The following is a 112990-nucleotide window of genomic DNA, read 5'->3' as shown; positions in this document are numbered from 1 at the left end:
GTGAAGAGGGCGACCGAGAACACGGCCACCGGGACGACGACCGTGAGCAGCGCGGCGGTGTCGTCGATGTGCGCCACGCCCTCGATGACGTAGGCGGCGACGTGGAGCCCGGCCCCGGTGGCCGCGATCGAGGCGAAGATCACGATGTGCCCGTATCCCCAGACGAAGCCACGTTCCCGGTGGCGTGCGAGCACGCTGCCCGACGGCATGATGAAGTACACCCACCACAGGCCGAAGGCGAGCATCGTGCCGCCCACGGTGACGAGCACTGCCTCCAGGTCCCATCCCTGCGCCTCCACCACGGCGCTGATGGTGAGGATGGTGCCGAGGACGACCTCGCCGAGCGTGATGATCACGAGCAGGCCGTACCGCTCGGCGATGTGGTGCGCGTGCCACGGGGTGCCGCTGCCGGCGTGCTCGGCGATGATCGGCCCGGCCATCTCGAACGCGACGAGCAGGACCCAGGCGACGACGGCGCCCTCGAGCGGCGGGTCGACGATGAGCAGTGCGATCCAGCCCGCCTGCGCAAACGCGATGAGCACCGCGTACCGGATCGCGGTGCGCCGATGCGCCGGGTCGTGGCGGGCCGCCCGGAGCCAGAGCGCGAGCACGGCCACGCGCATGATCACGTAGCCGATGACGACCACCGTGTTCTCGAGTTCGCCGCCCGCGTCGATCGAGTCGAAGGTGGCGGGAATGCCGAGCGCGAGCAGGATCACGCCGATCATCACGACCATCGTGGCGACGCGGAAGAAGACGTCGTCGTTGTCGTACGCCGAGGCGAGCCACGCGTAGTTGATCCATGCCCACGAGATCGCGAACACCGCGAACACGAACCCGAACACGGCGGGCACGACGTGGCCGAGCTCGAGGAGGTGGGCGGTCTCGGTTCCGGCCTGCGCGAACGCCACGACGAAGACGAGGTCGAAGAACAGCTCGAGCGGCGTGGCCGAGCGGTGCGGCTCGTCCGGGTCCCGCCCGGTCATCCGACGGATGCGGTGGTCGAGACGTGCCGGCACGGATGCCGCGTGCCCGGCGTCGTCGGTGGTGGTCTCGCTCATACGACCCCTCTCGGGGCGGGCGCGCGCCCGCGTCGTGCTGACATCATGCCTCAGCGACGACGCGGACGCGTCACCCGGTCGGAACGGACCTAGCGGGACAGCAGCAGCGCCTCGCCCTGGCCGCCGCCTCCGCAGAGCGCCACGGCGGCCCGGCCGTCGCCGCGGCGGGCCAGTTCGAGCGCCGCGTGGAGCGCGAGGCGGGCCCCGGACGCGCCGATGGGGTGGCCCAGGGCGATCGCGCCGCCGTGCACGTTGACCTTCTCGTGGTCGAGCGAGAGGTCCTTCATCGACTGCAGCGACACCGCGGCGAACGCCTCGTTGATCTCGACGAGGTCGAGGTCGGCGGCCGACCATCCGGCACGGTCGAGCGCGGCGGCGATCGCGTTCGACGGCTGCGAGTGCAGGGAGTTGTCGGGACCGGCGACCTGCCCGGAGGCCCCCACGACGGCGAGCCAGGGCAGGCCGCGCTCCTCGGCCCACACGCGGCTCGCGACGACCACGGCCGCGGCGCCGTCGGAGATGGGCGAGGAGTTGCCGGCGGTGATGGCGCCGCCCTCGGCGAACGCCGGGCGGAGTCTCGCGAGCGTCTCGGGCGTGGAGTCGGGGCGGACGCCCTCGTCGGTCGTGACGATCACCGGGTCGCCCTTGCGCTGCGGGATCTCGACGGGCACGATCTCGTCGTCGAAGAGGCCGTCGGCCTGGGCCCGGCCCGCGCGCACGTGCGAGGCCGCGGCGATCTCGTCCTGCTCGGCGCGGCCGAGGCCGTAGCGTTCGTTGTAGCGCTCGGTCGAGGAGCCCATCGACTCGTGGTCGAAGGCATCGGTCAGCCCGTCGTGCGCGGTGGTGTCGAGCAGTTCGATCGACCCGTAGAGGTGGCCCTTCCGGGAGCCGGGCAGCACGTGGGGCGCGTTGGTCATCGACTCCTGGCCGCCGGCGACGACGACGTCGGCTTCGCCGAGGCGGATCATGCGCGCGGCATCCGTCACCGCGACGAGACCGGAGAGGCAGACCTTGTTGATGGTCATCGCGGGCACGCGCCACGGGATGCCCGCGGCGACGGCCGACTGCTTCGCGGGGTTCTGCCCGGCTCCTGCCTGGAGCACCTGGCCCATGATGACGGCATCGACGTCGTCGGGGGAGACGCCGGCCTTCTCGAGGGCGCCGCGGATGGCGACGGTGCCGAGTTCGACGGCGGTGCGGGTGCCGAGGTTGCCGGCGATGCGGCCGAACGGGGTGCGGGCGCCGGCGACGATGACGACGTCGGGGAAGCTCATGTCGGGTGGACTCCTTCGTCTCGGGATGCCTCGAGTCTATGCCCGCGGAGGGTCGCCGCCGCCGCCGTGCGGCCGCCGACGCCCCCGATCGGCGATGCACAGGACTGCACATCCGCACTGCGAATCTCCGCCTTGACTCTGCGTGCACGCACATCGGTACGGTGGCGGAAGTCGCACTGGAGCGGCGGCTGCCGCGGCGGTTGCCCCGAGGAACGGAAGATGCATGACCTCACTGACCGGACGGCGCGCGATCGTGACGGGCGGGGCCAGCGGCATCGGGCTCGCATGCGCCGAGACCCTCGCCGACGCCGGCGCCCACGTCATCATCGCCGACCTCGACGGCGACGCCGCGGCGGCCGTCGCCGCGCGGCTCGGCGGCGAGGCCTGGACCGTCGACCTCGGCGACACCGCCGCGCTCGCGAACCTCTCCCTCGACGTCGACATCCTCGTGAACAACGCGGGGCTGCAGCACGTGCGTCCCATCGAGCAGTTCGAGCCGGAGCGGTTCTCGCTGCTCCTGCGGGTCATGCTCGAGGCGCCGTTCCTGCTCATCCGCGCCGCGCTGCCGGCCATGTACGAGCGGGGATTCGGGCGGATCGTCAACGTCTCGAGCGTCCACGGGCTCCGCGCGTCGCCGTACAAGTCCGCATACGTGTCGGCCAAGCACGGCCTCGAGGGCCTGTCGAAGGCGACCGCGCTCGAGGCGGGACGCCACGGCGTGACCTCCAACTGCGTGAACCCGGGGTACGTGCGCACCCCGCTCGTCGAGCGGCAGATCGCCGACCAGGCGGCGGTGCACGGCATCCCCGAGGAGGACGTCGTCGAGCGGGTCATGCTCACCGAATCGGCGATCAAGCAGCTCGTCGAGCCCGGCGAGGTGGCGAGCCTCGTGCGCTGGCTCGCGAGCGACGACGCCCGCATGGTCACGGGCGCCAGCTACACGATGGACGGCGGCTGGAGCGCCCGGTGAGCCGCGGCGGCTGCCCGACCGGCCCGCGGCCCTGTACCCTCGCGATCGGGTCGCGGCGTTCGCAGAACGGATGCCGGCGCCCCGCGGTCGCGAATCGCTGACAAGGAGGTCACACGATGACACTGGACAAGACCGTCGGATCGGCCGAGGAGGCCGTCGCCGACATCCCGCACGGCGCGTCGCTCGCCGTCGGCGGGTTCGGGCTCTGCGGCATCCCCATGGTGCTGATCCAGGCCCTCCTCGAGCGGAAGGTCGGCGACCTGTCGGTCGTCTCGAACAACTGCGGCGTCGACGACTGGGGTCTCGGCGTGCTCCTCGGCGCCGGACTCATCCGGAAGATGACCTCGTCGTACGTCGGCGAGAACAAGGAGTTCGAGCGGCAGTACCTCTCGGGCGAACTCGAGCTCGAACTCACCCCGCAGGGCACGCTCGCCGAGAAGCTCCGCGCGGGCGGCGCGGGCATCGCCGCGTTCTACACGCAGACCGGCGTCGGCACGCAGGTCGCCGAGGGCGGCCTCCCGCAGAAGTACGGGGCCGACGGTTCGATCGCGGTCGCGTCGAAGCCGAAGCCCGTGCAGACGTTCACGGTGCGCGGCGAGGAGCACGAGTTCGTGCTCGAGGAAGCCATCACCACCGACTTCGCGCTCGTGCACGCGCTGAAGGGCGACCGGCACGGCAACCTCATGTTCGACAAGTCGGCGCGGAACTTCTCGCCGCTGGCCGCGATGGCCGGCCGGATCTGCATCGCGCAGGTCGAGGAGCTCGTCGAGCCCGGCGAGATCGACCCCGACGCCGTGCACCTGCCGGGCATCTTCGTCGACCGCGTCGTCGAGGTCGGCGCCGACATCGAGAAGCGCATCGAACGCCGCACCGTGCGAGAGGGGAACTGACCATGGCGCTCACCCGCCTCGAGATGGCCGCGCGCGCGGCGAAGGAGCTCGGCGACGGCTCGTACGTCAACCTCGGCATCGGCCTGCCCACGCTCGTGCCGAACTATGTGCCCGACGGCGTCACCGTGGTGCTCCAGTCCGAGAACGGCATCCTCGGCGTCGGTCCGTACCCGACCGAGGACCAGGTCGACCCCGACCTGATCAACGCCGGCAAGGAGACCGTCACCGTGCTGCCCGGCGCGGCCTACTTCGACTCGGCCACGAGCTTCGGCATGATCCGCGGCGGCAAGGTCGACGCGGCGATCCTCGGCGCGATGCAGGTGTCGAAGGACGGCGACCTCGCCAACTGGATGATCCCGGGGAAGATGGTCAAGGGCCCGGGCGGCGCGATGGACCTCGTGCACGGTGCACGACGCCGCATCGTCCTCATGGAGCACGTCGCGAAGGACGGCTCGCCGAAGATCGTCGACTCCTGCTCGCTGCCGCTCACCGGCAGGGGCGTCGTCGACCGCATCATCACCGACCTCGCCGTGATCGACGTCACGCCCGACGGGCTCAAGCTCGTCGAGCTCGCGCCCGGCGTGACCGTCGACGAGGTCGTGGAGAAGACCCAGCCGCCGCTCGACACGTCCGCGGTGGCCGCGCTCGCGTGAAGCGGGGAAGCGATACCGATCCGTGACGCGGGGGTGCGCCGGCCGGCGCACCCCCGCTGCCATGCTGGCATCGACGGTTCCCCACCGCCCTTCCGAACCGGAGCTCCGTTGACCCGACCCGCGCGCCGCACCGCTGCGGCCACCCTCGTGCTGATCGCGGGCCTCGCGCTCGTCGGGTGCACGGCCGAGCCCGCAACCGCCCCCACCACCACGCCGACGCCGACGCCGGCCGAGACGCCGGTCACCGAGACGACGCCGACGCCCGACGCCGCCGGCGGCGAGGTCGCCGCCATCCTCGTCCGCGCGGACGCGGTCGAGTACCTCGACGCCTCCGGCGCACCGGTCCGTGACACGCGGGATGCCTACGCCGACCCGGTCGACGCCGCGCTCGCCCGGCTCACCGAGCTGCTGGGGGACCCCGTCGTCGAGACCTACGAGTCCCGGTACACCGAGGGCACGGGCACGCTGCACCGCTGGGACGGCCTGGCCATCGAGGAGTTCCCCGCCGGCATGGTGGCCGACGTCCCCGATGCGCCGACCTGGGGAGTCCGGCTCGAGTCCGCGTCGGCGGGCGGAATCGACCTCCTCGCGATCGACGGCATCCGGGTCGGCGATCCCGTCCCGGCCGGCCTCGAGAGGTCGGCCTGCAACTCGGCGATGGCCGAGACGGTGGGCACGCAGGGCGTCGAGGTCGACGGCGGCTCCGCGGTCGTCGTCGTCCGCGCGCCCGTCTACACCGACGTGTGCGAGTGAATCGGCGGGGCCGTCCGCGCGCAGGATAGATGCCCCGTGCCGTGTCCGCCAGTCCCTCGCGGGCGCCGAGGTGCGGTGCGCACGATGGCGGGATGACCGACGCACACGCCGTCCACGACGATCGCATCGCTCCCGACCCCGAGGACGCCCGGAAGCCCGACTCCCCGCCCGAGGTCTCGAAGCGGTCGTGGAAGTACGTGATCCGGAAGACGTTCCGGGAGTTCGTCGACGACCAGTGCCAGGACAGCGCCGCCGCGCTCACGTACTACGGCGTGCTCGCGCTGTTCCCGGGGCTGCTGGCGCTCACGTCGCTGCTCGCGCTCGTCGGCCAGGGCGGCAGCGCGATCGACGAGCTGCTGCGGGTGCTCGAGGGCGTCGCGCCCCCCGAGGTGCTCCAGGTGCTCAGCGAACCGCTGCGGAACTTCGCCGACTCGCCGGCGGCCGGACTCGGCTTCGTCACGGGTCTCGTGATCGCGCTGTGGTCCGCGTCCGGCTACGTGGGCGCGTTCGGCCGCGCGATGAACCGCATCTACGAGATCGAGGAGGGGCGGCCGTTCTGGAAGCTCCGCCCCATCCAGCTCGGCGTGACCGTCGCGGCGGTCGTGCTGGTGGCCGTGGTCGCCGTGATCCTCGTCGTCTCCGGACCGGTGACCGAGGCCATCGGGTCGGCGCTCGGGCTCGGCGAGTCCGTCCGGATCGTCTGGGAGATCGCGAAGTGGCCGCTGCTCGCGGTCATCGTGGTCGTCATCATCGCGCTGCTCTACCACGCGACCCCCAACGCGAGGCAGCCGAAGTTCCGCTGGATCAGCCTCGGCGCGCTGCTGGCGATCATCGTGCTGGTCATCGCGTCCGCGGGCTTCGCGCTCTACGTCGCCAACTTCTCGAACTACGACCGCACCTACGGGTCGCTCGCTGGCGCCATCGTGTTCCTGCTGTGGCTCTGGATCGCGAACAACGCCCTCCTGTTCGGCGCGGAGTTCGACGCCGAGCTCGAGCGCGGCCGCGAACTGCAGGCGGGGATCCCCGCCGAGGAGCGGATCCAGCTCCCGCCGCGGGACACCCGGAAGATGGACAAGGCGGAGGAGAAGCGCAAGGAGGACGCGCGGATCGGCCGCCGCATCAGGGAAGCAGCTGATGGGCAGCGGAGGCGCGAGCAGGACGCCGCCCCCGACTAGGCCTTCACCGGCGCGGCGTGCGCGAGGATGGCTGCACGGGGGGCGCTGTCGAGGAGGGCACCATGGACCGGACCGATCGGCTGGACCCGAAGGACCCGCGCAAGCCGAGCAACCTCGCCGAGATCACGCCACGATCGTGGAGGTACGTCGTGCGGCGGACGGCCAGGGAGTTCATCGACGACGAGTGCATCGACACGGCGGCGGCCCTGACGTACTGGGGCGTCCTTGCGCTCTTCCCCGGTCTCCTGGCGGTGACCTCCCTGCTGGCGCTGGTCGGACAGGACGGACGCGCCATCGGCGAACTGCTCGACCTCGCCGAGGAGCTCGCTCCCGGCCCGGCGCTCGAGGCCGTCTCCGAACCCCTGAGGGAGTTCGCGGGCTCACCGGCGGCCGGCCTCGGCTTCATCACCGGCCTGGTGATCGCTCTCTGGTCCGCGTCGGGATACGTCGCCGCCTTCAGTCGGGCCATGAATCGCATCTTCGAGGTGGAGGAGGGGCGGCCGTTCTGGAAGCTTCGTCCGTTCCAGCACGGTCGCTGCGGTCGTGCTCGTTGCGATCGTCGCAGTGATCCTCGTCGTGTCCGGGCCCGTGACCGATGCGCTCGGCTCGGCACTCGGTCTCGGCGAGGCCGTGAGGGATGCCTGGGATGTCGCGAAGTGGCCGCTCCTCGCGGTCGTGGTGATCCTCGCCGTCGGCCTGCTCTACTACGCCACCCCCAACGTGCGCCAGCCCCGCTTCCGCTGGATCAGCTTCGGCGCGCTGCTGGCCATCGTCCTGCTCGTCATCGTCTCCGCGGGCTTCGCGCTCTACGTGGCCAACTTCTCGAACTACGACCGCACCTACGGATCGCTCGCGGGAATCGTCGTCTTCCTGCTCTGGCTCTGGCTCTCCAACACCGCGCTGCTGCTCGGGGCGGAGTTCAACGCCGAGCTGGAGCGTGTCCGGCAGCTCCAGGCGGGCGTCCGGGCCGAGGAGCGACTCCACCTCCCGCGGCGCTCCACGAGCGCACTCGAGCGAGCCGAGGAACGCGACCGGGAGGGCCTCGAGCTCGGGCGTCGCATCCGGGAGGCACACGAACGGCAGCCCGGCGGGGAGGAATGACCGAGCGGTGCAGGGGCGCGGGGCATCCGTTCGATTGAGGTGCCGCCCAGCGGGGCCGCCCTAAACTGGCACCGTGCCTGCTGTGAATATCGGAATGCCGAAGGTCCCCGAAGTCCTGGCCCCCCGACGCAAGTCGCGCCAGATCAAGGTGGGCAAGGTGCTCGTCGGCGGTGACGCACCCGTGAGCGTGCAGTCGATGACCACCACGCCGACGCCGAACATCAACGCGACCCTCCAGCAGATCGCCGAGCTCACCGCCTCCGGCTGCGACATCGTCCGCGTCGCCGTGCCGAGCCGCGACGACGCGGAGGCGCTGCCGATCATCGCGAAGAAGAGCCAGATCCCGGTCATCGCCGACATCCACTTCCAGCCGAACTACGTGTACGCCGCGATCGACGCCGGCTGCGCCGCGGTGCGCGTGAACCCGGGCAACATCCGCAAGTTCGACGACCAGGTCGGCGAGATCGCGCGGCGCGCCAAGGAGGCGGGCGTCTCGATCCGCATCGGCGTGAACGCCGGCTCGCTCGACCCGCGCCTGCTGCAGAAGTACGGCAAGGCGACCGCCGAGGCGCTCGTCGAGTCGGCCGTGTGGGAGGCGAGCCTGTTCGAGGAGCACGACTTCCACGACTTCAAGATCTCGGTCAAGCACAACGACCCGATCGTCATGGTGAAGGCGTACCGGATGCTGGCGGAGCGGGGCGACTGGCCGCTGCACCTCGGCGTGACCGAGGCCGGCCCGGCGTTCCAGGGCACCATCAAGTCGGCGACCGCGTTCGGGATCCTGCTCGGCGAGGGAATCGGCGACACCATCCGCGTGTCCCTGTCGGCCCCGCCCGTCGAGGAGGTCAAGGTCGGCCTGCAGATCCTGCAGTCCCTGAACCTCCGCGAGCGCAAGCTCGAGATCGTGTCGTGCCCGTCGTGCGGCCGCGCCCAGGTCGACGTCTACAAGCTCGCGAACGACGTGACCGACGGCCTCGAGGGCATGAGCGTGCCCCTCCGCGTCGCGGTCATGGGCTGCGTCGTCAACGGCCCGGGCGAGGCCCGCGAAGCCGACCTCGGCGTGGCGTCCGGCAACGGCAAGGGCCAGATCTTCGTCAAGGGCGAGGTCATCAAGACCGTCCCCGAATCCGAGATCGTCCAGACCCTCATCGCCGAGGCGAACCGCATCGCCGACGAGATGGGCGCAGACGCGCCCGTCGGCACTCCGCAGGTCGTCACGTCCTGATCGGTCCGGGCGCGGCATCCGCCGTCGGTAGAATTCCCGGGTGCCCACACGCCTGACCAACTTCTTCCTCCGCACGCTCCGCGAAGACCCCGCCGACGCCGAGGTCACGAGCCACAAGCTGCTCGTCCGCGCCGGCTACATCCGCCGGCAGGCGCCCGGCGTGTTCGCCTGGCTGCCGCTCGGCCTGCGGGTGAAGGCGAAGATCGAGCGCGTCATCCGCGACGAGATGGAGCGGGCGGGCGCGCACGAGGTGCACTTCCCGGCGCTGCTCCCGCGTGAGCCGTACGAGCAGACCGGCCGGTGGACCGAGTACGGCGACGCGCTGTTCCGGTTGAAGGACCGCAAGGACGCGGACTACCTCCTGGCGCCCACGCACGAGGAGGTCTTCACGCTGCTCGTGAAGGACCTCTACTCCTCGTACAAGGAACTGCCGCTCACCATCTACCAGATCCAGGACAAGTACCGCGACGAGGCGCGTCCGCGCGCGGGTCTCCTCCGGGGTCGTGAGTTCACGATGAAGGACGCGTACTCGTTCGACGTGAGCGATGCGGGCCTCGACGCGTCGTACCAGGCGCAGCGCGACGCCTACGAGCGCATCTTCCAGCGCCTCGGCCTCGACTACGTGATCGTGCAGGCCGACGCCGGCGCCATGGGCGGGTCCAAGAGCGAGGAGTTCCTCCACCCCACTCCCGTCGGCGAGGACACCTTCGTCCGCTCGACCGGCGGCTACGCCGCCAACGTCGAGGCGTTCACGACCATCGCACCCGAGCCGATCCCGTTCGACGACCTGCCGCCCGCGGCGGTCCTCGACTCGCCGAACACGCCGACGATCCAGACGCTCGTCGACCTCGCCAACGACCGCTACCCGCGCCCCGACGGGCGCCCGTGGACGGCGGCCGACACGCTGAAGAACGTGGTGCTCGCCCTGACCCACCCGGATGGCACACGCGAGCTCGTCGTCGTCGGCATCCCGGGCGACCGCGAGGTCGACGCCAAGCGCGTCGAGGTGGCCTTCGCGCCCGCCGAGGTCGAGGCGGCGACCGAGGAGGACTTCGCGCGCAATCCGGGGCTGGTCAAGGGCTACATCGGGCCGTGGTCGCCCGACGGCGCCGTGCTCGGGGCCGAGTCCGTCACCGGCATCCGCTACCTCGTCGACCCGCGCGTGGTCGACGGCACCGAGTGGATCACCGGCGCGAACCTCGACGAGAAGCACGTGTTCGGCCTCGTCGCGGGACGCGACTTCGTCGCCGACGGCACCGTCGAGGCGGCGAACGTGCGCGCCGGCGACCCGGCCCCCGACGGATCCGGTCCGGTGGAACTCGCCCGCGGCATGGAGATCGGCCACGTGTTCCAGCTGGGCCGCAAGTACGCCGACGCCCTCGGCCTCAAGGTGCTCGACGAGAACGGCAAGCTCGCGACCGTGACCATGGGGTCGTACGGCATCGGCGTGACCCGCATCCTGGCGATCATCGCCGAACTGCACAACGACGACAAGGGCCTCATCTGGCCCGCCGCCGTCGCGCCCTTCGACGTGCACGTGCTCGCCACCGGCAAGGACGCCGCGGCGTTCGAGGCCGCCGAGCGGATCGTCGCCGACCTCGAGGCGGCCCGGTTCGAGGTGCTCTTCGACGACCGTCCGAAGCTCTCGCCCGGCGTGAAGTTCGCCGACGCCGAGCTCATCGGCGTGCCGAAGATCGTCATCGCCGGCCGTGGGGTCGCCGACGGCGTCGTCGAGGTGTGGGACCGGGCGACGGGGGAACGCACGAGCGTGCCGATCGACGGCGTGGTCGCGGCCCTCGGATCCTGACCCGCACCGCGCTCCGCGAACGCGAACGCCCCCGAGCCCTTCACGGGCCCGGGGCGTTCGCGCGTCGTGCTCGAGTGGCTCACATCTTCGCGTAACGGGCGCGCGCGAAGCAGAAGATGCCGTAGAGCACGAGGCCCGCACCGACGAGCCAGAGGATGAACACGCCGAACGGGAGGCCGGCGAGGGACTTGAGGGCCGAGTCCAGGCCCCCCGCTGCCTCGGGGTCGGCGGTGACGGCGGCGACGACGAACAGCACGCCCACGATCGCCACCGCGATGCCCTTGGCGATGTAGCCCACCATGCCGAACGCGATGATGCCCTTCCGGGCGGTTCCGCTGCCCGGCAGCATCATCCGCTTCTCGAACTGGCGAGTCGCACCGCGGTACACGAATGCGACGCCGACCCCCGCGATCACCAGCCCGACGAGCACCAGGAGGAAGACGCCGCCCGGTGTCGCGAGGAGTTGCGCGCTCAGCGTCTGCGACGACTGGTCCGAGTTCGAGCGCCCGCCGAGCGCGTAGACGAGGGCGGTGACGCCGATGGAGAGGTACGCGATCGCCGTGCCGGCGTACTTGATGCGGTAGCCCCACTTCTTCTTGGTGTCGGCCTCGTGCACCAGGAAGGCCTCGGCGATCTGCCAGACCCCGAGTCCGAAGAGCCCCAGCGCGATCACCCACAGGAGGACCATGCCGAACGGCCAACTCGCCACCTGCTGCATGGCACCGCCCTGATCGGCTTCGCCTCCCGCACCCTGCGCGACGGAGATCGCGATCGCACCGATCACGATGTGGACGATCCCGAGAACCACATATCCGATTCGGGCCAGGATTTCGAGGATCCGTGAGTTCTGCGCCGCGCTCGCGGCCGATTTGCCGGTGGTCGATGTCATGCGCACAGCGTAGTGAGGTGAGGCCTCCGGACGGCAGGGTCCGACGGGTGCTTGCCCGCGCGGTTCGCGCAGTGCTAAGGCGAGCGGCCGCCGGTCCGTCGTTCCCGCGCCGGTCGGGCGGCGTTCACCCCGGCGTCGACGTGCGGACGCCGGACCGTCACCGCGCCCCGCGAGGCTCGGCGCGTCCCCGCGACCCGAACCGCGCCCGACGTGCGCGCCTGAACGAGGAGCTGCCATGGCCCTGCCCGACCTCCGACTGTCCGTCGTGGACCACGCACGCGGCAAGCGATCGCCCGTGACGTGCCGACTGAAGTGCGCCGACGCGTGCCTCGGCCCCGACTGCAACACCTCCGCGAACCCCGAGTTCCGCTCGCTCGCCTCGGCCGCGCTGTCGCGGCGCGCCCTGCTCGGCATGGGCGCGGCCGGGGCGGTCGCGATCGCCGTGGGCGACGCGTTCGGCGCGGCTCCCGCGCAGGCGGCCGCGGGCGGCGGTGCCGCCGCGGCATCCGGACTGCCCTTCGAGCCGATCGCCCCCGTCGCGTCGACCGTCGACGAGTTCACCGTGCCCGCCGGATACCGGTGGTCGGCGCTCGTGCGGTGGGGCGACCCGATCTTCCCGGACGCACCCGGCTTCGACCTCGCGAACCAGACCCCGGCAGCGCAGGCGCGCCAGTTCGGCTACAACGTCGACTACATCGACGTGATCGCCGACGAGGGCGGGCTCACGGGCGTGCTCGTCGCGAACCACGAGTACGTGAACCCGGCGATCATGTTCCCGCCGTCGAGCGACCCGGCCGAGCTCCGCATGCGCAGCGAGATCTACAAGGCGGCGCAGGGCATGGCCGTCGTCGAGGTCGAGCGCGATGCGATCGGCGCGCCCTGGCGCATCGTCGTCGGGGGTCGCCGGAACCGCCGGCTCACGGTCGACAGCGAGTTCGCGCTCACGGGTCCGGCCGCGGGCTCGGACCTCGTGCGCACGGCGGCCGACCCGTCGGGCCGGACGGTGCTCGGCACGCTCGGCAACTGCGCGGGCGGCACGACGCCGTGGGGCACGGTGCTCTCGGGCGAGGAGAACTTCAACGGCTACTTCTCCGCACCGGCCGACACGCCCTCGCGGGCGCGATACGGCTTCCGGCAGGCGCCGACCTCCACCGGGTGGGAGACGTGGGATCGTCGCTTCGACGGCACCGCGCCGGGGTACGAGAACGAGGCGAACCGGTTCGGCTACATCGTCGAGATCGACCCGCAGGACCCGACGTCCACGCCCGTGAAGCACACCGCGATGGGGCGCTTCAAGCACGAGGGCGCCAACGTCCGCATCGCGGAGGACGGCCGAGTGGTCGCCTACATGGGCGACGACGAGCGCGGCGACTACCTCTACAAGTTCGTCTCGAAGCACCGCTACAACCCGAATCGCGCGGATGCCGCGGCCCGGAAGCAGAACCTGCGACTGCTCGCCGAGGGCGACCTGTTCGTCGCCCGGTTCTCGGGCGACTCGCCGGCCTCCGAGATCACCGGAACGGGCGCGCTGCCCTCCGACGGGGCCTTCGACGGCACGGGGGAGTGGATCGCGCTGACGCGGAAGGGACGCAGCGCCGTCCCCGGCATGACCGTCGAGGAGGTGCTCGTGCACACGCGCCTCGCCGCCGACCGGGTCGGGGCGACGAAGATGGACCGCTGCGAGGACGTCGAGCCGCACCCGACGACCGGGCGGGTGTACGTGGCCTGCACGAACAACACGCGTCGCGGGCTCGACTACGCGGTCGACGAGGCGAACCCGCGCGCCGCGAACCGCGACGGCCACGTCATCGAGCTCACCGAGCTCGACGGGCAGGGCGGCACCCGGTTCTCGTGGAGCATCCTGCTGCTCTGCGGCGACCCCGCGGGCATCTCGCAGACCTACTTCGCCGGCTACCCGAAGGAGCTCGTCTCGCCCATCTCGTGCCCCGACAACGTCGCGTTCGACGGCGAGGGCAACCTCTGGATCTCCACCGACGGCGCGCCGTCGACGATCCGGAAGAACGACGGGCTGTTCAAGGTGCCGCTCGAGGGACCCGAGCGGGGGCGCGTGCAGCAGTTCCTCTCGGTGCCGCGCGACGCCGAGACGTGCGGGCCGATCATCCGCGACGACGAGGGCATGGTGTTCGTGGCCGTGCAGCACCCGGGCGAGGACGGCACGTTCGCGGAGCCGACCTCCCGGTTCCCCGACTACGGCTCGACGGCACCGGGCGCGGCCGCAGCGCCGCGCCCGTCGGTGGTGCAGGTCTGGCGCGGCTGACGCCGGGCCGGGGGCGACGGATGCCGCGGCGGCATCCGTCGCCCCTCGTGCTCAGTCCTCGTGGTGCACGTGGTCGCGGTGCTTCGTCGCCTGCCGGCGCGCGGTCGCCACGTCGATGGGGCCGGTGACCGAGCGCTCGTCGGTCCAGCACTCGATGCCCGTGACGTCGGGCATGAGGTCGCGCGTGAACACCGGGTCGCGGCCCTGCCGGCGCTGGTGGGTGTAGTCGCGCATCAACCGGAACGCCAGGCCCGACAGCAGTCCGATCGCGATGAGGTTCACGAGCGCCATCAGCCCCATGATGCCGTCGGCGGTGTTCCAGATGAGGTCGCTGCCCGCGATCGAGCCCACGAAGATGGCCACCACGACGAGCGAACGGTACGTCGTGAGGACCCACGGCCGCGTGGTGATGAACTCGATGTTGGACTCGCCGTAGTAGTAGTTGCCGAGGATCGACGAGAAGGCGAGGAGGAACACGACGACCGTGAGCAGGATGCTCGCCCAGCCGCCGAGGTTCGCCACCATCGCATCCTGCGTGAGCCCGATGCCGCGCTCGGCGTTCGCGAGGTCGGGATTCGAGACGAGGATGATGAACGCCGTGATGGAGCACACGAGGAAGGTGTCGAAGTAGACCCCGAGGGTCTGCACGAGGCCCTGCTTGACCGGGTGGGTGACCGCGGCGCTCGCGCCCGCGTTCGGCGCCGAACCGAGGCCCGCCTCGTTCGAGAACATGCCCCGCTTGACGCCGGTCATGATGATCGTGCCGAGGGCGGCGCCGAGGAGTTCGTTGTAGCCGAAGGCCTGCGTGAAGATCGACGCGAACACCTCGGGCAGGCGCGTGATGTTCATGGCGACGATCACGAGTCCGACGAGCAGGTAGATGAGGGCCATGAGCGGCACGACGGCCTGCGTCACGTGCGCGATGCGCCGCACGCCGCCGAAGACGACGAGGCCGGTCAGCGTCGCGAGGACCGCCCCGACGGCCCAGGCGACCCAGCCCGCAGCCCCGTCGGGCGCGACCGTCGAGGTGAAGCTCGCGCTGATGGTGTTCGCCTGCAGCGACGAGAACGCGAAGGGGAAGCAGAGGATGAGGATGACCGCGAAGAGGATGCCCGCCCAGCGCGCCTTGAGGCCGCGCTCGATGTAGTACGCCGGGCCGCCGCGGAAGCCGTCCTTGTCGCGCACCTTGAACAGCTGGCCCAGGGAGGACTCGACGAACGCCGACGCCCCGCCGATGAAGGCCATCAGCCACATCCAGAAGATCGCGCCCGCGCCGCCCACCGCGATGGCCGTGCCGACGCCCGCGATGTTGCCCACGCCCACGCGGGACGCCGCCGAGATCGTGAACGCCTGGAACGCCGAGACCGACTGCGGGCGGCCCGTCTCGTCGCGGGGCGTCTTGTCGGTGAGCGTGCGGAACATCTCCGGGATGAGCCGGAACTGCACGACGCCCGAGCGCACCGTGAAGTAGATCCCGAGGATCGCCACCACGGGCAGCACGATCCAGGTCCAGAGGGTGTCGCCCGCGGCGAGCACGAGGTCGTTCAGCGCATCCATGCGCCCAGCATGCCAGTCGGGCGGCCGATCGCTCGCGCATCACGGGCGGATGCGTGCCGAGCACGGGAGGTCAGCGCGGCGGTGCCGTGCGCCGGAGGGGCTCGTGCACCAAGCGCTCCACGGCGTCGGCGGCCGCGCCGGCGGCATCCGCCTCCCGCAGTCGCCGGCCGAGTCGGGCGGCCCCGGCCCGCGCCCCTTCGTCGGCGAGCATGGCCGTCACCACCCGGGCGATCCGCTCGGCGGGTGCCGATTTCGGGAGCACGCTCCCGGCCCCGGCGTGTTGGACGGAGCGACCGATCAGGGGCTGGTCGAGCAGGGGGTGCATCGGCATCGTGATGACGGGCAGGCCGTGCGCGAGGGCGCGGAAGGTCGTGGAGTGACCGCCGTGCCCGATGAGGAGCGACGCCCGCGGGAACAGTTCGCCGTGGTCGGCCCGTTCGAGCACGCGCACGTTCCGCGGCACCCGCAGCGGTCGGTCCGGCGGCAGGTCTCCGAGCGTGAGCACGCCGCGAACCGGCAGCGAGCCGAGCGCGTCCGCGATGCGCTGGTAGGCCTCCGTCTGGCCGGGGAACCACGTCGTCGAGAGGCTCACGACCACGAGCGGGGGAGCGGCGACCTGCGGTTCGACCTCCGCGCCGGCCTCGACCGGGCCGACCCACTCCGACGCCCGCGCGAGCGGCGTCCGCCGCGCCGACGCGGGGTCGAGCGCGACGTCCGAGATCACGATGCGCCCTGCCGCGCGCGACCACGCGGTCAGCGGGTCGGTGCCGCGCAGCCGGGCGGCGACGCCGACGGGGCCGCGTCGGTACGACCGCTGCCAGAACTCCAGGTAGGTGTGGAAGAGCACGGCCGTCGGGACCGAGGCGGCTCCCGCGCCGCGCACCGACGAGGACATGAGGCAGTCCACGATCGCGGCGTCCGAACCGGCGGTCGCCCGGCGGACCTCGTCCTCGAGGGCCCGGTCGGCGGCCAGCCGGGTGGTCTCGGCGATCGCGGCGGGCACGGAGCGGCGCACGGCGGAGTCCCAGAAGTCGAGCGCGGCGAGCGGGCGGAATCCGTGCCCCGCGCGTGCGACCGCGGCCGCCTGGCGCCGGTGGCCCAGGACCTCGACGCGATGGCCCCGGCCTGCGAGCTCGTCGGCGATGCGGAGCGTCGGCGGGACGTTGCCGCCGGCGTCGACGGTGACGATGGCGATGGCGGACATGGCGATCTCCCTCAGTGCGCGGTGTCCGGGTCGAGTTGGCGGGTGACGGATGCCACGAGGGCGAGCATGCGCTCGAGCGTCTCGTCGCGGGTGCGGCCGGCGTCGCGCCGCCACAGCTTCCACACCGAGAGGTCGGTGGCGGCCACGAGCAGGTCCACCGCCCGTTCACGACGGTCGACGGGCAGCCGGCCGAGGGTGTGGGCGAACGTGCGTGCGACCCACTCGCGGTGCAGCCGTCGCCCACCCGCCGTGATCTCGGCGGCCAGCGGTTCCCACCGCTCCTGGCCCACGAGCAGCAGGACGCCGTCGCCCCGGGCCTCGTAGTGGTCGACGAGGGCGGCGACGGTCGCGGGCACGTCGTCGGGATCGATCCTCCGCTCGGCGAGGACGTGCGCGGTGGCCCGCTCGCGGGCGGCGGCGAACAGGTCGTCGCGCGTGCCGTAGGCGCGGAGGACCGTCTGCACCGAGACCCCGGCGCGCTCGGCGATCGCCGGCAGCGTGCATCGGGCGAGCGGCCGGTCTCCGGCGAGTGAGACGACCGCGTCGAGGATGCGCTCACGGGTCTGCTGCACCTGGTCGGCCCGGACGCGCATGGTGTACGAGCGAGTGGATTTCATGTCAGTTCCAATTAACGCCGAACTCTCTTTCGGTGTCAATAGCCGTACACATGGAATCTCCCGTCCTGCGGACGAGGTCGTCCACGGCATCCGCTACGCTTGAGTGTTCCGCCCGGTGGGGGAGCGGACCCGAGAGTTGAATAGAGGAGGCCGGAATGGACATCGACCTCAGCGTGCTCCGCATGATGGAGCGCGAGAAGGAGATCCCGTTCGACGAACTGGTGCAGATCATCGAGCAGGCGATCCTGATGGCCTACCTCAAGCACACCAACCCCGCCCAGCACGGGCACGCCAACCCGCGCGGCGCCCGCGCGCACCTCGACCGCAAGACGGGTCACGTCTCGATCTACGTGCCCGAGCTCGACGACGAGGGCAACGTCATCGGCGAGGCCGAGGACTCGCCGAGCGACTTCGGCCGCATCGCCGCGTTCGCCGCGAAGCAGGTCATCAACCAGCGCCTGCGCGACCTCGCCGACGACGCCGTGCTCGGCGAGTTCCGCGGGCGCGAGGGCGACATCGTCGCGGGCGTCATCCAGCAGGGCCCCAATCCGCGGATGGTCCACATCGACCTCGGCACGGTCGAGGCGATCCTGCCCCCCGAGGAGCAGGTGCCCGGCGAGGAGTACCCGCACGGCCAGCGCATCCGCGTGTACGTCACGAGCGTCGCGAAGGGCGCCAAGGGACCGTCGATCACCGTCTCGCGCACGCACCCCGCGCTCGTGCGCAAGCTCTTCGCGCTCGAGGTCCCCGAGATCGCCTCGGGCGTCGTCGAGATCGTCTCGCTCGCGCGCGAGGCCGGACACCGCACCAAGATCGCCGTCCGGGCGAACCAGCCCGGCGTGAACGCCAAGGGCGCGTGCATCGGCGAGCTCGGCCAGCGCGTCCGCGCCGTGACCGCCGAGCTCGGCAACGAGAAGATCGACATCGTCGACTGGAACGAGGACCTGGCGACGTTCGTCGCGTCGGCGCTGTCGCCGGCCAAGGTCACGAGCGCCTTCGTGATCGACGAGGGGACGCGTGCCGTGCGCGCGCTCGTGCCCGACTACCAGCTGTCGCTCGCGATCGGCAAGGAGGGCCAGAACGCCCGCCTGGCCGCCAAGCTGACCGGCGCGAAGATCGACATCCAGCCGGACTCGGTCCTCGACCAGGCGTGACTCGGCCGCGCTCCGGGGCGTTGTCCGGAGACGCACAGGCCGGAGGTGTAGGATGGAACCCGTCAGAACGTGCATCGGATGCCGTTCGCGCGCTCCGCGGTCCTCACTTCTGAGGGTCGTCGCCCAGCAATCCCGAGTCCTCGCCGATACGTCGGCGGTGCTCCCCGGGCGAGGTGCGTGGCTCCATCCGACGCTCGAGTGCCTCCGACTCGCCCAGCGACGCCGCGCCTTCGGGCGCGCGCTCCGCGTGACCGGCGAGCTGGACACATCCGATCTGGAGAACAGGCTGAACGGCTAATGGACAACTCATGAGCGGCTCGAAATGAGACCCGTCCGTCATTGATGGTCCCCCTGTTTCGGGGTGGACCCGGAACAGGAGAGAAGTGGCTGCCAAACCACGCGTACACGAGATCGCCAGCGAGCTCGGCGTCGACAGCAAGGTCGCGCTCGAGAAGCTGAAGGAGATGGGCGAATACGTCAAGGGCCCGTCGTCCTCGATCGAACCCCCCGTCGCCCGTCGCCTGCGGGCCGCCCTCGAGGCGGTCGGCGGCGCGAGCAAGCCCGCCGAGGCGCCCAAGGCCTCGTCGGCGAAGCCGGGCCCCAAGCCCGGTCCGAAGCCCCCCGCGGCGCCCGAGCCCGCGGCCGCCCCGGCCGACGCGCCGATGTCGGTCGCCGAGCGCCAGGCGGCTGCCGAGAAGGCCGCTGCCGAGAAGGCCGCCGCTGAGAAGGCCGCGGCCACCGAGAAGCCGGCCGAGGCCCCCGCGGCATCCGCCGACAAGCCCGGCGGCCCGAAGCCCGGCGACGTCGTGCGTCCCGCGGGACCGAAGCCCGGCCAGAACATCCCGCGTCCGGCGCCGCGCCCCGGTGCGCCCCGTCCGGGCAACAACCCCTTCTCGAGCTCGCAGGGCATGGGCCAGCGACAGGGTCAGCCCCGTCCCGGCAACAACCCGTTCTCGAGCTCGCAGGGCATGGGCCAGCGGCCCACGCCGGGCAACATCCCGCGGCCCCAGCCGCCGCGTCCGGGCGCCCCGCGTCCCGGTGCGCCGCGCCCGGGCGGCGCCGGTCGTCCCGGCGGCGGCGGCTTCCAGCGCCCCGGCGGCGGCGGCGGTGCCCGTCCCGGTGGTGGCGGCGGCTTCCGTCCGGGCGGTGCGCCCGGCGGCGGCTTCGGCGGCCCGCGTCCCGCGGGTGGCGGCGGTCGCGGTCGCGGCCCCGGCGGCGGGACGGCCGGCGCGTTCGGTCGTGGCGGCGGCAAGAGCAAGGCCCGCAAGTCGAAGCGCACGAAGCGGCAGGAATTCGAGATGCGGGAGGCGCCGTCGCTCGGCGGCGTGAGCGTCCCCCGCGGCGACGGCAACACCGTCATCCGCCTGCGTCGCGGCGCGTCCATCTCGGACTTCGCCGACAAGATCGACGCGAACCCCGGTTCGCTCGTCACGGTGCTCTTCCACCTCGGTGAGATGGCCACGGCGACCGAGTCGCTCGACGAGGCCACCTTCGAGGTGCTCGGCGCCGAGCTCGGCTACAAGATCCAGGTCGTGTCCCCGGAGGACGAGGACCGCGAGCTGCTCGAGGGCTTCGACATCGACCTCGACCAGGAGCTCGAGGACGAGACCGACGAGGACCTCATGCCGCGTCCGCCCGTCGTCACCGTCATGGGCCACGTCGACCACGGAAAGACGCGCCTCCTCGACGCCATCCGCAGTGCGAACGTGGTCGCGGGCGAGGCCGGCGGCATCACGCAGCACATCGGTGCGTACCAGGTGCACACCGAGCACGAGGGCATCGACCGCGCGATCACCTTCATCGACACCCCGGGTCACGAGGCGTTCACCGCCATGCGCGCCCGTGGTGCGCAGGTGACCGACATCGCGATCCTCGTGGTCGCGGCCGACGACGGCATCATGCCGCAGACGGTCGAGGCGCTGAACCACGCCCAGTCGGCGAACGTGCCGATCGTGGTCGCGGTGAACAAGATCGACAAGCCCGACGCCAACCCGGCCAAGGTGCGCCAGCAGCTCACCGAGTTCGGCCTCGTGGCCGAGGAGTACGGCGGCGACGTCATGTTCGTCGACGTCTCGGCGCGCGAGAACATCGGCATCCAGGAACTGCTCGACGCGGTGCTCCTGACCGCCGATGCCGGACTCGACCTGCGCGCGAACCCCGACAAGGACGCCCGAGGCGTGGCCATCGAGGCCAAGCTCGACAAGGGCCGCGGCGCCGTGGCGACCGTGCTCATCCAGTCGGGCACGCTCAAGGTCGGCGACGCGATCGTCGCGGGCACGGCATACGGCCGCGTCCGCGCGATGAGCGACGAGAACGGCGACCCGGTGACCGCCGCGACGCCGTCGCGTCCGGTGCAGGTGCAGGGCCTCTCGAGCGTCCCGCGCGCCGGAGACACCTTCCTCGTCACCGAGGAGGACCGCACGGCACGCCAGATCGCCGAGAAGCGCGAGGCCGCCGAGCGCAACGCGCAGCTGGCCAAGGCCCGCAAGCGCATCTCGCTCGAGGACTTCACGCGTGCGCTGGAGGAGGGCAAGGTCGAGGCGCTCAACCTCATCATCAAGGGCGACGTGTCGGGTGCCGTCGAGGCGCTCGAGGAGTCGCTGATGAAGATCGAGGTCGACGACTCGGTGCAGCTGCGCATCCTCCACCGCGGTGTGGGTGCGGTGACCGAGAGCGACATCGACCTGGCCACGATCGACAACGCGATCGTGATCGGGTTCAACGTCCGCCCCGACGTGAAGGCGCGCGAGCGCGCCGCCCGCGAGGGCGTCGACGTGCGCTTCTACAACGTCATCTACAACGCGATCGACGACATCGAGAACTCGCTCAAGGGCATGCTCAAGCCCGAGTTCGAAGAGGTGCAGTCGGGTGTGGCCGAGATCCGCGAGGTGTTCCGCTCCTCGAAGTTCGGCAACATCGCCGGTGTCATCGTGCGGTCGGGAACGATCACGCGCAACGCCAAGGCCCGCGTCATCCGCGACGGCGTGGTGGTCGGCGACAACCTCGCGATCGAGTCGCTGCGCCGGTTCAAGGACGACGTCACCGAGGTCCGCACGGACTTCGAGGCGGGCATCGGCCTCGGCAAGTACAACGACATCCAGGTCGGCGACGAGATCGAGACCATCGAGATGCGCGAGAAGCCGCGGGCCTAGCCCACGGCACGGGGCTCCGCTCGTCACCGCGATGAGCGGGGCCCCGTCCCCTTCCCCACGACGAAAGGCAGGGAATCATGGCCGATCCGCAGCGCGCCAGGAAGCTGGCGGACCGCATCAAGGAGATCGTGGCCAAGCGGCTCGACAAGGGCCTGCGCGACCCGCGACTCGGATTCGTCACCATCACCGACGTGCGCGTGACGGGCGACCTGCAGCACGCGAGCATCTTCTACACCGTCTACGGCACCGACGAGGAGCGGCGCGACTCCGCGCTCGCGCTCAAGGCCGCGACGGGCATGCTCCGCAGCGAGGTCGGCCGCAACATCACCGCGCGGCTCACCCCGACGCTCGAGTTCATCGCCGACGCGATCCCGGAGAACGCCGAGCACATCGAGGAGCTCCTCCGCGAGGCGCGCCAGCGCGACGCGGAGACCTCGACGCTCGCCGCGTCGGCGCAGTACGCCGGCGACCCGGACCCGTACCTGACGCCTCGCGAGGCCGAGGAGCGGGACGAGGACGACCGCGACGCGCCGGCGGCGAGCTGACCGCGTCAGCTCTCCGCAGACGACGAGGCCGCCGACCGCCCGAGCAGGGCGTCGGCGGCCTCGGCCATGCGCGCGCGGAGGGCGGCGATGAACGCCACGGCCGTGGGCTGCCGGAGGGCCTCAGGTCGGCACACGAGCCAGTACGGCAGGCGCTCCTCGAGCCGATCGGGGAACAGGCGCACGAGGTCCTCGTGCGGATCGGCGAGGAAGGCCGGCAGCAGGCCGTATCCGGCGCCCGCCCGTGTCGCGTCCACGTGGACGTACACGTTGGTGCTCGAGACGGCGTCGACCATCCCGCGCGTGGACCGGCGTGCGGCATCCAGCGCGTCGACCTGCAGCATCGACTCGATGAAGTAGACGAGCGGTCCGCCGGCCAGGTCGTCGAACGTCTCCGGCGTCCCGTTCCGCTCCAGGAACGCGCGGCTCGCGTAGAGTCCGAGCACGTAGTCGCCGAGGTGGATCGCCTCGGCGCGCTGCACGTGCGGGCGGCCGACGACGACCTCGAGGTCGACGCCGACCCGCTGCTGGGCGGCGCGACGCGTCGCCGCGACGATCTCGAGGGAGACATCCGGATGCCGCGCCCGGAGGGCGGCCATCGCCGGCGCGGCGATGAACCCGCTGAACCCGTCGGTCGCGGAGAGCCGGACGACGCCGCCGAGGGCCGGCGCGTCGGGGGAGAGGCGCCGCAGGGCGGCCTCGACCTCCTCGGCCGCCGCAAGGGCGTGCTCGCCGAGCGGGGTCAGCACCCAGCCCGCGGTGCCGCGCACGAGCACCCGGCCGCCGAGCGCCTGCTCGAGCGACTCGATGCGGCGCGCGACGGTCGTGTGGTTGAGCCCCAGGCGGGTCGCGGCGCTCGTGTAGCGGCCTTCGCGGGCGACGGCGAGGAGCACGATGAGGTCGTCGGCGCTGGGTGCGCGGCGGGGAGTCGTCAGCGACATGGTGTGCAGTTTCGCACATCTGCGATGCGGATCTCGCCATTGGCTCTGCGTATCGATGCAGGCCAGACTCGGCCGTGACGCGAACCGCGTCCACATCCCCCGTGGTCCATGCAAAGGAGCATCGAATGACCCAGGCACCCGTTCGGGAGGCGAGCGCGAACCCGACCGCGTCGAGCCTCCGCCGCGTCGTGACCGCCTCGATGGCGGGCACGGTCGTCGAGTGGTACGAGTTCTTCCTCTACGCCTCGGCGGCGACGCTCGTCTTCGGCACCGTCTTCTTCGCGCAGACCGGCAGCGCGCTCGACGGCATCATCGCCGCCTTCCTCACGTACGCGGTCGGCTTCATCGCGCGTCCGCTCGGCGGCATCGTGTTCGGCCACTTCGGCGACAAGTACGGCCGGAAGCGGCTGCTGCAGTTCAGCATCATCCTCGTCGGCGTCGCCACCTTCCTCATGGGCTGCCTGCCGACGTACGCGCAGATCGGCATCCTCGCGCCCATCCTCCTCGTCGTCCTGCGGTTCCTGCAGGGCTTCGCGGTCGGTGGCGAGTGGGGCGGCGCGGTGCTGCTCGTCGCCGAGCACAGCCCCGCGAAGTCGCGCGGCTTCTGGGCGAGCTGGCCGCAGGCGGCCGTGCCCGTCGGCAACCTCCTCGCGACCCTGGTGCTGTTCGTGCTGTCGTCCACGCTCACGGAGGAGGCGTTCCTCGGCTGGGGCTGGCGCGTGGCGTTCTGGCTCTCGGCGGTGATCGTCTTCGTCGGCTGGTACATCCGCACCAAGATCACCGACGCGCCGATCTTCCTCGAGATGCAGGCCGAGCGCGAGGCCGCGAAGGCCACCTCGTACGGCGTCTTCGAGGTCGTCAAGCGCTACCCGCGCGGCGTGATCACCGCGATGGGCCTCCGCGTGGCGGAGAACATCCTGTACTACGTCGTCGTCACCTTCTCGATCGTGTACCTCACGCAGGTCGTGCAGGAGGGCACCTCGAACACGCTGCTCATGCTCGTCGGCGCGCACGTCGTGCACTTCGTGGTGATCCCGCTGTGGGGCCGGCTCTCCGACCGGGTGGGACGTCGCCCGATCTACGCGTTCGGTGCCGTGGCGGGGGCGACCTGGGCGTTCTTCGCCTTCCCGATGATGGACACGGGCGAGCCGGTCATGATCTGGCTCGCCATCGCCCTCGGCCTGACCTTCCACGCGGCGATGTACGCCAGCCAGCCGGCGATCATGGCCGAGATGTTCCCGACCCGCATGCGCTACTCGGGCGTCTCCCTCGGCTACCAGGTCACCTCGATCTTCGCCGGCTCGCTCGCCCCGATCATCGCCACCGGCCTGCTGTCGCAGTACGGCTCGAGCGTGCCCGTCGCCGTCTACGTCGCCGTGGCGTGCGCGATCACCCTCGTCGCGGTGTGGGCCGCCCGTGAGACGCGCGGACTCGACCTCCGCGACGTCGACGACGCCGACCGCCAGCGGGTGCAGGCCGCCGCGAACTGACGAGGCGGCGAGACGGCGAACGGATGCCGCGGGGCGGGGGCCCCGCGGCATCCGTTCGCCCCTGTCCGCCGCGGGGCCCCGGCGGTACACTGCCTCCGATCGCTGCCCGGAGCAGCGGAGGAGGCGCGCATGTCGGCTGCGACAGCACCACCCGTGATCCTCGTCGTCGCACGGGATGCGGACGCGCGCTCGGCCGTCGTCGCCGAGCTCGCCCGCCGCTACGGCGCCGACTACCGCATCGACGAGGTCGTCGACGAGCACGAGGCCGCCCGGCGGATCGAGCGGCTGGTCGACGGCGCGGGAACCCTCGCGCTCATCCTGGCCGACCGCGCGGGCGACGTCGGAGGGCGGAGCGTGTTCGCCGTCGCGCGGTCGTGGTTCCCCGACGTGCGGCGCGGGCGCCTCATCGAGTGGGGGCAGTGGGGCGACGCGGGCGTGCGCGAGGAGATCCTCGCGCTCATGGCCGCCGGCGAACTGGAGTACTACGTCATCCGGCCGTGGCACACGCCCGACGAGTACTTCCACCGCACCATCACCGAGTTCCTGCTCGAGTGGGAACGCTCGATCGGCCTGCGGCCCCGCGAGGTCACGGTGATCGGCCGGGCCGGCCTGGCGCGCACGCACGAGCTGCGCAGCCTGCTCGCGCGCGGCGGCGTGCCCCACGACTGGCTCGAACCCGCCGACGTCCGGGCGCGCGAGCGCCTGGAGCGAGCGGGGATTCACGAGGTGCCCGACGTGCCGGTGGTGGTCATGCTCGACGGGCGCGCGTTCGTCGACCCGGGCAACGCCGAGCTCGCCGCCGCCTACGGGCTCGACACCTCCGTCGACGTCGGCCGGGTCGTCGACGTCGTGGTCGTCGGGGCCGGGCCCGCGGGCCTGGCCGCGGCGGTGTACGCGGCATCCGAGGGCCTCGACGTGCTCGTGGTCGAGCGGGAGTCGATCGGCGGCCAGGCCGGATCCAGCTCGCTGATCCGGAACTACCTCGGCTTCTCGCGCGGCATCTCGGGTTCCGAGCTCGCCCAGCGCGCGTACCAGCAGGCGTGGGTGTTCGGTGCGCGGTTCGCGCACGCGCGCGAGGTCGCGGGGCTCGAACGCGACGCCGAGGGCTACGTCGTCCGCATCGCGCCCGACCTCGGGGTGCGCTGCCGCAGCGTCGTGCTCGCCACGGGCGTCTCCTACCGCCGGCTCGGGGTGCCCGAACTCGAGCGGCTCGAGGGGGCGGGCGTGTTCTACGGCGCGTCCGCGGTGGAGGCGCAGGGCATGGCGGGCCGGCCCGTCTTCGTGGTCGGCGGCGGCAACTCGGCGGGGCAGGCGGCGCTGCACCTGGCCCGGTACGCGGCATCCGTCACCCTGCTGGTGCGCGGCGAATCGCTCGCCGACAGCATGTCGCAGTACCTCATCGATCAGCTCGCCGCGCAGGGTGTCGCGGTGCGCACCCGCGCCGAGGTCGTGGCCGGGGGTGGCGACGGCGTGCTCGAGCGCATCGTCGTCCGCGACCGCGACACGGGCACCACGAGCGAGGAGCCCTGCGGCGGCCTCTTCGTGCTCATCGGGGCGGCGCCGCGGACCGGCTGGCTGCCGCCCGAGGTGCTCCGCGATCGGTGGGGGTACGTGCTCACGGGCCCGGACGTCGTCGCGGAGGGCGGTCGTCGCGCGTGGCCGCTCGATCGGGAGCCGGGCGCGCACGAGACCAGCCTGCCCGGGGTGTTCGCGGTCGGCGACGCCCGCCGCGGCTCGGTCAAGCGGGTCGCCTCGGCGGTCGGCGAGGGGTCGGTCGTGGTGTCCGCGGTGCACGCGCACCTCGCCGAGGCCCGGGCGCAGGGGGAGCAGAGCGGGGCGGCATGACCCGCATCGCGCCCGGGACCGGGCCGGTGGCGCCGCCGCCGACCGCGGGCCGCGTCGCGCTCGTCGCCGCCATCCTCGCCGTGCCCATCCTGGGGCTCTGGCTCCTCATCGCCCGGCCCGCGCTCGACCTGCAGTGGGAGCACCAGCCCGCGCACTTCTGGATCGTGCTGGCCGCCGGGGCGATCAACGCGGCCCTGGCCTGGGCCGTCGGCTCGGCCGCGCGACTGCGGCGCGACGCGCGCCTCGTGCTCGTGTCGCTGTCGTTCCTCGCCGCGGCGGGGTTCCTCGCGCTCCACGCGCTCGCGACGCCGGGCGTGCTGCTCGAGGCGTCGAACACGGGGTTCGCCCTCGCGACGCCCGTCGGACTCACCGTCGCCGCGGTGTTCGCGGCGTGGTCGAGCCTCGACCTCGACGGGGCGCGCGGCGAACGCGTGGTGCGGCTCGCGCCGTGGCTGGTCGGCGGCCTCGTCGTCGTCATGCTCGGCTGGGCGGCGGTGTCGTTGCTGCGGCTGGGTCCCCTGGATGCCGCGGCGCCGCCCGAACGCATGGCCGTGCCGTTCGCGGCGCTCGCCGTGGTCGGACTCGTGCTCTACGGCGTCGCGGTCGTCCGCTACCTGCGGATGCCCCGCCACGCCGCCTCGCCGCTGCCGCTCGCGTTCGCCGCGGCGTTCACGCTGCTCGCCGAGGCGGAGGTGGCCGTGGCCCTCGGCCGCAACTGGCACCTGTCGTGGTGGGAATGGCACGTGCTCATGCTCGCCGCGTTCGTCATCATCGCGGTCGCGGCGCAGCGGTCGTGGCGCGAGGAGCGGTGGGCGGGCCTCTACACCCACGACACGGCCGCCGGCGAGCGCGACGTGTCGGTGCTGTTCGCCGACCTCGCCGGCTTCACGCGCTTCTCGGAGTCGCACGACCCCGCGGAGGTGACGGCGATGCTCAACACCTACTTCACCGACGCGATCCCGCCGCTCGTGGAACGCTTCGGCGGGCGCGTCGACCGGCTGATCGGCGACGCGGTCATGGCGGTCTTCGAATCGGATGCCGCATCCGGGCCATCGCACGCGCACCGCGCGGCGGGCGCCGCCCTGGCGCTGCAGCAGGCCACGGGCGCCGTGGCGGCCGCGCACCCCGACTGGCCGCGATTCCGCGTGGGCGTCAACTCGGGGACCGCGAACGTCGGGATCCTCGGAACGGGCGGCGGGCGCACGTACACGGTGATCGGCGACACGGTGAACGTGGCCTCGCGCATCGAGCACCGCGCGCCGGTGGGCGGGGTCGCGATCGCCGCCGCCACCCGCGCGCGCCTCGGCGACGCGGCGGTGACCGAGCCGCTCGGCGACCTGCAGGTCGCTGGTCGGGGCGCGCCGGTCGAGGCCCACCTGCTCGTCGGGCTCGCCGGCTGAGCGGATGCCGCGGCGCGGGCCGCGCCCCGGATCAGGCGTGCGGGAGCACGTACCCGTCGAGCGAGGCGACCGCGAGGCCGTCCGCGACGAGACCCTCGAGCGCGCGACGGAACCGTTCGGGGTCGTCGGGAAGCACGCGGCGGAGCTCCTCGGCGGGGACGGGTCGGTGGGCCGCTCGCAGCTCCCGCATCACGAGGCCGCGCGCCTCGCGGTCGCTGCCCGCGAACCGCGCCTGCCGGGTACGGCGCGGTCCGTCGTAGGCGGGGTACCCGCGAGCCCGCCAGGCGCACAGGTCGGCGACGGGGCAGGCGTCGCATCGCGGCGCTCGCGCCGTGCACACCGTGGCCCCGAGTTCCATGGCTCCCGCGTTGAAGCGGTGCGCGGCGTCGCGGTCGGCGGGCAGCAGGCGCTCCATCGCGGCCAGGTCGCGAGCGGTCGCCGGGGGACCGGCCTCGGCACGCCCGTCGACGGCGCGGGCGATGACGCGTCGCGTGTTGGTGTCGACGACCGGGTGCCGGTCGCCGAATGCGAACGCCGCGACGGCGCGCGCCGTGTACGGGCCGATGCCCTGCAGCGCGAGCAGGTCGTCGAGGTCGCGCGGCACCTCGCCGCCGTGGCGCTCGACGATCTCGGTCGCGGCGCGGTGCAGCCACAGCGCCCGCCGCGGATATCCGAGCCGGTCCCACGCGCGCACCGCCTCGGCGGGCGGCTCGGCCGCGAGGGCCGCGGGAGTCGGCCAGCGCGCGATCCACGCCTCCCACCGCGGTTGGACGCGGCTCACCTGGGTCTGCTGCAGCATGAACTCGCTCACGAGCACCGCCCACGGCGACACGTCGGCCGCGCGCCACGGCAGCGGACGGGCCGCGTGCGCGAACCACTCGACGACCGCCGGCGCGAGGCGGTCCGGGTCGGAGGCGTTCCCGGTGGCGGCGGGCTGCGGCATCCGCTCAGCCTATTCGCCGCTGCCGACCCGAGCCCGTCGGCCGGAACCGGCTTCCGGCCTCCGAACCACGGAGTGGACCGGTTCGAGCGCGCGAACCCGGTTCGAACGGGAGACCCGGGCGTACGCTCGGAGCATGGAGCTGGTCACGACCCCGCGCGTCGCGTTCCTCCGGCGGGTGGCCGACGGATTCCTCGCCCACACGGGGCGCGGCCGGGTCATCGTCGCGATCGACGGCCCGGTGCGCAGCGGCAAGACGCAGCTCGGCGACGACCTCGCCGACGTGCTGCGCGAACGGGACCTCGCCGTGTTCCGCGCGAGCGTCGAGGACTTCCACCGCTCGCGGGAGGCGCAGGCCGAGTTCGGCCCCGACACCCCGGAGCGCTACTTCGGCTACGGCATCGACGAGTCCGCCCTGCGGCGCACGCTCGTCGACCCGTTCCGCATGGCGGGGTCGACGGCGTTCGTCACGAGCGCGTTCGACCTCGTCCGCGACGCGTGGGTGGAGCCGAAGTGGCGCACCGGCCCGGCCGACGCGTTCCTCGTGCTCGACGGACGGTTCCTGCTCCGACGCCGGCTGCGCGACCTGTGGGACGTGCGGATCGCGGTCGACGGCGATCCGGTCGATCCCGCGGATGTCATCGCCTACGCCGAGTCCGACCCGCGCGAGCACGCGCAGGTCGTCATCGACGTCGGCGACCCGGCGCGGCCCCGGCCGGGCGGTTCCGCCGGCTCCGGCGGGTAGCGGCGAGCACGGCGGTCACGCGATCGGCGGGCAGCGGGGCGTCCCCGCGCTCGACCTCGTGCACGAGCGCGACGAGTGCGCGGTTGACCGGGGCGTCCAGGCCCGCGGCCTCCGCCTCGCGCACGACCGCGCCGTTCAGGAAGTCGATCTCGGTCGGCTGCCCGCGACGGAGGCTCTGCTGGGTCGAGCCGAGGTTCGGCACGTCGCCCATGCGCACGCGCATCGACCACGGAAGCAGCTGCCCGAGCGCCAGGGGGAGCCGTGCGAAGAACCTGAGCCGCCGGTCGCCGAGCCCCTGCAGCGACCCGAAGCGGATGCCGCGGGCCATGCCCACCCGCACGGTCTCGCGCATCGACGCGGCGACCACGCGGCGGAGGGCCCGGTCGTCGACGACGTCCTGCACGCTGCGGCCGACGATCGCGGGCACCGCGTTCAGCATGTTGACGACGAGCTTCGTCCACTGCGCGCCCCGGAAGTTCGGGATCGCCACCACCGGCACGGCCTCCGAGAGCAGCGCGGCCATGCGCCGCACCTCCTCGTCGGGCTCGCCGTCGCCGCGACCGAGGTAGCTCGCGGCGGTGGTCGTGACCCGGACGGAGCCCGGCTCGGTGTAGTTCGCCGCGATGATCGAGAGCATCCCGAGGCAGGTCGAGCGGGGGAGCAGTCGCTCGGCGGTGGCGACGCCGTCGAGGCCGTTCTGCACGACGACGACCGTCGCGCCGTCGACGGTGTCCGCGTTCGCCGCGATCGCGGCCTCCGCGTCCTGCGCCTTGGTGCACACGAGCACGAGATCGGGCCGCGCGGTGAGGCGATCACCCGCGGCGGGGTGCACGTGCGCGTCGCCGTAGCCGCCCGAGAGGCGGATTCCGCCCCCGCGGATCGCCTCCAGCCCGGCCCCGCGTGCGGTCACCTCGACGTCGTGGCCCGCGCGGGCGAGCAGCGCCGCGAACGTGCCGCCGAGCGCGCCCGCGCCGATGATGCCGATCCTCACCGGTCCAGCGTAGGACGCCCGGGCGGCGGCATCCGCTCGCGCTGTTAGCCTGTACGGCGTGAACAGCGGCATCCTCCTCGTCGACAAGCCGCAGGGGATGACCAGCCACGACGTCGTCGCCCGGATCCGGCGCCTCGCGGGCACCCGCAAGGTCGGCCACGCCGGCACCCTCGACCCCATGGCGACCGGGCTGCTCGTGATCGGCGTCGACTCCGCGACGCGCCTGCTGCACCACCTGGTCGGGCTCGACAAGGAGTACCTCGCCACCGTGCGGCTCGGGTGGGGCACGACCACCGACGACGCCGAGGGCGAGGCCCTCGCCGCCGCACCCGCCGACGCGGTCGCGGCCGTCACCGGCGAGGCGATCACCGCGCGCATGGCCGAGCAGACCGGCGTCATCGAGCAGGTCCCGAGCGCGGTGAGCGCCGTCAAGGTCGACGGCAAGCGCGCCTACCAGCGCGTGCGCGACGGCGAGCAGGTCGAGCTGAAGGCCCGCACGGTGACGGTCACCGCGTTCGAACTGCTCGACACGCGAGCCGGCGACGGATGGCTCGACCTGGACGTGCGCGTCGCGTGCTCGTCGGGCACCTACGTCCGCGCGCTCGCGCGCGACCTCGGCGCCGCGCTCGGCGTCGGCGGCCACCTCACGGCCCTGCGCCGCACCCGGATCGGCCGGTTCGACGTCGCCGAGGCCGGCGGACTCGAGGGGTTCGACGTCGCCGCGCGACGAGTCGCCCCCGCCGAGGCGGCCCGCCGCGCCCTGCCCGTCGTCGTGATCGACGACGACGCGGCCCGCGACCTCCGCCACGGCAAGCGCATCGACGCGCCCGCCGACGCGGGCGACGGGCCCCTCGCCGCGATCGGCCCCGGCGACGTGCTCGTCGCGATCGTCGAGCGCCGCGGGCCGCAGCTGAAGGTCGTCACCGGATTCCCCGCCGAGGAGGGCGCATGATCGAGTGGTTCGCCTACGTCCAGGTCGCGGTCGCCGTCGTCGGCGGCCTGCTCTGCGTCGTGCTCGGGCTCGCGAAGCGCGTGCCCAACGACCTCGTGCTGGGCGTGCTCGCACTCGTCGAGCTGCTGCTCGTCGTGCAGGTCGTCGTCGCGATCATCGCACCGGGCGCCGGCAACCCGCCCACGGGCAGTCTGCTCGAGTTCTGGGTGTACCTCATCAGCGCGCTGCTGCTGCCGCCCGCGGCCGCCTTCTGGGCACTGCTCGAGCGCAGCCGCTGGGCGACGGTCGTCTGCGGCGTCGCCGCGCTCGCCGTCGCGGTGATGGTGTACCGCATGCTGCAGATCTGGACCGTGCAGCAGGCGTGAGGCACGGTCTGGGAGAATCGACGGACATGAGCGACGCACGCAGCACCACCGAGCCCGCCGCGCACCCGGGCCGCATGAGCGGCATCGGCCGCGTCCTCGTCGCCGTGTACGCGGTGCTCGCGCTCGCGGCCACCGGCCGCAGCTTCACCCAGATCGTGCAGCGCTTCGACGAGGCGCCGCTCGCGTACACGCTGTCGGCGCTCGCCGCGGTCGTCTACGTCATCGCGACGATCGCGCTCGTCCGCCCCGGCCGCACCTCGTACCGGGTGGCGTGGGCCACGATCGTCTTCGAGTTCATGGGCGTCATCGTCGTGGGCACGCTGAGCATCATCCGCCCCGACCTGTTCCCGGATGCGACCGTGTGGTCGTTCTTCGGCATGGGCTACCTGTTCATCCCGCTCGTCCTGCCGCCGCTCGGCATGTGGTGGCTCGCTACCCACCCGCCGCGAACGGATGCCGCGGCGCCGGCCCCTGGCGCGGCATCCGATGCCCGTCGCGCCGCTTCGGGAGGCCACTCGTGAGGACCTTCGACGGGCTCGACGCGATCCCGCACGGCTACGGGCCCTCGGCCGTCACGATCGGCAAGTTCGACGGCGTGCACCAGGGGCACCGCGCGGTCATCGCCAAGCTGCGCGAGATCGCCGAGGAGCGACGGCTCGAGGCCGTCGCCATCACCTTCGACCGGCACCCCGCCGCCTTCCACGCACCCGACCGGTGCCCGCCCCAGCTCATCAGCACCCGGCAGAAGCTGCAGCTGCTCGCCACGACGGGGCTCGACGCGACCGTGCTCCTGCACTACGACGCCGCCCTGGCCGCCAACTCGGCCGACGAGTTCGTGCGCCGCTACCTCGTCGAGGCGCTCGGCGCGCGCGTGCTGCTCGTCGGCCACGACTTCCGCTACGGCCGCGGCAACGAGGGCGACGTCGGGCTGCTGCGGCGTCAGGGCGAGGAGCTCGGCTTCGAGGTCGTCGTCGTCGACGACGTGGTGCCCGAGGGCGGGCGGCGCGTGTCGTCCACGTGGATCCGCGAGCTGCTCGAGGCCGGCGAGGTCGAGCACGCCGCCGAGCTGCTCGGTCACGTGCCGACCATGAGCGGGCTCGTGGTGCACGGGTTCAAGCGCGGGCGCGAGCTCGGCTACCCGACCGCGAACCTGGCGCCCGACGCCGAGGGCTTCATCCCCGGCGACGGCGTCTACGCCGGCTGGCTCGTCGACGGCGGGGTGCGGTATCCGGCCGCGATCTCGGTCGGCGACAACCCGACGTTCGAGGGCGTGCGCCAGAAGCAGGTCGAGGCGTACGTGCTCGACCGCGACCTCGACCTGTACGACCACGTCGTCGGCATCGAGTTCGCGCACCGGGTGCGCGGCATGGAGAAGTTCGACGGCGTCGACGCGCTCATCGCGCAGATGGGCCTCGACGTCGAGCGCGTGCGCGAGCTCGTCGCCTGACGTCGGTCCGCGGGCCGCGCCGCGCCTCAGTCGACGGCGCCGGCCTCGTCGGGCCGCGGCCGATGCGGCGCGACCGTGCCGATGCCGGTGAGGAACCGCAGCAGCCCCGCGGCGGTGTCGACGAGGGCCGGTCCGTGGCCGAACTCCCATCCGGCATCCGTCGCCCGCAGGCGGTGCCCGGCGATGACCGCGCGGATCTCGGTCGGTGCGGCCGCGGCGCGACGCAGGGCGACGGCGCCGGACGCGCGGGGCGAGATCGGCACGACGGCGCCGACGGCGTCGCCGATGAGGAGCGCGGCGACGACCGCGTCGTCGAGCTCGACGACGTTCGTGGGCTTCGCGCGATCGCGCACCTCGCCGGCGCGGAGGGCGATGCGGTCGGCGGCCTCGACCGGTCCCGGAAGCCGGGTGAGCTCGGCGAGCCGGCGGGCCTCGCCGCCGCGCGCGATCCGGCCTGCCGCGTCGAGCGCGCGCCGCGTGCGCGAGCGCCCGAAGTCCTCGACCAGTTCGGAGGCGACTTCGGCGACCTGCCAGCCGGGGCGCGCGGTGGCGGCGGTCCAGGCCTCGCCGTCGATCGAGCGGAGCACGGCGGCCAGCGCGATGAGCACCTCGGCGGTCTCGGCGCGGCGGTCGGCGGTCACGCCGGACTCGTCGGCGTCGGGGCGTCGGCTGAGCGGAAGGTAGCGCGAGAGGTCGGCCACGCGACCAGCCTAGACTCGGCGGGTGACGAACGCCCCCCTCCGCCCGCTCTGGGCGGGGCGCGCGCTCGCGCTCCTGGGCATCGTCGCGGTCGCGTTCAACCTCCGCACCGCGGTCGCCTCCCTGTCGCCGATCCTGGTGCAGCTCGAACGCGACATCCCGCTGACGGCGGTGGCGGTCGGCTTCCTCGGCATGCTGCCCCCGCTGTGCTACGCGCTGTTCGGCATCGTGACGCCCGTGCTCGCCCGGCGCGCGGGGCTCGAGGTGACGCTCATCGCCGCGCTCGCCGCGCTCGTGGTCGGGCTCGCGGGGCGCGGGCTGGCGCCGTCGGCCGGGCTGCTGCTCGCCGCGAGTGCGCTGACGTTCGCCGCGATCGGCGTCGGCAACGTGCTGCTCCCGCCGCTCGTCAAGCGCTACTTCCCCGAGCGCATCGGCCTCATGACGACCGTCTACGTCACGGCGATGTCGGTGAGCACGTTCCTGCCGCCGCTCGTCGCGGTGCCGGTGGCGGATGCCGCGGGCTGGCGGGTCTCGCTGGCGTCGTGGGCGGTGCTCGCCCTGCTCTCGATCGTGCCGTGGGTGGCCCTGCTGGTGCACCCGCGCCGCGAGGTCCCGGCCGAGTTCCCCGAGGAGGCGGAGCCCGGTCTGCTGCGGCGCGCGTTCCGGTCGCCGCTCGCGTGGGCGCTCGCGGTCGTGTTCGCCGTCTCGGGCTTCAACGCGTACGCGCTCTTCGCCTGGCTTCCGGTGATCCTCCAGGAGACGGCCGGGTCCTCGCCGCTCGAGGCGGGGGCGCTGCTGTCGCTGTTCGCCGCGACCGGCCTCCCGGCCGCCCTCGCCGTGCCGGTGCTCGCCGCGCGCCGTGGCGCCGTGCGGGTCCTCGTGGCGGTGGGGTCCGCGGGCATCGTCCTCGGATACCTCGGGCTCATCCTGGCGCCGGCGACGGCCACGTGGCTCTGGGTCGGCCTGGCGGGCATCGGACCGCTGTTCTTCCCGCTCGCCCTCGTGCTCATCAACCTCCGCACCCGTACGCACGCGGGCGCCGTGGCGCTGAGCGGCTTCGTGCAGTCGGTGGGGTACGTGGCGGTGGCGGTCGGGCCGCTCGCGGTCGGCCTGCTGCACGATGCGACCGGCGCCTGGACCGTGCCGCTCCTGCTGCTGCTCGCGTCCGCGGTCCCGGCGGCGATCGGCGGGGCGATCGTGGCGCGCCCGAGGTTCTTCGAGGACGAGGGCGCCCGAACCGACTGAACGGCGGCGCGACGGGCGGGGCGGGACCGGGCCCGCCCCGCCCGTCGCCGCTCAGGCGGCCGCGCCCGCGCCGACCGGGGTCCGCGTCGGAACGGCGTCGGCGTGCCCGGCAGGCACGGGGTCGGGCGCGACGTCGCCGCGCTGGGCTCGACCGGCCGGGAGGAGGAAGGCCAGCGCGAACGCCGCGGCGAGCACGGCGGCACCGGTCGCGATCGCCGGGATCGCGGCATCCACGTACTGGTCGGGCGTGAGCGCGCCGCCCGCGCCCGTGAAGACCGCCGTGAGCACCGCGATGCCGAGCGCACCGCCGATCTCGCGGAGGGTCGAGTTGGTCCCGGAGGCCTTCGCGTGGTGTCGCTCGGGCATGTGCGCGAGCACGGCGGTCGCCATCGGGGCGAAGACGAGCCCCATGCCGATCCCGGCCAGCACGAACGGCGGGACGAGCGTGGCGAACGCCACGTCGGCATCGAGGATGCCGGCCATCCAGAACAGGGCGATCGACTGGGCGCCGAGTCCGGCGACCATCAGCGCTCGGGTCCCGACTCGCGGTGCGATGAACCCGGCGAGCGGGGCCACGACCATGGGGGCGATGGTCCAGGGGGTCGTCATGAGCCCGGCCTCGAGCGCGGACCGGCCCTGCACGACCTGGAGGAACTGCACGAGCAGGAAGATCGAGCCGAACATGCCGAAGCTGAAGGTGAGGCCGACCGCGTTCGCCACGCTGAAGCTGCGGTCGCGGAAGAGCCCGAGCGGGAGCACGGGCGATGCGGTTCGCGTCTCCCACACGAGGAACGCGATGAGGAGCACGGCGCCGGCGGCGAGCGAGGCCACCACCTCGGTGCTCGCCCAACCGGCCTCGTTGCCCCGCACGATGCCGTAGACGAGCCCGAGCACGCCGACGCCGGCCAGCGCGACGCCGGCCAGGTCGATGGGCCGTCGCTCGCCGCGCGCGTCGGCCAGCACCGCGAGCGCGAGCGGGATGGCGACCGCACCGATCGGCACGTTGATCCAGAAGATGGTCTGCCAGTTCCAGCCCTCGATGATGAGCCCGCCGATGAGCGGGCCGAGCGCGACGCCGAGCCCCGAGACGCCGCCCCAGATGCCGATCGCGGCCGGCCGGAGGCGCGCGGGGACGGCGCCCGCGAGCAGCGTGAGGGAGAGCGGCATGATCGCCGCCGCGCCGATGCCCTGCACGGCGCGGGCGCCGATCACCATCCACGGCTCCGTGCTCAGCGCGGTGAGGATGCTCGCGGCACTGAACACGGCGATGCCGGCGACGAACACGGTGCGACGTCCGACGCGGTCGCCGAGCGCGGCGGCGGGGAGGATGAAGGTCGCGAAGGCGAGCGTGAAGGCGTTGAGGAACCACTGCAGCTGCTCGATGTCGGCGCCGAGGTCGGCGGCCATCACGGGCAGCGCGTTGGTGATCACGAGGTTGTCGAGGGTCGCCATGAACATCGGAAGCGAGGTGGCGACGAGGACGAGCCAGACGGGGGCCCTGCGGACGGATGACATGACGTGCGCTCCTGCGGTCGGATGAAGTAATCGAATGATTACAACATGGAGAGTAGTAATCGACTGATAACATGTCAAGCATGAGCACCCGTTCCGACCGCATCTCCGCCGACGAGCGGCGCGAGCAGATCCTCGACGCGGCCGTCGCCGTCTTCGGGGAGTTCGGCTACGCCGGCACCAGCACCGACCGCGTCGCGCGCGCCGCGGGCATCAGCCAGCCGTACGTCGTGCGGCTGTTCGGCACCAAGGAGCAGCTGTTCATCGAGACGCTCCGACATACGCTCGAGCGACTCCTCGCGACCTTCCGCGCCGCGCTTCCGGTCGACGCCGAGGAGGCGTCGGTCGAGCAGCGCCTGGGCGAGGCGTACCTCAGGCTCGTCGAGGACCGCGGGGTCCTGCTCACCCTGCTGCACGGATTCATGCTGGGATCCGACCCGGGGATCGGGCCGGTCGCGCGCGACGGCTTCCTCCAGGTGTTCCGGATGCTGCGTGACGAGGCCGGGCTGGCGCCCGAGCAGATCCACCGGTTCCTCGCCGACGGCATGCTCATCAACACGCTGCTCGCGACCGGCATCGGCGTCGATGCGGCCACCGATCGGGACGCCGCCGACCTGATGGAGTGCACGTTCGGCGAGCGCGTCGGCGAGGTGCTCGCGCGCGCCTCCGCCTGACCGACCGCCGCAGCGGCCGTCAGTCCGACCTGCGCGCGAGGTGCACGAGGGCCGCGGCGCCGATCAGCGGCCCCGCGTCCGACAGCCCGGACGGCACGATCCGGGTGCGGCGGACGAAGTCGAACGCGCTGCGTCGCGCCAACGCCGCCCGTGCCGCCTCGAGCAGTGCGGGGGAGACCCGCGAGAAGCCGCCGCCCACGGCGGCCACGTCCAGGTCGACGAGGCCCGCCGCCGACGCGATCGCGCGGCCGATCGCGGTGCCGGCGCGATCCACGGCCGCGAGGGCGATCGGGTCGCCGGCCGCGTGGGCGCGGGCCAGGTCGTGGCCGGTCGTGCCGGTGAAGCCGTGGGCGCGAGCCCAGCGCACCGTGCCGGGGCCCGAGGCGACGGCCTCGAGGCATCCGCTGCCGCCGCACGCGCAGGGATCGTCGGCGCCGCCGACCTCGACGTGGCCGATGTGGCCGGCGTTGCCGGTCGGGCCCGGCGCGGGGCGACCGTCGAGCACCAGCCCGCCGCCCACGCCCGTGGAGACGACCATGCCGAGGAGGTTCCGTGCGCCGCGCCCGGCTCCGACCCAGTGCTCGGCGAGCGCGATGCACAGCCCGTCCAGCGCGAGGGTCACGGGCACGTCGGGTACGAGGCCCGCGACGCGATCGACGAGCGGATGACGCCGCCAGGCGGGCACGTTCAGCGGCGAGACCGTGCCGGCGGCGAGATCGAGGGGCCCGGCGCTGCCGATGCCGACGCCCACCGGTGCGGTCTGCTCGGGCATCGCCCGCAGGGCGTGTCGGACGACCTCGGCGACCGCGCGGTCGAGGGCCGCGGAGGCGGCGTCGGCCCCCGTCCCGCGCCGGGCGCGGGAACCGGGGACGAGGCGTCCGCCGTCGTCGACGAGCGCGGCCTCGACCTTGGTGCCCCCGAAATCGACCGCGAGCGCGAGGGGTGCCGTCATGCGGCCAGCATACGGGCGCACCATCCGGCACCGACTGCTCATATGAGCAGAACCACCCGCGCATGTTGCCGGGCGCGCACCACGAGCCTACGCTGGAAGACGGCGGAAGGAGACGAATGGACGAGACCGACGAACTCCTCTCGATCCGGGCGGCGGAGCTCTACTACGAAGAGAACAAGACGCAGGACGAGATCGGCCAGGCGCTCCGCCTGACGCGCTGGAAGGTCGGGCGCCTGCTCGCGCAGGCCAAGCAGCGCGGATTCATCCGCATCGAGATCCTGCACCCGCGTGCCCGACGGCTGCCCATCGAACGCCGTCTCCGCGAGGAACGCGGCCTCGACGACGCGATCGTCGTCTCGTCCGCGGGCGTCAGCTCCGCCGACGAGCTGCAGGCGCGCACCGCCCAGGCCGCGGCCGACTACCTCACGGCGCTCCGGCCCGTGCCGCGCACCCTCGGCGTGAGCTGGGGGCGCACGCTCTTCGAGATCTCGCAGCACCTTCGCAGCGGCTGGGCCACGGGGGTCAACGTGGTGCAGATCAACGGCGGCGTCAGCCTGAACCGCCGCGCCGGCACCGCCGCGGCCACGGCCGTCGCGATGGCGCAGAAGGGCGGCGGCAACGCCACGCTGCTGCCGAGCCCCGCGATCCTCGAGCACCTCGCGACCAAGGAGGCCATCGAGTCCGACCGCGTCGTCGCCGGCGTCATCGAACTCGCCCGATCCGCCGACGCCTACCTGTTCAGCGCCGGCCCCGCCGACCACTCCTCGGTGCACATCGAGAGCGGCTACCTCACCGACGCCGACGTCGACCTCCTCGTGCAGAAGGGCGCCGTGGGCGACGTCGTCGGCCGCTACATCGACTCCGACGGCAACATCGTCGACCCCGCGCTCGACGCGCGCACCGTCGGCCTCACCCTCGAGGAACTCCGCGAGGGCCGGCTGCGCATCGCCGTCATCGCCGGGCAGTCCAAGCACCCCGTCGCCGACGCGGTCGTCCGCTCCGGCCTCTGCTCCGTCCTCGTCACCGACGAGGCCACCGCACTCCACCTCCTCGACGGCTGAGCCGCGCCGCGGCATCCGTCACGACCGAAAGCCAGGAACACATGTCAGGCACCTCACTGGTCACCGCCCGCGAGCGCGCGCTCGCCGTGCTGGGCGGCGAGCCCGACGACGCCACACTCCGCCGATACCTCCACGGCATCGCGGGCGTCGACGCGGTCGGCCTCGAGCAGCGCGCCGCCGCGCTCGGCACCCGATCCATCAAGACGACGTCCAAGAAGTGGGCGCTCGACCGCATCATCTCGCTCGTCGACCTCACGACCCTAGAGGGCGCCGACACCCCCGGCAAGGTCCGCTCGCTCGTGGCCAAGGCCATGGTGCCCGACCCGGCGGATGCCACGACGCCCCGCGTCGCGGCCGTCTGCGTGTACGGCGACATGGTCCCGTACGCGGTCGACGCGCTCGGTGCCCTGCACGGCGACCCCGACGACGGCCGCATCGCGGTCGCCGCGGTCGCGACCGCCTTCCCGTCCGGCCGGTCGTCGCTCGAGATCAAGCTCGCCGACACCGCCGAGGCCGTCGCCAACGGCGCCGACGAGATCGACATGGTCATCGACCGCGGGGCGTTCCTCGCCGGTCGCTACGGGCTCGTGTTCGACCAGATCGCCGCCGTCAAGGAGGCCTGCCGCCGCCCCGACGGCACGAGCGCCTCGCTCAAGGTCATCCTCGAGACCGGCGAGCTCGTGACCTACGACAACGTCCGCCGGGCCTCGTGGCTGTCGATCCTCGCCGGCGGAGACTTCATCAAGACCTCCACCGGCAAGGTGCAGCCCGCCGCGACGCTGCCCGTCACGCTGCTCATGCTCGAGGTCGTCCGCGACTGGCACCTCATGACCGGGCAGCGCATCGGCGTGAAGCCCGCGGGCGGCATCCGTGCGTCGAAGGACGCGATCAAGTACCTCGTGACCGTCGCCGAGACGGTCGGCGAGGAATGGCTGCAGCCGCACCTGTTCCGGTTCGGCGCGTCGAGCCTGCTGAACGACGTGCTCCTGCAGCGCCAGAAGATGACGACCGGCCACTACTCCGGCCCCGACTACGTCACGATCGACTGAATCGAGAACCGAGAACCATGAGCTTCCTCGAATACGCCCCCGCACCCGAGTCGCGGGCGATCCTCTCGCTCCGCGACAGCTACGGCCTCTTCATCGACGGCGAGTTCGTCGACGGCCGCGGCACGGCGTTCACCACCTCGTCGCCCGCGACGGAGGAGCGCATCGCCACGATCGCCGCCGCGAACACCGCCGACGTCGACGACGCGGTCGCCGCCGCCCGGCGCGCGTACGACCGCACCTGGTCGCGCATGTCGGGCCGCGACCGCGGCAAGTACCTCTTCCGCATCGCCCGGCTCATCCAGGAGCGCGCCCGCGAGCTCGCCGTCGCCGAATCGCTCGACAACGGCAAGCCCATCAAGGAGTCGCGCGACGTCGACGTGCCGCTCGTGGCCGCCTGGTTCTTCTACTACGCGGGCTGGGCCGACAAGCTCGACCACGCGGGCCTCGGCGCGAACCCCCGCGCGCTCGGCGTCGCCGCCCAGGTGATCCCGTGGAACTTCCCGCTGCTCATGCTCGCGTGGAAGATCGCGCCCGCCCTCGCCGCCGGCAACACCGTCGTGCTGAAGCCCGCCGAGACCACGCCGCTCACGGCGCTGCTGTTCGCCGAGATCGTGCAGCAGGCCGACCTGCCGCCCGGCGTCGTGAACATCATCACGGGCGCCGGCGACACCGGGGCCGCACTCGTCGCGCACGAGGGCGTCGACAAGGTGGCCTTCACCGGCTCGACCGCCGTGGGCCGCGCGATCGCCAAGCAGGTCGCCGGCACGAACAAGAAGGTGACGCTCGAGCTCGGCGGCAAGGCCGCGAACATCGTCTTCGACGACGCGCCCGTCGACCAGGCGATCGAGGGCATCGTCAACGGCATCTTCTTCAACCAGGGCCACGTGTGCTGCGCCGGCAGCCGCCTGCTCGTGCAGGAGTCCATCCACGACGAGGTCGTCGAGCGGCTGAAGCAGCGCCTGTCGACGCTCCGGCTCGGCGACCCGCTCGACAAGAACACCGACATCGGCGCCATCAACTCGGCCGAGCAGCTCGAGCGCATCAACGAGCTGGCCGAGGCGGGCGTCGACGAGGGTGCCGAGCGGTGGAGCGCGCCGTGCGAGATCCCCGAGAACGGGTTCTGGTACGCGCCGACGATCTTCACCAACGTGCAGACCTCGAACCGCATCGCGCGCGAGGAGATCTTCGGGCCGGTGCTCTCGGTCCTCACCTTCCGCACGCCGCAGGAGGCGATCGCGAAGGCGAACAACACCCCGTACGGCCTCTCGGCCGGCATCTGGAGTGACAAGGGCAGCCGCATCCTCGCGGTCGCCGACCAGCTCCGCGCGGGGGTCATCTGGGCCAACACCTTCAACCGGTTCGACCCGGCGAGCCCGTTCGGCGGCTACAAGGAGTCCGGCTACGGCCGCGAGGGCGGCCGCCACGGCCTCGGCGCGTACCTCGCGCCCGCCACGGCCGGTTCCGTCTCCCGGGGCGGCGCCCGCGCGGTCGAGGCCGCCGCGGCCTCCGCCGAGGAGCGGCCCGCCCGTCGCCGCCGAACGCCCAAGCCCGCGAAGAAGGGAGCCGCGAAGTGAGCCGCCTCGCCGTGCCCAAGACGTACAAGCTGTTCATCGGCGGCGCGTTCCCGCGCAGCGAGTCCGGCCGGACCTACGAGGTCGTGAAGGCCGACGGCGGGTTCCTCGCGAACGCTGCCAAGGCCTCACGCAAGGACGCCCGTGACGCGATCGTCGCCGCGCGCGGCGCGGTCGGCGGGTGGGCCGGCGCCACCGCGTACAACCGCGGGCAGGTGCTGTACCGCATCGCGGAGCTCCTCGAGGGCCGTCGCGCCCAGTTCATCGCCGAGATCGAGGATGCCGAGGGCGCCACGCGCGCCCAGGCCGCCGCGCAGGTCGACGAGGCGATCGACCGCTGGGTGTGGTACGCCGGCTGGGCCGACAAGTTCGCCCAGGTCGCGGGCAACGCCAACCCCGTCGCGGGCCCGTACTTCAACATCTCGGTGCCCGAGCCGACCGGCGTCGTCGCGATCATCGCCCCGCAGGACTCCTCGCTCGTCGGCCTCGTCTCGGCGGTCGCCCCGGCGCTCGTCGCGGGGAACGCGGTCGTCGTCGTGGCGAGCGAGCGGTTCCCGCTCTCGGCGATCTCGCTGGCCGAGGTGCTCGCCACGAGCGACGTGCCCAAGGGCGTCGTCAACGTGCTCACCGGCTCGCCCGCCGAGATCGCCCCGTGGCTCGCGAGCCACGCCGACGTCAACGCGATCGACCTCGTGGGAGCGGGCGACCTCGACTGGATCGACCTCGAGATCGCGGCGGCCGACACCCTGAAGCGCGTGCTCCGGCCCGAGCAGGGCCCGGATGCCGCGGCACCGACGCTCGACCGCATCGCGGCGTTCACCGAGACGAAGACGGTCTGGCACACGAAGAGCCTGCGCTAGCGGCTCGGGGGCGCTTCGGGCGCCCTCGGAGGATTCACAGCAGCGGCCCGGCCCGGCCCGCATCGCGCGGGCTAGGGTCGGGCCATGCGCATCCTGGTGACCGGGGCGACCGGGTACATCGGCGGGCGGCTCGTGCCGCGCCTGCTCGACGAAGGGCATGACGTCCGCGTCGTCGTCCGGCGTCCCGAGCGACTGCGCGACGTGCCGTGGGCCGCGGGGGTCGACCTCGTCGACGGCGACCTCACGGATGCCGCGGCGGTCGCGCGGGCGATGCGCGGCACCGACGTCGTCTACTACCTGGTCCACTCGATGGGCGGCCGGGGGGACTTCGAGCAGTCCGAGCTCCGCATCGCGCGGAACGTGGCCGCCGCCGCGCGCGAGGCGGGCGTCCGCCGCGTCGTCTACCTCGGCGGACTCCACCCGGAGGGCGGCACGCTCTCGCGCCACCTGCGCTCGCGGGTCCGGGTGGGGGAGATCCTGCTCGAGTCGGGCGTGCCGACGGTGGTGCTGCAGGCGGGCGTCATCATCGGGTCCGGCTCGACGTCGTTCGAGATGATACGTCACCTGACCGAGGTCCTGCCGTACATGCCGGCGCCGCGCTGGGTCCGCAACTTCATCCAGCCCATCGCCGTGCGCGACGTGCTGCACTACCTGATCCGGGCCGCCGAGCTCCCGCCGGAGGTGAACCGCGCGTTCGACATCGGCGGGCCCGACGTCCTCCGCTACGGGCAGCTCATGAACGGCTACGCGGTCGAGGCGGGCCTCCGGCAGCGGCCGATCGCGGCGCTGCCCGTGCTCACCCCGTGGCTGGCCGGCCAGTGGGTGAACCTCGTGACGCCGATCCCGAGGCGGCTCGCGGTCCCCATCATCGAGTCGCTCCAGTTCGACTGCGTCATGCGCGAGCACGACATCGACGCCGTCATCCCGCCGCCGCCCGAGGGGCTCGTGGGGTACCGCCGCTCGGTGCGCCTGGCCCTCGAGAAGGAGCGCTCGGGCGAGGTCGAGACCAGCTGGCGCAATGCCGAGGTCGAGGGGGCCCCGAGCGATCCGCTGCCGAGCGACCCGGACTGGGCCGGGTACACCGTCTACGTCGATCACCGCGAGCGCCGGTCGAATGCGCCGGTCGAGGCGCTGTGGTCGGTCATCGAGGGCGTGGGCGGCGAGAACGGGTGGTACTCGTTCCCGCTCGCCTGGGCGATCCGGGGCTGGATCGACAAGCTGTCCGGCGGCGTCGGGCTCCGCCGCGGCCGGCGGGACCCGGACACGCTGTACCCGGGCGACGCGGTGGACTTCTGGCGGGTCGAGGCGATCGAGCGGCCCCGCTTCCTCCGGCTCCGCGCCGAGATGCGGGTGCCGGGCCGGGCCTGGCTGGAGATGTCGGCCGAGGCGGACGGTCGCGGGTCGGTCTACCGGCAGCGCGCGGTCTTCTTCCCGAAGGGACTCGCCGGGCGCCTCTACTGGTGGTCGATCGTGCCGATCCACGGCATCGTGTTCGCGGGCATGGCGAACCGGATCGCCGTGGAGGCGGAGACCGTGGCCCGGGCGGGGTCGCGGACGGATGCGTCATCGGTCGGCACCTGACCGCGCAAGAAGGTAACGAAACGGTAACGACGTTGCTACAGTGGCCTGCACGGTGCGCGCAAGGAGGCGCGGCACCGAGGAAGGTCCCGACCCGTGCCCCACGCCCCCCGTCCGGTCCGCATCGCCCTCGCCGCCACCGGCGTCATCGCGACCGCCTCGCTCCTCTGGACCGCCGCGACCCCCACCGACGTCTACGCCATCGACGTGTTCGGCGCGCTGCGCCAACCCGGTGAGGCCGCCGCCATCATCGCCCACCGCGGCGACCGGTCGCTCGCACCCGAGAACACCATGCCCGCGCTCGAACTCGCGATGGACGAGCTCGCCTACGTCGAGACCGACGTGCGCCTCACCCGCGACGGCGTCCCCGTGCTCTTCCACGACACCGACCTCGAACGGGTCGCCGGGCGCGAGGGTCGGGTCGAGGACCGCACGTTCGCCGAGCTCGCGCGGCTGGACGTCGGCCGGTGGTACTCCGACGAGTTCGCCGGCGAGCGGATCCCCACGCTCGAGGCGTTCCTCGCCGAGCTCGCCGAGCGCGACGACGCGCGCGCGCTCGTCGAACTGAAGGCCGACTGGGCGCCCGCCCAGGTCCGCCTCGTCGTCGACCTCATCGAGCGGCACCGCCTCCGCGGCCGCGTCGTGCTGCAGAGCTTCAGCATCGAGACGCTGCAGTCGGTGCAGCGCGTCGCACCCGCCACGCCGCGGATCATGCTCATCCGCGAGCTGCCGGCCGACCCCGTCCCGCTCGCCGAGTGGCTCGGGGTCATCGGGTTCGGCACGACCGCCGCGTCGGTCACCGCCGCGCCCGGAGCCGTCGACGCGGCCCACGCGGCGGGCATCGCCGTGCTCTGCTACACGCTGAACACGCAGGACACGTGGGCGCAGGTGAGCGAGCTCGGCGTCGACGGGATCATCACCGACCAGCCGAGCGACCTCGACGCGTGGATCGCCGCGACCGCGCCCGGCACGTGAGCGACGCGCCGGCCCGGCCGGGCGGTCAGCGGTCCGCGACGGCGTCGACGCCCAGGCGCTCGGCGGCCGCGACGAACTCGGCGTGCATCGGCGGCGAGAACAGCACGAACCGCACGAGGCCGGGCGTCTCGCGGGCGTCGGCCGCGGTGCCGACCGCGACCGCGGCGGCGTCGTCGGCGGGCCATCCGTAGACGCCGGCCGACACGGCGGGCAGCGCGACGGATGCCGCACCGAGCCGTGCTGCGAGCCCCAGGGCGTTCCGGTACGCCGACTCGAGCAGGCGGCGGCGCCGCTCCGCCTCGGGTCCGTCGCCGGGCCAGACCGGGCCGACGGTGTGCACGACCCAGCGTGCGGCGAGTCGCCCGGCGGTCGTCGCGACCGCCTCGCCGGTCGGGAGCCCGTCGGGCAGCGTGCCGGCGCGCAGGGCCCGGCACTCGGCGAGGATCTCGGGCCCGCCCGCGCGGTGGATGGCCCCGTCGACGCCGCCGCCGCCGAGCAGCGACGAGTTCGCCGCGTTGACGATGGCGTCGACGCGCTCGAGCGTGAGGTCGCCGGTGACCAGCTCGATCCGCGGCATCCGTCAGGCCCGGTTGTTGGACAGTTCGAAGATGCGCACGAGTTCGGCCACGGCCTCCTCGCGCCGGTCGCCGCCCTCCTCGTACATGTGCGACACGTGGGTGCGCAGGTGGTTCTCGACGAGGAGCTTGTTCAGCGACCCGAGCGACTTCTGCACCGCCAGCGACAGGGTGATGATGTCGACGCAGTAGTCCTCGTTCTCGATCATCTTCTCGATGCCGCGCAGCTGGCCCTCGATGATCTTCGTGCGGTGGAGCGCGCGCTTCTTGATGTCCTCGATCACCCTGCAAGGATACGCCCGCGGGGGATACCCCCGTCCGTATTCCGTCGAGGCGGTGCCGCGGGCGCTCGAACGGATGACGCGGGGCGGCCGGTTCGCTACCGTGAGGGCATGGTCGCCATACGGTCCCGCGCCCGCCGGCCACGTCGCCCCGCCGCCCTCGCGGCGCTCGCCGGAGCGCTCCTCATCCCCGCGTTCGGCGCCGCCGCGTCCGCCGCCTCCGCCGCGGTCCCCGCGGACCGGCCGGCCGCACCGCCGCCGGTGCGTGCCGTGCCGGGCGACGTCGACGACTTCACGTTCGCCGGCTTCGACGCGGTCTACCGGTTGGGCCGCGACGCCGACCGGCGCTCGGAGCTGCTCACGACCGAGACGCTCGTCGCGGTGTTCCCCGAGTACGACCAGAACCGCGGCATCCGTCGCGCGATCCCGCGCACCTACGACGGCCACCCCACCGACATCCGCGTGCTCTCGGTGACGGATGCCGAGAGGGAGCCCCGCGGCTTCGAGACCGAGCGCAGCGAGGACGGCGAGTTCGAGCTGGTCACCATCGCCGCCGACGACTACGTCCACGGCGAGCAGACGTACGTGATCACGTACCACCAGCGGAACGTCACCTTCGAACCCGACGACCTCGAAATCCAGGAGTTCTACTGGGACGTCAACGGCACGGGCTGGGCGCAGCCCTTCGGCGTCGTCCGGGGCGAGCTGCGGCTCGAGGACGGTCTCGCCGACGCGTTCACGGGCGACGCTGCGTGCTACCGGGGGTACGAGGGCTCGAGCACCCCGTGCGAGACCCTGCGGGCGGATGACGCCGCGGAGGGCGTCGTCGTTGCCGAGGCCGCGGCGCTCGGCCCCTACGAGAACCTGACCCTGGCCGTCGGCTTCGACCCGGGGACCTTCGAGCCACGCGACGAGCGGTTCACCTCGTCGCCGGCCGCCATGGGTTCGGCCGCCGCGGCGCTCACGGCGCTCACCGTCGCGATCCTCGCCGGCGTCTTCCGTGCGACGCGGTGGCGCGACCACCCCGGACGCGGCATCGTCATCGCCCAGTACGAGCCGCCCGAGCGTCCGTCGCTCATGGAGGCCGCGGACCTGGTGCGCGCCCCCGGCAAGGGCATCACGGCGACGATCCTCGCCGAGGCCGTCGCCGGACGGGTGCGCGTCGTGGAGACGGGACGCAAGAAGTACGCCGTCGAGCTCACCGGCGACGCGGGCGGCGCCGATCGCGACGCGACGCGCGTGCTCTCCGCGCTGTTCGGCCCGGGCGCACGCCCCGGAGCGCGCCGGAACCTCAAGACGAGCGACACGACCCTCGGCACCAAGCTGATGAACCTGCGCCGCCAGGTGCACTCGCGCGTCGCCCGCGAGGGGCTCCGCCGTCGACCGGACGGGGGCCTGCGCATCCTGCTCGCGGCGCTCGCGATCGTCGCGTCGACGCTCGCCGTGATCCTCGGCATCGCCGCGCTCGACGCGCGGATGGGCGGCGCCTGGCCGTGGCTGCCGATCATCGGGGCGTCCGCGCTCGCCGTCGCCGCGGTGTGGATGGTCGCCGACGTGCGTCCGCTCACCGAACGCGGCCGCGAGTTCCGCGACCACCTCGAGGGGCTCCGCCTGTACATCCGGCTCGCCGAGGCCGACCGGCTGCGGATGCTGCAGAGCCCGACCGGCGCGGAGCGCGTGCCCATGGCACCGGCCGCGGGCGCGGCATCCGCGGGCCTCGACCCCGACGTGGTGCTGCGGATCACCGAACGGCTGCTCCCGTACGCGGTGCTGTTCGGGCAGGAGCGCGAATGGAGCGAGGAGCTCGCCGCGCTCTACGCGCAGCGGGGCGAGCAGCCCGGCTGGTACGCGGGCCGCAGCGGGTTCAACGCGGCCGTGTTCGCCTCGAGCGTGAGTTCGTTCACCACCGCGTCGAGCTCGAGCTGGTCCGGATCGTCGTCGAGCTCGTCCTCGAGCGGCTCGGGCGGCGGCGGTTCGAGCGGCGGCGGGGGCGGCGGCGGAGGCGGCGGCGGCGTCTGACCGCGCCGTCCGCCGCGCCGGTCACTCCTCGTCGGCGGAGGAACCCGGCCCGGGCTCGTCGGGCAGCGGCACGCGGCGCTCCTCGTCGATGCCGACGACCTCGTCGCCGGTGTCGTCGCCCACCGGACGCTCGTCGGCGTCCGCGGCTGCGGTGTCGAGATCGACCTCGGCGGGGATCTCGCCGTCCTGTGCGACCTCGAACTCGTGATCGTCGGCGAGGCCCTCGCCGAACTGCGTCGACTCGTCCATGCTGCGAGCCTAGCCCCCGGCGGCCGACGGCGACAGGGCGGGACGTCGTCCCGGGCGGCATGGTCGAGGGAGCGTAGGCTGCGGCCATGCCGGGGTGGGTTGGGCGGCACTGGCGGGGCTCGCCGTGGGCGTCTGAACGCGCCCATTGGCGCGGACCCCTCGACGACGCGTAGAATGTGCGAGGCGCCCGACGGATCCGTTCTTCGGTCCGACGGCTGGGGGAACTCGCCCCCGCCATGCTCGGCTTCCGGATTCGGCGCACCGCGACGACGGCCTCGACGATCGAGCCCGTCCGGGGGCGGTGCGGGCCACCACGCCCGGTGGTCGGGGAGCCCGTTCGCATCGGGCCCAGACAGGGGAGGACCATTGGCCCAGACGAGGCAGCGGCAGCGCACGCGTTCGCGTGACGACGACGCGCCCATCATCCCGATCCTCGCGCGGAAGGTCCGCGAGGTCGAGCAGAAGGCCCAGAAGAACAAGCTGGGGCCCACCAACCGCACGAAGTTCCAGGTCATCGCGCTGCTCATGCGCGAGGAGCGCGCCCGCGTGAAGGGCGACCCCGAGCTGGGCGACGCCGCCCGCGCCGAGCTGCTGAAGCGCCTCGACGGCATCGCGCAGATCCTCGCGAAGACCGCGGCACGCGACACGAGCCTGATCACGCTCCTCGAGCCGGATGCCTCGATCTCCACGGTCGCGCAGCGGTTCCGCCGCGACTGGCTGCTCGAGTCGGGCGCCGAGCTCAGCGAGGACGAGCTCATCATCGTCCGCGAGCCCGAGCCGCGGCCGGAGATCGCCGAGAACCAGGTGATCCCGCGCTCGGTCAAGGCCCGCCAGCTGGCCAGCCCGTTCCTCGCGCCCGACTTCTCGCGCACGACGCAGCCCACCGTCCCGGTCCGGCGCCTCGCGAACTGGGAGCTGCTCGGGCCCCTGTTCAAGTCGTTCGAGTCCGGCTCCGGCGGTCAGGCCGCGTCCATGGCGCTGCCCGAGCCGCCGCGGATCGACCGGCTCGCCCCGCGCGGCCTCGAGCTGATGCCGCACCAGGCGCGGTTCGTCGAGGCGGCACGCCAGGGGCACCGGCGGTTCCTCCTCGCCGACGAGCCGGGACTCGGGAAGACCGCGCAGTCGGTCCTCGCGGCATCCGTCGCCGGCGCCTACCCGCTGCTGGCCGTCGTGCCGAACGTCGTGAAGATGAACTGGGCCCGCGAGGTCGAGCGCTGGACCCCGCACCGCCGCGCGACCGTCATCCACGGCGACGGCGACGGCGTGGACGCCTTCGCCGACGTGATCGTCGTGAACTACGACGTGCTCGACCGCCACATGGCCTGGCTGTCCACGCTGGGCTTCCGCGGCATGGTCGTGGACGAGGCGCACTTCATCAAGAACCTGCAGTCGCAGCGCTCGCGCAACGTGCTCGCGCTCGCCGACCGCATCCGCCGGAACACGCCGGGCGGCGACCCGCTGCTGCTCGCCCTCACCGGCACCCCGCTCATCAACGACGTCGACGACTTCCGCGCGATCTGGCAGTTCCTCGGCTGGATCGACGGGGACCGTCCGTCGCCCGAGCTGATCGGCAGGCTCGAGGAGACCGGGCTGACGCCGGCCGACCAGGGCTTCTACGCCGAGGCGCGCCGCATCGTCATCGACCTCGGCATCGTGCGCCGCCGCAAGGTCGACGTCGCCGCCGACCTGCCCGAGAAGCGCATCGCCGACCTGCCCGTCGAACTCGACGACGAGGTCGGCCGATCGATCCGCGCCGCCGAGCGCGAGCTCGGCCACCGCCTCGCGAACCGCTTCCGCGCACTCGTCGAGTCGCGCAAGCTCCGCGTCGGCGACCTCGACGAGCTCGAGCGCGACCAGTTCATCCGCGCGGTCGCCCTCTCGGAGCTCGAGGAGTCGAAGTCGGCCAAGTCGGGCGAGAACGTCTTCACGATGGTGCGTCGCATCGGCCAGGCGAAGGCCGGCCTCGCGGCCGACTACGCCGCCCAGCTGGCCCGCTCGGCCGGCAAGGTCGTGTTCTTCGCCAAGCACATCGACGTCATGGACCAGGCCGAGGCGGCGTTCGCCGCCCGCGAGCTGCGCACGGTGTCGATCCGCGGCGACCAGACCGCGATCGCCCGCCAGCACGCGATCGACGCGTTCAACTCCGACCCCGAGGTCTCGATCGCGGTGGCCTCGCTCACCGCGGCGGGCGTCGGCGTGAACCTCCAGGCGGCGTCGAACGTCGTGCTCGCCGAGCTCAGCTGGACCGCGGCGGAGCAGACGCAGGCGATCGACCGCGTGCACCGCATCGGCCAGGACGAGCCCGTCACCGCGTGGCGCATCATCGCCGCCCACACGGTCGACGCGCGCATCGCCGAGCTCATCGACCAGAAGCAGGGCCTCGCCCTGCGGGCGCTCGACGGGCTCGACGTGGAGCCGGGCTCGGCCGACTCGGTGCAGCTCGACGCGCTGCAGCACCTGCTGCGCCAGGCGCTCGACGGCGCCCTGTAGCGGCGGTCGCGCGGCATCCGCTCCCCGTCATCGGCGCGGACGGATGCCGCGGGCCCCGCTAGACTCCTCGACGTTCGCGCCTCGATGAAGCGGCATCCCCGCGAACGTCCACCTCACGAGGAGTCAACCAGTGGTCATGAAGATCGGCATTCTCACGAGCGGCGGCGACTGCCCCGGCCTCAACGCGGTCATCCGCGGCGCCGTCCTGAAGGGCGTCATCACGCACGAGGCCGAGTTCGTCGGGTTCCGGTGGGGATGGCGCGGCGTCGTCGAGGGCGACATCATGCCCATCACGCGCCACGACGTGCGCGGCCTGTCGAAGCAGGGCGGCACCATCCTCGGCTCGAGCCGCACCAACCCGTTCGAGGGCGAGAACGGCGGACCCGGAAACATCCGTCGCATGCTCGAGGCCGAGGGCATCGACGCGATCATCGCGATCGGCGGCGAGGGCACCCTCACGGCCGCCCGGCGGCTGGTCGACGAGGGCGGGCTCCCGGTGATCGGCGTGCCCAAGACCATCGACAACGACCTCGCCGCGACCGACTACTCCTTCGGCTTCGACACGGCCGTCGAGATCGCGACCGAGGCGATCGACCGACTGCGCACCACGGCCGAGTCGCACAACCGGGCGATGGTCCTCGAGGTCATGGGCCGGCACGTCGGCTGGATCGCGCTGCACTCGGGAATGGCGGGCGGCGCGCACGCCATCCTCATCCCCGAGCAGCCCATGGGCATCGACGAGATCTGCCACTACGTCGAGTCGGTCCGCGACCGCGGCCGCGCGCCCCTCATCGTCGTCGCCGAGGGCTTCAAGCTCGACACGATGGACGAGGCGCACTCGCACCTCGGGCTCGACGCGTTCAACCGGCCGCGTCTCGGCGGCATCGCCGAGAAGCTCGCGCCGATGATCGAGGAGCGCACCGGCATCGAGTCGCGCCACACGGTGCTCGGCCACATCCAGCGCGGCGGCGCGCCCTCGGCGTACGACCGGGTCCTCGCGACCCGGCTCGGCATGGCCGCGGTCGACGCCGCCGTCGACCGGGCGTGGGGCAGCATGGTCACCCTGCGCGGCACCGACATCGCCCGGGTCACGATCGCCGAGGCGACCGGCGGGCTCAACCTGGTGCCGCAGTCGCGCTACGACGAGGCGAAGATCCTCTTCGGCTGAGCCGATGACCGAACCACGGATGCCGCTGCCGCAGGTCTGCGTCTGCTACCTGCTGCGCGAGTCCGAGGGCCGCACCCAGGTGCTCCTCGGCCGCAAGAAGCACGGCCTCGGACGCGGGTACTTCGTGGGGCTCGGCGGCAAGCTCGAGCCGGGGGAGACCGCGGTCGAGGCGGCGGTGCGCGAGGTCCACGAGGAGTCGGGCGTCACCGTCCGTGCCGCCGACCTCGAGGCGCGCGGGCGGTTGACGTACCTGTTCCCGCATCGCGAGGCGTGGAGCCAGGAGTCGAGCGTGTTCGTCACGCGCACGTTCACGGGCGTGCCCGCGGCATCCGACGAGCTCGACCCGGAGTGGTTCGACGTCGACCGGGTGCCGCTCGCGGAGATGTGGGACGACGCGAAGCACTGGCTGCCGGGCGTGCTCGCCGGCGGCCGCGTGCGACGCACCTTCACCTTCGGCGCGGACCTCGCGAGCGTGGTGGATCACCGGGTTCACGTCGCGTAGGATCATCGGGGCTCGGCGCTCGCCGACATCCGCAACCCCTCCTGCGTGAACAGCAGGTGAATCCCTCACCCGATCTCACGGAAAGACGCCGGTGGATCTCACTCTCATCGTCGTGCTGGTCATCGCGCTGGCGCTCTTCTTCGACTTCACGAACGGGTTCCACGACACGGCGAACGCGATGGCCACGCCCATCGCCACCGGGGCGCTCCGGCCGAAGGTCGCCGTCGGCCTGGCCGCGGTGCTCAACCTGATCGGCGCCTTCCTGTCCACCGAGGTCGCGAAGACCATCTCGGGCGGGCTCATCCGCGAGGGCGAGGGCGGCGTGTTCATCACGCCCGAGCTCATCTTCGCCGGCCTCATCGGGGCGATCACGTGGAACATGATCACGTGGCTGCTCGGCCTGCCCTCGTCGTCGAGCCACGCGCTGTTCGGCGGACTGATCGGCGCCGCGCTCGTCGGCTTCGGGCTGCAGGCCATCGACGGCGGCGTGGTGATGTCGAAGATCATCCTGCCCGCGCTGCTCGCCCCGCTCACGGCGGGACTCGTCGCGTTCACCGCCACCAAGCTCGCCTACGCGATCACGCGCCGCCACGACGGCAAGCCCGACGGACGAGACGGCTTCCGGTACGCGCAGATCTTCTCGAGCTCCCTCGTGGCGCTCGCGCACGGCACGAACGACGCGCAGAAGACGATGGGCGTCATCACGCTGACCCTGATCTCGGTGGGCATGCAGCCGGTCGGCTCGGGGCCGGAGTTCTGGGTCGTCGTGACGTGCGCCGTCGCGATCGCCCTCGGCACGTACATGGGCGGATGGCGCATCATCAAGACCCTCGGCACGGGCCTGACCGACGTGAAGCCCGCTCAGGGCTTCGCCGCCGAGACCTCCACCGCCGCGACGATCCTCGCGTCCAGCCACCTCGGCTTCGCGCTCTCGACCACGCAGGTCGCCTCGGGTTCGGTGATCGGATCGGGTCTCGGCCGGCGTGGTTCCACGGTCCGCTGGCGCACGGCGGGCCGCATCGGCGTCGGGTGGCTGCTCACCCTGCCGGCAGCCGGCGGCGTGGGCGCGCTCGCCGCGTTGATCGCCCAGACCGGCGTCACCGGGGTGCTCATCGCGGCCTTCGGCGCCGCGGCGATCATCGGCGGCATCTACCTGTGGTCGCGCCGCGACGAGGTGTCGCACCACAACGTGCTGAGCGAGGTCGCCGACTCCGGTCGCGCCGTGAAGATCAAGCGCGACCCGAAGCCGAAGAAGGTGGCGAAGTGATCGACTGGATGGCGTTCGTGATCGTGCTCGCCGCGTCGCTCCTCGGCGCGGGCGTGGTCGTCAGCCTCTACGCGCTCGGCCTGCGACTGCTGACCGTCGGCGGCCGCACGCCCGTGGTGGCGCCCGCGACGTTCACCGACGCGATCACGGTCGTGACGCCCGAGCAGGCCGCGAAGGCCGCCAGGCGTGCCGAGAAGGCCGCCCGGAAGAGCCCGCTCACCGATGCGCAGAAGCGCGCGGCCGTGGTCGCGGCGTGGATATGCTTCGGACTGAGCGGCTCGGCCGTGCTGTTCGGAATCTATCTGATCGTGCCGGCGTTGCATGGCACGGGCGGCTGAGCCGCCGTCACCTCGTCCGGGCCGCCGTCGTCCCGCTCCGACCCCCGCTCGCCCGAGCGGACCGCAGCCGAGGCGCCCCACGGGCGCCTCCCGACCCGGGGACCACATGACCGCGACCGAGACCGAACACCGACCCGAACCCGAATCGCCGTCGCGCGGCGGAGGCGCGCTCGACCGCTACTTCGAGATCACGAAGCGCGGCTCGAGCATCTCCGCCGAGGTGCGAGGCGGCATCGTCACGTTCGTGACGATGGCCTACATCGTCATCCTCAACCCGATCATCCTCTCGAGCGGCACGGACGTCGCAGGCGACAACCTCGACTTCGCCCAGGTCGCCGCCGTCACCGGGCTCACGGCCGGCGTCATGACGATCCTGTTCGGCGTCGTCGCGCGCCTGCCGTTCGCGTTCGCGGCCGGGCTCGGCATCAACTCGTTCCTCGCCGTGTCCGTCGTCGGCCAGGTCACCTGGCCGGAGGCGATGGGCCTCGTCCTCATCAACGGGCTCGTGATCGTCCTGCTCGCCGCGACGGGCCTCCGCCGCCTCATCTTCGAGGCCGTGCCCATGCAGCTGAAGCTCGCGATCACCGTCGGCATCGGCCTGTTCATCGCCTTCATCGGCTTCGTCGACGCGGGCTTCGTCACCGCGACCGGCGCCGCGTCGCCGCCCGTCGGCCTCGGGGTCGACGGATCGGTCTCGACCATCCCCACGCTCGTGTTCGTCGCGACGCTCCTCGCGACGGGCGTGCTCGTCGCGCTGCGGGTGAAGGGCGGCATCCTCATCGGCCTGCTCTCGGGCACGGTGCTCGCGCTCGTGCTCGAGTCGATCCTCGACCTCGGCCCGAAGGTGGGCGCCGACGGGACGGTGAACCCGCAGGGCTGGGGGCTGTCGGTGCCCGAGCTGCCCGCCCAGTGGGTGAGCCTGCCCGACCTGTCGCTCGTCGGCCAGGTGAGCCTCGGCAGCTTCGAGCGCATCGGCGTGCTCGCCGCGCTCATGCTCGTGTTCACGCTCGTGTTCACGAACTTCTTCGACGCCCTCGGCACCATGACGGGCCTGTCGAAGGAGGCCGGCCTCGCCGACGCGAAGGGCGACTTCCCGCGCCTGCGTTCGGCGCTCGTCGTCGAGGGCGTCGGCGCGGTCGCGGGCGGGTTCACGTCGAGCTCGTCGAACACGGTGTTCATCGAGTCCGGGTCCGGGATCGGCGAGGGCGCGCGCACCGGCCTGGCGAACCTCGTCACCGGCGTCCTCTTCCTCCTCGCGATGTTCCTGACCCCGCTCACGTCGATCGTGCCGTCCGAGGTCGCCGCCGCGGCCCTCGTCATCGTCGGCGCGCTGATGATGTCGCAGATCCGCGGCATCGACCTGTCGGACTTCAGCGTCCTGCTGCCCGTGTTCCTCACGGTCACGGTCATGCCGCTGACGTACTCCATCGCCAACGGCATCGGCGCGGGCTTCGTCAGCTGGGTCGTCGTGCGCGCGCTGTCGGGCAAGGCGCGCGAGATCAGCCCGCTCCTGTGGATCGTGGCCGTCGGCTTCGTGATCTACTTCACGCGCGGTCCGGTCGAGACGCTCATCGCCGGCTAGCCGCACGCAGTACCGGAAGCGGCGGATGCCGCGTGGACCTCGCCCCGCGGCATCCGCCGTTCGTCGTCTCGCCTCAGTGGCGCGCGTCGGGTGCGGGCGTCGCGCTCGCGCCCGTGACCGGCTGCTCCGCCGGTGCCGCGGTGCCGCGGAGCCGGGCGATGCCGTTCATGAGGTGGTAGATCGCGATCGCGGCAATCGTGCCGAGCGCGATGCCGTTGAACACGACCTCGCCGGCGTTGAACGTGAAGTCGGCGATCCCGATGACGAGCGCCGTCGCCGCGGTGAACTGGTTCACGGGGTTCGTGAAGTCGACGCGGTTGTCGACCCAGATCTTCACGCCGATGACGCCGATGAGCCCGTACAGCGCGGTCGTCACGCCGCCCAGCACGCCCGGCGGGATCGTGTTGATGATCGCGCCGACCTTCGGGGACAGGCCGAGCAGCACCGCGAACGACCCGGCCACCCAGTACGCCGCGGTCGAGTACACGCGCGTGGCGGCCATGACGCCGATGTTCTCGCCGTACGTCGTGGTGCCCGAGCCGCCGAAGAAGCCGGCGAGGGTGGTCGCGAGCCCGTCGGCGAACAGGGCGCGACCGGTGTACGCGTTCACGCGCTGGTCGGTCATCTGCGCGACGCCGCGGATGTGGCCGACGTTCTCCGCGACGAGCACGAGCACCACGGGCAGGAACGCCGGCAGGAGTCCCCAGACCGCGGCATCCGCCAGCGGGTTCGCGGGGAGGTGGAACTGCGGCAGCCCGACCCACGCGGCCTCGCCGACCGCGGCGAAGTCCACCTCGCCCTGCACGACCGCGACGACGTAGCCGACGAGGACGCCGAGGAGGATCGACATGCGCCCGAGGATGCCGCGGAACGCGACGCTCGCGACGAGCACCGCCACGAGGGTCACGAGGGCCGTCAGCGGCGCCTCCTGGAAGTTGGCCTTGGCCACGGGGGCGAGGTTCAGGCCGATGAGCGCCACGATGGCGCCGGCCACCACGGGGGGCATGAGGACGTCGATCCACCGCGAGCCCGCGAACTGCACCACGAGCCCGACCACCGCCAGCAGCACGCCCACCACGACGATGCCGAACAGCGCCGCCCCCATCGGGTCGGCGACGCCCTCGGCGGCCATCGCGGCCGTGATCGGCGCGATGAACGCGAACGACGAGCCGAGGTAGCTCGGCACCCGGTTGCCCGTGACGAGCAGGAACAGGATCGTGCCGATGCCCGAGAAGAACAGGGTGGTGGCGGGCGGGAAGCCCGTGATGATGGGCACGAGGAACGTCGCGCCGAACATGGCGACGACGTGCTGTGCGCCGAGGCCGATGGTGCGCGGCCAGGAGAGGCGTTCGCCGGGGGCGACGACGTCGCCGGGCGCGACGTGGGCGCCGTCGCCGTGCAGGGTCCAGGGCAGGGGCATAGGGCTCCGATCGGGTCGTGGTGGGGGCTGCACGGATGCTACCCCGTGCGGCCGCCCTCGCGTCAGCCGCCCCGCGGTTCCGGGGGTTCACCCCATACCGCGGCTCCGGAGGGCTCCGTAGCGTGGAGGCATCCGCTCGAACAGGAGAACCCCGCGATGACCACCGCAACCGATCCCATGACCACTCCGACCGCGACGTCGTCGCCCGGCGACGACGCGTCGCCCTACGCCGTCGGATCCGCGCCCGTCGTCGAGGAGCAGCGCGGCTTCGCCATCTCGAGCCTCGTGCTCGGCCTCGTCTCGTTCGTCGCCGGCTTCACCTTCGTCGTGCCGGCCGCGGGCCTCGTGCTCGGCATCCTCGCGCTGAAGCGTGAGCCCGCCGCGCGCACGATGGCGATCTGGGGCATCGTGCTGAACGCCGTGGTCCTGGCCGGCGTCGCGATCGCGGCCCTCGCCACGGTCGCGTTCGGGCTGTTCCTGCTGCCGTTCGTGCCGTTCGCCTTCATCTGACCCGCGATCCGCCCGACGCCCCGGTCCACGCGACCGGGGCGTCGGCGTGTCGGCCACCGGCGCATCGCGGCGGTGCGGGCGTAGTCTGGCGCTCGGAGGAGGACGATGCGCGAGCACGGGCGGCCGATCCGGGCGGCGCGACCCGACGAGCCCGGGTACGCGGCGACCGAGGACGGCTACGTCGCCTATCGCGTGTTCGGGCACGGCCCGCTCGACCTCCTCGTCATCGGCAACTGGGCGAGCAACATCGAGGTCATCACCGAGCACCCGTCGATGGCCCGCTACCTCGACCGGCTCTCCCGCTACGCGCGGGTCATCTGCTTCGACAAGCGCGGCGCCGGCCTCTCCGATCCGGTGCCCATGAACGCGCTGCCGACGCTCGAGCACTGGATGGACGACGCGCGCGCGGTGCTCGATGCCGTCGGCTCCGAGAGCGCCGCGCTCCTCGGCGACGCCGAGGGCGGCCCGATGGCGATGACGTTCGCGGCCACGTACCCGCAGCGCACGCGCGCCCTGGTGCTCGTCAACACGTTCGCTCGGATGCTCCGGGCCCCCGACTACCCGATCGGGATGCCCGAGGAGACCTCCGAGAAGCTGCTCGTCGAGTGGGAGCGGGGCTGGGGTCGTGGTGACGTCGTCCTGCCGCTCTCGGCCCCGGGCGTCGCCGACGACCCCCAGATGCAGCGCTGGGCCGGCCGCTACATGCGCCTGTCGGCGTCGCCGGCGACGGCGACGCGGATCTACCGCTGGGTCCTCCACCTCGACGTGCGGTCGGTGCTGCCGAGCATCAACGTCCCCACGCTCGTGCTGCACCGCGCGGACAACCGGCACTACCGGGTGGCGATGGGCAGGTACCTCGCCGAGCACATCCCGGGCGCGACGTACGCCGAGCTGCCGGGCGCCGACTGGTACCCGCCCTTCGTCGACGCGGATCCGGTGCTCGACCGCATCGGGGAGTTCCTCACCGGCGATCGCGCGGAGACCGTCGACGACCGGGTCCTCGCCACGGTGCTCTTCACCGATATCGTCGGCTCGACCGATGCGGCCGCCCGGCTCGGCGACCGCCGCTGGCTGGACCTGAAGGACGCGCACGACGCGCTCGTGCGCACGCAGCTCGAGCGGTATCGGGGAAGGGAGATCGGCACCACGGGCGACGGCTTCCTCGCGATCTTCGACGGGCCCGCGCGCGCCGTGCGCTGCGCATCGGAGATCGCGAGCGCGGTCCGGACGCTGGGCATCGACGTCCGCGCCGGGCTGCACAGCGGCGAGGTCGAACTGCACGACGGCGACGTCGCCGGCATCGCCGTCCACATCGCGGCGCGGGTCATGGCGCTGGCCGGGGCCGGTCGGGTGCTCGTCTCGGGGACGGTGAAGGACCTCGTGGTCGGATCGCCGATCCGGTTCGAGGACCGTGGCGAGCACGCCCTGAAGGGCGTGCCCGGCCGATGGCGCCTGTTCGAGGTCGCCGGCATCGACTCCGGTCAGCCGTAGAAGCCGCGGAGCAGCGCCTCGGTTCCCTCGAGGTGCTCGGCCATCGCGCGGGCCGCGTCGTCGCCCGAGCCGCGGAGGATCGCCTCGACGATGGCGCGATGCTGCTCGTCGGAGTGCGCGATGTTCGGCGAGAGCAGCGGGATGCCGTCGAGGAACGCGTTGACCCGCATGCGCACGTCCGCCATGAGCGGGATGACGCTCGTCGCCCCGAGCAGTTCGGCGATGAGGAGGTGGAATCGCGAGTCGGCCATCCGGTACTGCCCGGGCCCGGCGTCGTGGCAGTCCCGGTAGGCCTGCCACAGGCGTTCGCGGTCGGATGCCGCGAGCGGACGCTCGGCGGCCCGCCGCGCGGCCCCCACCTCGACGACCGCACGGAGGGCGAGGGTGTCCTCGAGCTCGGCGGCCAGCGCCTCCGGGTCGGTCGGCGGGGCGGGGGAGTGCGGCGTCGTGTGCGCGGGGAGCGGATCGGCGACGAACGTGCCCCCATAGCGCCCTCGCCGCGACACGACCCACCCCGCGTCGGCGAGCGATCCGATCGCGTCGCGCAGCGTGTCGCGGCTGACCTCGAGCGTGCCGGCGAGCTCGCGCTCGGGCGGGAGGCGCTCGCCGGGTGCGATGAGGCCGAGTCGGATCGACTGCAGCAGCCGCTGCACGGTCTCCTCGAACGCGTTCGCCGGCCGGGCGGGGGTGAGCAGCAGGTCGGCGCTCAGCAGCGAGGCGGGCTCGGGCGCGGGCGGACCGGCCGAGGCATCCGTCGCCGACGCCCCCTCGCCCGCACCCGTGGTCATGGTTCGAGCCTAGAGCGGCGTGACGTAGGCGGAGCTGATGCCGCCGTCGACCAGGAACGTCGAGCCGGTGATGAACGACGCGTCGTCGCTCGCGAGGAACGCCACGGCCGCCGCGAGCTCCTCGGGTTCGGCGAACCGGCCGACGGGCACGTGCACGAGCCGGCGCTGTGCGCGCTCGGGGTCCTTCGCGAAGAGCTCCTGCAGCAGGGGCGTGTTGACCGGCCCGGGGCAGAGCGCGTTCACGCGGATGCCCTGCCGGGCGAACTGCACGCCGAGTTCGCGGCTCATGGCGAGCACGCCGCCCTTCGAGGCGGTGTACGAGATCTGCGAGGTCGCCGAGCCGAGCACCGCGACGAAGGACGCGGTGTTGATGATCGACCCGCGACCCTGCGCGACCATGTGCCGGAGCGCGGCGCGCGAGCACAGGTAGACCGACTTCAGGTTGACGTCCTGCACCTTCTGCCAGGCCGGCAGTTCGGTGGTCTCGATCGAGTCGTCGTCGGGCGGTGAGATGCCGGCGTTGTTGAAGGCGACGTCGACCGAGCCGTAGACGCGGGCCGCCTCGTCGAACAGGTGGTCGACCTGCTCCTGGTCGGTCACGTCGACCTGCACGAACAGGCCGTCGACGACGGATGCCGCGGCCTCGCCGGCGGCGGCGTCCAGGTCGCCGATCACCACCTTCGCGCCCTCCGCGGCGAGGCGCTTCGCGGTCGCGAGTCCGATGCCGGAGGCGCCGCCGGTGATGACGGCCACGCGGCCCGCGAGCCGCTGGGTGAGGTCGATGCGGGTGAGGTCTGCCATGGTGCTCCTTGGGTTCAGGTTCCGGGCCGCGCGCCGTGCTACGCGACCACCGGCGGCTGGTCGACGGCGAAGAAGACGTTCTTGGTCTCGGTGAAGGCCAACGGGGCGTCGGGACCGAGCTCGCGTCCGAGGCCCGACTGCTTGAAGCCGCCGAACGGGGTCGCGTAGCGCACCGACGAGTGCGAGTTGACCGACAGGTTGCCCGACTCGATGGCCCGGGCGACGCGGATGCCGCGGCTGAGGTCGCGCGTCCACACCGACCCGGACAGGCCGTACTCGCTCGCGTTGGCGAACGAGATCGCGTCGGCCTCGTCATCGAACGGGAAGACCGAGACGACCGGTCCGAAGATCTCCTCGCGCGCGGCGCGCGAGTCGCGGGCGGGGGTCAGCACCGTCGGGGCGAACCAGAAGCCCGGGCCGTCGGGCGCGGTGCCGCGGAAGGCGACGTCCGCGTCATCCGGCACGAACGAGGCCACGCGGTCGAGGTGGGTGCGGGCGACGAGCGGGCCCATCTCGGTGGACTCGTCGGCGGGGTCGCCGACCTTCACGCCCTGCACGGCGGGCTCCAGCAGCTCCATGAAGCGGTCGTACACCGAGCGCTCGACGAGGATACGGCTGCGGGCGCAGCAGTCCTGTCCGGCGTTCTCGAACACGCCGTACGGCGCGGTCGCGGCGGCCTGCTCGAGGTCGGCGTCGGCGAAGACGAGGTTCGCGCTCTTGCCCCCGAGCTCGAGCGTGACGCGCTTCACCTGGTCGGCGCAGCCGGCCATGATGCGCTTGCCCACCTCGGTCGAGCCCGTGAACACCACCTTCCGCACGGTCTCGTTCGTGACGAACCGTTCGCCCACGACCGAGCCGCGCCCCGGGATGACGCGGAACAGCCCCTCGGGCAGGCCCGCCTCGAGGCCGAGCTCGGCGAGGCGGAGGCTCGTGAGCGGGGTCCACTCCGCGGGCTTCAGCACGACCGCGTTGCCCGCGGCGAGCGCCGGCGCGAATCCCCACGAGGCGATCGTCATGGGGAAGTTCCACGGCGTGATCACCCCGACGACGCCGAGCGGTTCGTGGAACGTCACGTCGAGCCCGCCGGCGACGGGGATCTGGCGGCCCGACATCCGCTCGGGTGCCGCGGCGTAGTACTCGAGCACGTCGCGCACGTGGCCGGCCTCCCACCTGGCCTGGCCGACGGGGTGGCCGGAGTTGCGGACCTCGAGCTCGGCGAGCTCGTCGATCGCGCCGTCGACGGCGTCGGCGAATCGGCGGAGCACCCGCGCCCGGTCGGCGGGCGCCGCGCGCGCCCACTCGCGCTGGGCGCGTGCGGCGTCGGCGATCGCGGCATCCGTCTCGTCGACCGTGGCCGCCTCGACGGTGGTCACGACGGTCTCGTCGGCGGGGTTGACGATGGTGTGGCTCACGCGGAGTCCCTCCTCGGGTCGGCTGCGGTCCGGGCGGCGCGGCGGGTTCGGGCGGCGTCGACGAGCCCGGCGAAGAGGCGGCGGTCGGCGGCGTTCTCCTCGGGGTGCCACTGCACGGCCACGCCGAACGCGGCGTCGTCGACCTCGACGGCCTCGATCACGCCCTCGGCCGTGCGTGCGGTGACGGTCAGGCCGTCGGCCACGCGGTCGATCGCCTGGTGGTGGTAGACGTGCACGTCGATCTCGCCGCGCGGCTCGTCGACCTCGCCGAGGATCGCGTCGAGCCGGCTGCCGCGCTCGACGGAGACCCGCTTGGCGCCGAACACGGCGGGCGCCGGCTGGTACTCCTCGTGGCCGACCACGTCGGGCAGATGTTGCACGAGCGTGCCGCCGAGGGCGACGTTCAGCATCTGCGCGCCGCGGCAGATCCCGAGGAAGGGCACGTCCTCGTCGATCGCCGCGGTGAGCAGCGCATCCTCCCAGGCGTCCCGATCGGTGCGGGGGGCGCCGGTGCGCTCGTGCGGAGCCTGTCCGTACCGTCGCGGGTCGACGTCGGCGCCGCCGGAGACGATGAGCCCGTCCACGCCCGCGAGCACCCGGCGCGCGATCTCCGGCGTGACCGGCTGGGGCGGCAGGAGCACGGCGATGCCGCCCGCGTCCGTCACCGCGTCGAGGTACACCTTCGGCAGGAACGACGCGGGCAGGTCCCAGACGCCCGTCTGCGACCGCTCGAGGTAGGTGGTCACCCCGATGACGGGTGCGCCGAGGTCGGACTCAGAAGCGCTCGAAGCCACGGACCCGCTCCCAGTCGGTCACGGCGGCGTCGTAGGCGGCGAGCTCGACGCGCGCGTTGTTGAGGTAGTGCTCGACGACCTCGTCGCCGAACGCGTCGCGTGCGATCGCCGACCCGGCGAACAGGTCGGCCGACTCGCGGAGGGTCGCGGGCACGCGCGCGACGTCGCTCTCGTACGCGTTGCCGACGAACACGTCGCCCGGGTCGAGCTCGTGGTCGATGCCGTGCAGGCCCGCGGCGATGAGGGCGGCGACGGCCAGGTACTGGTTGACGTCGCCGCCGGGGACCCGGTTCTCGACGCGCAGGCCGAGCCCGTGGCCGACGACGCGCAGCGCGCAGGTGCGGTTGTCGAGGCCCCAGGCGATCGCGGTCGGGGCGAAGCTGCCCGCGACGTAGCGCTTGTAGGAGTTGATGTTCGGCGCCGAGAAGAGGGTGAGTTCGCGCATCGCGGCGATCTGCCCGCCGAGGAAGTGCTTGAACATCGTCGACATGCCGCGCTCGTCGGCGGGGTCGGCGAACACGGCCTCGCCGGAGTCGCTCCGCAGCGAGATGTGGATGTGGCAGCTGTTGCCCTCGCGCTCGTTGAACTTGGCCATGAACGTGAGCGCCTTGCCGTGCCGGTCGGCGATCTCCTTCGCGCCGTTCTTGTAGATCGAGTGGTTGTCGCAGGTGCCGAGCGCGTCGGTGTAGCGGAAGGCGATCTCCTGCTGGCCGAGGTTGCACTCGCCCTTGACGCCCTCGCAGTACATGCCGGCGCCGTCCATGGAGTTCCGGATTTCGCGCAGCAGCGGCTCCATCCGGGTCGAGGCGAGCAGCGCGTAGTCGATGTTGTAGTCGCTCGCGGGCGTGAGGTCGCGGTAGCCCTTCCGCCAGGCGTCGCGGTACGAGTCGTCGAAGACGATGAACTCGAGTTCGGTGCCCACGTAGGCCGTGAGGCCGCGCTCGGCGAGCCGGTCGAGCTGGCGTTGCAGGATGCGGCGGGGCGACGCCTCCACGGGGCGGCCGTCGAGCCAGGTCAGGTCGGCCGTCACGAGCGCGCTCGCCTCGAGCCACGGGGCCATCCGGAGGGTCGAGAGGTCGGGGACGAGCGCCATGTCGCCGTAGCCGCGCTCCCAGCTGGACATCTCGTAGCCGTCGACGGTGTTCATCTCGACGTCGACGGCGAGCAGGTAGTTGCACGCCTCGGCGCCGTGCAGGGCGACCTCCTCGAGGAACAGCCGCGCGGAGACGCGCTTGCCCACGAGCCGGCCCTGCATGTCGGTGAACGCCACGATGACGGTGTCGACGTGGCCGTCGGCGACCGCGGAGCGGAGCCCGTCGAGGCTGAGGTATCCGGTGGGTGCCGCCATGTCGGGCGCCTCCTCGCGTCAAATGGTCGGGTTCGCCGCCCATTACATCACGCCGCGGCATCCGTGCCTAGGCGGCGGACGGGCCGCCTCGTCGGTCGGCGTCGACGGGCCACCCGAAAAAGGTCTGTACGAGCGACCATTGCCGCCCTATCATGTGGCGCACAGCATCGCACCCCGCGCCCGCCCCCGGAGGCCCGCGCGATGACGGACAGGAGAGCGCCACATGGCGAAAGACACCCTCAAGGTCTCGGGCGTGACCTACACGACCGCCGACCAGGGCTACTTCGAGAAACGCCGACTCACGCGAGCCGCGGGAGTCTGGGGCCTGTGGGGCCTCGCCGTCGCCGCGGTCATCTCCGGCGACTTCTCCGGATGGAACTTCGGCATCGACTTCGCGGGCTTCGGCGGCATGCTCATCGCGTTCGCGATCCTCGTGGTCATGTACTACGGCCTGATCTTCTCCATCGGCGAGATGGCGTCGGCGATGCCGCACACCGGCGGCGCCTACTCGTTCTCGCGCGCCGCGATGGGGCCGTGGGGCGGCTTCGTCACGGGCCTCGCGGAGACCATCGAGTACGTCGCGACCACCGCGGTGATCGTGTTCTTCTCGGCCTCCTACGCCGACGCGATCACGAGCGAGCTGCTCGGCTTCTCGATGCCGGGACCGGTCTGGTGGATCATCCTCTACGCCGTCTTCATCGGCATCAACGCGGCCGGGGCGAACATCTCGTTCAAGTTCGCCATCGTGGTCTCGATCATCTCCATCGGCATCCTGCTCGTCTTCTCGGTCATGGCGCTGTTCTCGGGCCAGTTCTCGTGGGACAACCTGTTCGACATCCAGCCCGACCCGGGCCAGAGCGCGTTCCTGCCGCACGGCGTGCTGCCGATCCTGTTCGCCCTGCCGTTCGCGATGTGGTTCTTCCTCGGCATCGAGGAGCTCCCGCTCGCCGCCGAGGAGTCGCACAACCCGGTCCGCGACATCCCGCGCGCCGGCATCATCGCGCGCGCCACCCTCATCGTCACCGGCCTCCTGGTGCTGTTCCTGAACACCGGGGTCGTCGGCGCCGAGGCGACCGGCAGCGCGGGCGAGCCGCTGCTCGACGGCTTCCGCGTCATCGTGGGCGACGGGCTCGCGGCGGTGCTCGCGCTGTTCGCGCTCATCGGCCTGCTCGCCTCGCTGCAGGGCATCATGTTCGCCTACGGGCGCAACATGTACTCGCTCTCCCGCGCGGGGTACTACCCGAAGTTCCTCTCGCTCACCGGCAAGCGGCAGACGCCGTGGGTCGCGCTCGTCGCAGGCGCCGTGATCGGCTTCGCGGCGCTCGTGGTCCTGGACCTGCTGGCGCGGGTCGACGAGGAGGGCGCGGGCGCGGTCGCCGGCGCGATCGTGCTGAACATCGCCGTGTGGGGCGCCGTGCTCGCCTACATCCTGCAGATGATCGCGTACGTGATCCTCCGCCGGAAGTACCCGAACGCCAAGCGCCCGTACCGCAGCCCGTGGGGCGTGCCGGGCGCGATCACCGCGGCGGCGATCTCGGGGCTCATCTTCCTCGGCTTCCTGCTGAACCCGACCTTCGTGCCCGCGATCATCGCCATCGCGATCGTGTACGCGGTCATGCTCATCGGCTTCGGCGTGTACGGACGCCACCGCCTCGTGCTCTCGCCCGAGGAGGAGTACGCCGTCTCCGGCGGCCTCCACGGCGACCCCCAGGCCGAGGGCTACGGCGGCCGGGTCGAGGAGGAGCTGCTCGCGATGGACGGCGTCGACGCGTCCGGCCGCGCGGCGGTCGACGAGCCGACGGGCGACCCGAAGGCCTGACGGACGGACCGGGCGGGCGGCGCACGAAAGCTGCGCCGCCCGCTCGGCCACGCACGGAAGCGCCGGGCCGCTGCGAACGACGCCGCAGGCCCCGCGAGTAGGCTCGAATCGACCCCGCGCGGCGATCCCGCGCACCCGAAGAGGCGATGGAGCCATACGTGTCGACGATCCGACCATCCCACCCGACCGCCGTGAGCGAATCCGCTGAGGATCCGGCGATCACCGCGAACCACCTGGGCCCGACCCGCACCGAGACCGACTCGCTCGGCTCGGTCGAGGTTCCGGCCGACGCGTACTGGGGCGTGCACACCATGCGCGCGCTCGAGAACTTCCCGATCTCCAAGCGACCCATCTCGGTCTACCCCGAGCTCGTGGTCGCCCTCGCGCAGGTCAAGCAGGCGGCCGCGCGCGCCAACAAGGAACTCGGCGCGCTCGAGCCGCAGAAGCAGGCCTGGATCGAGGAGGCCTGCCAGCGCATCATCGACGGCGAGTTCCACGACCAATTCGTGGTCGGCGTCATCCAGGGCGGCGCGGGCACGTCGACGAACATGAACGCGAACGAGGTCATCACCAACGTCGCGCTCGAGATCGCCGGCTACGGCAAGGCGCGCTACGACGTGCTCCACCCGATCGACGACGTCAACCGCAGCCAGTCGACGAACGACACGTACCCGACCGCGCTGAAGCTCGCGATGACCGCGTCGCTGACGACGATGCTCATCCAGCTCGACCAGCTGCGCATCTCGTTCGGCCGCAAGGGCCGGGAGTTCCACGAGGTGCTGAAGGTCGGCCGCACCCAGCTGCAGGACGCGGTCCCGATGACGCTCGGGCAGGAGTTCCACAGCTTCGCGACGACGCTCGGCGAGGACATCGCCCGCCTCCGCGAGACGATCAAGCTGCTCTCCGAGGTGAACCTCGGCGCCACGGCGATCGGCACCGGCATCACGGCCGACCCCGGCTACGCGGCATCCGTGGTGCGCCATCTCAGCGAGATCACCGGCCAGCACCTCGAGACCGCGCCCGACCTCGTCGAGGCGACGAGCGACACGGGCGTGTTCATGACCTTCTCGAGTGCGCTGAAGCGCAGCGCGATCAAGCTCTCGAAGATCTGCAACGACCTGCGCCTGCTCTCCTCCGGTCCGCAGGCGGGCCTGGCCGAGATCAACCTCCCGCCGAAGCAGGCGGGCTCCAGCATCATGCCCGGCAAGGTGAACCCGGTGATCCCCGAGGCCGTGAGCCAGGTCGCGTACGCGGTCGCGGGGGCGGATGTCACGGTCATGATGGCCGCCGAGAACGGCCAGCTGCAGCTGAACGCGTTCGAGCCGGTCATCGCGCACTCCCTGCTCCAGTCGATCACCTGGATGCGGCAGGCGTGCTGGACGCTGCGCGTGAACTGCGTCGACGGCATCACGGCGAACACGGAGCGGCTCGAGGCGCAGGTCGCCTCGAGCGTCGGCGTCATCACCGCCCTCATCCCGTTCATCGGCTACACCGAGGCGGCGAAGCTCGCCAAGCAGGCGCTCGCCACGGGGCGCCCGGTGGCCGACCTCGTCGTGGAGGCCGGCCTCATGACCCGCGAGGACGTCACGCGGCAGCTCTCGCCGTCGCGACTGTCCGGCGTGCACCCGATCACCGAGGCGATCCCGGCGATCGAGCGCAAGGGCGAGCCGAGCGACTGACTCCGCGGCGACGGCGAGGGGGCGGATGCCGCGGCATCCGCCCCCTCGTCGCTGCGGGCGGCGCGTCAGACCACGCGGCAGTGCGTGGTGAGCGAGCCGATGCCCTCGATGCTGACGGTGACGGTGGAGCCGTCCTTCAGGAACACCTGCGGGTTGCGGCTGTAGCCGGCGCCGCCGGGGCTGCCCGTCGAGATGAGGGTGCCGGGCGGCAGCGTCGCGGTCTTCGACAGGTACGAGATGATCTCGGCCACGCTGCGCACCATCTCGTTCGTCGACGCGTCCTGGAGGATGTGCCCGTCGAGGTTCGTGGTGAGCCAGAGGTCCTGCGGGTCGGCGATCTCGTCGGCGGTGACGACGACCGGGCCGGTGGGGGTGAAGCCGTCGAACGACTTGCAGCGCGACCACTGGGCCTCGCTGAACTGGATGTCGCGTGCGGTGATGTCGTTGACGACCGTGTAGCCCCAGACGTGGTCGAGGGCGTCGACGGGGGAGACGTCCTTCGCGGCGGTGCCGATGATGACGCCGAGCTCAGCCTCGTAATCGACCTGGGTCGCGACGTCGCCGGCCCACTCGGTGGTCTGGCCGTGCCCGGTCAGCGAGTTGGGCCACAGCGAGAAGATGGTCATCGCGGATTCGGAGCGCAGCTTCAGCTCCGAGGCGTGCGCGGCGTAGTTCGCGCCGATCGCGAGCACCTGGGCGGGGCGGAGCACCGCGGAGGAGTGCCGGAGCTCGGCGACGGGGGTGGTGGGCGCCCCGCGGTCGACGGCCGTGGCGACCGCGGCGCGCACCTCGTCGAGGGCGTCGGGGCCGCGCTCGATCAGGTCCTGCAGGTCGCGCGGGGCGTCGGTGAGGAGGTCGTCGAGGAAAAGCGCGTCGTCGCCGATCACCGTCGCGAGTCGGGGGGTGGGCTGGCCGTCGACTCGGAGGTGCGCGAACTTCACCATCCCAGACTATCCACCGGTCCAGCCGGGCGGCTGTGCGAGATGTACAACGACCGGGCTCCGATGCTCCGCGACGTCGACAAGGCGGGTCAGGCGGATGCCGCGCGCCACAGGTGCATCGATGCGTAGCTGCGCCACGGCGCCCACGCCGCCCCGCGTTCCGCGAGCCCGCGCTGGTCGGCGGGCAGGCCGAGGCGCGCAGCGCCGTTGCGGAGCGCCAGGTCGGACACGAGGAGCTCGTCGGGCTCGCGGGTGACTCGCATGGCGAGGTAGCCGGCGGTCCACGGGCCGATCCCCGGCACGGCGAGCAGGTCGGCACGGAGCTCGTGGCGCTCGCGCTCGGGGGCGACCACGAGGTCGCCGGAGGCCAGGCGCGCGCACACGTCCACGATCGTCCGGATGCGGGCAGCCGGTCCCCGCAGGACCGAGGCGCCCTCGGCGGCGATCGCGGCCGGCGTGGGGAAGAGCCGCCGGGGTCCGTCGGCGTCGATCGGCGCCGGACCCGGTCGGCCGGTGGTGCCCAGCGGTTCGCCGAGGGCCGCGGCGAGCCGCCCGAGGGCGGTGCGCGCGGAGGCCACCGAGACCTGCTGGCCCACGAGTGCGCGCACGACGAGCTCGTGCGCGTCGAGCGCGCCGGGCATGCGGATCCCCGGCACCGCTGCGACCGACGGGGCGAGCGCGGGGTCGGCCGAGAGCGCCTCGTCGATCGCGACGGCGTCGGCGTCGAGGTCGAACAGGCGCCGTACCCGGGCGACGAGCGGCGCGAGGTCGGCGAGCGCCGTGAGCCGCGCCTCGACCTCGACGCCCGCGCCGCGCGCCGCGGCGTGGAGGCGGACGGAGGCGGGACCGGAGGGCAGCGCCAGCGTGCGCTCGAAGCGGTCGGGGCCGGCGACCTCCACGCCGTCGACGGCTCGGGCCGCGAGCCAGGCGAAGACGCCCGCCGCGTCGAACGGCGGACGCGCGGGCAGGTGCAGGCGCACGACGCCGGCGTCGGCCGCGGCGACGGCCGTCGTTGCATCCGCTGCCCGCGCGCCCGCCGCGCGGAGCTCGAGCGGGCTGCGCTCGTACACCGCGCGGATCGTGTCGTTGAACTGGCGGATGCTGCCGAAGCCCGAGGCGAACGCGACGTCGGCGACGGGCATCGCGGTCGACACGAGCAGGGTGCGCGCCGTCTGCGCGCGGTGGGCGCGGGCGAGCGCGAGCGGCCCGGCTCCGAGTTCGGCGGACAGGACCCGGGTCAGGTGCCGTGGCGTGTACCCGAGCCGGGCGGCGAGGCCCGGGACGCCGTCGCGCTCGACGACGCCGTCGGCGATGAGGCGCATGGCCCGCGCGGCGAGGTCGTCGTCGAGATCCCACTCGGGCGAGCCCGGCACGGCATCGGGGAGGCAGCGCTTGCACGCGCGGAGTCCCGCCTCGTGGGCGGCGGCCGCCGTGCGGTAGAAGGTCACGTTCGCGGGTTTCGGCGGCACGGCCGGGCAGCTCGGCCGGCAGTAGATGCCCGTGGAGTGGACGCCCGTGATGAACTGCCCGTCGAACCTCGCGTCGCGCGCGAGCATGGCGCGGTAGCGCTCGGCGAACGCCGGGTCGCCGAGCGGGTCGGCGTCGCGGGGCCGAACGGGGGCGGCGGTCGGGGTCATCACCCCTCAAGGTTCGCACGCCGCGCCGACGCCGGATAGCGGAAATCGGACATGGCTGCGCTGGGTACGCTGACGGCATGCACGACGACGTCCTCACCCGCCTCACCGCCGCGCTCGGCGACGCCGTGGTCACCAGCGGCCCCGCCCTCGACGCCGTCCGGGAGGACCGCTCCGGCTGGGTGAGCGAGCACCCGGCGCTCGCCGTCGTGCACGCGGCATCCGTCGACGACGTGCAGCAGGTGCTGCGGCTGGCCAACGAGACGCGCACCCCCGTGGTGCCGCGCGGGGCGGGCACCGGCCTCGCCGGCGGGGCCCTCGCGAGCCGCGGCGCGATCGTCCTCGACCTCACGCGGATGAACCGGATCCTCGAGCTCGACGACGTCGACGAGCTCGCCGTCGTCGAGGCGGGCGTGCTGAACGGCGACCTCGACCGTGCCGCGCGGGAGCGCGGCCTCTGGTACGCGCCCGACCCCGCGAGCCGCGCCATCTCGTCGATCGGCGGCAACATCGCCACGAACGCGGGCGGGCTGCTCTGCGCGAAGTACGGCGTGACGCGCGAGAGCGTGCTCGGTCTCGCGGTGGTCCTCGCGGACGGCACGCTGCTGCGTACGGGCCACCGCACCGTCAAGGGCGTCACGGGCTACGACCTCACCGCCCTGCTCACCGGCTCCGAGGGCACCCTCGGCGTGATCGTCGAGGCCACCGTGCGCCTCCGCCCCGTCGTGGCGGGCGAGACCCACACCGTGGCCGCCGCGTTCCCCGACGTCGAGGCGGCCGGCGTCGCCGCCGCGGGCGTCGCCGCCGCACGGATCCGCCCCGCCCTGCTCGAGCTCATCGACGCCGTGGGCCTCGGGCGCGTCGCCGAGTTCCTCGGGCCCGACGAGCTCGCGGGCACGCCGATCGCCGACCTCGCACCGGGGGAGACGTTCCTGCTCGCCCAGACGGATGCGGGCGACGCCGCCGCCGAGGCCGACGTGATCGCCCGCGTGTTCGCCGAGGCCGGCGGTCGCGTGACCCGCTCGACGGATGCCGCGACCGGCGAACGGCTCCTCGGCATCCGGCGGGCCATGCACCCGGCGCTCGCCTCGCGCGGCAAGGTGCTCATCGAGGACGTCGCCGTGCCGCGCTCGCGCCTGCCGCAGATGTTCCGCGCGATCGCCGAGATCGGTGAGCGCTACGGCGTCGAGATCCCCACCCTGGCCCACGCGGGCGACGGCAACCTGCACCCGAACTTCGTCTTCGAGGGCGACGACGTGCCCGACCACGTGTGGGCCGCGGCCGACGAGATGTTCCGTGCGGCCGTGCGGCTCGGCGGCACCCTCACTGGCGAGCACGGCGTCGGCCTGCTGAAGCGGCGCTGGCTGGCCGAGGAGCTCGGCGACGCGTCGGTCGAGCTCCAGCGCCGGATCAAGCAGGTGTTCGACCCGGCCGGCCTCCTGAACCCGGGCGTGATGTTCGAGCCCGCACCGGGCACCGCTCGGTAGGCTGCACCGCGTGAGCTTCACGCCGACGCCAGCGCCCGGACCCCAACCGCACCTGCACGTCTGGCCGGCCGCGGCACCGCCCCGGCGGGGCGCGGGCGCCGGCATCGTGGTGCTGAGCGCCGTCGCGGTGCTCGCGGGCCTGCTCGTCTTCGCCTACCTCGCGATCTCGTTCGGCATCTCGGTGCTCGTGGTGGGCACGCTCGTCGCGCTCGTGCCGCTCGCGATCGTGCTCCTCGCGGTCCGGTGGATCGACCGCTGGGAGCCCGAACCGCGGTGGGCGCTGTGGTTCGCCTTCCTCTGGGGCGCGGCCGTCTCGGTCGCGATCGCGCTCATCGTCGACCTCGGCGTGCAGCTCTTCGTGGCGGTGACGAGCCCCGCCGGGGCCGATGCGACCATGCAGGCGGTCGTGCAGGCGCCGATCGTCGAGGAACTCGCGAAGGGCGTGGGCGTCCTGCTCATCTACGCGTTCTCGAAGTCCCACTTCGACGGGCCGGTCGACGGCCTGGTCTACGCCGCGACCGTCGCGGCGGGCTTCGCCTTCACCGAGAACATCCTCTACTTCGGCGCGGCGCTCATCGAGGGCGGCGCGGGCGAGCTCGGGGCGACCTTCGTCGTCCGCGGCATCTTCTCCCCGTTCGCGCACGTGCTCTTCACGGCCTGCACGGGCATCGCGATCGGCATCGCCGCCCGCCGCGGCGGCGCGGGGGTCATCGGATGGTTCCTGCTCGGCCTGGTCGCCGCGATCCTGCTCCACGCGTTCTGGAACGGCTCGCTCGCGTTCGCCGACGCCCTGGCGCTCTACTTCACCGTGCAGGTCCCGATCTTCATCGGCGCGATCGTCGTGACGATCCTGCTGCGCCGGGAGGAGCAGCGCGTCACCCGGACCCGCCTCGCCGAGTACGCGGCCGCCGGCTGGTTCAGCCCCGACGAGGTCTCCGGCCTCTCGACGCCGTCCGGCCGACGGGCCGCGCTCGCGTGGGCCCGCGCGCAGCATCCGCCGCGCACCGCGCAGGTGCAGCGGTTCATCGCGGATGCCACGCGGCTGGCGTTCACGCGTCAGGCCCTCGTCACCGGGCGCGGCGACGTGCGCCGGCTCGAGGATGAGCGCGTGCTGCTCGACGCCGTCACCCGCGGACGCGCCGCCATCTCGGCCTGACCGTCCCGTCGGCGACCGGCCGACGCCCGGGCGGGGAGGTCTATGCTGTCCGCATCCGGAATCGACGGCGATCGGAGTCGGCGTGCGCAGTCCAGGCCACGACCCGCGGGAGCGCGACGCGCGCGACCTGCGCGATCGGCTGCTGCGCGCGCAGGAGGACGCCATCGCGACCGGCGTCGTGCCGCTCAGCCTCCGGCCCGTCGTGCGCGACTCGTGGGAGCGCGCCATCCGCGGCGCCATCGACCCCGACCGGGCGCTGCCGACCATCGACCTCGACGACGATGCCTTCCGCGCGTACCGCGCCGGCCACGCCCTCGCGCCGGTCATGCCGGTGATCCGCAGGCTGCTCGTCGAGGGGGCGGATGATGCGGGGCTCGTCGTCGCCGTCGGCGACGCCCAAGGGCGGCTGCTCTGGGTGGAGGGCGACCCGCACCTGCGTCGCCGCGCCGAGGACATGCTGTTCGTCGCCGGCGCGGACTGGTCGGAGTCGAGCGTCGGCACGAGCGCCCCGGGCACCGCCCTGCAGCTGGATCGCCCGGTCCAGATCCGCGGTGCCGAGCACTACAACCGGATCGTGCACCCGTGGAGCTGCACCGCCGCGCCCGTGCACGACCCCGCGACGGGCGCGCTGCTCGGCGTGATCGACATCACGGGCACCGACCTCGCGGTCGCCCCGCACGCGCTCTCGCTCGTCTCGGCGACCGTCGCGGCGGTCGAGGCCGAACTGCGCATCGCGAACCTCGAGACGGCCGTGCACGCCACCATCCGCCGTTCGCGCCTGCGGGCCGTCCCCGCGCCCTCGCGCACCGCGCTCACGGTGCTCGGCGAGCGGCGCCCGCGGCTCGGCGACGTCGAGCTCAGCCCGCGGCACGCGGAGATCCTCACCCTGCTCGCGTGGCATCCGAGGGGGCTCGGCGCCGAGCGGCTCGCCGCGCTCGTGTACGAGGGCGACCCCTCGCCGGTCACGCTGCGCGCCGAGATCGCCCGCCTGCGCCGCGTGCTCGAGGCGGCGGGGGAGCCGCCGCTCGAGTCGCGCCCGTACCGCCTCGGCCGCGAGCTCGACCTCGACGCCGCCCGCGTGGGGAAGCTCGTCGGGCAGGGGGCGCTCCGCAAGGCGCTCGAGCACTACGCCGGTCCGGTGCTTCCCGCATCCGCCGCGCCCGGCATCGTGGAGCTGCGCGACGAGCTCGCGGGCCGCCTCCGCGAGTCGATGCTCGCGGACGCCGCACCCGACCTGCTGCTCGCCTTCGCGGAGCGCGACGAGCACCGCTACGACGCCGCGCTCTGGCGCGCGCTGCTCCAGGTCCTGCCGGCGCGCTCCCCGCGTCGCGCGTCGGTGGTCGCGCACCTCGAGCGCATCGAGTCCGCGCTGCGCTGACCGCGCTGCGCTGACTGCAACGGGGTTGCAACCCGAGGGCAACCGGTCCGCAACGCCCGCGCGCCTACCGTGGCGTCCGCCCCGCTCCGAGGGCATGACGACGACGTCACGAGGAGACACGATGACCGTGTACGCCGCGCCCGGCACCGCCGGCGCACTGATCGAGTTCAAGCCGCGATACGAGCACTTCATCGGCGGCGAGTGGGTGAAGCCCGTCGAGGGCGCCTACTTCGAGGACATCTCGCCCGTGAACGGCAAGCCGTTCGCCGAGGTCGCCCGCGGCACCGCGGCCGACATCGAGGCCGCGCTCGACGCCGCGCACCGCGCTGCGCCGGCATGGGGCCGGACGAGCGCCGCGCACCGCGCCGGCATCCTGAACGCCATCGCCGATCGCATCGACGCCAACCTCGAGCGGCTCGCGGTGGCTGAGACGTGGGACAACGGCAAGTCGATCCGCGAGCCCCTGAACGCCGACCTGCCGCTCGCGAGCGACCACTTCCGCTACTTCGCGAGCCTCATCCGCGCGCAGGAGGGCAGCTTCACCCAGCTCGACGAGGACACCGTCGCGTACCACTTCGACGAGCCGCTCGGCGTGGTCGGCCAGATCATCCCCTGGAACTTCCCGCTGCTCATGGCCGTGTGGAAGCTCGCGCCGGCGCTCGCCGCGGGCAACGCCGTCGTGCTCAAGCCCGCCGAGCAGACGCCGGTGTCGATCCTCGTGCTCATGGAACTCATCGCCGACCTGCTGCCGCCGGGTGTCGTCAACGTCGTCAACGGCTTCGGCGTCGAGGCGGGCAAGCCGCTCGCGTCATCGAACCGGATCCGGAAGATCGCGTTCACCGGCGAGACCACGACGGGCCGGCTGATCCTGCAGTACGCGTCGAACAACATCATCCCGTCGACCGTCGAACTCGGCGGCAAGAGCCCGAACATCGTGTTCGAGTCCGTCGCGGACCGTCGCGACTCGTTCTACGACAAGGCGCTCGAGGGCTTCAGCCTCTTCGCGTTCAACCAGGGCGAGGTGTGCACCTGCCCGAGCCGCTCGCTCATCCAGCGCTCGATCTACGACACGTTCCTCGACGACGCGATCGAGCGGACGAAGCAGGCCCGCCAGGGCAACCCGCTCGACACCGAGACGCAGGTGGGCGCGCAGGCCTCGCACGACCAGCTGCAGAAGATCCTCGGCTACATCGACATCGGCAAGCAGGAGGGCGCGAGGCTGCTGCTCGGCGGCGAGCGCGTCGACCTCGGGGGCGACCTCAGCGAGGGCTACTACGTCGCCCCGACGATCTTCGAGGGCGAGAACCGCATGCGGCTCTTCCAGGAGGAGATCTTCGGGCCGGTCGTCGCGGTCACGAGCTTCCGCAACTACGACGACGCGATCCGGATCGCCAACGACACCCTGTACGGGCTCGGCGCCGGCGTGTGGAGCCGCAACGGCAACGAGGCGTACCGGGCGGGTCGCGACATCCAGGCCGGTCGGGTGTGGGTGAACAACTACCACGCCTACCCGGCGGGGGCCGCGTTCGGCGGCTACAAGTCCTCCGGCATCGGCCGCGAGAACAACAAGCAGGCGCTCGCGCACTACCAGCAGACGAAGAACCTGCTCGTCAGCTACAGCGAGAACCCGCTCGGGTTCTTCTGATCCGGATGCCACGAGCCATGTCGATCGACGAACTCGCGGGCCGCGTGGTCGCGTCCGTGACGATCGAGGGCGACGTCTCGCCGCGGGTGGAGCTCACGCCCGCGGCGAGCGTCCTGCTCGCGACGCTCTGGGCCGCGCACGGCCCGCTCATGTTCCACCAGTCCGGCGGATGCTGCGACGGCAGCGCCCCGATGTGCTACCCGGCGGGCGAGTTCGCGACGAGCGCCGCCGATGTGCTGCTCGGGGAACTCGATCTCGGATCCGGCCGGGTCGTGCCGTTCTGGATGTCGGCCGAGCAGTTCACGTACTGGCGGCATACGCACCTGACGGTCGACGTCGTTCCCGGCCGGGGGAGCGGCTTCTCGCTCGAGGCGCCCGAGGGGGTGCGGTTCCTCATCCGCTCGCGCCTCATGGAGGAGTGATCCGGGAACGGAAGAACTCGTCGCCCTGTGGATGTGGCAATGCCGACATCTCGACGGGGCGACGAGTCCTTGAGGGCTTCAGACTGCAAGATGTTCGCCCGTGGCGCAAGACCCCCGCGGACGGGCGTCCCGGATTGCCCCGGCCCGCGGCATCCGTTTTGATGGGGGGATGACTGATACGAACAGCAAGCCCGAGGTCGACGCTCCCCAGGGCCCGGCCCCCGAGGACCTGGTCATCGAGGACATCGTCGTGGGCGACGGCCCCGAGGCGGCGCCCGGCTCGACGGTCGACGTGCACTACCTGGGCGTCGAGTACGACTCGGGCGAGGAGTTCGACTCCTCGTGGAGCCGCGGGCAGTCCATCAACTTCCCCCTCCAGGCGCTCATCGCCGGCTGGCAGGAGGGCATCCCCGGCATGAAGGTCGGCGGACGCCGCCAGCTCATCGTGCCGCCGCAGAAGGCCTACGGTCCCGCCGGCGGTGGGCACCAGCTCTCCGGCAAGACCCTCATCTTCGTGATCGACCTGCTCGGCGTCAGCTGAGCCGACGACCACGGCGTTCACGGCCGGCGGACCCTCGGGTCCGCCGGCCTTCGTCATGTTCGGCGAAGTTTTTCCATGCAGGTGCATCCGATCGGGCGGCACGGCCGGAAGTAGGTGGTGAAGGCAAGAAACGCCGCTCCGCCCCGCGGGGCTGACCTGAGAGGGAATCATGAAGAAGATCCTCATCGCCGGCATCGGTGCCGGAGCGCTCGTCGCGTTCGGTGCCGTCGCCCCGGCAACCGCATCCGAGCAGAACGCCATGCTCTCGGTGCTGCACGGCATCCCGGACACGCCCGTCGACGTCTACGTCAACGACGAGCTCACGCTCGACGACTTCCAGCCGGGTGACCTGGCCGGCCCGCTCGAGCTGCCCGCCGGCACGTACTCCGTGGTGCTCGCCGCCCCGGACTCGACCGACGCGTCCGAGCCGGTCCTCGGGCCGATCGACCTGCCGCTCGAGGCGGGCGGCAACTACACCGCCGTCGCCCACCTCGACGCCGACGGCGCGCCGACCGCGAATCTGTTCACGAACGACGTGTCCGACATCGCCGCGGGCGAGGGTCGCCTCACCGTCCGCCACGTGGCCGCCGCGCCGCCCGTGGACATCCTCGCGGGTGGCGAGGCCGTGATCTCGAACCTGGCGAACCCGGACGAGCAGACGCTGAACCTGCCCGCCGGCACCGTCGAGGCCTCGGTGGCCGCGACCGGCACGACCGACCCGGTCCTCGGCCCGGCACCGGTCGACGTCGCCGAGGGCACGCTGACCATCGTCTACGCCTGGGGCAGCCTCGAGGACGAGAACCTCGACCTCGCGGTCCAGACGATCTCGGGCATGCACTCGAGCCCCGACGGCGTCCCGGCCGGCTCCGCGGGCCTCGTCGCGACGAACGCGCCCGAGCAGCAGTTCGGCATCTGGGCGACCGCCGGCCTGGCGATCCTCGCCGCGATCGCGCTCGCCGCGGCCGCGGCTCGCAAGGCGATCACCGCGAAGGCGGAGCGCTGATCCGCATGAAGGGCACGGAGGCCGCGGCCAGGGTGATCGGGTCCCTGGTCGCGGTCTCCGCCGCGCTCGGCCTGCTGGCCGGGTGCGTCGCGGCGCCGTCGGGGGGCGGCGCCGCGACCGTTGCGCCGTCGGCGACCGCGTCGCCCGGGGCGGACCCGGCCTCCCGGCCCGCGGCGGCCGCACCGCCCGCGAGCGTGCCGGAGATCCCGCGCCAGTCCGCCTCGCTCGAGGAGCAGCGGCGCGCGCAACCCCCCGCCCCGACCCGCATCGAGGTGCCGGCCCTCGGCATCGACATGGTCGTCCGGCCCGTCGGGCTCGACGCGCAGGGGAACATGGCCCTGTTCGACGACCCGGCCGTCGCCGCCTGGTACCAGTGGGGCCCGGCACCGGCGAGCGGCAGCGGCTCCACCGTGATCGCGGCGCACGTCGACTCGCTGGAGTACGCCGTGCTCCCGTTCGCGAAGCTCCGCGACGCGCGACCCGGCACGCTCGTGGTCGTGACGGATGCCGCGGGCACCCGGCACTCCTTCGGCGTCGACTCGCTCGAGGTCATCGAGAAGGGCGTCGTCGACTGGGACGCCGCATTCGACCGCTCGGGCGCGTCGAGGCTCACGCTGATCACCTGCGGAGGCGAGTTCGACTACGTCAACCGCACGTACCTCAGCAACCTGGTGCTCACCGCCACACCGCGCTGATCCGCGAGGTCGCGTTCCGCCGAAGCGAAAGGGAGGATGGATATGCTGATGCCGACGCCGCACGCGACGATCGCGGCGCCGCCGCGGGTCGCCGCCGACGCGCGGCTCCTCCCGATCCGAAGAAGGGGTGAACGCCGAACCGTGAGCGCGACCGCCTTCGACACGCTGGACGATCGCGCCCTGGCCGACGAGTTCGCCGCCGGGGAGGAGCGCGCCCTGCGCGAGGCCTACGCGCGGTGGTCGCCGCTCGTGTTCCGGCTCGCGCTCCGGTCGCTCGGCGACCGAACCGACGCGGAGGACGTCACGCAGCAGGTCTACATCTCCGCGTGGCGGGGCCGGCACACCTTCGACGCGTCGCGCTCGAGCCTCAGCGCCTGGCTTGTCGGCATCGCCAAGCACCGCATCGCCGACGCCCACGAGGCCCGTGCGCGGGCCCGCCGCCTCGAGGATTCGCTGGTCGCCGAGGCGTCGACCGCACCGGAGGCGGTCGACGACGACCTCGCGGAGCGCGTCATGGTCGCGGAGGAGCTCGAACGGCTCGAGCCCGTGCCGCGCCGGGTGATGCAGCTCGCGTTCTACGACGAGCTCAGCCACTCGCAGATCGCCGAGACCCTCGGCCTGCCGATCGGAACCGTGAAGAGCCATGTCCGACGCAGCCTCGCCAGGCTGCGCACGCGATGGGAGGTGGATGATGGACCACATCGAGCCTGAAGAGCTCGCCGTGCTCGCCCTCGACGGGCGCGAGCCCGACGCAGCCGTCCGAGCCCACCTCGACGCCTGCCCGGACTGCCTCGCCGAGTACGACTCGCTCGTCCGGACCGTCGCGCTGGGGCGCGGCACCCCGGATGACGCGTTCGAAGCGCCGCCGTCCTCCGTGTGGGCGGCGATCCACGCCGAACTCGGCCTCGCGCCCGAGCTGGCCGCCGACCCCACCGTGGGACGCGCGCCGGCGGCGGTGGCGGTGGCTTCGGCACCGGAGGCCGCGCGAGCGGCATCGGCCGACGCCGAGGCCGCGCCGGGCCGCGAGCCCGGTCCCGCATCGGGGGAGCGGTCGGGTCACGTCGCGCCTCGGCGCCGGTCGCGTCGCCCGGCGCTCGCGTCCGACGGACCGGACGGCACCCGCCGGCGGAGCGCCTGGTTGCCCATCGCGGTGGTCGCCGCGGCGGGCGGGATCCTCGCCGGCATCGGGCTCGGCTGGCTCCTGGGCGCCAGCGGGAGCGGCGGCGGGACGACCGGACCCGACCCGGCGGTCGTGCTCGCGAGCGCCGAGCTCGACTCCTTCCCGGGATGGGACGACGCGGTGGGCTCGGCCACGGTCGAGGAACTCGACGGCACCAGGACGGTCGTCGTCGACCTCGACGCGACGGTCCCGGCCGACGAGGTCCGCGAGGTGTGGCTCATCCGCTCCGACGCCTCCGGGCTGGTGAGCCTGGGCCTGCTCGACGGGTCGAGCGGCCGGTTCGTGGTGCCCGAGGGCATCGATCTCGACGAGTACACGCTCGTCGACGTCTCCGCCGAGCCGGTGGACGGCGACCCGGCCCACTCGGGCGACTCGATCGTGCGCGGGGAACTCCGCAGCACCTGAGATCGGGCGGCCTGCGCTCGGCTCCCGGCCGACCAGCGCCGCCCGGATCAGGCGTCGCGCGCCGGCGGGCGACCCCGCTCGGGCTCGGCGCGCTCGCGCACGCGTTCGACGAGGTCGCGCCACGGACCGGTGACCTGGCGCTCGGCGAGCGTCGCCTCGTGCGGCTCGCACCGGATGCGGTACTGGTACCGATCCGGCTCGGGCGGCGCGGGCGGCGTCTCGCCCCACGGCAGGCGCTCGATGAGCAGCTCCCACTCCTCGGGGTCGGGCTGGTCCTCGACGTGAACCTTCCACGTCAGGCGGAGCCCGGCGATGCCGCCGCTGCGGATGACCTCGACCTCCATGAGGCCGATGGTACTCCGCGGGTCGGGCCCCGTCGCCGGCTACGCCGGGTCGAGGCCGACCGCGCGCCATCCGTTCGCCACAGCCCGCACCTCGGCCGAGGTCGCGCCGAACCGGGCGCGCGCCGACCCGAGCGTGGCGGCGGCGAACACCGCGAAGCCGTCGTCGGGCCCGAGGGTGCCGCCGGTCAGGGTGTCGTACCAGACCCGGCCGGCGTGCTCCCACGCGAAGCCGCCCAGCTCGACCGCGGCGAGCGCGAATGCGCGGTTGGGGATGCCGGAGTTCAGGTGCACGCCGCCGTTGTCGTCGGCGGTTCGGATGTAGTCGCGGAAGTGCGCGGGCTGCGGATCACGGCCGAGCACGTCGTCGTCGTACGCGGTGCCCGGCTCGATCATCGAGCGCAGGGCGCGGCCCTCGACGAGGTCGGTGAAGACCCCTTCGCCGATGAGCCACGTCGCCGCCCCGGCGTCCTGCCCCATCGCGTACTGCTCGACGAGTGCGCCGAACACGTCGGAGACGTGCTCGTTGAGCGCCCCCGACTGGTCGCGGTAGCGGAGCCGCGCGGTGGCCTCGGTGACGCCGTGCGCGAGTTCGTGCCCGATCACGCTGAGCGACTGGGTGAACCCGCGGAACACCTCGCCGTCGCCGTCGCCGAACACCATCCGCTCGCCGTCCCAGAAGGCGTTGTCGTAGCGGTCGCCGAAGTGCACCGTCGCCTCGAGGGGCGCGCCGGCGCCGTCGATCGCGTCGCGCCCGAAGACGCGCTGGAAGAGGCGGTAGGTCTCGCCGAGCCCGTCGTAGGCCTGGTCGACGGCCTCGTCGCCCGTGGCGGGCTCGCCCTCGCGGCGCACGAGGCGGCCGGGCAGGGTCTGCGCACCGCCGGCGTCGGAGATGCGGCGGTCGGGCTCCGGTTCGGCGCCCGGCCGGAGCGACGGCCGCTCGCGCGGCACGGGCGGAGCCCCGAACGACGGATGCCCGCCCTCGGCGCGGAGCTCGCGCAACGGCACGTCGTGGCGGAGCGAGCGCTGCGCGGCATCCGCCGCCACGTCGAACCGATCGGTCGCCTCGGCGACTCGCAGCAGCAGCCACGGCGGCACGATGCCCGCGCGCGGTCGGGCGTCGCGAGAGCGGGGGGAGGGCGGGATCCGGGTCATGCGACGATGCTCGCACGCGCCGCCGACAGCATCGGTGCTCCGGACCGCGAGTCGCCTGCGAGTCCCGGGCGCGCGGGTCGCGGCATGGCAGGCTGGTCGGGTGACCGCCACCGCTCCCGCCCCGACCGACGTGCGCACGCATCCGATCGGACTGGTGCCGGCCTTCCTCGTGTGCGTGGCCGCGGTGTCGCTCTTCGGCTTCCAGGAGAAGCTGCCCGGCTACGCGCTGCTCGCGACGGGGCTCGTGATCGCCTGGTTCGTCGACCGGTCGGGCCGCACCGAGCGCCTCGCGCCCGACCTGCTCCTCGTCGCGATCGGGCAGGTCATCATCTCCACGATGTCGCTCAAGGCCGAGTTGACGGATGCCGCCATGGTGCGCTTCGCGGTGGTGCTCGGGCTCGCCGTCATCGTGCCGTACGTGATCTCGCGCTTCGTCTACCGCGAGCGCGTCATCCGCTTCCCTTGGCGCACCGGCCGCCGTTGGACGCGCACCCAGTGGCTCTACCTCATCTTCGTCACGCTCGCCGGATGGCTCATCCTGCCGTTCTACTTCATCACCTCCGGCGTCTACACGAACTGGCCGGTCGTCGAGACGCCGAACGAGATCGCGCGCCTGTTCGTCGGCGTGAACGCGGTCGGCACGTGGGACGAGCTGTTCTTCATCTGCACGGTGTTCACCCTGCTGAAGCGGCACTTCCCGGCCTGGCAGGCGAACCTGCTGCAGTCGCTCGTGTTCGTGTCGTTCCTGTGGGAGCTCGGCTACCAGGCCTGGGGCCCGCTGCTCACCATCCCGTTCGCGCTCATCCAGGGCTACACCTTCAAGCTCACCAAGTCGCTCACGTACGTGCTCATCGTGCACCTCATCTTCGATGCGGTCGTGTTCGCCGTGATCGTGTACGCGCACAACGGGTGGCCGGCGATCTTCCCGTTCGTGCCCGGCGGGTAGGGCGCGCGGCGTCCTACGGTCGGCGCGCTCGCACCGCCGCCCGCAGCGACGCGACCGCGAGCAGGACCGATGTCGCGGCGAGCGCGGCGCACAGCGACCACTCGAGGAGCCCGGGGGCGGCCGGCGGCCGGGCGAAGACGCGGCCCGCGTCATCCCGGTGCACGGTCAACTCCGCGCCGACCGCGAGGTCCTCGCTCCGCAGGTCGGCGCGCGTGCCGTCGGGCAGCTCGACGACGACGATGCGGAACGGCGCGGGCCGGCTGCCGCGCCGGTCGCCGACCACGCGTTCCTCGACGCGCTCGTCCACGACGACGGCCTGGACGGGGGTGCTCGCCGTGGACGCCCGCGCGGCGGTCTCGGCCACCGCCGCGACCGTCCAGGCGGCGAGGAGCACGGCGAGCACGGCGAGCACGGCGGCGGTGACCGCGGGCGGCGGGGTGCCGTCCCGCTCGACGGCGCGTCCTCGTGCAGCACTCACGGCGCCATCACTCCTCCAGGCCCGCCCCGACGGTCGGCCGCTTCATCGCGAACCCCATGGGCCCAGTCTGCACCCGGCGACGTCCGCCCACGTCGGGCGGGAGCCATCCGCTCTGCTAGAGTATTGAGGTTGCCGTGAATCGGCCGCGCATGAAGAGAGCCCAGGCACGAGGCCCCGGGCAGCGCGCAACGAGAAGGAAGGGGATCCCATCTATGGCACTGGATGCAGATACCAAGAAGGCGATCATCGAAGAGTACGCGACGCACCCCGGTGACACTGGATCCCCCGAGGTCCAGATCGCGATCCTCACCAAGCGGATCAAGGACCTCACCGAGCACCTCAAGGAGCACAAGCACGACCACCACTCGCGTCGTGGCCTGCTGCTCCTCGTCGGTCAGCGTCGTCGTCTGCTCGGCTACCTCGCCGACGTCGACATCAACCGCTACCGCTCGCTGATCGAGCGTCTCGGGCTGCGCCGCTAAGCGCTGCAGACCGCGCGGCTCTCGACGACACCGCGAACTTCTTGCGAAGGCCCCCCGCCGGCTCATCCCGAGCCCGCCGGGGGCCTTCGTCATGTGCGGGGAGGCCCGCCGGGCCGAGGAGCACGACCGGATGGCGCCGCCTCGGCTGTCAACCCGGTTGAGCGTGCGCAGTGCCCCCCGTAGCGTCGGCCGGGTCCGACGACGAAGGGGGAACTTCGCATGGCAGAACGACTCGACGGGAAGAAGGTCGCCTTCCTGGTGACCGACGGATTCGAGCAGGTGGAGCTGACGGAGCCGTGGAACGCCATCAAGGGCGCCGGTGCCGAGGTGGACCTCGTGTCGCCCACCGAGGGCACGGTGCTCGGCCTGAATCACATCGACAAGGGCGACACGTTCGATGTCGACCGCCTCGTGACGGAGGCGTCGGCCGACGTGTACGACGCGCTCGTGCTTCCGGGCGGCGTCGTCAACGCCGATCATCTGCGCATGGACGAGGCGTCGGTCGCGTTCGCACGCGCCTTCTTCGAGCAGCACAAGCCCGTCGCGGTCATCTGCCACGGCGCGTGGACGCTCGTCGAGGCCGACGTGGTGCGCGGGCGGACGATCACGTCCTACCCGTCGCTGCAGACCGACCTGCGCAACGCGGGCGCCGAGTGGGTCGACGAGGAGGTCGTCGTCGACCAGGGCCTGGTCTCGAGCCGGAATCCCGACGACCTGCCGGCCTTCATCGACAAGGCGATCGAGGAGATCGCCGAGGGAGAGCACGCCGGGCAGACCGCCTGATCGGTCGGGCCGGCATCGAGCGGATGCCGCGGGCATGGGGTTGCCCGCGGCATCCTCATGTCCGCGCGCGGTGGGCGCGGGCGGCCATCCGGTTGCCGCACCGGGTGCTGCAGTAGCGCTTGGAGGCGTTCTTCGACAGGTCGACGAAGACGCCCGTGCAGTCGTCGGCGTCGCAGCGGGCGAGCCGTCGGGTCTCGTCCGCGCGGATCACGTCGACGAGCGCCATGGCGCCTTCGACGAGCATGCGCTCGGCGAGCGGCGACTCCTGCGAGACGGCGTGGATGTGCCAGTCGAGGCCGTCGTGCCGCATGAGGCGCGGGGTGGCGTTCGTCTCTTCGAGGATGCCGTTGACGGCGTCGACGAGGTCGTCGCGCTCGAGGGTCCAGAGCGCGCGCAGGCGGTCGCGGACGGCGCGCACCTCGTCGAGTTCGCGGCGGTCGCCGTCGCGCCGTCCGGAGAAGCCCCAGTCGTCGAGGAGGGTGCGCAGCTGCGCGGTCGTCGCGAGCTCGTCCTCGCCGGATTCCGACGCGCCGGGCACGGTGTCGGCCACCGCGGCCATGAATCCGAGGGCCGCGGACGTGTCAGCGGTGAAAATCATTTGACTCCTGACATCCGTGCGAGTACCGTCACGAGCATAACGGTGTTCGGTCCTGACGTGGCCGGATCCGGCGATCTGTGGAGGAGGGGGCTCGTGCGCGTATCACGGGGCATCGTCGGCATCGCGCTCGGACTCGGCGCGGGCCTCGCGTTCGGGGCCGGCGGCGTCTTCGTGAAGCCGCTCCTCGAGAGCGGCTGGTCGCCCGGCGCGGCGGTCCTCGCCCGCATCTCCATCGCCGCGGTGCTCCTCGCCGTGCCCGCGCTCATCGCCCTGCGCTTCGACCTGCGACCGCTGTGGCGCGCCCGGTGGACGGTGCTGCTCTACGGCCTCGTCGCGGTGGCCGCCGTGCAGGTCGCCTTCTACGCGTCGCTCGAGCGCATCCCGGTGTCGATGACCCTGCTCATCGAGTACCTCGCCCCGATCGCCCTGGTGCTCTTCGCCTGGGTGCGCACGCGACGGATGCCGCAGCTCATGGTGCTCGGCGGCTCGGTGCTCGCGATGGCCGGGCTCGTGCTCGTGATCGGCCCGGGCGGCGGCGATCTCGACGTGCTCGGCCTCCTCTTCGCGGGCATCGCGATGGTCGGCGTGTGCGTGTACTACGCCGTGGGCGAGCGCGCGACCGAGCAGCTGCCGCCGGTGGCGCTCCTCGCCGCGGGCTTCGTGGTCGGCGCCGTCGCGCTCGGCCTCTCCGGCCTCGTGGGGATCATGCCGATGGAGGCCGCCTTCACCGACGTGTCCTTCCTCGGCGGCACGGCACCGTGGTGGGTGCCGCTGCTCACCGTCGGCGCGGTCTCGACCGCGTTCGCGTACACGGCGGGCGTGGCCGCCATCCGCCTCCTCGGCTCGCGGCTGTCCTCGTTCCTCGGCCTCTCCGAGGTGATCTTCGCCGCGATCATCGGCTGGGTGCTGCTCGGCGAGTCGCTCGGGCCGCTGCAGGTGCTCGGCGGCGTCCTGATCCTCAGCGGCATCGTGCTGGTGCGCCTCGAGCGCCGCGAGCGGACCGTGGCGACCGTCGCGCTCGACATCGACCTCGTGCCCGTGCCCGACGGCACGCCCGTGGACCCGCCCGCCGACCCGCGTCCGGCCCGCATCGGCGAGCCCGCGTAGGCTGCGGCCATGCGCTTCGGACTCGTCATCCTGCCCCAGTACGACTGGCCCGACGCGGCCCGGCTCTGGCGCGACGCCGAGCGGCTCGGCTTCGACCACGCCTGGACCTACGACCACCTGTCGTGGCGCGGCCTCGCGGGGGAGCGGTGGCATGCGACCGTCCCGACCCTGGCCGCCGCCGCCATGGTCACCGAGCGCATCCGGCTCGGCACGTTCGTGGCGAGCCCGAACTACCGTCACCCGGTGCCGTTCGCGAAGGACGTCGCGACGCTCGACCAGATCGCGGGCGGGCGCCTCGTGCTCGGGCTGGGCTCGGGCGGCACGGGTTTCGACGCGCGCGTGCTGGGGCAGGGCGAGCTGACCCCGCGCGAGCGGTACGACCGGTTCCGCGAGTTCACCGAGGCGCTCGACCTGCTGCTGCGGTTCGAGCGGGGATCGGGCGAGGGCGTCTCGTACTGGGGCGACCACTTCTCGGCCGACGCGGCGCGCATGGTGGGCGAGCCGGCGCAGTGGCCGCGCATGCCGTTCCTGATGGCGGCGAACGGGCCGCGGTCGATGCGGCTCGCCGCGCGCTTCGGGTCCGGGTGGGTGACGACGGGTCCGCAGGCCGAGACGGATGCCGCGTGGTGGGCCGGCACGGCCGGCCTCGCCGCCCGGCTCGACGAGGCGTGCGCCGCCGAGGGACGCGACCCGGCGGACCTCGATCGCGTCCTGTCGCTCGACGACGACCGGCGCTACTCGATGGCGAGCGTCGACGCCTTCGAGGACGCCGTCGGCCGTGCCCGCGAGCTCGGCTTCACCGACGTCGTCTCGCACCGGCCGCGCGAGCACGGCCTCTACGCCGGGAGCGAGGCCGTGCTCGAGGAGATCGGGTCGCGGCTCGACGCGCTGCGGTGACGGATGCCGCGCACGCCGGGCCGCACGCGCGCCGGTAGCCTGTCGTGGTGTCCGCCCCCCGATACGTCCACCCCCTCCGCTGGGAGCCGCTGCCCTTCCTCGTCCTCGTCGTGCTGCTGGTGCTCACGGGGGTCGTCCGGCCGGAGTCCGGGCCGGCGTTCGTGGCGCTCGTGGCGGCGATCGTGCTCGCCGGGCTGTGGCTCACCGCCGTGCTGCTGCGCGAGCGCCGCACGCGCGACCCCGACACCATGGGCGACCTCACGACCCTCGACGGCCTCGACCTCCTCGACGCGCCGTCCGCGCGCGGCGACCTGCGCACGGTCGTGCCCGTGGTCGACGTGCAGCGGCACCAGGCCGCGATCGACCTCGCGAGGCTGCACGGCGGCGCCGAGCAGCACGCCGTGCTCGTGCCCCGCGCGCGTCGGTGGCTCTCGCCGCGGTTCCGCATCGGCGTGCAACTCGTCGGCGACGGGCGGCCGCGCCACGCCGGCTTCGTCGCCGAGCCCGCCGAGGCGACGTGGCGCGACCGGCTCGACGAGTTGGGCGCGGCGCGGCGCTTCGTCCGCGTGCCGGCACGCATCGACGGCGCGTCCCGGCCCTTCCGCGTCGACCTCGATCTCAGCGGGCTGCCCGCGGCGCTCGGGGAGCACGACGCCGACGCGCGGCGCTGAGTCACCACCCCTTCGGGTGTCGCTCATACGGGGTACACCGAGGGAAAGTCAAGTCTGTTTCTTCGGGAGTCGCTCCGCGTAGGGTTCCGGCTGGAGGCGCGTCGACGAGGACGCGCCGCAGAAGGAGAGACGATGTATCGATCTGCAAGGCTTTCCCGCCGCGCCACGGTGCTCGCGACCGCGACATCCGTGGTCGGAGCCCTCGCGCTCGCGCCGGCCGGCGCCGCACTCGCCGCACCCGCCAAGTCGTGCGACGCACGCAACAACAACACCGTCGCCAAGCTGCTGGAGTGCGTGAGCGCCGAAGGCGCGCTCGAACACCTCGAAGCGTTCCAGGCGATCGCCGACGAGAACGACGACAATCGCGCCGCCGGCACCTCGGGTTACGAGGCGAGCGTCGACTACGTCGTCGACGTGCTCGAGGCCGCCGGCTGGGAGGTGTCGATCGACGAGTTCCCGTACACCTACGTCGGACCGTCCACGCTGACGCAGCTCACGCCCATCCAGGCGGACTACCAAACCGGCCCGTACACGGGCAGCGGCGCTGGCGATGTCACCGGCACCGTCATCCCGGTCGACCTGCAGCTCGGCGTCGGCAACACGAGCACGAGCGGCTGCACGGCAGACGACTTCGCCGGCCTCGACTTCTCCGGCCCCGCCGACATCGCGCTCGTCCAGCGCGGCACCTGCCCGTTCGCGGACAAGGCCCTGAACGCCGAGGCGGCGGGCGCTGAGGCCGTCGTCCTCTTCAACCAGGGCAACACCACGGCGGACGACCGGAACAACCTGATCGTCGGCACGCTCGGCGGATCGGACGTCGTCGGCGTCCCCGTCGTCGGCGCGAGCTACGAGCAGGGCGTCGCGCTCTCGCAGGCCGGCTCGACTGCGAACGTCTTCGTTCCGCAGCCGGAGTCGCGGCCGCAGAAGAACGTCATCGCCGAGAAGAAGGGCCTCAACGACGACAACGTCGTCATGGCGGGCGCCCACCTCGACTCGGTGCAGGCGGGCCCCGGCATCAACGACAACGGCAGCGGCTCGGCCGCGCTGCTCGACCTCGCCGAGAAGATCTCCAAGCTCGAGCCGCAGAACACCATCCGCCTCGCGTGGTGGGGCGCCGAGGAGTCGGGCCTGATCGGCTCGGAGGAGTACGTCGCCGAACTCAGCCAGGAGGAGAAGGACCGCATCGCGCTGTACCTGAACTTCGACATGGTCGCCTCGCCCAACTACATCTTCATGGTGTACGACGGCAACGAGTCCAGCTGGCCGGCTCCGGTCGCCGTTCCCGAGGGCTCGGAGGCGATCGAGGAACTGTTCGAGCGCTACTACACGAGCGTGGGCGAGCCGTACGATGACGCCGAGTACAGCGGCCGCAGCGACTACCAGGCGTTCATCGAGAACGACATCCCCGCGGGTGGTCTGTTCACCGGTGCCGAGGTCGTCAAGTCCGAGGAGCAGGAAGCGATCTGGGGCGGCACGGCCGGTGCGTCGTTCGACCCGTGCTACCACCAGGCGTGCGACACGATCGACAACGTCAACCTGCACGCCATGGGCGTGAACGCCGACGCGGTCGCGCTCGCCGTGCTCGTGTACTCGTACTCGACCGAGTCGGTCAACGGCGTGGCCGGTGCGGAGATCCCCGGCGGCCTCAACCTGCCGGCACCGGCGGGCCCCGAGGGCACCTTCGTCGACGAGTCGGCCGGCGGTCTCGACCCCGACCTGATCCACGACCACGACCACCACCACGGGCCGCACGAGACGGAGTAGTACTCCGGATCGATCCGACCCAGCGGGGCCCGTCGCGACAGCGGCGGGCCCCGCGCTCGTGCAGCAGACTCGAATGCATGCAGACCATCGTGAAGCGGAGGGGCGACGCGCCGGATGGCTTCTTCGAGGTCGAGACTGCGGGCCTCGCCTGGCTCGCCGCGGCGCACGCTGCTCGCATCGCCGGGGTTCGCGGCGTGGGTGCGGACTGGATCGAGCTCGAGCGCATCGACGAGGTGCGACCGGATCGCGCGGCCGCGGCGGCCTTCGGTTCGGCACTCGCCCGCACGCATGCCGCCGGGGCCGAGGCGTTCGGCGCGCCGCCCGATGGATGGGACGGTTCCCTGTTCATCGGCCGGCGCGAGATGCCGGCCGCAGCGGCGCCGACGTGGGGCGCGTTCTACGCGCGCGATCGGGTGATGCCGTTCCTGCCGATCGCCGTCGACGCGGGCAACGTCACCGCAGCCGAGGCGGAGGTCGTGCGCCGTGCCGCTTCGCTCGTGGCATCCGGCGCCTTCGACGACGACGAACCGCCGGCCCGCATCCACGGCGACCTCTGGAACGGCAACGTGCTCTGGTCGGCCGACGGGGTCGTGCTCATCGACCCGGCCGCCCACGGCGGCCACCGGGAGACCGACCTGGCCATGCTGCAGCTGTTCGGCTGCCCGTTCCTCGCCGAGATCCTCGAGGCGTACGACCGCGCGGCGCCGCTGCGGGACGGATGGCGCGACCGCGTGCCGCTCCACCAGCTGCATCCGCTCGCCGTGCATGCGGCCGGGCACGGACGGGGCTACGGCGTCGCGCTCGCCGAGGCGGCCGATGCGGTGCTGGCCCTCGCGTGAGGTCGCGCTCGGGGCCGGGAATAGTGTGGGCGTGGCATCTGTTGGGACCAATTGCATGCGAATGTATGCAAAACCCGATCGGCCCAGGAGGGCGAGAGACATGCAGTTCGGAATCTTCACCGTCAGCGACATCACGGAGGACCCCACGACGGGTCGCACGCCCAGCGAGGCGGAGCGCATCCAGGCGACGCTGACGATCGCCAAGCACGCCGAGGAGGTCGGGCTCGACGTCTTCGCCCTCGGCGAGCACCACAATCCGCCGTTCTGGTCCTCCTCGCCGACCACCACGCTGGCCTACATCGCCGGCCAGACCTCCACGCTGCAGCTGTCGACCGCGACGACGCTGATCACCACCAACGACCCGGTGAAGCTCGCCGAGGACTACGCGATGCTGCAGCACGTGTCGGGCGGTCGCGCCGACCTCATGATCGGCCGCGGCAACACCGGCCCGGTCTACCCGTGGTTCGGCAAGGACATCCGCCAGGGCCTGCCGATCGCGATCGAGAGCTACGAGCTGCTGCACCGCCTGTGGCGCGAGGACGTCGTCGACTGGTCCGGCAAGTTCCGCACGCCGCTGCAGGGCTTCACGTCGACTCCGCGGCCGCTCGACGGCGTACCGCCGTTCGTCTGGCACGGCTCCATCCGCACGCCCGAGATCGCCGAGCAGGCGGCCTTCTACGGCGACGGCTTCTTCGCCAACCACATCTTCTGGCCCGCGTCGCACACCCAGCGCATGATCGCGCTGTACCGCCAGCGGTACGAGCACCACGGCCACGGCACCGCCGCGCAGGCGATCGTCGGCCTCGGCGGCCAGGTGTTCATGCGCAAGAACTCGCAGGACGCCGTGAACGAGTTCCGCCCGTACTTCGACAACGCGCCGGTCTACGGCCACGGTCCGAGCATGGAGGACTTCACGCAGCAGACCCCGCTCACGGTCGGCAGCCCCCAGGAGGTCATCGACAAGACGCTCGGGTTCCGCGACTACGTCGGCGACTACCAGCGCCAGCTCTGGCTCATGGACCACGCCGGCCTGCCGCTGAAGACCGTGCTCGAGCAGCTCGACCTGCTCGGCGAGGAGGTCGTCCCCGTGCTGCGACGCGAGTTCGCGAAGAACCGTCCGGCCGACGTGCCCGACGCGCCCACGCACGCGTCGCTCGTGAAGGCGAAGTACGGTGACGGCGCGCCCCGCCAGGCCACCCCGCGCGCCAACCGCGGCGACAACCTGACGGCCGGATCGCCTTACCAGGACGCCGAGGCCGGGACCGCTCCCGGTCGCGGCGCCGCGTTCGGACTCGCGTCCGCGGGAACGGCGGGTGCCCGATGAGCGCCAAGCGAATCGTCGTCGTCTCCTCGGGGCTCAGCACCCCGAGCTCGACGCGGCAGCTGGCCGACCGGCTCACCTCCGACGCCGTCGACGTCCTCCGCGAGCGCGGCGTCGAGGCCGAGGTGCGCACCGTCGAGCTCCGCGATCTCGCGCACGACATCACGAACCACCTGCTCACGGGCTTCGCCCCGCCGAAGCTGCAGGAGGTGCTCGACGAGCTCGCGACGGCCGACGGTCTCATCGCCGTGACGCCGATCTTCTCGACGAGCTACGCGGGCCTGTTCAAGTCGTTCATCGACGTGATCGACCCGCAGTCGCTCACCGACCTGCCCGTGCTCATCGGCGCGACCGGCGGCACGCCGAGGCACTCGCTCGCGATCGACTACGCCATCCGGCCGCTGTTCACCTACCTCCACGCGATTCCCGTCACCACGGGCGTCTTCGCCGCGACCGGCGACTGGGGCGGCGGCGGGGACGGCGTGCGTTCGCTGCCCGAGCGGATCTTCCGCGGTGCTCGGGAGTTCGCCGAGCTCGTCGAGCGCACCTACCGCAGCGAGCGCGTGAACGACCCGTTCTCGCTCGACCGGCCGATGGGCCACCTGCTGGGCGGACTCGCGGGGGAGTAGGCGCAGACGGTGGCGACGGATGCCGCGGCGAACCGGTCGCCGCGGCATCCGTGCACTGGGGGTGGGGTCGAGACGCTGCGGGGCCGCCGCGGGGAAGTATGCTCTCTCCTGCGTGCCGGGCCCGACCGCGCCGCAGATCGACGGAGACCCGCACGTGCGCCCTCGCCACCCCCGCTTCCTTGCTGTGCTCGCCGCAGCCATCGCGTTCGTCCTCGCGCCGTCGGCGCTCGCGCCCGCGCATGCCGAGGAACCGACGACCGGCACCATCACCGGCACGGTCACGGGTCCGGACGGCGAGTTGCTGTCCTCCGATGACTGGGCGGGCGTCACGCTCCAGAATGCGTACTCCAGCATCGCGTGGGTCGACGTCGACCCGGAGACGGGGACCTACGCGTTCGCGAACGTGAGCCCGGGGTCGTACCGACTGATGTTCCGCTACGTCGGAAACGCCGGCCTCATCGGGGAGTACTGGTCGGACGCGTACTACGAGGCGGACGCTCCGTTCGTCCAGGTGGTCGCCGGCGAGACCTTGACGCTGCACACCCGGCTCGAACGCGGCGCGGTCGTGCGGGGGACCCTCACCGGGAGCACCGCAGACTTCGGCCCCAACAAGTACGGCAAGCCGCGGGCGAGCATCAATGCGCTCCGGACCGGCCAGGTACCGCAGAACCGCATCGTCGATCTCGCGGAAGACGGGACGTTCACCAGCAAGCCGCTTCCGCCCGGAGAGTATCGCGCCGGCTTCAGCAACGGCCCGTACTGGACGACCGAAGACCACAACGGCGAACCGTGGGCCTCCGCCACGGGCGCACCGCTGGTGCTGACGCTCGGGGCGGTCATCGACCTGGACATCGTGCTCGACCCGGTCCCGGCGGTGGCCGGCACGGTCACCGTCATCGACTCCGATGGCACCTCCCAGCCCTACAGCGGCGAAGGCCTCCGACTCGTCAGCGAGAACGGCGACACCGACAGGGCCGGGTCCGTCTGGCCGACTGGCACGTTCGAGGTGCACGGGGTGACTCCCGGAAGCTACACGGTCCGCGTGGAGCCGCACCGGTCGACGCTGGCGCTCCCGGGCGAATGGCGAGGTGACGGGATCCGGCCGGGGCTCCTGGACGTGGACGAGGGCGAGTGGGTGTCGGGAATCGACATCGAGCTCCGCCGCGGCGGATCGTTCCGCGCCGACCTCACCTACGCCGGTCAGCCCATCTGGGACGGCGGCATGTTCTCGATCTGGCGATACGACGAGACGGAGGATGCGTACCTGCCCGTGGTTCTGGACCAGCCCGCCGGCTGGCGCGGCGCCGTCACGGCGCCGGTGCTCGAACCCGGTCGGTACGCCGTCCACTTCGCGTCATCACTGGACGAGAGCATCGGTGGAGAGTTCTGGCAGGACGCGAGGTACTTCGCGGCCCGGACCGATGTCGTGGTCGAGGAGGGCATCGACCTGGATCTCGGAGAGGTGGCGCTCGAGCCGCGGTACTTCGACGTGGGGCGTCTGGGCGGCACCGACCGATTCGCCACCGCCGTCGAGATCTCGAAGGCCGCGATCGAGGACGGTCGGCGAGCGCCGGTGGTGTATGTCGCCAACGCGTTCAACTTCCCCGATGCCCTCGCGGCGGGCCCGGCGGCGATGCACGCGGGCGGCGTCGTGCTGACCGTCCCCGCCGACCGGATCCCGCCCGTGGTCGCCGCCGAACTCGCACGCATCCGACCCGAGCGGATCGTCGTCGCCGGCGGGACGGGATCGGTGTCCGCTGCCGTGTTCCGCCAGCTCGCGGCGTACGTCGACGACCCCGCCGACCTCGACCGGCTGGGCGGCGCGACGCGCTACGACACGGCCCGGCTGATCGTCGACGACGCCTTCGGCGAGGACGGTGCGCCCACCGCCTTCGTCGCCACTGCGGCGAACTTCCCCGACGCCCTCGCCGCCGGACCTGCGGCCGGTGCCCTCCGCGGCCCGGTCATCCTCGTCGACGGCGCGGCGAGGTCGGTCGACGCGGCGACCGCCGCCCTCATCTCCGACCTCGGCGTGACCGATGTCCTCATCGCGGGGGGCCCGGGTTCCGTCAGCGGCGGCGTCGAGGCATCGCTGGCCTCGCTCGTCGGTGGCTCCGATCACGTCGTGCGACTCGCGGGACCCGACCGCTACGCCACGGCCGCGGCGGTGAACGGCGCCGTGTTCGACGAGACGGAGTACGCCCTGATCGCCTCGGGCACGGGCTTCCCGGACGCGCTCGCCGGCGGACCGCTCGCCGGCATGCTCGGCGCGCCGATCCACCTCTCGCCGGGTTCGTGCATTCCTGCGTCGGCAGCGGCCGGCATCGTCGACAGCGGGGTCCTCGGGGTCCTGCTGCTCGGCGGACCCGGCGCACTCGGTGCATCGGTCGAGTCGCTCACCCTCTGCGGCTGACCAGCTCGCGTCCGCGCCAGACGGTCGGAGAGGGCGACGCCTCCCCGACCCGTCGCGCCGACGACGGTCAGTCGTCGAGCACGAAGGTGACCTCGAGGGTCACCGACCACTCGACGATGCGTTCGCCCTCGACCTTGACCTTCTGCTCCTTGACCCATGCGCCCTTGACGTTGCGGAGCGTCTGGGCCGAGCGGGCGATGCCGACCGCGACGGCATCCTCGAAGCTCGTCTCGGAGAAGGCGGTGATGGTGGTGACGCGTGCGACGGATGACATGGCGTTCCTCCTCGAACGTTCCGGGCGCACCGGACGATGCCCCCAGCCCATCTTGCGCGTCTCGGGCGCCGACCGCGAGGGGGTGCGCGAACGGATGTCGCGACCCGCCTGCCCTCGGCCCGCGGCGTGACCCGGGCGCGACCGACCCGGGAACGGCGTCCGTCGACTCGGTGAACCCTGGTCGACCTCCGGCGTCGCGGCGCGCGGCGAGGCGGGACGAGCGGACACGCTGTCACCGTGAGAGTCGCCCTCCTCGCCGAATCGTTCCTCCCGCACATGAACGGGGTCACCCACTCGTTGCTGCAGGTGCTTCGACACCTCGAGCGTCGAGGCCATGAGGCGCTCGTGATCGCCCCGCGCTCCGGGCCCGTCGACCACGGGCTGCACGGCGCCAACGCGGAGTTCCTGCGGTCGGCGCCGCTGCCCGGGTATCCCGAGGTGCGGGTGGCCCTCACCGGGGTGCGCCGGCTGACCGGGGTGCTCGGGGACTTCCGGCCGGATGTGGTGCACCTCGCGTCGCCGTTCGTGCTCGGTTGGCAGGGCGTGCTCGCGGCGGAGCGCCTGGCCGTGCCATCCGTCGCCGTCTACCAGACGGACGTGCCGGCCTACGCGGAGCGGTACGGGGTGGCCGGCGCCGAGCCCGTGCTCGCCCGGCACGTCGCCCGGATCCACCGTCGCGCGACCCTGACGCTCGCGCCGTCCTCGGCGGCGGCGGCGCGGCTCGAGGGCTACGGCGTCGAGCGGATGCGGCGCTGGGCGCGCGGGGTCGACACCGAGCGGTTCCACCCGGCGCGCCGCGATCCGGCGTGGCGTCGTCGCTTCGCGGCGGACGACGAGGTGCTCGTGGGCTACGTCGGCCGCCTCGCGCCGGAGAAGCAGGTCGAGGACCTGCGGGCGCTCACGGGCATCGAGGGCGTGCGCCTCGTCGTCGTCGGAGACGGGCCGTCGCGTGCTGCGCTGGAAGCCGCGCTGCCCGGCGCCCGCTTCACCGGGTTCCTGGGCGGCGAGCAGCTCGCGACCGCGGTGGCGAGCCTCGACCTGTTCGTGCACCCGGGCGAGAGCGAGACGTTCTGCCAGACCGTCCAGGAGGCGCTGGCCAGCGGCGTCCCGGTGGTCGCCACCGGCCGCGGCGGGCCGCTCGACCTGGTGCACTCGAGCCGGGACGGCTGGCTCTACCGGCCGGGGGACCTCGGCGAGCTCGCCGCCCGCGTGCGCGATCTCGCGGGCGACGACGCGAAGCGGCGGGCGTTCGGCCGCGCGGCGCACGAGGGGGTCGCGGAGCGCAGTTGGGAGCGCCTCGGCGACGAGCTGCTCGCGCATTACGAACTGGCCGCGCGCATCCGGTCGGGCGTCGTCACGAGCCCTGCCGTCACCGGCCACGCCATCACGGCGCGGCGGGACGCCGAGGCGGCACCCGCGGCGACGGCGCGGCCGACGCCGACCGCACCGGCCGCCGCGCGACGCTGGGAGCGGTTCGTCGCCGTCGGCGACTCGGTCACCGAGGGGCTGTGCGACTCGTCCCGCATGGCCGCTGGGGAGTACCGCGGCTGGGCCGACCGGCTGGCGATGCTGCTCGCGGCGACCGGCGGCGGAGTCGGCTACGCCAACCTCGCCGTCCGCAGCCGCCGCGTGCGCGACGTCGTCGACGTGCAGCTCCCGCACGCCGTGCGCCTGCGCGCCGACCTCGTGACGGTCCTCGCGGGCGGCAACGACCTCGTCCGCATCGACGCCAGGCCGGAAGCACTCGCCGGTCGCCTCGCCGACGCCGTGCTCGCCGTACGCGCCACCGGGTGCGACGTGCTCGTCGTCACGCCTTTCGTCCCGGCGCACGAGCGCCTGGGCCCCGTGCGAACCCGATTCGCGCGGTTCGGCGAGCGGATGCGGCATCGCCTGGAGGGCGCGGACGTGCTCGTGCTCGACGCGGCCGCGCACGACGGGCTGACCGTCCGCGGGGTCTGGGCCGAGGACCGCGTCCACCTCAACTCCTCCGGCCACCGGGCGCTGGCCTACGCCGCCGCGTCCGTCCTCGGGGTGCCGGATGCCGCCGCGCTCGCCGCACTCGACGCGGCGCTGCACGGCGACGCCGATGAGCCCGACGCCCCGCCGCTGCCCACGGGCGAGTGGCTGCGCCGCCACGCCGTGCCGTGGGCCGGCCGTCGCCTGCTCGGCCGGACCGCGGGGGACGGGCGCTCCCCGAAGCACGCGGACCTGGTGCACATCCCCCCGCCCGACCGTGTCGCGCGGGGCTCCCGGACCACCACGTGAACCGCCGCGGCGGCGCCCGCTAGGCCACGACACGCCGGGCTGGTAGGCTCGCCGAGGGTGCCCGTGCGGCACCCGCTCAACTCAACATGAGCTCGCGCCCATCCGCGGGCGCGCAACGGAGCAGGCCGGCAGGAAGCTGGTCCCCTGTGGTGGCTTACCAAGCACGAGCTTGGTGGACTTCTACTGGTGGCCAGCGCTGGCGGGTCGGATGACCCGCTGAGATCTGCCTGTTCCCTGCTCCTTGTCCACCTCGCGCGCCACACGGGCGTGCGAGTCGAAACAAAGGAGAGAGACCTCTTGGAAGGTCCTGAGATCACGTTCGCCGAGACCGTCATCGACAACGGTCGCTTCGGCACCCGTACCATCCGCTTCGAGACCGGCCGGCTCGCGCAGCAGGCGCAGGGTTCGGCGGTCGCCTACCTCGACGACGAGACGATGCTGCTCTCGGCCACGTCGGTGTCGAAGCAGCCGAAGGAGCACTTCGACTTCTTCCCGCTCACGATCGACGTCGAGGAGCGCATGTACGCCGCGGGCCGCATCCCCGGCTCGTTCTTCCGCCGCGAGGGCCGCCCCTCGACGGAGGCGATCCTCACCTGCCGCCTCATCGACCGGCCGCTGCGTCCCTCGTTCGTCGATGGCCTCCGCAACGAGGTCCAGGTCGTCGTGACCGTGCTCGCGATCGAGCCCGACGAGCTCTACGACGTGCTCGCCATCAACAGCGCGTCGCTCTCGACGCAGCTGTCGGGCCTGCCGTTCTCCGGCCCGATCGGCGGCGTGCGCGTCGCCCTCATCGACGGCCAGTGGGTCGGCTTCCCGAAGCACTCGCAGCTCGAGGACGCCGTGTTCAGCATGGTCGTCGCGGGTCGCGTCGTGACCGAGGCCGACGGCTCGCAGGATGTCGCGATCATGATGATCGAGGCCGAGGCCACCGACAACGCCTTCAACCTGATCCAGGCCGGCGCCGTCAAGCCCGACGAGACCGTCATCGCGCAGGGCATCGAGGCGTCGAAGCCGTTCATCAAGCAGCTCGTCGAGGCGCAGCAGGAGGTGGCGAAGACCGCCGCCAAGCCGACCGCCGACTACCCGACGTTCCCGCCCTACCAGGACGCGACGAAGGCCGCCGTCGAGGAGCTCGCGCTCGACGAGCTCAAGGGCATCTACCAGATCGCCGGCAAGGTCGAGCGTCAGGACGCCGACGACGCGCTCAAGGCGCGCGTCAAGGAGGCCATCGCCGCCAAGGTCGAGGCCGGGGAGCTCCCCGAGTCCGCCAACGGCGAGGTGTCGGCCGCGTACAAGTCGGTCACCAAGCACGTCGTGCGCTCGCGCGTCCTCTCCGAGGGCGTCCGCATCGACGGCCGCGGCCTGGCCGACATCCGTCCGCTCGACGCCGAGGTGCAGGTCATCCCGCGCGTGCACGGCTCCGCCATCTTCCAGCGCGGCGAGACCCAGATCCTGGGCGTCACCACGCTGAACATGCTCAAGATGGAGCAGCAGATCGACTCGCTGAGCCCGGTCACCAAGAAGCGCTACATGCACAACTACAACTTCCCGCCCTACTCGACGGGTGAGACGGGGCGCGTCGGTTCGCCGAAGCGCCGCGAGATCGGCCACGGCGCGCTCGCCGAGCGTGCGCTCGTGCCGGTGCTGCCGTCGCGCGAGGAGTTCCCGTACGCCATCCGCCAGGTCTCCGAGGCGCTCGGCTCGAACGGCTCGACCTCGATGGGCTCGGTCTGCGCGTCCACGCTGTCGCTGCTGAACGCGGGCGTGCCGCTGAAGGCGCCGGTCGCGGGCATCGCGATGGGCCTCATCTCCGACACGGTCGACGGTGAGACCCGCTACGCGGCGCTGACCGACATCCTGGGCGCGGAGGACGCGCTCGGCGACATGGACTTCAAGGTCGCCGGCACGTCCGAGTTCGTCACGGCGATCCAGCTCGACACCAAGCTCGACGGCATCCCCGCCTCGGTGCTCGCCGGCGCGCTCACCCAGGCCAAGGAGGCGCGCACCACGATCCTGCAGGTGCTGAACGCCGCCATCGACGGCCCCGACGAGATGGCGCCCACGGCGCCGCGCGTCATCAGCGTGCAGATCCCGGTCGACAAGATCGGCGAGCTCATCGGCCCGAAGGGCAAGACGATCAACGGCATCCAGGACGACACCGGTGCCGAGATCTCCATCGAGGACGACGGCACCGTCTACATCGGCGCGACCGACGGCCCGACGGCCGAGGCGGCGCGGGCCGCGGTCAACGCGATCGCGAACCCGACCAACCCCGAGGTCGGCGAGCAGTTCCTCGGCACGGTCGTGAAGATCGCCGCGTTCGGTGCGTTCATCTCGCTGCTGCCCGGCAAGGACGGCCTGCTGCACATCTCCGAGGTGCGCAAGCTCGCCGGCGGCAAGCGCGTCGAGAACGTCGAGGACGTCCTCGGCGTCGGCCAGAAGATCCTCGTCGAGATCACGAAGATCGACGACCGCGGCAAGCTCTCGCTCGCGCCCGTCATCGCGGAGGAGGCCGACTCGGCCCCCGCCGAGACCGAGCGCGTCCACCCCGTGGAGCCCGCCGAGGGTGCCGACGTCTAGTCGTCGCCCCGTCGAACCGATGCCCCGCCCGATCCGTTCGGGCGGGGCATCGTCGTCTACAGCGGCAGGAACGTCGCCGAGCGGATGGCGCGGTCGCGCTCGGCGACGGCGGTCTCGGCCGCCTCGTGGGCGGCCATCCTGGCGAGCAGGCGGTCGCGGTCGGTGCGCCGCGCCGAGCGGCGCCGGCCCCAGCGCGCCAGGGCGAGCCCGGCGCGGACGGCCCAGTCGCCGAGCCGGCCCGAGCCGGCGGAGAGGGTGAGGGAGCTCATCGGTCCTCCTTCGCGGGGTCGGCGGTCGGTTCGCCGCGGACGAGCGGGAATGCGTTGACGTGGATCTGGACGGGACGCGAGCCGGGCGACGGCGTGCGCTTGTAGGCGCTGATGTAGCGCTGCAGGACGGCGTCGATGTCGGTCACCAGGCCGTGGAGCTGCTCGGGCGTGAGGCGGAGGTTGATCGTGTCCGAGGTGGCGATGTCGAGCCAGTCGGAGTCGAACACCAGTTCGCCCTCGGCGAGGAACTCGTGGAAGTTCTGCTCGCGGGCGCGGAACCACTCGTCCTCCACGAGCTTCACCGCGAGGCGCTCCGCGCTGCCGGGCGGCAGCTTGCGGGCGTCGGGGATCGCGATGGATCCGGGGCTGCGTTCCCACCAGCGCTCGCGGCCCTTGCCGCGCGAGGGGTCCTCCCGCACCAGGCCGGCGCGAGCGAGCTGGCGCAGGTGATAGCTGGTGGCCCCGCTGGATTCGCCGAGGCGCTCGGCGAGCATGCTGGCCGTGAACGGGCCGTAGGACGAGAGCTCGTCGTAGATCCGCACCCGGAGGGGGTGCGCGAGGCTCTTCAGGCTCTCCGAGGGCAGGACGTGGTCGATCCCGGGGTGCCGGGAGCTGCTGGGCCAGGCGGTCAGGTCGGTGTCGTCCATGGTGCAAAGATAGCGTTGCAAAGAAAGCTTTGCAAGATGTTCTTTGCAACTCTCGCATGCTCGCGCGGATGACCGCAGCGGCGGTGCCCGGGCCCGACGGGTGGGCCGGCGCAGTTCGGCGGTGAGTGCGGCGCACCGGGTGGGCGCGGCTCAGCGGGCGAGCAGCGGCGACAGGCGGTAGGGGATGAGCTCGCCCATCGCGAGGGAGGTCTCCGTGCGTTCGACGCCCTCGATCGCGAGGATCTCCTCGTCGATGCGGAACAGGTCGTGCGCGTCACGGCAGACCACCCGGACGAGCAGGTCCACCTGGCCCGACAGCCCGTGGGCCTGGATCACCTCGGGGATCCGCGAGAGTTCCCGCACGACCTCGGACAAAAGCTTCTGGCGCGCGTGGACCGACACGAACGCCTCGAGCGGATAGCCGAGCGGCGCCGGGTCGATGCTGCGCTCGAACGACAGGAAGGCTCCGGATGCCTCGAGTCGCGCCATCCGCGCCTGGACGGTGTTGCGGCTCAGCTTGAGCCGGTCGGCGAGCGCGACGGCCGTGGCCCGCGGGTCGTCGGCCAGTGCCCGGAGCAGGGCTCGGTCGACCGCGTCGTAGCCGTTCATAGCGCCACACGTTAGCACCGTGAAGTCCGTCACCACCATGCAATCTGCGCAACTCGTCCGGGATTGCTTGAGCCGATTGCCAGATCGTCGTACGCTGCGGGTATCCGGCATCGGCGCCGGGCGCGACGCTGCCCACAAGGCGGCGGAGCCGACACGGAGGTTCGACGATGACCCCTTCCGACCGAGAGGCGACCGGGCTGCTGACCCGTCCCGGCGACCTCGTCCAGCTCCTCGACCAGGCGGGCACGCGACACGCGAACCCCGACTTCGACCCGTGGGTCGCCGACGTCGACACCGACGCGCTGGCCGCCCTCCACCGCGACATGGTCGTCGTGCGCCGCCTCGACGCCGAGGCCACTGCCCTCCAGCGCCAGGGCGAACTCGGCCTGTGGCCGCCGCTCGCCGGCCAGGAGGCCGCGCAGATCGGCTCCGCCCGCGCCCTCGACGACGAGGACTTCGTCTTCTCCAGCTACCGCGAGCACGCCGTGGCGTGGCTCCGAGGCGTGCAGCCCGTCGAGCTCCTCAGCGTCTGGCGCGGCACCGCGGCATCCGGCTGGAACCCCTACGAGAAGCGGATGGCCGTGCCGCAGATCATCATCGGCGCGCAGTCGCTGCACGCCGTCGGCTGGGCCATGGGCGCCAAGTGGCAGGGCGACGAGCACGTCGCCATCAGCTACTTCGGCGACGGCGCCACGAGCGAGGGCGACGTCAACGAGGCGTTCGTCTTCGCCGCGAGCTTCGACGCGCCCGTCGTGTTCTTCTGCCAGAACAACGGCTGGGCCATCTCCGAGCCGGTCGGCCTCCAGTCCAAGCAGCCGCTCGCGCGTCGCGCCGACGGCTTCGGCATGCCCGGCATCCGCGTCGACGGCAACGACGTGCTCGCCGTGCTCGCCGTGACGCGCTGGGCCCTCGACCGCGCCCGCCGCGGCGAGGGGCCCGCGTTCATCGAAGCCGTCACGTACCGCATGGGCCCGCACACCACCGCCGACGATCCCAAGCGCTACCGCACCGACGACGACCTCGCGGCGTGGCGGGAGCGCGACCCGATCGCGCGCCTGCACGCCCTGCTCGCGGCATCCGGAGCCGACATGGCGGCCGTCGACGCCGACGCGAAGGCCGCCGCCGACCGCGCCGCCGCCGACCTGCGCGCGGCCATCACGAACATCCCCGACCCGGAGCCCATGAGCGTGTTCGACCACGTGTACGCCGAGCCCAACAGCCACCTCGAGCGGCAGAAGTCGCGTTACGCCCGCTACCTCGCGATGTTCGACGAGGAGGGCGACCGATGACCACGCTGACCCTCGGCAAGGCGCTCAACGAGGGGCTCCGCCGCGCGCTCGCCGACGACGACACCGTCGTGCTCATGGGCGAGGACATCGGCACGCTCGGCGGCGTCTTCCGCATCACCGACGGCCTCAAGGCGGAGTTCGGCGGCGATCGCGTCGTCGACACGCCGCTGTCGGAGGCCGGCATCCTGGGCACCGCCGTCGGCCTCGCGTACCGCGGCTTCCGGCCGGTGGTCGAGATCCAGTTCGACGGATTCGTCTACCCGGGCTTCGACCAGATCGTCGCCCAGGTCGCGAAGCTGCACTACCGCTCTCGCGGCACGGTCAAGATGCCCATGGTCATCCGGATCCCGTTCGGCGGCGGCATCGGCGCGGCCGAGCACCACTCCGAGTCGCCCGAGGCGTACTTCACCCACACCGCCGGGCTGCGCGTCATCGCGTGCTCGAACCCCGCCGACGCGTACGTCATGATTCGCCAGGCCATCGCGAGCGACGACCCGGTGGTCTTCCTCGAGCCCAAGCGCCGCTACCACGTGAAGGGCGAGGTCGACCTCGACGCCAACCTCGCCGACGCCCGGCCCATGGGCGTCGCCACGGTCGTGGCATCCGGTCGCGACGTCACGCTCGTGACCTACGGCGCGCTCGTGCAGACCGCCAAGGATGCCGCGACCGCCGCCGCCGAGGAGGGCGTCTCCGTCGAGGTCATCGACCTGCGCTCGCTCGCGCCCGTCGACTACTCGACCATCGAGGCCTCCGTCCGCCGGACCGGACGTCTCGTCGTGGCGCACGAGGCGGGCGAGCAGGGCGGCGTCGGCGCCGAGATCGCCGCGTCGATCACCGAGCGCTGCTTCGAGTTCCTGGAGGCCGCGCCCGTGCGGGTCACCGGCCACGACATCCCGTATCCGCCGGCCAAGCTCGAGCAGCACCACCTGCCCGACCTCGACCGCATCCTCGACGGCGTCGACCGCGCGATGGGCCGGCCGAACTCGCTGTCCGACGTCTCGGAGGTGGACGCGTGAGCACGATCCGCGACTTCGCGCTGCCCGACCTCGGCGAGGGACTCACGGAATCCGAGATCGTCGCCTGGCGCGTCAAGGTCGGAGACCATGTCGAGCTGAACCAGATCATCGCCGACGTCGAGACGGCCAAGGCCGTCGTCGAGCTGCCTTCGCCGTTCGAGGGCACCGTGACCGCGCTGCACGCCGCCGAGGGCGAGACCGTCAACGTCGGCGAGAAGCTGTTCTCGTGCGACACGAGCGGTGCCGCGGTGACGGATGCCGCGGCGCCGGCCCCTGCCGCCGCGCCCGCCGCTGCGCAGGCCGCTCCCGCCGAGACCGCGTCCGAGGCCGCGGCCGAGCCCGTCGAGGTGCGCGAGCCGACCCTCGTCGGCTACGGCGCCGAGGCCGAGCGCGGACCCAAGCGACGGGCCCGCCGACTCGGCGCGCCCGCGGCGCTCCGCGAGGACCTCGTGCCCGCGCCGCCCGAGCACGACCGCATCGAGCCCGACACGGTCACCCACGGCGGCGCGAACGGACTGCACGACGCCGACGAGCGCCCCGAGCGTCCCCGGTCGACCCCGCCGGTCCGCAAGCTCGCGCGCGACCTCGGGGTGGACCTCGAGCAGGTCGTCGGCACGGGGGAGCGCGGCCTGATCACGCGCGCCGACGTCGAGGCCGCGGCATCCGGAACCGGGGCCCCCGAAGCCGCGCCGGCGACGACGGCGACGGTCACGGAGACGACGACCGCACGGACGGCACCGGGGGAGACCCGCATCCCCATCAAGGGCGTGCGCAAGCACACCGCCGCCGCCATGGTGCGCAGCGCCTTCACGGCGCCGCACGTGACGGAGTTCCTCACGGTCGACGTCACCGCAACGATGGAGCTCCTCGCCGCCATCCGCTCGGATCGCGCCTACGCCGGACACAAGGTCACGCCGCTCACCGTGGTGGCGAAGGCGCTCTGCATCGCCGCGGCCCGCACGCCCGAGGTCAACTCGCGCTGGGACGAGGAGGCGCAGGAGATCGTGCGGTTCGGCGGGGTGAACCTCGGCATCGCCGCGGCCACCGAGCGCGGCCTCGTCGTGCCGAACGTCAAGGGTGCCGAGCGGATGACGCTCATCGAGCTCGCCGACGCGATCGCGGCGCTCGCCGAGACCGCGCGTGCGGGGAGGACGGCGCCGGCCGACCTCGCCGGGGGCACGATCTCGATCACGAACATCGGGGTCTTCGGGATCGATGCGGGAACGCCGATCCTGAACCCGGGTGAGGCGGCGATCCTCGCGATGGGCGCCGTGCGGCGCCAGCCGTGGGAGCACCGCGGCGAGATCGCGCTGCGCGAGGTCATGACGCTCTCGCTCTCGTTCGACCACCGACTGGTGGACGGCGAACAGGGCTCGCGCTTCCTCGCCGACATCGGGCGGATCCTCCGGGAACCGGGCCTCGCGCTCACCATGTCCTGACCGTCGCCGCCTGGCACGGACGCGAATGGCCGGAACTCGACGCGAGTTCCGGCGATTCGCGTCCCAGAAGGGTGCGGGCGCAGCGTAGCGGGTGCAGGATGAGCCCATGGACGAGCGCACGCCCCGCTCGCGCGAGGACGTCGCGGCGGAGATCTCGGGAACCGGATTCCGCCACGACGGCGAACGGTTGACCGCCGAATTCCGGACGGCGGATTTCTCGAGCGCCGTTCGCCTGCTCGATGCGGTGGCCATTGAGGCGGATGCCGCCAACCACCATCCCGACGTGCGCCTCGGATGGGGCCGCATCGAATTCGATCTCGTATCGCACGACGTCGGGAGCGTGACGAGCCGCGATGTGGAATTGGCGAAGCGGATCGCCGTGATCGCGCACGAGCACGGCGCGACGATCGCCTGAATTCCGCGATCGCGTCGACTGGGAATTCTCCACAACCATCGAATAATTCACGTGCCCGAATTCACAGCGGGAATATGCTCGTCTGCAGACACGCGTTCCCGCTGTCGTATTCGACTGCGATTCCCCGCAGAAAGGGCGTGCACACATGGCGAAGCGAATTGTCGAGACCCTGGTCGACGATCTCGACGGATCCGAGGCGGATCGGACCATTGCATTCAGCATCAACGGCGACGGCTACGCGATCGACCTGTCGTCGGCGAACGCCGAGAAGTTCGAGGCGGCGCTCGCGCCGTTCGTCGACGCCGCGCGCCGCACGTCGTCGGGTCGCGCCGGTGGCAGCGCGCGCCGGCGGTCGGGTGGCGGTGGCGCCGGCGACACGAAGGACGCGCGCGAGTGGCTCCGTGCGAACGGCCACCAGGTGTCCGACCGCGGCCGCATCCCCGCGCCGCTGCTCGAGCTGTACCGCAACCGCTGACGCGGGGCGACGCCGCGCCCGCGGCAGCCGTTCACCGGAGGACGAACTCGATCTCCTCGATCTCCTCGCCGCGGGCGTTGGCGTAGTCCCGATCGCGCCGGACCTCGACGAAGTCGAGCTTGCGCAGCACGGCGACGGAGGCCGCGTTGTCGGCGGCCGCCCGCGCACGGATCGGGCGCGGCTGCGTGTCGAGGAAGAGGCGCAGGGCGCGCGTCGCGATCCCGCGGCCCCAGTGCTCGCGGTCGATCCAGTAGGTGATCTCGGCCATTCCCGAGTCGGCGTCGATCCAGCGTGCGACGCTGCCCACGATGCGGCCGTCGCAGCGGATGGTGCGCGCGTCGTAGTCGTCGCGCGTCGAGAACCGGGCGACGTGCGCGTCGTAGGCCGCACGGTCGGCCGGATCGGTCGCCGTGAAGGCGGCCATGCGGTTCGCCTCGGGATCGAGTTGGATGCGGAACAGCTCGTCGCGGTCGCCGGCGCGGGTCGCGCGCAGGGTCACGACGTGAGGCTCGACCATGCCATGTCCTCCAGGATGCCGCGGACCACCCTGTCCGCGGGTCGTCGCCCATGGATGCGGGCGCTGTGCGGGGTGGAGTTGACGAGCCCGAAGGCCGCGTGAGCCCGGATCCGCAACTCCGATTCGGCCCGGTCGGGCCTCAGGCGGGCGAGCACGCCCACCCACAGTTCGACGTACTCGCGCTGCAGGCGCCGGACCTCATGGGCGTCGGCCTCGTCGAGGCTGCCGAGGTCGCGGTCCTGCACGCGGATCACGTCGGCGTTCGCGAGCGCGAAGTCGACGTGGAAGCGGATGAGGTCGCGCAGGGCGCCTGCCGGTTCACCGGCGGCCGCGATGGTGCGTCGGCCGCCGTCGAGAAGCCCGCGGCTCGCGTCGGCGAGGATCGCAGCGAGCACGGCCGCCTTGCCGGGGAAGTGGCGGTAGACGGCCGGTCCCGAGACGCCGGCGGCCTGGCCGAGCTCTTCGAGCGTGACGCCCGCGTAGCCGCGGTCGGCGAACAGGCGGGCGGCGGCCGAGAGGAGGGCCGCGCGACGGTCGGCCTTGGCGCGGCCGCGGTCGGTGAGCGTGTCGCTCAGGGTGCACCTCCGGGGGAATTCGGTGAATGCACACTAACCGACCGGCGGTCTCGCGGCAACCGTGCCACCCCGCCGGCCTGCGGTGCCCCGGGTGTGCGGCCGATCAGCGAGCGGATGCCGCGGCGGCCTCGCGGACCAGGCGGACCGCCTCCGCCGCCCCGCCGTTCCACGGAGTCCCGTGCCCGGGGAGCACCCACGTGGCATCCGTCGCCGCGAGCGCGTCGAGGGAGTCGAGCGCCGCCTCGGGCTCATCGGTGAACGGCGCCGGCTGCGGCCCGCGCCGGCCGGTGAGCACGTGCCGCGTCGTCAGGGCGTCGCCCACGAACACGGCGTCGAGGTCGGGGGAGTGCACGGCGATGCTCCCCGGCGAGTGGCCCGGCATGCCGATGATGACGGGCGAGCCCGGGAGGTCGAGCCGGTCGCCGTCGCGCACGGTGCGGACCTCGACGAGGTACTCGGTCTTGGCGCCGCCCTTGACGAGCGCGTACGCGAAGAAGCGCACGATCGGCCAGGGCCGGATACCGCGGCCGAAGCTCGTCGCCGGCTTGTCGCCGCCACGGGCGCGCGCGGCGTCGGCTTCGTGGACGTGCACCGGCACCCCGTGCTCGCGGCGCAGACGCTCGGCGAAGCCCAGGTGGTCGGAGTCGCCGTGGGTGAGGATCACGGCGCGGATGTCGTCGACGGACCGCCCGGCGGCCTCGAGCTCGGCCAGGAGGTCGGCGTAGTGCCCGGGGAGGCCGGCGTCGACGACCGTGATGCCGCGGTCGTCGAGGAGGAGGTAGGCGGCGACGATCTCGTTTCCGATGCGTCGCAGGCCGGTACGGAGTTCCATGTCGGCTATGATACGTAGCCATGATGGCTAATGTCAATAGCCACAGGGAGGACGCCATGCCCACGCCGACGCGCATCACGCCGGAATCCCTCCACGCGGCAGCTGCGGAGATCCTCGAACGCGACGGTCGGGACGGGCTCACCATGCAGGCCGTCGCGACCGCACTCGGGGTCCGCGCGCCGTCGCTGTACAAGCACGTGCGCGATCGCGAGCACCTCGTGCGGACCGTCGCCGACGGCGTGGCGCGGGAGCTCGGCGACCGGGTCGATGCGGCGGTGGCGGCGACCACCGACGCGCCGTCGGCGGCGCGGGCGATCGCCGCTGCTGCCCGCCGGTTCGCGCACGAGCGGCCGAACGGCTACGCCCTCGTGTTCGGGCCGCTCCCGGAGTCCGAGCGCGCGGATCGCGCCGCCCTCGACCGCGCGAGCGCCGCCGTCATGGAGGTCGCCCGCCGCCTCGCGGGCGAGGAGCACGCGCTCGATGCCGCGCGCACCCTGACGGCGTGGATGCACGGATTCACCGCGATGGAGCTCGCGGGCGCGTTCCGGCTCGGCGGCGACCTCGATCGCGCGTGGGAGTTCGGGATGGAGCATCTCCTGGTCGGCCTCTCCGGCGGTTCCGCCGTTCCTGGACGCTGAGCCGTGTTGCGGATTTCGGTGAATGGTCGCTAACATGAATCCCGGTTAGCGAGCGTTCACCGAAGGCGCTCGGGTCCACGCCACGACGGAGAGGCGGAGCGGAAGCGGATGCACACCCTCACGAGCGCGATCGACGCGGCATCCGACGCCGCCCGCGCCAACGCCGATGCGCACGCGCTGCTCGTCGACGAACTGCGGGCCAAGCTCGCCCGGGCCGCCCTGGGCGGCCCCGAGGCCTCGCGCGACCGGCACGTCGCGCGCGGCAAGCTGCTGCCTCGCGACCGCGTCGAACGACTGCTCGACGAGGGCAGCGCGTTCCTGGAGCTCGCCCCGCTCGCGGCCGACGACCTCTACGACGACGACACGCCCGCCGCGGGCGTCATCGCCGGCGTGGGACTCGTGCACGGCCGGCCCGTGATGGTCGTGTGCAACGACGCCACGGTCAAGGGCGGCACGTACTACCCGATGACCGTGAAGAAGCACCTGCGGGCGCAGGAGGTCGCGCTCGAGAACGCGCTCCCGTGCATCTACCTCGTCGACTCCGGCGGCGCCTTCCTCCCGAAGCAGGACGAGGTCTTCCCCGACCGCGACCACTTCGGCCGCATCTTCTACAACCAGGCGAACCTCTCCGCGCGCCGCATCGCGCAGATCGCGGCCGTCATGGGGTCGTGCACCGCGGGCGGCGCCTACGTCCCCGCGATGAGCGACGAGACGGTCATCGTCCGCAACCAGGGCACGATCTTCCTCGGCGGCCCGCCGCTCGTGAAGGCCGCCATCGGCGAGGTCGTCACGCCCGAGGAGCTCGGCGGCGGCGACCTGCACGCGCGCCACTCCGGCGTCACCGACCACCTCGCCGAGGACGACGAGCACGCGCTCGAGCTCGTGCGCGACATCGTCGGCACGCTCCCGGCACCGGCCGACCGCGCCTGGGCGGTCCGCGAGCCCCGGGAACCCGCCGTGGACCCGGCGACGCTCACCTCGGTCGTGCCGGTCGACGTGCAGCAGCCCTACGACGTGCGCGAGGTGATCGCGCGCCTGGTCGACGGCAGCGAGTTCCACGAGTTCAAGCGCGAGTACGGCGACACGCTCGTGACCGGCTTCGCCTGGATCGACGGGCATCCGGTCGGCATCGTCGCGAACAACGGCGTGCTCTTCTCCGAGTCGGCCATGAAGGGCGCGCACTTCATCGAGCTCTGCGACCAGCGCGGCATCCCGCTCGTGTTCCTGCAGAACATCTCGGGCTTCATGGTCGGCCGCGACGCCGAGGCCGGCGGCATCGCCAAGCACGGCGCGAAGATGGTCACCGCCGTCGCGACCACCCGCGTGCCGAAGTTCACCGTCGTCATCGGCGGGTCGTTCGGCGCCGGCAACTACTCGATGTGCGGCCGCGCCTACTCGCCGAGGTTCCTCTGGATGTGGCCGAACGCCCGCATCTCCGTGATGGGCGGCGAGCAGGCGGCATCCGTGCTCTCGACGGTCAAGCGCGACCAGATGGCGGTGCGCGGCGAGGAGTGGTCGGCCGAGGACGAGGCCGCGTTCAAGGCGCCCGTGCGTGAGCAGTACGAGGCGCAGGGCAGCCCCTACCACTCGACGTCGCGCCTCTGGGACGACGGCGTCATCGCCCCCGGCGACACCCGCACGGTGCTCGCCCTCGCCCTCGAGCTCGCCAGCCGCACGCCGCTGCCCGAGCCCCGCTTCGGCCTGTTCAGGATGTGACCGGATGACGCAGCCGTCCCCCTCCGCCGCCCGACCCTTCGACCGGGTGCTCGTCGCCAACCGCGGCGAGATCGCCGTACGCGTCATCCGCACGCTGAAGCGCCTCGGCATCCATGCCATCGCCGTCCACTCCGACGCCGACGCGGGCGCCCCGCACGTCGCGCTCGCCGACGAGGCCGTGCGCATCGGCCCGGCCGCGGCATCCGAGAGCTACCTCGACCCGGCGCGCATCGTTCGCGCGGCCCTCGACACCGGCGCGCAGGCGATCCACCCCGGCTACGGCTTCCTCTCCGAGAACGCCGCCTTCGGGCGCGCGTGCGCCGAGGCCGGCATCGTGTTCGTCGGTCCTGGCGCGCTCGCGCTCGAGGTCATGGGCGACAAGATCCGGGCCAAGCGCCACGTCGCCGAGTCCGGCGTGCCCGTGGTGCCGGGCGTCAGCGAGCCGGACGCGACCGACGACGAGCTCCTCGACGCCGCGCCGCTCATCGGGTTCCCGCTGCTCGTCAAGCCGTCCGCGGGCGGCGGCGGCAAGGGCATGCAGGTCGCCCGCGACCAGTCCGAGCTCGAGCACGCCCTGCCCGCGGCCCGCCGCGTCGCGCGCGCCGCGTTCGGCGACGACACCCTGCTGCTCGAGCGCTTCATCGACACCCCGCGCCACATCGAGGTGCAGGTCCTCGCCGACGCGCACGGCAACGTCATCCACCTCGGCGAGCGCGAGTGCTCGCTCCAGCGCCGGCACCAGAAGGTGGTCGAGGAGGCGCCGTCGCCCCTGCTCGACGCCGCGACGCGCGAGCGCATCGGCCAGGCGGCATGCGACGCCGCCCGCAGCGTCGAGTACCTCGGCGCCGGCACCGTCGAGTTCCTGGTGTCGGATGCCGCGCCCGACGAGTTCTTCTTCATCGAGATGAACACGCGCCTGCAGGTCGAGCACCCCGTGACCGAGCTCGTCACGGGCGTCGACCTCGTGGAGCAGCAGCTGCGCATCGCGGCGGGGGAGCCGCTCGCGATCGCGCAGTCCGATGTGGGCCTGACCGGCCACGCGGTCGAGGCGCGCGTGTACGCCGAGAGCCCCGAGCGCGGCTTCCTGCCGTCGACGGGCGAGGTGCTCGCGTGGCGACCGCCCGCCGGCGAGGGCGTCCGCGTCGACGCGGGCATCCGCGAGGGGCAGCGGGTCACGGCCGACTACGACCCGATGATCGCGAAGGTGATCGCGTACGGCGCCGACCGCGACGAGGCGCTCGACCGGCTCGACGCCGCGCTGGCCGGCACCGTGCTGCTCGGCGTCGAGTCGAACATCGCCTTCCTCCGCCGCCTGCTCGCCCACCCCGACGTGCGCGCCGGACACCTCGACACGAACCTCATCGATCGACTGCCCGACCCCGAGCCGACGGATGCCGCGGCCGATCCGCTCGCCGCGGTCGCCCGCGCCGCGCGCGAGCGCGACGCGCGCCGGAGCGCGGCGACCGGGCACGCCTGGCAGCGTGAACGCGGCTGGCGCGTCGGCGGCGTGGCGCCCGCCGCGGCCTCAGGTCTCGCGGACGACGAGGCGCTCGAGCGCGCGGTGATCGCGACCAGCGCCGACGGCACCGTCTGGGTGCACGCCGAGGGCCGCGCCGCATCCTTCCCGCGCACGGATCGTCGCGCGGCGCTCACGGCCCGCCTCGCCCAGCTCGAGCGCGGCGGCTCCGCCGACCCCGACCTCCGCGCGCCCATGCCCGGGAGCGTCACGACCGTGCTGGTCGCCGACGGCGACCGCGTCGAGGCCGGTCAGGCGGTGCTCGCGATCGAGGCCATGAAGATGGAGCACCGCGTCACCGCCGAGGCGCCCGGCGTGGTCCGCATCCGCGTCGCCGTCGGCGACCAGGTCGCCCGCGACCAGGTCGTGGCGAGCGTCGAACACGACGGCGACGGCGGCGACGCCGCGCCCGTCGAGGCCGGCGCCGCGGCATCCGTCGCCCCCTGAACCCCCGCCCCCACGAGGGGCGGTCCCACCGACCACCGAGACCAAGGAGCAGCACGGTGAACCCCAACCTCAGCGCCGAGGAGCAGGCCCTCGACGACCAGCTCACCGACATCGACACCACGGCGGCCCCGAGCCCGCACCGAGCAGCACCGAGGAGCAGCAGCATGAACCTCAACCTGAGCGCCGAGGAGCAGGACCTCTACGACCGCGTGCGGGACTTCGCCGACACCGTCGTCGCCCCCGCCTCGTTCGAGTACGACACCCAGCGGCGCCTGCCGATCGAGATCATCCACCAGATGGGCGAGATGGGCCTGTTCGCCCTGCCCTTCCCCGAGGAGGTCGGCGGCGGCGGGCGCAGCTACTTCGAATTCTGCCTCGCCGTCGAGGCGCTCGGTCGCGTCGACCAGTCGATCGGCGTCACCCTCGAGGCCGG

General features: G+C 72.7%; 106 protein-coding genes and 1 pseudogene (2 of these 107 only partly in view). 73 read left to right on the top strand and 34 right to left on the bottom strand.

Going from position 1 to position 112990, the window contains the following annotated elements:
- Both RH861_RS14100 and RH861_RS14095 read right to left on the bottom strand, forming a co-directional pair.
- Positions 1–1061, bottom strand: the 5' portion of a protein-coding gene (locus RH861_RS14100; protein ID WP_310521515.1) for a low temperature requirement protein A. The gene continues 220 nt to the left of window position 1, outside the view; the window shows 1061 of its 1281 coding nt (coding positions 1–1061); the start codon lies at positions 1059–1061; its stop codon lies off the left edge, out of view.
- A gap of 89 nt (positions 1062–1150) precedes the next feature.
- Positions 1151–2335: an acetyl-CoA C-acetyltransferase gene (locus RH861_RS14095; RefSeq protein ID WP_310521514.1), complete on the bottom strand. Its 1185-nt coding sequence runs from the start codon at positions 2333–2335 to the stop codon at positions 1151–1153.
- A gap of 223 nt (positions 2336–2558) precedes the next feature.
- Between RH861_RS14095 and RH861_RS14090 the strand changes: the two genes are divergently transcribed.
- The 9 genes and pseudogenes from RH861_RS14090 (at position 2559) to RH861_RS14050 (ending at position 10909) form a co-directional block, all read left to right on the top strand.
- On the top strand, positions 2559–3305 hold the full coding sequence (locus RH861_RS14090) for a 3-hydroxybutyrate dehydrogenase (protein WP_310521513.1): 747 nt from the start codon (positions 2559–2561) through the stop codon (positions 3303–3305).
- Positions 3306–3421: 116 nt separating this feature from the next.
- Positions 3422–4195 carry a CoA transferase subunit A gene (locus tag RH861_RS14085; RefSeq protein WP_310521512.1) on the top strand — a complete coding sequence of 258 codons (774 nt, stop codon included), beginning with the start codon at positions 3422–3424 and terminating at the stop codon, positions 4193–4195.
- Positions 4196–4197: 2 nt separating this feature from the next.
- On the top strand, positions 4198–4848 hold the full coding sequence (locus RH861_RS14080; protein ID WP_197466970.1) for a CoA transferase subunit B: 651 nt from the start codon (positions 4198–4200) through the stop codon (positions 4846–4848).
- 108 nt (positions 4849–4956) lie between these two features.
- Complete coding sequence (locus RH861_RS14075) at positions 4957–5601, top strand: hypothetical protein (protein WP_310521511.1); 645 nt, start codon at positions 4957–4959, stop codon at positions 5599–5601.
- Between the two features lie 92 nt (positions 5602–5693).
- Positions 5694–6776 carry a YihY/virulence factor BrkB family protein gene (locus tag RH861_RS14070; RefSeq protein WP_310521510.1) on the top strand — a complete coding sequence of 361 codons (1083 nt, stop codon included), beginning with the start codon at positions 5694–5696 and terminating at the stop codon, positions 6774–6776.
- Between the two features lie 62 nt (positions 6777–6838).
- A pseudogene (locus RH861_RS14065) lies at positions 6839–7234 on the top strand (YihY/virulence factor BrkB family protein); the annotation flags it as partial.
- An 85-nt stretch (positions 7235–7319) separates the two neighbouring features.
- The gene (locus RH861_RS14060) at positions 7320–7877 is read left to right on the top strand and encodes a YihY/virulence factor BrkB family protein (protein WP_310521509.1); all 558 of its coding nucleotides are present in this window, start codon (positions 7320–7322) and stop codon (positions 7875–7877) included.
- Positions 7878–7971: 94 nt separating this feature from the next.
- Positions 7972–9102: a flavodoxin-dependent (E)-4-hydroxy-3-methylbut-2-enyl-diphosphate synthase gene (ispG, locus tag RH861_RS14055; protein ID WP_067947042.1), complete on the top strand. Its 1131-nt coding sequence runs from the start codon at positions 7972–7974 to the stop codon at positions 9100–9102.
- 40 nt (positions 9103–9142) lie between these two features.
- Entirely contained in the window at positions 9143–10909 is a 1767-nt protein-coding gene (locus RH861_RS14050; RefSeq protein WP_310521508.1) for a proline--tRNA ligase, read from the top strand.
- 79 nt (positions 10910–10988) lie between these two features.
- Here the strand turns inward: RH861_RS14050 and RH861_RS14045 are convergent, their stop codons facing one another.
- Positions 10989–11798 (bottom strand): DUF1206 domain-containing protein, encoded by an 810-nt coding sequence (locus RH861_RS14045; RefSeq protein ID WP_310521507.1) that lies wholly within the window; start codon positions 11796–11798, stop codon positions 10989–10991.
- Between the two features lie 235 nt (positions 11799–12033).
- On the opposite strand from RH861_RS14045, the gene RH861_RS14040 reads away from it, so the two are divergent.
- Positions 12034–14076 carry a PhoX family protein gene (locus tag RH861_RS14040; RefSeq protein WP_310521506.1) on the top strand — a complete coding sequence of 681 codons (2043 nt, stop codon included), beginning with the start codon at positions 12034–12036 and terminating at the stop codon, positions 14074–14076.
- A 51-nt stretch (positions 14077–14127) separates the two neighbouring features.
- Here the strand turns inward: RH861_RS14040 and RH861_RS14035 are convergent, their stop codons facing one another.
- From RH861_RS14035 to RH861_RS14025, 3 genes are all read right to left on the bottom strand, one after another.
- Complete coding sequence (locus RH861_RS14035) at positions 14128–15633, bottom strand: alanine/glycine:cation symporter family protein (protein WP_310521505.1); 1506 nt, start codon at positions 15631–15633, stop codon at positions 14128–14130.
- Positions 15634–15703: 70 nt separating this feature from the next.
- Positions 15704–16837 (bottom strand): glycosyltransferase, encoded by a 1134-nt coding sequence (locus RH861_RS14030; protein ID WP_310521504.1) that lies wholly within the window; start codon positions 16835–16837, stop codon positions 15704–15706.
- An 11-nt stretch (positions 16838–16848) separates the two neighbouring features.
- The gene (locus RH861_RS14025) at positions 16849–17454 is read right to left on the bottom strand and encodes a TetR/AcrR family transcriptional regulator (protein WP_310521503.1); all 606 of its coding nucleotides are present in this window, start codon (positions 17452–17454) and stop codon (positions 16849–16851) included.
- A 155-nt stretch (positions 17455–17609) separates the two neighbouring features.
- Between RH861_RS14025 and nusA the strand changes: the two genes are divergently transcribed.
- The 4 genes from nusA to rbfA all read left to right on the top strand — a co-directional run bounded on the left by nusA (position 17610) and on the right by rbfA (position 22305).
- On the top strand, positions 17610–18608 hold the full coding sequence (gene nusA, locus RH861_RS14020) for a transcription termination factor NusA (RefSeq protein ID WP_067947032.1): 999 nt from the start codon (positions 17610–17612) through the stop codon (positions 18606–18608).
- Between the two features lie 52 nt (positions 18609–18660).
- Entirely contained in the window at positions 18661–18906 is a 246-nt protein-coding gene (locus tag RH861_RS14015; protein WP_310521502.1) for a YlxR family protein, read from the top strand.
- Between the two features lie 85 nt (positions 18907–18991).
- Positions 18992–21760, top strand: coding sequence for a translation initiation factor IF-2 (gene infB / locus RH861_RS14010; RefSeq protein WP_310521501.1), 2769 nt, complete (start codon positions 18992–18994; stop codon positions 21758–21760).
- Between the two features lie 77 nt (positions 21761–21837).
- Positions 21838–22305 (top strand): 30S ribosome-binding factor RbfA, encoded by a 468-nt coding sequence (gene rbfA / locus RH861_RS14005; RefSeq protein ID WP_067945915.1) that lies wholly within the window; start codon positions 21838–21840, stop codon positions 22303–22305.
- A 5-nt stretch (positions 22306–22310) separates the two neighbouring features.
- Here rbfA and RH861_RS14000 read toward each other — a convergent pair whose 3' ends face one another.
- Positions 22311–23243, bottom strand: a complete 933-nt coding sequence (locus RH861_RS14000) for a LysR family transcriptional regulator (RefSeq protein ID WP_310521500.1) — start codon at positions 23241–23243, stop codon at positions 22311–22313.
- 125 nt (positions 23244–23368) lie between these two features.
- Between RH861_RS14000 and RH861_RS13995 the strand changes: the two genes are divergently transcribed.
- The 3 genes from RH861_RS13995 to RH861_RS13985 all read left to right on the top strand — a co-directional run bounded on the left by RH861_RS13995 (position 23369) and on the right by RH861_RS13985 (position 27978).
- Positions 23369–24733 carry an MFS transporter gene (locus RH861_RS13995; protein ID WP_310521499.1) on the top strand — a complete coding sequence of 455 codons (1365 nt, stop codon included), beginning with the start codon at positions 23369–23371 and terminating at the stop codon, positions 24731–24733.
- Positions 24734–24862: 129 nt separating this feature from the next.
- Complete coding sequence (locus RH861_RS13990) at positions 24863–26578, top strand: NAD(P)/FAD-dependent oxidoreductase (RefSeq protein WP_310521498.1); 1716 nt, start codon at positions 24863–24865, stop codon at positions 26576–26578.
- Positions 26575–27978 (top strand): adenylate/guanylate cyclase domain-containing protein, encoded by a 1404-nt coding sequence (locus RH861_RS13985; RefSeq protein ID WP_310521497.1) that lies wholly within the window; start codon positions 26575–26577, stop codon positions 27976–27978. Before RH861_RS13990 ends, RH861_RS13985 begins: the two co-directional genes overlap by 4 nt.
- Positions 27979–28009: 31 nt before the next feature.
- Here RH861_RS13985 and RH861_RS13980 read toward each other — a convergent pair whose 3' ends face one another.
- On the bottom strand, positions 28010–28921 hold the full coding sequence (locus tag RH861_RS13980) for an iron-sulfur binding domain-containing protein (protein WP_310521496.1): 912 nt from the start codon (positions 28919–28921) through the stop codon (positions 28010–28012).
- 133 nt (positions 28922–29054) lie between these two features.
- Between RH861_RS13980 and RH861_RS13975 the strand changes: the two genes are divergently transcribed.
- Positions 29055–29663 (top strand): nucleoside/nucleotide kinase family protein, encoded by a 609-nt coding sequence (locus tag RH861_RS13975; protein WP_310521495.1) that lies wholly within the window; start codon positions 29055–29057, stop codon positions 29661–29663.
- Here the strand turns inward: RH861_RS13975 and RH861_RS13970 are convergent.
- Positions 29602–30654, bottom strand: a complete 1053-nt coding sequence (locus RH861_RS13970; RefSeq protein ID WP_310521494.1) for a ketopantoate reductase family protein — start codon at positions 30652–30654, stop codon at positions 29602–29604. The genes RH861_RS13975 and RH861_RS13970 overlap by 62 nt on opposite strands.
- 49 nt (positions 30655–30703) lie before the next feature.
- Between RH861_RS13970 and truB the strand changes: the two genes are divergently transcribed.
- Genes truB through RH861_RS13950 form a run of 4 tightly spaced genes read left to right on the top strand, consistent with a single transcriptional unit; the run spans position 30704 to position 33418 of the window.
- The gene (gene truB / locus RH861_RS13965) at positions 30704–31606 is read left to right on the top strand and encodes a tRNA pseudouridine(55) synthase TruB (RefSeq protein WP_310521684.1); all 903 of its coding nucleotides are present in this window, start codon (positions 30704–30706) and stop codon (positions 31604–31606) included.
- On the top strand, positions 31603–31971 hold the full coding sequence (locus tag RH861_RS13960) for a hypothetical protein (protein ID WP_248599639.1): 369 nt from the start codon (positions 31603–31605) through the stop codon (positions 31969–31971). The genes truB and RH861_RS13960 overlap by 4 nt, the downstream gene beginning before the upstream one ends.
- Positions 31972–31997: 26 nt before the next feature.
- Positions 31998–32492: a hypothetical protein gene (locus RH861_RS13955; protein WP_310521493.1), complete on the top strand. Its 495-nt coding sequence runs from the start codon at positions 31998–32000 to the stop codon at positions 32490–32492.
- On the top strand, positions 32489–33418 hold the full coding sequence (locus RH861_RS13950; protein ID WP_310521492.1) for a bifunctional riboflavin kinase/FAD synthetase: 930 nt from the start codon (positions 32489–32491) through the stop codon (positions 33416–33418). The genes RH861_RS13955 and RH861_RS13950 overlap by 4 nt, the downstream gene beginning before the upstream one ends.
- Before the next feature lie 26 nt (positions 33419–33444).
- Here the strand turns inward: RH861_RS13950 and RH861_RS13945 are convergent, their stop codons facing one another.
- On the bottom strand, positions 33445–34119 hold the full coding sequence (locus tag RH861_RS13945) for a hypothetical protein (protein ID WP_310521491.1): 675 nt from the start codon (positions 34117–34119) through the stop codon (positions 33445–33447).
- 22 nt (positions 34120–34141) lie between these two features.
- Between RH861_RS13945 and RH861_RS13940 the strand changes: the two genes are divergently transcribed.
- A complete protein-coding gene (locus tag RH861_RS13940) occupies positions 34142–35362 on the top strand; it encodes an MFS transporter (protein WP_067945891.1) in 1221 nt (406 codons plus the stop codon).
- A 51-nt stretch (positions 35363–35413) separates the two neighbouring features.
- Here the strand turns inward: RH861_RS13940 and RH861_RS13935 are convergent, their stop codons facing one another.
- Entirely contained in the window at positions 35414–36877 is a 1464-nt protein-coding gene (locus RH861_RS13935; RefSeq protein WP_310521490.1) for a DHA2 family efflux MFS transporter permease subunit, read from the bottom strand.
- A gap of 80 nt (positions 36878–36957) precedes the next feature.
- Here RH861_RS13935 and RH861_RS13930 point away from each other — a divergent pair, with 80 nt between their 5' ends.
- Positions 36958–37548, top strand: coding sequence for a TetR/AcrR family transcriptional regulator (locus RH861_RS13930; protein WP_310521489.1), 591 nt, complete (start codon positions 36958–36960; stop codon positions 37546–37548).
- A gap of 19 nt (positions 37549–37567) precedes the next feature.
- Here RH861_RS13930 and RH861_RS13925 read toward each other — a convergent pair whose 3' ends face one another.
- On the bottom strand, positions 37568–38500 hold the full coding sequence (locus RH861_RS13925; RefSeq protein ID WP_310521488.1) for an ROK family protein: 933 nt from the start codon (positions 38498–38500) through the stop codon (positions 37568–37570).
- A 116-nt stretch (positions 38501–38616) separates the two neighbouring features.
- On the opposite strand from RH861_RS13925, the gene RH861_RS13920 reads away from it, so the two are divergent.
- The 6 genes from RH861_RS13920 (at position 38617) to RH861_RS13895 (ending at position 45594) form a co-directional block, all read left to right on the top strand.
- Positions 38617–39561, top strand: a complete 945-nt coding sequence (locus RH861_RS13920) for a sugar-binding transcriptional regulator (RefSeq protein ID WP_067945965.1) — start codon at positions 38617–38619, stop codon at positions 39559–39561.
- Between the two features lie 41 nt (positions 39562–39602).
- Positions 39603–40610, top strand: coding sequence for a deoxyribose-phosphate aldolase (deoC, locus tag RH861_RS13915; protein WP_067945964.1), 1008 nt, complete (start codon positions 39603–39605; stop codon positions 40608–40610).
- 17 nt (positions 40611–40627) lie between these two features.
- Entirely contained in the window at positions 40628–42184 is a 1557-nt protein-coding gene (locus RH861_RS13910; RefSeq protein WP_310521487.1) for an aldehyde dehydrogenase family protein, read from the top strand.
- On the top strand, positions 42181–43041 hold the full coding sequence (locus RH861_RS13905) for an aldehyde dehydrogenase family protein (protein WP_067945962.1): 861 nt from the start codon (positions 42181–42183) through the stop codon (positions 43039–43041). The genes RH861_RS13910 and RH861_RS13905 overlap by 4 nt, the downstream gene beginning before the upstream one ends.
- Before the next feature lie 84 nt (positions 43042–43125).
- Positions 43126–44622: an SDR family oxidoreductase gene (locus RH861_RS13900; protein WP_310521486.1), complete on the top strand. Its 1497-nt coding sequence runs from the start codon at positions 43126–43128 to the stop codon at positions 44620–44622.
- A 93-nt stretch (positions 44623–44715) separates the two neighbouring features.
- Positions 44716–45594, top strand: coding sequence for a glycerophosphodiester phosphodiesterase (locus RH861_RS13895; RefSeq protein WP_310521485.1), 879 nt, complete (start codon positions 44716–44718; stop codon positions 45592–45594).
- A gap of 25 nt (positions 45595–45619) precedes the next feature.
- On the opposite strand, the gene RH861_RS13890 is transcribed toward RH861_RS13895, so the two are convergent.
- Together RH861_RS13890 and RH861_RS13885 are read right to left on the bottom strand one after the other, a co-directional pair.
- Entirely contained in the window at positions 45620–46171 is a 552-nt protein-coding gene (locus RH861_RS13890; RefSeq protein WP_310521484.1) for an O-acetyl-ADP-ribose deacetylase, read from the bottom strand.
- Between the two features lie 3 nt (positions 46172–46174).
- Entirely contained in the window at positions 46175–46453 is a 279-nt protein-coding gene (locus RH861_RS13885) for a metal-sensitive transcriptional regulator (protein ID WP_067945954.1), read from the bottom strand.
- A gap of 108 nt (positions 46454–46561) precedes the next feature.
- Between RH861_RS13885 and RH861_RS13880 the strand changes: the two genes are divergently transcribed.
- Entirely contained in the window at positions 46562–48469 is a 1908-nt protein-coding gene (locus tag RH861_RS13880; protein ID WP_310521483.1) for a DUF2207 domain-containing protein, read from the top strand.
- 21 nt (positions 48470–48490) lie between these two features.
- On the opposite strand, the gene RH861_RS13875 is transcribed toward RH861_RS13880, so the two are convergent.
- Entirely contained in the window at positions 48491–48718 is a 228-nt protein-coding gene (locus RH861_RS13875; protein ID WP_310521482.1) for a hypothetical protein, read from the bottom strand.
- Positions 48719–49084: 366 nt separating this feature from the next.
- Between RH861_RS13875 and RH861_RS13870 the strand changes: the two genes are divergently transcribed.
- From RH861_RS13870 to RH861_RS13845, 6 genes are all read left to right on the top strand, one after another.
- The gene (locus tag RH861_RS13870; RefSeq protein WP_310521481.1) at positions 49085–51208 is read left to right on the top strand and encodes a DEAD/DEAH box helicase; all 2124 of its coding nucleotides are present in this window, start codon (positions 49085–49087) and stop codon (positions 51206–51208) included.
- A 136-nt stretch (positions 51209–51344) separates the two neighbouring features.
- Positions 51345–52376 (top strand): 6-phosphofructokinase, encoded by a 1032-nt coding sequence (locus tag RH861_RS13865; RefSeq protein WP_310521480.1) that lies wholly within the window; start codon positions 51345–51347, stop codon positions 52374–52376.
- Between the two features lie 4 nt (positions 52377–52380).
- Positions 52381–52878: an 8-oxo-dGTP diphosphatase gene (locus tag RH861_RS13860; RefSeq protein ID WP_310521479.1), complete on the top strand. Its 498-nt coding sequence runs from the start codon at positions 52381–52383 to the stop codon at positions 52876–52878.
- Positions 52879–52969: 91 nt separating this feature from the next.
- Positions 52970–54145, top strand: a complete 1176-nt coding sequence (locus tag RH861_RS13855; RefSeq protein ID WP_310521478.1) for an inorganic phosphate transporter — start codon at positions 52970–52972, stop codon at positions 54143–54145.
- Positions 54142–54483: a peptidase gene (locus tag RH861_RS13850; protein WP_231878523.1), complete on the top strand. Its 342-nt coding sequence runs from the start codon at positions 54142–54144 to the stop codon at positions 54481–54483. Before RH861_RS13855 ends, RH861_RS13850 begins: the two co-directional genes overlap by 4 nt.
- A 106-nt stretch (positions 54484–54589) precedes the next feature.
- On the top strand, positions 54590–56065 hold the full coding sequence (locus tag RH861_RS13845) for an NCS2 family permease (protein WP_310521477.1): 1476 nt from the start codon (positions 54590–54592) through the stop codon (positions 56063–56065).
- A gap of 73 nt (positions 56066–56138) precedes the next feature.
- On the opposite strand, the gene RH861_RS13840 is transcribed toward RH861_RS13845, so the two are convergent.
- Positions 56139–57485: a uracil-xanthine permease family protein gene (locus tag RH861_RS13840; RefSeq protein WP_310521476.1), complete on the bottom strand. Its 1347-nt coding sequence runs from the start codon at positions 57483–57485 to the stop codon at positions 56139–56141.
- A gap of 156 nt (positions 57486–57641) precedes the next feature.
- Here RH861_RS13840 and RH861_RS13835 point away from each other — a divergent pair, with 156 nt between their 5' ends.
- Both RH861_RS13835 and RH861_RS13830 read left to right on the top strand, forming a co-directional pair.
- Entirely contained in the window at positions 57642–57995 is a 354-nt protein-coding gene (locus RH861_RS13835) for a DUF4190 domain-containing protein (RefSeq protein ID WP_310521475.1), read from the top strand.
- 105 nt (positions 57996–58100) lie between these two features.
- Positions 58101–59486, top strand: a complete 1386-nt coding sequence (locus tag RH861_RS13830; RefSeq protein ID WP_310521474.1) for an adenylate/guanylate cyclase domain-containing protein — start codon at positions 58101–58103, stop codon at positions 59484–59486.
- On the opposite strand, the gene RH861_RS13825 is transcribed toward RH861_RS13830, so the two are convergent.
- Genes RH861_RS13825 through RH861_RS13805 form a run of 5 tightly spaced genes read right to left on the bottom strand, consistent with a single transcriptional unit; the run spans position 59477 to position 64629 of the window.
- Positions 59477–60274, bottom strand: coding sequence for a FadR/GntR family transcriptional regulator (locus RH861_RS13825; protein WP_310521473.1), 798 nt, complete (start codon positions 60272–60274; stop codon positions 59477–59479). The genes RH861_RS13830 and RH861_RS13825 overlap by 10 nt on opposite strands.
- A gap of 9 nt (positions 60275–60283) precedes the next feature.
- Entirely contained in the window at positions 60284–61075 is a 792-nt protein-coding gene (locus RH861_RS13820; protein ID WP_067945933.1) for a 3-oxoacyl-ACP reductase, read from the bottom strand.
- A 38-nt stretch (positions 61076–61113) separates the two neighbouring features.
- Positions 61114–62487, bottom strand: a complete 1374-nt coding sequence (locus RH861_RS13815; protein ID WP_310521472.1) for an aldehyde dehydrogenase family protein — start codon at positions 62485–62487, stop codon at positions 61114–61116.
- The gene (locus RH861_RS13810; RefSeq protein WP_310521471.1) at positions 62484–63281 is read right to left on the bottom strand and encodes a gamma-glutamyl-gamma-aminobutyrate hydrolase family protein; all 798 of its coding nucleotides are present in this window, start codon (positions 63279–63281) and stop codon (positions 62484–62486) included. Before RH861_RS13810 ends, RH861_RS13815 begins: the two co-directional genes overlap by 4 nt.
- The gene (locus RH861_RS13805) at positions 63262–64629 is read right to left on the bottom strand and encodes a glutamine synthetase family protein (RefSeq protein ID WP_310521470.1); all 1368 of its coding nucleotides are present in this window, start codon (positions 64627–64629) and stop codon (positions 63262–63264) included. The genes RH861_RS13810 and RH861_RS13805 overlap by 20 nt, the downstream gene beginning before the upstream one ends.
- 223 nt (positions 64630–64852) lie before the next feature.
- Between RH861_RS13805 and RH861_RS13800 the strand changes: the two genes are divergently transcribed.
- Both RH861_RS13800 and RH861_RS13795 read left to right on the top strand, forming a co-directional pair.
- Complete coding sequence (locus tag RH861_RS13800) at positions 64853–66448, top strand: amino acid permease (protein ID WP_310521469.1); 1596 nt, start codon at positions 64853–64855, stop codon at positions 66446–66448.
- A 146-nt stretch (positions 66449–66594) separates the two neighbouring features.
- The gene (locus RH861_RS13795; RefSeq protein ID WP_082846943.1) at positions 66595–68127 is read left to right on the top strand and encodes an aspartate ammonia-lyase; all 1533 of its coding nucleotides are present in this window, start codon (positions 66595–66597) and stop codon (positions 68125–68127) included.
- Between the two features lie 65 nt (positions 68128–68192).
- Here RH861_RS13795 and RH861_RS13790 read toward each other — a convergent pair whose 3' ends face one another.
- Both RH861_RS13790 and RH861_RS13785 read right to left on the bottom strand, forming a co-directional pair.
- A complete protein-coding gene (locus RH861_RS13790) occupies positions 68193–69068 on the bottom strand; it encodes a fumarylacetoacetate hydrolase family protein (RefSeq protein WP_310521468.1) in 876 nt (291 codons plus the stop codon).
- An 89-nt stretch (positions 69069–69157) separates the two neighbouring features.
- Positions 69158–70705 (bottom strand): AlkA N-terminal domain-containing protein, encoded by a 1548-nt coding sequence (locus tag RH861_RS13785; RefSeq protein WP_310521683.1) that lies wholly within the window; start codon positions 70703–70705, stop codon positions 69158–69160.
- 77 nt (positions 70706–70782) lie between these two features.
- Between RH861_RS13785 and RH861_RS13780 the strand changes: the two genes are divergently transcribed.
- The 10 genes from RH861_RS13780 (at position 70783) to RH861_RS13735 (ending at position 80614) form a co-directional block, all read left to right on the top strand.
- Positions 70783–72189, top strand: a complete 1407-nt coding sequence (locus RH861_RS13780; RefSeq protein WP_310521467.1) for an FAD-binding oxidoreductase — start codon at positions 70783–70785, stop codon at positions 72187–72189.
- Positions 72190–72199: 10 nt separating this feature from the next.
- Complete coding sequence (locus RH861_RS13775) at positions 72200–73345, top strand: PrsW family intramembrane metalloprotease (RefSeq protein ID WP_310521466.1); 1146 nt, start codon at positions 72200–72202, stop codon at positions 73343–73345.
- Positions 73346–73427: 82 nt separating this feature from the next.
- The gene (locus tag RH861_RS13770) at positions 73428–74723 is read left to right on the top strand and encodes a GAF domain-containing protein (RefSeq protein WP_310521465.1); all 1296 of its coding nucleotides are present in this window, start codon (positions 73428–73430) and stop codon (positions 74721–74723) included.
- A gap of 121 nt (positions 74724–74844) precedes the next feature.
- Positions 74845–76368, top strand: a complete 1524-nt coding sequence (exaC, locus tag RH861_RS13765; RefSeq protein WP_310521464.1) for an acetaldehyde dehydrogenase ExaC — start codon at positions 74845–74847, stop codon at positions 76366–76368.
- A 17-nt stretch (positions 76369–76385) separates the two neighbouring features.
- Complete coding sequence (locus tag RH861_RS13760) at positions 76386–76790, top strand: DUF779 domain-containing protein (RefSeq protein ID WP_157356735.1); 405 nt, start codon at positions 76386–76388, stop codon at positions 76788–76790.
- Positions 76791–76959: 169 nt separating this feature from the next.
- Positions 76960–77331 (top strand): FKBP-type peptidyl-prolyl cis-trans isomerase, encoded by a 372-nt coding sequence (locus tag RH861_RS13755; protein ID WP_067946666.1) that lies wholly within the window; start codon positions 76960–76962, stop codon positions 77329–77331.
- A gap of 169 nt (positions 77332–77500) precedes the next feature.
- On the top strand, positions 77501–78334 hold the full coding sequence (locus RH861_RS13750) for a DUF4397 domain-containing protein (protein ID WP_248599617.1): 834 nt from the start codon (positions 77501–77503) through the stop codon (positions 78332–78334).
- 5 nt (positions 78335–78339) lie between these two features.
- A complete protein-coding gene (locus RH861_RS13745) occupies positions 78340–79029 on the top strand; it encodes a class F sortase (protein ID WP_310521463.1) in 690 nt (229 codons plus the stop codon).
- Between the two features lie 48 nt (positions 79030–79077).
- Entirely contained in the window at positions 79078–79740 is a 663-nt protein-coding gene (locus tag RH861_RS13740) for an RNA polymerase sigma factor (RefSeq protein ID WP_310521462.1), read from the top strand.
- The gene (locus RH861_RS13735; protein ID WP_310521461.1) at positions 79721–80614 is read left to right on the top strand and encodes an anti-sigma factor; all 894 of its coding nucleotides are present in this window, start codon (positions 79721–79723) and stop codon (positions 80612–80614) included. Before RH861_RS13740 ends, RH861_RS13735 begins: the two co-directional genes overlap by 20 nt.
- A gap of 47 nt (positions 80615–80661) precedes the next feature.
- On the opposite strand, the gene RH861_RS13730 is transcribed toward RH861_RS13735, so the two are convergent.
- Together RH861_RS13730 and RH861_RS13725 are read right to left on the bottom strand one after the other, a co-directional pair.
- Positions 80662–80958 carry a protealysin inhibitor emfourin gene (locus tag RH861_RS13730; protein ID WP_067946673.1) on the bottom strand — a complete coding sequence of 99 codons (297 nt, stop codon included), beginning with the start codon at positions 80956–80958 and terminating at the stop codon, positions 80662–80664.
- 39 nt (positions 80959–80997) lie between these two features.
- The gene (locus RH861_RS13725) at positions 80998–82110 is read right to left on the bottom strand and encodes a M4 family metallopeptidase (protein WP_310521460.1); all 1113 of its coding nucleotides are present in this window, start codon (positions 82108–82110) and stop codon (positions 80998–81000) included.
- Between the two features lie 100 nt (positions 82111–82210).
- On the opposite strand from RH861_RS13725, the gene RH861_RS13720 reads away from it, so the two are divergent.
- On the top strand, positions 82211–83056 hold the full coding sequence (locus RH861_RS13720; protein ID WP_310521459.1) for a CPBP family intramembrane glutamic endopeptidase: 846 nt from the start codon (positions 82211–82213) through the stop codon (positions 83054–83056).
- A gap of 13 nt (positions 83057–83069) precedes the next feature.
- Here RH861_RS13720 and RH861_RS13715 read toward each other — a convergent pair whose 3' ends face one another.
- The gene (locus RH861_RS13715) at positions 83070–83534 is read right to left on the bottom strand and encodes a hypothetical protein (RefSeq protein ID WP_310521458.1); all 465 of its coding nucleotides are present in this window, start codon (positions 83532–83534) and stop codon (positions 83070–83072) included.
- Positions 83535–83746: 212 nt separating this feature from the next.
- Here RH861_RS13715 and rpsO point away from each other — a divergent pair, with 212 nt between their 5' ends.
- Positions 83747–84016, top strand: a complete 270-nt coding sequence (gene rpsO / locus RH861_RS13710; RefSeq protein ID WP_067946678.1) for a 30S ribosomal protein S15 — start codon at positions 83747–83749, stop codon at positions 84014–84016.
- Between the two features lie 219 nt (positions 84017–84235).
- Complete coding sequence (locus RH861_RS13705) at positions 84236–84799, top strand: type 1 glutamine amidotransferase domain-containing protein (protein WP_310521457.1); 564 nt, start codon at positions 84236–84238, stop codon at positions 84797–84799.
- A 55-nt stretch (positions 84800–84854) separates the two neighbouring features.
- Here RH861_RS13705 and RH861_RS13700 read toward each other — a convergent pair whose 3' ends face one another.
- Entirely contained in the window at positions 84855–85397 is a 543-nt protein-coding gene (locus RH861_RS13700; RefSeq protein WP_310521456.1) for a CGNR zinc finger domain-containing protein, read from the bottom strand.
- Between the two features lie 93 nt (positions 85398–85490).
- Here RH861_RS13700 and RH861_RS13695 point away from each other — a divergent pair, with 93 nt between their 5' ends.
- From RH861_RS13695 to RH861_RS13660, 8 genes are all read left to right on the top strand, one after another.
- On the top strand, positions 85491–86504 hold the full coding sequence (locus RH861_RS13695; RefSeq protein ID WP_310521455.1) for an EamA family transporter: 1014 nt from the start codon (positions 85491–85493) through the stop codon (positions 86502–86504).
- A 9-nt stretch (positions 86505–86513) separates the two neighbouring features.
- Positions 86514–87401 (top strand): LLM class flavin-dependent oxidoreductase, encoded by an 888-nt coding sequence (locus RH861_RS13690; protein ID WP_310521454.1) that lies wholly within the window; start codon positions 86514–86516, stop codon positions 87399–87401.
- Between the two features lie 47 nt (positions 87402–87448).
- Entirely contained in the window at positions 87449–88072 is a 624-nt protein-coding gene (locus RH861_RS13685) for a hypothetical protein (RefSeq protein WP_310521453.1), read from the top strand.
- 132 nt (positions 88073–88204) lie between these two features.
- Entirely contained in the window at positions 88205–89836 is a 1632-nt protein-coding gene (locus RH861_RS13680; protein ID WP_310521452.1) for a M28 family peptidase, read from the top strand.
- A gap of 77 nt (positions 89837–89913) precedes the next feature.
- Complete coding sequence (locus RH861_RS13675) at positions 89914–90675, top strand: fructosamine kinase family protein (protein WP_310521451.1); 762 nt, start codon at positions 89914–89916, stop codon at positions 90673–90675.
- A 100-nt stretch (positions 90676–90775) separates the two neighbouring features.
- Positions 90776–91999, top strand: coding sequence for an LLM class flavin-dependent oxidoreductase (locus RH861_RS13670; RefSeq protein WP_310521450.1), 1224 nt, complete (start codon positions 90776–90778; stop codon positions 91997–91999).
- Entirely contained in the window at positions 91996–92625 is a 630-nt protein-coding gene (locus RH861_RS13665; protein WP_310521449.1) for an FMN reductase, read from the top strand. Before RH861_RS13670 ends, RH861_RS13665 begins: the two co-directional genes overlap by 4 nt.
- Before the next feature lie 112 nt (positions 92626–92737).
- The gene (locus RH861_RS13660) at positions 92738–95038 is read left to right on the top strand and encodes a cell wall-binding repeat-containing protein (protein WP_310521448.1); all 2301 of its coding nucleotides are present in this window, start codon (positions 92738–92740) and stop codon (positions 95036–95038) included.
- 67 nt (positions 95039–95105) lie between these two features.
- Here the strand turns inward: RH861_RS13660 and RH861_RS13655 are convergent, their stop codons facing one another.
- Positions 95106–95312, bottom strand: a complete 207-nt coding sequence (locus RH861_RS13655; RefSeq protein WP_067946693.1) for a dodecin family protein — start codon at positions 95310–95312, stop codon at positions 95106–95108.
- Between the two features lie 237 nt (positions 95313–95549).
- Here RH861_RS13655 and RH861_RS13650 point away from each other — a divergent pair, with 237 nt between their 5' ends.
- Positions 95550–97577, top strand: a complete 2028-nt coding sequence (locus tag RH861_RS13650) for a glycosyltransferase (protein WP_310521447.1) — start codon at positions 95550–95552, stop codon at positions 97575–97577.
- A gap of 297 nt (positions 97578–97874) precedes the next feature.
- Positions 97875–100157 (top strand): polyribonucleotide nucleotidyltransferase, encoded by a 2283-nt coding sequence (locus RH861_RS13645; RefSeq protein ID WP_310521446.1) that lies wholly within the window; start codon positions 97875–97877, stop codon positions 100155–100157.
- Between the two features lie 56 nt (positions 100158–100213).
- On the opposite strand, the gene RH861_RS13640 is transcribed toward RH861_RS13645, so the two are convergent.
- The 3 genes from RH861_RS13640 to RH861_RS13630 all read right to left on the bottom strand — a co-directional run bounded on the left by RH861_RS13640 (position 100214) and on the right by RH861_RS13630 (position 101682).
- Positions 100214–100426 (bottom strand): hypothetical protein, encoded by a 213-nt coding sequence (locus RH861_RS13640; protein ID WP_310521445.1) that lies wholly within the window; start codon positions 100424–100426, stop codon positions 100214–100216.
- A complete protein-coding gene (locus RH861_RS13635) occupies positions 100423–101073 on the bottom strand; it encodes an ArsR/SmtB family transcription factor (protein WP_310521444.1) in 651 nt (216 codons plus the stop codon). The genes RH861_RS13640 and RH861_RS13635 overlap by 4 nt, the downstream gene beginning before the upstream one ends.
- Positions 101074–101223: 150 nt before the next feature.
- Complete coding sequence (locus RH861_RS13630) at positions 101224–101682, bottom strand: Lrp/AsnC family transcriptional regulator (RefSeq protein WP_310521443.1); 459 nt, start codon at positions 101680–101682, stop codon at positions 101224–101226.
- 167 nt (positions 101683–101849) lie between these two features.
- On the opposite strand from RH861_RS13630, the gene pdhA reads away from it, so the two are divergent.
- The 5 genes from pdhA (at position 101850) to RH861_RS13605 (ending at position 106316) form a co-directional block, all read left to right on the top strand.
- Entirely contained in the window at positions 101850–102971 is a 1122-nt protein-coding gene (pdhA, locus tag RH861_RS13625; protein ID WP_310521442.1) for a pyruvate dehydrogenase (acetyl-transferring) E1 component subunit alpha, read from the top strand.
- Complete coding sequence (locus RH861_RS13620) at positions 102968–103987, top strand: alpha-ketoacid dehydrogenase subunit beta (RefSeq protein ID WP_067946708.1); 1020 nt, start codon at positions 102968–102970, stop codon at positions 103985–103987. The genes pdhA and RH861_RS13620 overlap by 4 nt, the downstream gene beginning before the upstream one ends.
- The gene (locus tag RH861_RS13615) at positions 103984–105426 is read left to right on the top strand and encodes a dihydrolipoamide acetyltransferase family protein (RefSeq protein WP_310521441.1); all 1443 of its coding nucleotides are present in this window, start codon (positions 103984–103986) and stop codon (positions 105424–105426) included. The genes RH861_RS13620 and RH861_RS13615 overlap by 4 nt, the downstream gene beginning before the upstream one ends.
- Positions 105427–105532: 106 nt before the next feature.
- Entirely contained in the window at positions 105533–105841 is a 309-nt protein-coding gene (locus RH861_RS13610) for a 4a-hydroxytetrahydrobiopterin dehydratase (protein ID WP_310521440.1), read from the top strand.
- 145 nt (positions 105842–105986) lie between these two features.
- On the top strand, positions 105987–106316 hold the full coding sequence (locus RH861_RS13605; protein WP_310521439.1) for a histone-like nucleoid-structuring protein Lsr2: 330 nt from the start codon (positions 105987–105989) through the stop codon (positions 106314–106316).
- Positions 106317–106347: 31 nt separating this feature from the next.
- Here RH861_RS13605 and RH861_RS13600 read toward each other — a convergent pair whose 3' ends face one another.
- The 3 genes from RH861_RS13600 to RH861_RS13590 all read right to left on the bottom strand — a co-directional run bounded on the left by RH861_RS13600 (position 106348) and on the right by RH861_RS13590 (position 108240).
- Positions 106348–106833, bottom strand: coding sequence for a GNAT family N-acetyltransferase (locus RH861_RS13600; protein WP_310521438.1), 486 nt, complete (start codon positions 106831–106833; stop codon positions 106348–106350).
- Positions 106812–107408 (bottom strand): TetR/AcrR family transcriptional regulator, encoded by a 597-nt coding sequence (locus RH861_RS13595; protein WP_310521682.1) that lies wholly within the window; start codon positions 107406–107408, stop codon positions 106812–106814. The genes RH861_RS13600 and RH861_RS13595 overlap by 22 nt, the downstream gene beginning before the upstream one ends.
- 103 nt (positions 107409–107511) lie before the next feature.
- Complete coding sequence (locus tag RH861_RS13590; protein WP_310521437.1) at positions 107512–108240, bottom strand: MBL fold metallo-hydrolase; 729 nt, start codon at positions 108238–108240, stop codon at positions 107512–107514.
- Positions 108241–108296: 56 nt separating this feature from the next.
- On the opposite strand from RH861_RS13590, the gene RH861_RS13585 reads away from it, so the two are divergent.
- The 4 genes from RH861_RS13585 to RH861_RS13570 all read left to right on the top strand — a co-directional run.
- Positions 108297–108878, top strand: coding sequence for a TetR/AcrR family transcriptional regulator (locus RH861_RS13585; RefSeq protein ID WP_310521436.1), 582 nt, complete (start codon positions 108297–108299; stop codon positions 108876–108878).
- A 108-nt stretch (positions 108879–108986) separates the two neighbouring features.
- Complete coding sequence (locus RH861_RS13580) at positions 108987–110594, top strand: carboxyl transferase domain-containing protein (RefSeq protein WP_310521435.1); 1608 nt, start codon at positions 108987–108989, stop codon at positions 110592–110594.
- A 4-nt stretch (positions 110595–110598) separates the two neighbouring features.
- Complete coding sequence (locus tag RH861_RS13575) at positions 110599–112557, top strand: acetyl/propionyl/methylcrotonyl-CoA carboxylase subunit alpha (protein ID WP_310521434.1); 1959 nt, start codon at positions 110599–110601, stop codon at positions 112555–112557.
- 164 nt (positions 112558–112721) lie between these two features.
- On the top strand, positions 112722–112990 hold the start of the coding sequence (locus RH861_RS13570; RefSeq protein WP_067949308.1) for an acyl-CoA dehydrogenase family protein. It continues 898 nt past the right edge of the window; only the first 269 of its 1167 coding nucleotides appear in the window; it begins with the start codon at positions 112722–112724; its stop codon lies beyond the right edge, outside the window.

Origin of the sequence: Agromyces indicus, from assembly GCF_031432295.1 — a bacterium.
In the GTDB taxonomy this organism is placed as follows: Bacteria; Actinomycetota; Actinomycetes; order Actinomycetales; family Microbacteriaceae; genus Agromyces; species Agromyces indicus.
Note: the sequence above shows the minus strand (reverse complement) of the source record. Positions and strands in the feature narration are given on the sequence as shown.

What these genes read in the sequence shown, in the direction of transcription:
- RH861_RS14095 (WP_310521514.1), bottom strand. Translation starts at nt 2,335, where the DNA reads ATGAGCTTCCCCGACGTCGTCATCGTCGCCGGCGCCCGCACCCCGTTC.
- RH861_RS14090 (WP_310521513.1), top strand. Translation starts at nt 2,559, where the DNA reads ATGACCTCACTGACCGGACGGCGCGCGATCGTGACGGGCGGGGCCAGC.
- RH861_RS14085 (WP_310521512.1), top strand. Translation starts at nt 3,422, where the DNA reads ATGACACTGGACAAGACCGTCGGATCGGCCGAGGAGGCCGTCGCCGAC.
- RH861_RS14080 (WP_197466970.1), top strand. Translation starts at nt 4,198, where the DNA reads ATGGCGCTCACCCGCCTCGAGATGGCCGCGCGCGCGGCGAAGGAGCTC.
- RH861_RS14070 (WP_310521510.1), top strand. Translation starts at nt 5,694, where the DNA reads ATGACCGACGCACACGCCGTCCACGACGATCGCATCGCTCCCGACCCC.
- ispG (WP_067947042.1), top strand. Translation starts at nt 7,972, where the DNA reads ATGCCGAAGGTCCCCGAAGTCCTGGCCCCCCGACGCAAGTCGCGCCAG.
- RH861_RS14045 (WP_310521507.1), bottom strand. Translation starts at nt 11,798, where the DNA reads ATGACATCGACCACCGGCAAATCGGCCGCGAGCGCGGCGCAGAACTCA.
- RH861_RS14040 (WP_310521506.1), top strand. Translation starts at nt 12,034, where the DNA reads ATGGCCCTGCCCGACCTCCGACTGTCCGTCGTGGACCACGCACGCGGC.
- RH861_RS14035 (WP_310521505.1), bottom strand. Translation starts at nt 15,633, where the DNA reads ATGGATGCGCTGAACGACCTCGTGCTCGCCGCGGGCGACACCCTCTGG.
- RH861_RS14030 (WP_310521504.1), bottom strand. Translation starts at nt 16,837, where the DNA reads ATGTCCGCCATCGCCATCGTCACCGTCGACGCCGGCGGCAACGTCCCG.
- RH861_RS14025 (WP_310521503.1), bottom strand. Translation starts at nt 17,454, where the DNA reads ATGAAATCCACTCGCTCGTACACCATGCGCGTCCGGGCCGACCAGGTG.
- nusA (WP_067947032.1), top strand. Translation starts at nt 17,610, where the DNA reads ATGGACATCGACCTCAGCGTGCTCCGCATGATGGAGCGCGAGAAGGAG.
- RH861_RS14015 (WP_310521502.1), top strand. Translation starts at nt 18,661, where the DNA reads ATGGAACCCGTCAGAACGTGCATCGGATGCCGTTCGCGCGCTCCGCGG.
- rbfA (WP_067945915.1), top strand. Translation starts at nt 21,838, where the DNA reads ATGGCCGATCCGCAGCGCGCCAGGAAGCTGGCGGACCGCATCAAGGAG.
- RH861_RS14000 (WP_310521500.1), bottom strand. Translation starts at nt 23,243, where the DNA reads ATGTCGCTGACGACTCCCCGCCGCGCACCCAGCGCCGACGACCTCATC.
- RH861_RS13995 (WP_310521499.1), top strand. Translation starts at nt 23,369, where the DNA reads ATGACCCAGGCACCCGTTCGGGAGGCGAGCGCGAACCCGACCGCGTCG.
- RH861_RS13990 (WP_310521498.1), top strand. Translation starts at nt 24,863, where the DNA reads ATGTCGGCTGCGACAGCACCACCCGTGATCCTCGTCGTCGCACGGGAT.
- RH861_RS13985 (WP_310521497.1), top strand. Translation starts at nt 26,575, where the DNA reads ATGACCCGCATCGCGCCCGGGACCGGGCCGGTGGCGCCGCCGCCGACC.
- RH861_RS13980 (WP_310521496.1), bottom strand. Translation starts at nt 28,921, where the DNA reads ATGCCGCAGCCCGCCGCCACCGGGAACGCCTCCGACCCGGACCGCCTC.
- RH861_RS13975 (WP_310521495.1), top strand. Translation starts at nt 29,055, where the DNA reads ATGGAGCTGGTCACGACCCCGCGCGTCGCGTTCCTCCGGCGGGTGGCC.
- RH861_RS13960 (WP_248599639.1), top strand. Translation starts at nt 31,603, where the DNA reads ATGATCGAGTGGTTCGCCTACGTCCAGGTCGCGGTCGCCGTCGTCGGC.
- RH861_RS13955 (WP_310521493.1), top strand. Translation starts at nt 31,998, where the DNA reads ATGAGCGACGCACGCAGCACCACCGAGCCCGCCGCGCACCCGGGCCGC.
- RH861_RS13935 (WP_310521490.1), bottom strand. Translation starts at nt 36,877, where the DNA reads ATGTCATCCGTCCGCAGGGCCCCCGTCTGGCTCGTCCTCGTCGCCACC.
- RH861_RS13930 (WP_310521489.1), top strand. Translation starts at nt 36,958, where the DNA reads ATGAGCACCCGTTCCGACCGCATCTCCGCCGACGAGCGGCGCGAGCAG.
- RH861_RS13925 (WP_310521488.1), bottom strand. Translation starts at nt 38,500, where the DNA reads ATGACGGCACCCCTCGCGCTCGCGGTCGATTTCGGGGGCACCAAGGTC.
- RH861_RS13920 (WP_067945965.1), top strand. Translation starts at nt 38,617, where the DNA reads ATGGACGAGACCGACGAACTCCTCTCGATCCGGGCGGCGGAGCTCTAC.
- deoC (WP_067945964.1), top strand. Translation starts at nt 39,603, where the DNA reads ATGTCAGGCACCTCACTGGTCACCGCCCGCGAGCGCGCGCTCGCCGTG.
- RH861_RS13910 (WP_310521487.1), top strand. Translation starts at nt 40,628, where the DNA reads ATGAGCTTCCTCGAATACGCCCCCGCACCCGAGTCGCGGGCGATCCTC.
- RH861_RS13900 (WP_310521486.1), top strand. Translation starts at nt 43,126, where the DNA reads ATGCGCATCCTGGTGACCGGGGCGACCGGGTACATCGGCGGGCGGCTC.
- RH861_RS13890 (WP_310521484.1), bottom strand. Translation starts at nt 46,171, where the DNA reads ATGCCGCGGATCGAGCTGGTCACCGGCGACCTCACGCTCGAGCGCGTC.
- RH861_RS13880 (WP_310521483.1), top strand. Translation starts at nt 46,562, where the DNA reads ATGGTCGCCATACGGTCCCGCGCCCGCCGGCCACGTCGCCCCGCCGCC.
- RH861_RS13875 (WP_310521482.1), bottom strand. Translation starts at nt 48,718, where the DNA reads ATGGACGAGTCGACGCAGTTCGGCGAGGGCCTCGCCGACGATCACGAG.
- RH861_RS13865 (WP_310521480.1), top strand. Translation starts at nt 51,345, where the DNA reads ATGAAGATCGGCATTCTCACGAGCGGCGGCGACTGCCCCGGCCTCAAC.
- RH861_RS13860 (WP_310521479.1), top strand. Translation starts at nt 52,381, where the DNA reads ATGACCGAACCACGGATGCCGCTGCCGCAGGTCTGCGTCTGCTACCTG.
- RH861_RS13845 (WP_310521477.1), top strand. Translation starts at nt 54,590, where the DNA reads ATGACCGCGACCGAGACCGAACACCGACCCGAACCCGAATCGCCGTCG.
- RH861_RS13840 (WP_310521476.1), bottom strand. Translation starts at nt 57,485, where the DNA reads ATGCCCCTGCCCTGGACCCTGCACGGCGACGGCGCCCACGTCGCGCCC.
- RH861_RS13835 (WP_310521475.1), top strand. Translation starts at nt 57,642, where the DNA reads ATGACCACCGCAACCGATCCCATGACCACTCCGACCGCGACGTCGTCG.
- RH861_RS13830 (WP_310521474.1), top strand. Translation starts at nt 58,101, where the DNA reads ATGCGCGAGCACGGGCGGCCGATCCGGGCGGCGCGACCCGACGAGCCC.
- RH861_RS13825 (WP_310521473.1), bottom strand. Translation starts at nt 60,274, where the DNA reads ATGACCACGGGTGCGGGCGAGGGGGCGTCGGCGACGGATGCCTCGGCC.
- RH861_RS13820 (WP_067945933.1), bottom strand. Translation starts at nt 61,075, where the DNA reads ATGGCAGACCTCACCCGCATCGACCTCACCCAGCGGCTCGCGGGCCGC.
- RH861_RS13805 (WP_310521470.1), bottom strand. Translation starts at nt 64,629, where the DNA reads ATGGCGGCACCCACCGGATACCTCAGCCTCGACGGGCTCCGCTCCGCG.
- RH861_RS13800 (WP_310521469.1), top strand. Translation starts at nt 64,853, where the DNA reads ATGGCGAAAGACACCCTCAAGGTCTCGGGCGTGACCTACACGACCGCC.
- RH861_RS13795 (WP_082846943.1), top strand. Translation starts at nt 66,595, where the DNA reads ATGGAGCCATACGTGTCGACGATCCGACCATCCCACCCGACCGCCGTG.
- RH861_RS13785 (WP_310521683.1), bottom strand. Translation starts at nt 70,705, where the DNA reads ATGACCCCGACCGCCGCCCCCGTTCGGCCCCGCGACGCCGACCCGCTC.
- RH861_RS13780 (WP_310521467.1), top strand. Translation starts at nt 70,783, where the DNA reads ATGCACGACGACGTCCTCACCCGCCTCACCGCCGCGCTCGGCGACGCC.
- exaC (WP_310521464.1), top strand. Translation starts at nt 74,845, where the DNA reads ATGACCGTGTACGCCGCGCCCGGCACCGCCGGCGCACTGATCGAGTTC.
- RH861_RS13760 (WP_157356735.1), top strand. Translation starts at nt 76,386, where the DNA reads ATGTCGATCGACGAACTCGCGGGCCGCGTGGTCGCGTCCGTGACGATC.
- RH861_RS13755 (WP_067946666.1), top strand. Translation starts at nt 76,960, where the DNA reads ATGACTGATACGAACAGCAAGCCCGAGGTCGACGCTCCCCAGGGCCCG.
- RH861_RS13750 (WP_248599617.1), top strand. Translation starts at nt 77,501, where the DNA reads ATGAAGAAGATCCTCATCGCCGGCATCGGTGCCGGAGCGCTCGTCGCG.
- RH861_RS13745 (WP_310521463.1), top strand. Translation starts at nt 78,340, where the DNA reads ATGAAGGGCACGGAGGCCGCGGCCAGGGTGATCGGGTCCCTGGTCGCG.
- RH861_RS13740 (WP_310521462.1), top strand. Translation starts at nt 79,078, where the DNA reads ATGCCGACGCCGCACGCGACGATCGCGGCGCCGCCGCGGGTCGCCGCC.
- RH861_RS13735 (WP_310521461.1), top strand. Translation starts at nt 79,721, where the DNA reads ATGGACCACATCGAGCCTGAAGAGCTCGCCGTGCTCGCCCTCGACGGG.
- RH861_RS13730 (WP_067946673.1), bottom strand. Translation starts at nt 80,958, where the DNA reads ATGGAGGTCGAGGTCATCCGCAGCGGCGGCATCGCCGGGCTCCGCCTG.
- RH861_RS13725 (WP_310521460.1), bottom strand. Translation starts at nt 82,110, where the DNA reads ATGACCCGGATCCCGCCCTCCCCCCGCTCTCGCGACGCCCGACCGCGC.
- rpsO (WP_067946678.1), top strand. Translation starts at nt 83,747, where the DNA reads ATGGCACTGGATGCAGATACCAAGAAGGCGATCATCGAAGAGTACGCG.
- RH861_RS13705 (WP_310521457.1), top strand. Translation starts at nt 84,236, where the DNA reads ATGGCAGAACGACTCGACGGGAAGAAGGTCGCCTTCCTGGTGACCGAC.
- RH861_RS13700 (WP_310521456.1), bottom strand. Translation starts at nt 85,397, where the DNA reads ATGATTTTCACCGCTGACACGTCCGCGGCCCTCGGATTCATGGCCGCG.
- RH861_RS13690 (WP_310521454.1), top strand. Translation starts at nt 86,514, where the DNA reads ATGCGCTTCGGACTCGTCATCCTGCCCCAGTACGACTGGCCCGACGCG.
- RH861_RS13680 (WP_310521452.1), top strand. Translation starts at nt 88,205, where the DNA reads ATGTATCGATCTGCAAGGCTTTCCCGCCGCGCCACGGTGCTCGCGACC.
- RH861_RS13675 (WP_310521451.1), top strand. Translation starts at nt 89,914, where the DNA reads ATGCAGACCATCGTGAAGCGGAGGGGCGACGCGCCGGATGGCTTCTTC.
- RH861_RS13670 (WP_310521450.1), top strand. Translation starts at nt 90,776, where the DNA reads ATGCAGTTCGGAATCTTCACCGTCAGCGACATCACGGAGGACCCCACG.
- RH861_RS13665 (WP_310521449.1), top strand. Translation starts at nt 91,996, where the DNA reads ATGAGCGCCAAGCGAATCGTCGTCGTCTCCTCGGGGCTCAGCACCCCG.
- RH861_RS13655 (WP_067946693.1), bottom strand. Translation starts at nt 95,312, where the DNA reads ATGTCATCCGTCGCACGCGTCACCACCATCACCGCCTTCTCCGAGACG.
- RH861_RS13640 (WP_310521445.1), bottom strand. Translation starts at nt 100,426, where the DNA reads ATGAGCTCCCTCACCCTCTCCGCCGGCTCGGGCCGGCTCGGCGACTGG.
- RH861_RS13635 (WP_310521444.1), bottom strand. Translation starts at nt 101,073, where the DNA reads ATGGACGACACCGACCTGACCGCCTGGCCCAGCAGCTCCCGGCACCCC.
- RH861_RS13630 (WP_310521443.1), bottom strand. Translation starts at nt 101,682, where the DNA reads ATGAACGGCTACGACGCGGTCGACCGAGCCCTGCTCCGGGCACTGGCC.
- pdhA (WP_310521442.1), top strand. Translation starts at nt 101,850, where the DNA reads ATGACCCCTTCCGACCGAGAGGCGACCGGGCTGCTGACCCGTCCCGGC.
- RH861_RS13620 (WP_067946708.1), top strand. Translation starts at nt 102,968, where the DNA reads ATGACCACGCTGACCCTCGGCAAGGCGCTCAACGAGGGGCTCCGCCGC.
- RH861_RS13610 (WP_310521440.1), top strand. Translation starts at nt 105,533, where the DNA reads ATGGACGAGCGCACGCCCCGCTCGCGCGAGGACGTCGCGGCGGAGATC.
- RH861_RS13605 (WP_310521439.1), top strand. Translation starts at nt 105,987, where the DNA reads ATGGCGAAGCGAATTGTCGAGACCCTGGTCGACGATCTCGACGGATCC.
- RH861_RS13600 (WP_310521438.1), bottom strand. Translation starts at nt 106,833, where the DNA reads ATGGTCGAGCCTCACGTCGTGACCCTGCGCGCGACCCGCGCCGGCGAC.
- RH861_RS13590 (WP_310521437.1), bottom strand. Translation starts at nt 108,240, where the DNA reads ATGGAACTCCGTACCGGCCTGCGACGCATCGGAAACGAGATCGTCGCC.
- RH861_RS13585 (WP_310521436.1), top strand. Translation starts at nt 108,297, where the DNA reads ATGCCCACGCCGACGCGCATCACGCCGGAATCCCTCCACGCGGCAGCT.
- RH861_RS13580 (WP_310521435.1), top strand. Translation starts at nt 108,987, where the DNA reads ATGCACACCCTCACGAGCGCGATCGACGCGGCATCCGACGCCGCCCGC.
- RH861_RS13575 (WP_310521434.1), top strand. Translation starts at nt 110,599, where the DNA reads ATGACGCAGCCGTCCCCCTCCGCCGCCCGACCCTTCGACCGGGTGCTC.